This window comes from Polyangiaceae bacterium (genome assembly GCA_016715885.1).
Taxonomy (GTDB): Bacteria; Myxococcota_A; Polyangia; order Polyangiales; family Polyangiaceae; genus Polyangium.
This window is the reverse complement of record JADJXL010000025.1, coordinates 1,095,755-1,211,097: the sequence shown is the minus strand read 5'-3', so window position 1 is coordinate 1,211,097 and position 115,343 is coordinate 1,095,755. Positions and strand designations below refer to the sequence as shown.

At 60.0% G+C, this 115,343-nt stretch carries 92 protein-coding genes and 1 pseudogene (2 of these 93 running past the window's edge); 46 read left to right on the top strand and 47 right to left on the bottom strand.

Annotation, left to right across the window (positions count from 1 at the left end; translation table 11 throughout):
* On the top strand, positions 1-590 hold the 3' portion of the coding sequence (locus tag IPM54_39800) for a hypothetical protein (protein MBK9265923.1). 313 nt of this gene lie to the left of the window's left edge; the window shows 590 of its 903 coding nt (coding positions 314-903); the start codon falls outside the window, past its left edge; it ends in the stop codon at positions 588-590.
* 424 nt (positions 591-1,014) lie between these two features.
* On the opposite strand, the gene IPM54_39795 is transcribed toward IPM54_39800, so the two are convergent.
* Positions 1,015-1,821, bottom strand: a complete 807-nt coding sequence (locus tag IPM54_39795) for a hypothetical protein (GenBank protein ID MBK9265922.1) — start codon at positions 1,819-1,821, stop codon at positions 1,015-1,017.
* Positions 1,822-1,853: 32 nt separating this feature from the next.
* The gene (locus IPM54_39790; GenBank protein ID MBK9265921.1) at positions 1,854-2,378 is read right to left on the bottom strand and encodes a hypothetical protein; all 525 of its coding nucleotides are present in this window, start codon (positions 2,376-2,378) and stop codon (positions 1,854-1,856) included.
* 71 nt (positions 2,379-2,449) lie between these two features.
* On the opposite strand from IPM54_39790, the gene IPM54_39785 reads away from it, so the two are divergent.
* Together IPM54_39785 and IPM54_39780 are read left to right on the top strand one after the other, a co-directional pair.
* Entirely contained in the window at positions 2,450-4,399 is a 1,950-nt protein-coding gene (locus IPM54_39785) for a protein kinase (GenBank protein MBK9265920.1), read from the top strand.
* A gap of 242 nt (positions 4,400-4,641) precedes the next feature.
* Positions 4,642-6,018: a citrate synthase gene (locus tag IPM54_39780; protein MBK9265919.1), complete on the top strand. Its 1,377-nt coding sequence runs from the start codon at positions 4,642-4,644 to the stop codon at positions 6,016-6,018.
* On the opposite strand, the gene IPM54_39775 is transcribed toward IPM54_39780, so the two are convergent.
* Together IPM54_39775 and IPM54_39770 are read right to left on the bottom strand one after the other, a co-directional pair.
* Positions 5,990-6,259 carry a hypothetical protein gene (locus IPM54_39775; GenBank protein ID MBK9265918.1) on the bottom strand — a complete coding sequence of 90 codons (270 nt, stop codon included), beginning with the start codon at positions 6,257-6,259 and terminating at the stop codon, positions 5,990-5,992. The genes IPM54_39780 and IPM54_39775 overlap by 29 nt on opposite strands.
* Before the next feature lie 218 nt (positions 6,260-6,477).
* A complete protein-coding gene (locus tag IPM54_39770) occupies positions 6,478-6,807 on the bottom strand; it encodes a hypothetical protein (GenBank protein MBK9265917.1) in 330 nt (109 codons plus the stop codon).
* A 480-nt stretch (positions 6,808-7,287) separates the two neighbouring features.
* Here IPM54_39770 and IPM54_39765 point away from each other — a divergent pair, with 480 nt between their 5' ends.
* The 3 genes from IPM54_39765 to IPM54_39755 all read left to right on the top strand — a co-directional run bounded on the left by IPM54_39765 (position 7,288) and on the right by IPM54_39755 (position 9,807).
* Positions 7,288-8,070: a sigma-70 family RNA polymerase sigma factor gene (locus tag IPM54_39765; GenBank protein ID MBK9265916.1), complete on the top strand. Its 783-nt coding sequence runs from the start codon at positions 7,288-7,290 to the stop codon at positions 8,068-8,070.
* 71 nt (positions 8,071-8,141) lie between these two features.
* The gene (locus tag IPM54_39760; GenBank protein ID MBK9265915.1) at positions 8,142-9,059 is read left to right on the top strand and encodes a PAS domain-containing protein; all 918 of its coding nucleotides are present in this window, start codon (positions 8,142-8,144) and stop codon (positions 9,057-9,059) included.
* A gap of 43 nt (positions 9,060-9,102) precedes the next feature.
* Positions 9,103-9,807 (top strand): DUF2267 domain-containing protein, encoded by a 705-nt coding sequence (locus IPM54_39755; protein MBK9265914.1) that lies wholly within the window; start codon positions 9,103-9,105, stop codon positions 9,805-9,807.
* A 166-nt stretch (positions 9,808-9,973) separates the two neighbouring features.
* Here the strand turns inward: IPM54_39755 and IPM54_39750 are convergent, their stop codons facing one another.
* Both IPM54_39750 and IPM54_39745 read right to left on the bottom strand, forming a co-directional pair.
* Positions 9,974-10,540 carry an NAD(P)H-dependent oxidoreductase gene (locus IPM54_39750; protein MBK9265913.1) on the bottom strand — a complete coding sequence of 189 codons (567 nt, stop codon included), beginning with the start codon at positions 10,538-10,540 and terminating at the stop codon, positions 9,974-9,976.
* A 118-nt stretch (positions 10,541-10,658) separates the two neighbouring features.
* The gene (locus IPM54_39745; GenBank protein MBK9265912.1) at positions 10,659-12,362 is read right to left on the bottom strand and encodes a nucleotide-binding protein; all 1,704 of its coding nucleotides are present in this window, start codon (positions 12,360-12,362) and stop codon (positions 10,659-10,661) included.
* 238 nt (positions 12,363-12,600) lie between these two features.
* Here IPM54_39745 and IPM54_39740 point away from each other — a divergent pair, with 238 nt between their 5' ends.
* A complete protein-coding gene (locus IPM54_39740) occupies positions 12,601-12,864 on the top strand; it encodes a MoaD/ThiS family protein (GenBank protein ID MBK9265911.1) in 264 nt (87 codons plus the stop codon).
* A gap of 5 nt (positions 12,865-12,869) precedes the next feature.
* Positions 12,870-14,042, top strand: a complete 1,173-nt coding sequence (locus tag IPM54_39735) for a hypothetical protein (protein MBK9265910.1) — start codon at positions 12,870-12,872, stop codon at positions 14,040-14,042.
* A 420-nt stretch (positions 14,043-14,462) separates the two neighbouring features.
* Here IPM54_39735 and IPM54_39730 read toward each other — a convergent pair whose 3' ends face one another.
* The gene (locus IPM54_39730; GenBank protein MBK9265909.1) at positions 14,463-14,945 is read right to left on the bottom strand and encodes a hypothetical protein; all 483 of its coding nucleotides are present in this window, start codon (positions 14,943-14,945) and stop codon (positions 14,463-14,465) included.
* Between the two features lie 1,234 nt (positions 14,946-16,179).
* On the opposite strand from IPM54_39730, the gene IPM54_39725 reads away from it, so the two are divergent.
* Positions 16,180-16,968, top strand: a complete 789-nt coding sequence (locus IPM54_39725; GenBank protein MBK9265908.1) for a hypothetical protein — start codon at positions 16,180-16,182, stop codon at positions 16,966-16,968.
* A gap of 169 nt (positions 16,969-17,137) precedes the next feature.
* Positions 17,138-20,266: a S8 family serine peptidase gene (locus tag IPM54_39720; GenBank protein MBK9265907.1), complete on the top strand. Its 3,129-nt coding sequence runs from the start codon at positions 17,138-17,140 to the stop codon at positions 20,264-20,266.
* On the opposite strand, the gene IPM54_39715 is transcribed toward IPM54_39720, so the two are convergent.
* The 4 genes from IPM54_39715 to IPM54_39700 form a co-directional block, all read right to left on the bottom strand.
* Positions 20,240-22,036 (bottom strand): AAA family ATPase, encoded by a 1,797-nt coding sequence (locus tag IPM54_39715; protein ID MBK9265906.1) that lies wholly within the window; start codon positions 22,034-22,036, stop codon positions 20,240-20,242. The genes IPM54_39720 and IPM54_39715 overlap by 27 nt on opposite strands.
* Before the next feature lie 133 nt (positions 22,037-22,169).
* Positions 22,170-22,634 carry a hypothetical protein gene (locus IPM54_39710; protein MBK9265905.1) on the bottom strand — a complete coding sequence of 155 codons (465 nt, stop codon included), beginning with the start codon at positions 22,632-22,634 and terminating at the stop codon, positions 22,170-22,172.
* A 43-nt stretch (positions 22,635-22,677) separates the two neighbouring features.
* Complete coding sequence (locus IPM54_39705) at positions 22,678-23,988, bottom strand: radical SAM protein (GenBank protein MBK9265904.1); 1,311 nt, start codon at positions 23,986-23,988, stop codon at positions 22,678-22,680.
* Between the two features lie 64 nt (positions 23,989-24,052).
* Positions 24,053-24,928 (bottom strand): LysR family transcriptional regulator, encoded by an 876-nt coding sequence (locus IPM54_39700; GenBank protein ID MBK9265903.1) that lies wholly within the window; start codon positions 24,926-24,928, stop codon positions 24,053-24,055.
* 86 nt (positions 24,929-25,014) lie between these two features.
* Here IPM54_39700 and IPM54_39695 point away from each other — a divergent pair, with 86 nt between their 5' ends.
* The 3 genes from IPM54_39695 to IPM54_39685 all read left to right on the top strand — a co-directional run bounded on the left by IPM54_39695 (position 25,015) and on the right by IPM54_39685 (position 27,957).
* Positions 25,015-25,611 carry an RNA 2'-phosphotransferase gene (locus tag IPM54_39695; protein MBK9265902.1) on the top strand — a complete coding sequence of 199 codons (597 nt, stop codon included), beginning with the start codon at positions 25,015-25,017 and terminating at the stop codon, positions 25,609-25,611.
* Between the two features lie 121 nt (positions 25,612-25,732).
* The gene (locus tag IPM54_39690) at positions 25,733-26,776 is read left to right on the top strand and encodes a hypothetical protein (protein MBK9265901.1); all 1,044 of its coding nucleotides are present in this window, start codon (positions 25,733-25,735) and stop codon (positions 26,774-26,776) included.
* 29 nt (positions 26,777-26,805) lie between these two features.
* Positions 26,806-27,957: a DNA ligase gene (locus tag IPM54_39685; GenBank protein ID MBK9265900.1), complete on the top strand. Its 1,152-nt coding sequence runs from the start codon at positions 26,806-26,808 to the stop codon at positions 27,955-27,957.
* A 16-nt stretch (positions 27,958-27,973) separates the two neighbouring features.
* Here the strand turns inward: IPM54_39685 and IPM54_39680 are convergent, their stop codons facing one another.
* Genes IPM54_39680 through tssI form a run of 7 tightly spaced genes read right to left on the bottom strand, consistent with a single transcriptional unit; the run spans position 27,974 to position 36,168 of the window.
* Complete coding sequence (locus IPM54_39680; protein MBK9265899.1) at positions 27,974-28,756, bottom strand: hypothetical protein; 783 nt, start codon at positions 28,754-28,756, stop codon at positions 27,974-27,976.
* A complete protein-coding gene (locus IPM54_39675) occupies positions 28,753-29,832 on the bottom strand; it encodes a hypothetical protein (protein ID MBK9265898.1) in 1,080 nt (359 codons plus the stop codon). The genes IPM54_39680 and IPM54_39675 overlap by 4 nt, the downstream gene beginning before the upstream one ends.
* A 23-nt stretch (positions 29,833-29,855) precedes the next feature.
* Positions 29,856-30,710 carry a hypothetical protein gene (locus IPM54_39670; GenBank protein MBK9265897.1) on the bottom strand — a complete coding sequence of 285 codons (855 nt, stop codon included), beginning with the start codon at positions 30,708-30,710 and terminating at the stop codon, positions 29,856-29,858.
* 21 nt (positions 30,711-30,731) lie between these two features.
* Positions 30,732-31,916 carry a DUF2169 domain-containing protein gene (locus IPM54_39665; protein MBK9265896.1) on the bottom strand — a complete coding sequence of 395 codons (1,185 nt, stop codon included), beginning with the start codon at positions 31,914-31,916 and terminating at the stop codon, positions 30,732-30,734.
* Complete coding sequence (locus IPM54_39660) at positions 31,913-32,623, bottom strand: hypothetical protein (protein MBK9265895.1); 711 nt, start codon at positions 32,621-32,623, stop codon at positions 31,913-31,915. Before IPM54_39660 ends, IPM54_39665 begins: the two co-directional genes overlap by 4 nt.
* A gap of 13 nt (positions 32,624-32,636) precedes the next feature.
* Positions 32,637-33,680 (bottom strand): DUF2169 domain-containing protein, encoded by a 1,044-nt coding sequence (locus IPM54_39655; protein ID MBK9265894.1) that lies wholly within the window; start codon positions 33,678-33,680, stop codon positions 32,637-32,639.
* A 10-nt stretch (positions 33,681-33,690) separates the two neighbouring features.
* The gene (gene tssI / locus IPM54_39650) at positions 33,691-36,168 is read right to left on the bottom strand and encodes a type VI secretion system tip protein VgrG (protein MBK9265893.1); all 2,478 of its coding nucleotides are present in this window, start codon (positions 36,166-36,168) and stop codon (positions 33,691-33,693) included.
* A gap of 170 nt (positions 36,169-36,338) precedes the next feature.
* Here tssI and IPM54_39645 point away from each other — a divergent pair, with 170 nt between their 5' ends.
* From IPM54_39645 to IPM54_39635, 3 genes are all read left to right on the top strand, one after another.
* The gene (locus IPM54_39645; GenBank protein MBK9265892.1) at positions 36,339-36,884 is read left to right on the top strand and encodes a hypothetical protein; all 546 of its coding nucleotides are present in this window, start codon (positions 36,339-36,341) and stop codon (positions 36,882-36,884) included.
* A 232-nt stretch (positions 36,885-37,116) separates the two neighbouring features.
* Entirely contained in the window at positions 37,117-37,539 is a 423-nt protein-coding gene (gene mscL, locus IPM54_39640; GenBank protein MBK9265891.1) for a large-conductance mechanosensitive channel protein MscL, read from the top strand.
* 227 nt (positions 37,540-37,766) lie between these two features.
* Positions 37,767-40,880 carry a hypothetical protein gene (locus tag IPM54_39635; protein MBK9265890.1) on the top strand — a complete coding sequence of 1,038 codons (3,114 nt, stop codon included), beginning with the start codon at positions 37,767-37,769 and terminating at the stop codon, positions 40,878-40,880.
* A 72-nt stretch (positions 40,881-40,952) separates the two neighbouring features.
* On the opposite strand, the gene IPM54_39630 is transcribed toward IPM54_39635, so the two are convergent.
* Together IPM54_39630 and IPM54_39625 are read right to left on the bottom strand one after the other, a co-directional pair.
* A complete protein-coding gene (locus tag IPM54_39630; protein MBK9265889.1) occupies positions 40,953-42,893 on the bottom strand; it encodes a Na+:solute symporter in 1,941 nt (646 codons plus the stop codon).
* A gap of 70 nt (positions 42,894-42,963) precedes the next feature.
* Complete coding sequence (locus IPM54_39625) at positions 42,964-45,171, bottom strand: bifunctional alpha,alpha-trehalose-phosphate synthase (UDP-forming)/trehalose-phosphatase (protein MBK9265888.1); 2,208 nt, start codon at positions 45,169-45,171, stop codon at positions 42,964-42,966.
* A 217-nt stretch (positions 45,172-45,388) separates the two neighbouring features.
* On the opposite strand from IPM54_39625, the gene IPM54_39620 reads away from it, so the two are divergent.
* Entirely contained in the window at positions 45,389-47,230 is a 1,842-nt protein-coding gene (locus tag IPM54_39620) for a glycoside hydrolase family 15 protein (protein ID MBK9265887.1), read from the top strand.
* Positions 47,231-47,258: 28 nt separating this feature from the next.
* Here IPM54_39620 and IPM54_39615 read toward each other — a convergent pair whose 3' ends face one another.
* Positions 47,259-48,743: a hypothetical protein gene (locus IPM54_39615; protein ID MBK9265886.1), complete on the bottom strand. Its 1,485-nt coding sequence runs from the start codon at positions 48,741-48,743 to the stop codon at positions 47,259-47,261.
* 133 nt (positions 48,744-48,876) lie between these two features.
* Here IPM54_39615 and IPM54_39610 point away from each other — a divergent pair, with 133 nt between their 5' ends.
* The 3 genes from IPM54_39610 (at position 48,877) to IPM54_39600 (ending at position 55,325) form a co-directional block, all read left to right on the top strand.
* Positions 48,877-50,277 carry a 3' terminal RNA ribose 2'-O-methyltransferase Hen1 gene (locus tag IPM54_39610; protein MBK9265885.1) on the top strand — a complete coding sequence of 467 codons (1,401 nt, stop codon included), beginning with the start codon at positions 48,877-48,879 and terminating at the stop codon, positions 50,275-50,277.
* The gene (locus IPM54_39605) at positions 50,274-52,814 is read left to right on the top strand and encodes a polynucleotide kinase-phosphatase (protein MBK9265884.1); all 2,541 of its coding nucleotides are present in this window, start codon (positions 50,274-50,276) and stop codon (positions 52,812-52,814) included. The genes IPM54_39610 and IPM54_39605 overlap by 4 nt, the downstream gene beginning before the upstream one ends.
* A gap of 117 nt (positions 52,815-52,931) precedes the next feature.
* The gene (locus tag IPM54_39600) at positions 52,932-55,325 is read left to right on the top strand and encodes a PAS domain S-box protein (GenBank protein MBK9265883.1); all 2,394 of its coding nucleotides are present in this window, start codon (positions 52,932-52,934) and stop codon (positions 55,323-55,325) included.
* A gap of 425 nt (positions 55,326-55,750) precedes the next feature.
* Here the strand turns inward: IPM54_39600 and IPM54_39595 are convergent, their stop codons facing one another.
* The 3 genes from IPM54_39595 to IPM54_39585 form a co-directional block, all read right to left on the bottom strand.
* Positions 55,751-56,038 (bottom strand): type II toxin-antitoxin system RelE/ParE family toxin, encoded by a 288-nt coding sequence (locus IPM54_39595; GenBank protein ID MBK9265882.1) that lies wholly within the window; start codon positions 56,036-56,038, stop codon positions 55,751-55,753.
* Entirely contained in the window at positions 56,035-56,325 is a 291-nt protein-coding gene (locus IPM54_39590; GenBank protein MBK9265881.1) for a type II toxin-antitoxin system Phd/YefM family antitoxin, read from the bottom strand. Before IPM54_39590 ends, IPM54_39595 begins: the two co-directional genes overlap by 4 nt.
* A 117-nt stretch (positions 56,326-56,442) precedes the next feature.
* A complete protein-coding gene (locus IPM54_39585; GenBank protein ID MBK9265880.1) occupies positions 56,443-58,233 on the bottom strand; it encodes an IgGFc-binding protein in 1,791 nt (596 codons plus the stop codon).
* A gap of 195 nt (positions 58,234-58,428) precedes the next feature.
* Here IPM54_39585 and IPM54_39580 point away from each other — a divergent pair, with 195 nt between their 5' ends.
* Complete coding sequence (locus IPM54_39580) at positions 58,429-58,701, top strand: hypothetical protein (GenBank protein ID MBK9265879.1); 273 nt, start codon at positions 58,429-58,431, stop codon at positions 58,699-58,701.
* Between the two features lie 72 nt (positions 58,702-58,773).
* Here IPM54_39580 and IPM54_39575 read toward each other — a convergent pair whose 3' ends face one another.
* Complete coding sequence (locus IPM54_39575) at positions 58,774-59,121, bottom strand: hypothetical protein (GenBank protein MBK9265878.1); 348 nt, start codon at positions 59,119-59,121, stop codon at positions 58,774-58,776.
* A gap of 1 nt (position 59,122) precedes the next feature.
* Entirely contained in the window at positions 59,123-59,524 is a 402-nt protein-coding gene (locus IPM54_39570; GenBank protein ID MBK9265877.1) for a hypothetical protein, read from the bottom strand.
* 37 nt (positions 59,525-59,561) lie between these two features.
* On the opposite strand from IPM54_39570, the gene IPM54_39565 reads away from it, so the two are divergent.
* On the top strand, positions 59,562-59,864 hold the full coding sequence (locus IPM54_39565) for a hypothetical protein (GenBank protein ID MBK9265876.1): 303 nt from the start codon (positions 59,562-59,564) through the stop codon (positions 59,862-59,864).
* A 6-nt stretch (positions 59,865-59,870) separates the two neighbouring features.
* Here IPM54_39565 and IPM54_39560 read toward each other — a convergent pair whose 3' ends face one another.
* On the bottom strand, positions 59,871-60,209 hold the full coding sequence (locus tag IPM54_39560; GenBank protein ID MBK9265875.1) for a hypothetical protein: 339 nt from the start codon (positions 60,207-60,209) through the stop codon (positions 59,871-59,873).
* A 242-nt stretch (positions 60,210-60,451) separates the two neighbouring features.
* On the opposite strand from IPM54_39560, the gene IPM54_39555 reads away from it, so the two are divergent.
* The 3 genes from IPM54_39555 to IPM54_39545 all read left to right on the top strand — a co-directional run bounded on the left by IPM54_39555 (position 60,452) and on the right by IPM54_39545 (position 65,373).
* A complete protein-coding gene (locus IPM54_39555; protein MBK9265874.1) occupies positions 60,452-62,194 on the top strand; it encodes a protein kinase in 1,743 nt (580 codons plus the stop codon).
* A 311-nt stretch (positions 62,195-62,505) separates the two neighbouring features.
* Complete coding sequence (locus IPM54_39550) at positions 62,506-64,983, top strand: sodium-translocating pyrophosphatase (GenBank protein ID MBK9265873.1); 2,478 nt, start codon at positions 62,506-62,508, stop codon at positions 64,981-64,983.
* A 180-nt stretch (positions 64,984-65,163) separates the two neighbouring features.
* A complete protein-coding gene (locus IPM54_39545; GenBank protein MBK9265872.1) occupies positions 65,164-65,373 on the top strand; it encodes a hypothetical protein in 210 nt (69 codons plus the stop codon).
* Here the strand turns inward: IPM54_39545 and IPM54_39540 are convergent, their stop codons facing one another.
* Genes IPM54_39540 through IPM54_39530 form a run of 3 tightly spaced genes read right to left on the bottom strand, consistent with a single transcriptional unit; the run spans position 65,374 to position 68,248 of the window.
* Positions 65,374-66,189, bottom strand: a complete 816-nt coding sequence (locus IPM54_39540) for an AgmX/PglI C-terminal domain-containing protein (protein ID MBK9265871.1) — start codon at positions 66,187-66,189, stop codon at positions 65,374-65,376.
* 48 nt (positions 66,190-66,237) lie between these two features.
* Positions 66,238-68,043 carry a long-chain fatty acid--CoA ligase gene (locus tag IPM54_39535; GenBank protein MBK9265870.1) on the bottom strand — a complete coding sequence of 602 codons (1,806 nt, stop codon included), beginning with the start codon at positions 68,041-68,043 and terminating at the stop codon, positions 66,238-66,240.
* Between the two features lie 28 nt (positions 68,044-68,071).
* Positions 68,072-68,248: a hypothetical protein gene (locus tag IPM54_39530; GenBank protein MBK9265869.1), complete on the bottom strand. Its 177-nt coding sequence runs from the start codon at positions 68,246-68,248 to the stop codon at positions 68,072-68,074.
* Positions 68,249-68,292: 44 nt separating this feature from the next.
* Here IPM54_39530 and miaB point away from each other — a divergent pair, with 44 nt between their 5' ends.
* The 3 genes from miaB to IPM54_39515 all read left to right on the top strand — a co-directional run bounded on the left by miaB (position 68,293) and on the right by IPM54_39515 (position 71,944).
* The gene (miaB, locus tag IPM54_39525; GenBank protein ID MBK9265868.1) at positions 68,293-69,753 is read left to right on the top strand and encodes a tRNA (N6-isopentenyl adenosine(37)-C2)-methylthiotransferase MiaB; all 1,461 of its coding nucleotides are present in this window, start codon (positions 68,293-68,295) and stop codon (positions 69,751-69,753) included.
* A 3-nt stretch (positions 69,754-69,756) separates the two neighbouring features.
* On the top strand, positions 69,757-70,275 hold the full coding sequence (locus tag IPM54_39520) for a gamma carbonic anhydrase family protein (protein ID MBK9265867.1): 519 nt from the start codon (positions 69,757-69,759) through the stop codon (positions 70,273-70,275).
* 250 nt (positions 70,276-70,525) lie between these two features.
* The gene (locus IPM54_39515; GenBank protein MBK9265866.1) at positions 70,526-71,944 is read left to right on the top strand and encodes a VanW family protein; all 1,419 of its coding nucleotides are present in this window, start codon (positions 70,526-70,528) and stop codon (positions 71,942-71,944) included.
* On the opposite strand, the gene IPM54_39510 is transcribed toward IPM54_39515, so the two are convergent.
* Positions 71,913-72,677 (bottom strand): SUMF1/EgtB/PvdO family nonheme iron enzyme, encoded by a 765-nt coding sequence (locus IPM54_39510; GenBank protein MBK9265865.1) that lies wholly within the window; start codon positions 72,675-72,677, stop codon positions 71,913-71,915. The two genes, IPM54_39515 and IPM54_39510, sit on opposite strands and share 32 nt — an antisense overlap.
* Positions 72,678-72,812: 135 nt before the next feature.
* Here IPM54_39510 and IPM54_39505 point away from each other — a divergent pair, with 135 nt between their 5' ends.
* The gene (locus IPM54_39505) at positions 72,813-73,223 is read left to right on the top strand and encodes a hypothetical protein (protein MBK9265864.1); all 411 of its coding nucleotides are present in this window, start codon (positions 72,813-72,815) and stop codon (positions 73,221-73,223) included.
* A 2-nt stretch (positions 73,224-73,225) separates the two neighbouring features.
* Here the strand turns inward: IPM54_39505 and IPM54_39500 are convergent, their stop codons facing one another.
* On the bottom strand, positions 73,226-74,968 hold the full coding sequence (locus IPM54_39500) for an ATP-binding cassette domain-containing protein (protein MBK9265863.1): 1,743 nt from the start codon (positions 74,966-74,968) through the stop codon (positions 73,226-73,228).
* A 72-nt stretch (positions 74,969-75,040) separates the two neighbouring features.
* On the opposite strand from IPM54_39500, the gene IPM54_39495 reads away from it, so the two are divergent.
* The 3 genes from IPM54_39495 (at position 75,041) to IPM54_39485 (ending at position 78,601) form a co-directional block, all read left to right on the top strand.
* Positions 75,041-76,981, top strand: coding sequence for a hypothetical protein (locus IPM54_39495; protein ID MBK9265862.1), 1,941 nt, complete (start codon positions 75,041-75,043; stop codon positions 76,979-76,981).
* 27 nt (positions 76,982-77,008) lie between these two features.
* Positions 77,009-77,926, top strand: coding sequence for an SAM-dependent methyltransferase (locus IPM54_39490; protein ID MBK9265861.1), 918 nt, complete (start codon positions 77,009-77,011; stop codon positions 77,924-77,926).
* A 201-nt stretch (positions 77,927-78,127) separates the two neighbouring features.
* Positions 78,128-78,601, top strand: a complete 474-nt coding sequence (locus IPM54_39485; protein ID MBK9265860.1) for a hypothetical protein — start codon at positions 78,128-78,130, stop codon at positions 78,599-78,601.
* Between the two features lie 60 nt (positions 78,602-78,661).
* Here the strand turns inward: IPM54_39485 and IPM54_39480 are convergent, their stop codons facing one another.
* Together IPM54_39480 and IPM54_39475 are read right to left on the bottom strand one after the other, a co-directional pair.
* A complete protein-coding gene (locus IPM54_39480) occupies positions 78,662-79,813 on the bottom strand; it encodes a DVUA0089 family protein (GenBank protein MBK9265859.1) in 1,152 nt (383 codons plus the stop codon).
* A 1-nt stretch (position 79,814) separates the two neighbouring features.
* The gene (locus IPM54_39475; GenBank protein ID MBK9265858.1) at positions 79,815-83,402 is read right to left on the bottom strand and encodes a VWA domain-containing protein; all 3,588 of its coding nucleotides are present in this window, start codon (positions 83,400-83,402) and stop codon (positions 79,815-79,817) included.
* Positions 83,403-84,335: 933 nt separating this feature from the next.
* Between IPM54_39475 and IPM54_39470 the strand changes: the two genes are divergently transcribed.
* Positions 84,336-85,724 (top strand): hypothetical protein, encoded by a 1,389-nt coding sequence (locus IPM54_39470; GenBank protein ID MBK9265857.1) that lies wholly within the window; start codon positions 84,336-84,338, stop codon positions 85,722-85,724.
* A 14-nt stretch (positions 85,725-85,738) separates the two neighbouring features.
* On the opposite strand, the gene IPM54_39465 is transcribed toward IPM54_39470, so the two are convergent.
* The 3 genes from IPM54_39465 to IPM54_39455 form a co-directional block, all read right to left on the bottom strand.
* Positions 85,739-89,137: a hypothetical protein gene (locus tag IPM54_39465; GenBank protein ID MBK9265856.1), complete on the bottom strand. Its 3,399-nt coding sequence runs from the start codon at positions 89,135-89,137 to the stop codon at positions 85,739-85,741.
* Between the two features lie 76 nt (positions 89,138-89,213).
* Positions 89,214-90,293 (bottom strand): COX15/CtaA family protein, encoded by a 1,080-nt coding sequence (locus IPM54_39460; GenBank protein ID MBK9265855.1) that lies wholly within the window; start codon positions 90,291-90,293, stop codon positions 89,214-89,216.
* 49 nt (positions 90,294-90,342) lie between these two features.
* Positions 90,343-91,137: a hypothetical protein gene (locus IPM54_39455; GenBank protein MBK9265854.1), complete on the bottom strand. Its 795-nt coding sequence runs from the start codon at positions 91,135-91,137 to the stop codon at positions 90,343-90,345.
* On the opposite strand from IPM54_39455, the gene IPM54_39450 reads away from it, so the two are divergent.
* The gene (locus tag IPM54_39450; GenBank protein MBK9265853.1) at positions 91,136-91,678 is read left to right on the top strand and encodes a histidine phosphatase family protein; all 543 of its coding nucleotides are present in this window, start codon (positions 91,136-91,138) and stop codon (positions 91,676-91,678) included. The genes IPM54_39455 and IPM54_39450 overlap by 2 nt on opposite strands.
* A 185-nt stretch (positions 91,679-91,863) precedes the next feature.
* On the opposite strand, the gene IPM54_39445 is transcribed toward IPM54_39450, so the two are convergent.
* Positions 91,864-92,874: an AAA family ATPase gene (locus tag IPM54_39445; protein ID MBK9265852.1), complete on the bottom strand. Its 1,011-nt coding sequence runs from the start codon at positions 92,872-92,874 to the stop codon at positions 91,864-91,866.
* Positions 92,875-93,104: 230 nt separating this feature from the next.
* Between IPM54_39445 and IPM54_39440 the strand changes: the two are divergent.
* From IPM54_39440 to IPM54_39415, 6 genes and pseudogenes are all read left to right on the top strand, one after another.
* Positions 93,105-94,466 (top strand): annotated as a pseudogene (locus IPM54_39440) (DUF1704 domain-containing protein).
* Between the two features lie 231 nt (positions 94,467-94,697).
* Positions 94,698-95,264: a DUF308 domain-containing protein gene (locus tag IPM54_39435; GenBank protein MBK9265851.1), complete on the top strand. Its 567-nt coding sequence runs from the start codon at positions 94,698-94,700 to the stop codon at positions 95,262-95,264.
* 340 nt (positions 95,265-95,604) lie between these two features.
* Positions 95,605-95,796: a hypothetical protein gene (locus IPM54_39430; protein MBK9265850.1), complete on the top strand. Its 192-nt coding sequence runs from the start codon at positions 95,605-95,607 to the stop codon at positions 95,794-95,796.
* Positions 95,797-95,876: 80 nt separating this feature from the next.
* Positions 95,877-96,131, top strand: a complete 255-nt coding sequence (locus tag IPM54_39425) for a hypothetical protein (GenBank protein MBK9265849.1) — start codon at positions 95,877-95,879, stop codon at positions 96,129-96,131.
* A gap of 22 nt (positions 96,132-96,153) precedes the next feature.
* Entirely contained in the window at positions 96,154-97,212 is a 1,059-nt protein-coding gene (locus tag IPM54_39420) for an oligosaccharide repeat unit polymerase (GenBank protein MBK9265848.1), read from the top strand.
* Positions 97,213-97,663: 451 nt separating this feature from the next.
* Entirely contained in the window at positions 97,664-98,950 is a 1,287-nt protein-coding gene (locus IPM54_39415) for a protein kinase (GenBank protein ID MBK9265847.1), read from the top strand.
* Between the two features lie 13 nt (positions 98,951-98,963).
* Here the strand turns inward: IPM54_39415 and IPM54_39410 are convergent, their stop codons facing one another.
* The 6 genes from IPM54_39410 to IPM54_39385 form a co-directional block, all read right to left on the bottom strand.
* On the bottom strand, positions 98,964-100,424 hold the full coding sequence (locus IPM54_39410) for a VWA domain-containing protein (protein ID MBK9265846.1): 1,461 nt from the start codon (positions 100,422-100,424) through the stop codon (positions 98,964-98,966).
* 183 nt (positions 100,425-100,607) lie between these two features.
* On the bottom strand, positions 100,608-101,012 hold the full coding sequence (locus IPM54_39405) for a type II toxin-antitoxin system VapC family toxin (protein ID MBK9265845.1): 405 nt from the start codon (positions 101,010-101,012) through the stop codon (positions 100,608-100,610).
* Complete coding sequence (locus IPM54_39400; protein ID MBK9265844.1) at positions 101,009-101,254, bottom strand: DUF2281 domain-containing protein; 246 nt, start codon at positions 101,252-101,254, stop codon at positions 101,009-101,011. Before IPM54_39400 ends, IPM54_39405 begins: the two co-directional genes overlap by 4 nt.
* Positions 101,255-101,396: 142 nt before the next feature.
* Positions 101,397-101,930, bottom strand: a complete 534-nt coding sequence (locus IPM54_39395) for a hypothetical protein (GenBank protein ID MBK9265843.1) — start codon at positions 101,928-101,930, stop codon at positions 101,397-101,399.
* 5 nt (positions 101,931-101,935) lie between these two features.
* Entirely contained in the window at positions 101,936-102,901 is a 966-nt protein-coding gene (gene floA / locus IPM54_39390; GenBank protein MBK9265842.1) for a flotillin-like protein FloA, read from the bottom strand.
* A 5-nt stretch (positions 102,902-102,906) separates the two neighbouring features.
* On the bottom strand, positions 102,907-104,316 hold the full coding sequence (locus IPM54_39385; protein ID MBK9265841.1) for a nodulation protein NfeD: 1,410 nt from the start codon (positions 104,314-104,316) through the stop codon (positions 102,907-102,909).
* A gap of 161 nt (positions 104,317-104,477) precedes the next feature.
* Between IPM54_39385 and IPM54_39380 the strand changes: the two genes are divergently transcribed.
* Positions 104,478-105,944 carry a YdiU family protein gene (locus IPM54_39380; protein MBK9265840.1) on the top strand — a complete coding sequence of 489 codons (1,467 nt, stop codon included), beginning with the start codon at positions 104,478-104,480 and terminating at the stop codon, positions 105,942-105,944.
* 55 nt (positions 105,945-105,999) lie between these two features.
* Positions 106,000-106,617, top strand: coding sequence for a glutathione S-transferase family protein (locus IPM54_39375; GenBank protein MBK9265839.1), 618 nt, complete (start codon positions 106,000-106,002; stop codon positions 106,615-106,617).
* A 13-nt stretch (positions 106,618-106,630) separates the two neighbouring features.
* On the opposite strand, the gene IPM54_39370 is transcribed toward IPM54_39375, so the two are convergent.
* Both IPM54_39370 and IPM54_39365 read right to left on the bottom strand, forming a co-directional pair.
* On the bottom strand, positions 106,631-107,044 hold the full coding sequence (locus tag IPM54_39370; GenBank protein ID MBK9265838.1) for a c-type cytochrome: 414 nt from the start codon (positions 107,042-107,044) through the stop codon (positions 106,631-106,633).
* A 45-nt stretch (positions 107,045-107,089) separates the two neighbouring features.
* Positions 107,090-109,570, bottom strand: coding sequence for a carbohydrate binding family 9 domain-containing protein (locus IPM54_39365; protein ID MBK9265837.1), 2,481 nt, complete (start codon positions 109,568-109,570; stop codon positions 107,090-107,092).
* 138 nt (positions 109,571-109,708) lie between these two features.
* Between IPM54_39365 and IPM54_39360 the strand changes: the two genes are divergently transcribed.
* Together IPM54_39360 and IPM54_39355 are read left to right on the top strand one after the other, a co-directional pair.
* Entirely contained in the window at positions 109,709-111,241 is a 1,533-nt protein-coding gene (locus IPM54_39360; protein MBK9265836.1) for a serine/threonine protein kinase, read from the top strand.
* On the top strand, positions 111,238-112,089 hold the full coding sequence (locus tag IPM54_39355) for a hypothetical protein (GenBank protein ID MBK9265835.1): 852 nt from the start codon (positions 111,238-111,240) through the stop codon (positions 112,087-112,089). The genes IPM54_39360 and IPM54_39355 overlap by 4 nt, the downstream gene beginning before the upstream one ends.
* Positions 112,090-112,277: 188 nt before the next feature.
* Here the strand turns inward: IPM54_39355 and IPM54_39350 are convergent, their stop codons facing one another.
* Positions 112,278-112,700: a DUF962 domain-containing protein gene (locus tag IPM54_39350; GenBank protein ID MBK9265834.1), complete on the bottom strand. Its 423-nt coding sequence runs from the start codon at positions 112,698-112,700 to the stop codon at positions 112,278-112,280.
* 164 nt (positions 112,701-112,864) lie between these two features.
* Here IPM54_39350 and IPM54_39345 point away from each other — a divergent pair, with 164 nt between their 5' ends.
* Entirely contained in the window at positions 112,865-113,131 is a 267-nt protein-coding gene (locus tag IPM54_39345) for a hypothetical protein (protein MBK9265833.1), read from the top strand.
* Between the two features lie 42 nt (positions 113,132-113,173).
* Positions 113,174-115,343, top strand: the 5' portion of a protein-coding gene (locus tag IPM54_39340; GenBank protein ID MBK9265832.1) for a 3-oxoacyl-ACP synthase. It continues 59 nt past the right edge of the window; the window shows 2,170 of its 2,229 coding nt (coding positions 1-2,170); its start codon is at positions 113,174-113,176; its stop codon lies off the right edge, out of view.

The following is a 115,343-nucleotide window of genomic DNA, read 5'->3' as shown; positions in this document are numbered from 1 at the left end:
AGACCCTGCAATTCGAAACGGAATGGGCTGCTAAACTCAGCCATATGGAACGCTTCCCCTTACGGCGTGCATTCGTCACACACGTTTGTAGATACCCTTGGGGCGCGATTTCCGCAGCCGTCATATCTCGTCTGCTCAACAGCATCGAGCTCGCCGTGCCGCGCATCGAAGGTGTCTTGCGGCATTGGGAAGCGCTCGACACCTTGAAGTACGTCGATGTTCGTGAGGGTCTCATCTCGCTCGCCGAACTCATAGCGTATCGTTTCGATGGCACCGTCCCCATGTGGGTGGATCAACCCACAGGGAATATCCGGACCGACCTGCAAACCGCAATCGAGCAAATGCGCAATGCGTCGGAAGACGAGATTCACATGCGGCTGCTCGAGCACTTGCGTGCGCTCGTCGATAGCGAGAAAGGCTTGAAACATCGCGAGTGGTTGAAATCACCGGGTGTGATCGAGGCTGCGCTCGAAGCGGAACGTCGCCAAGGGCAAGAATTCTACGACAATCTGACCAGTGGACAAGGCGGGGAAATCGGTTCGTTTTTGCTCTTGTACGAAAGGGACAATTACCCCGGCAACGTGCATTGAGGTGTGCCGACCATGTCCGACGCAAGCGCAACGAGCCCCGCATTGCCCCTGCTTTCCCTGCCTTTTTGTGCGGCGACAGGACCACGTGTCGCCGCAAGATGAAGGCCGAAGCCAAGGCCAATGGCGTCAACACCGTAGGATGCGCAATGGCATGCATGCGCCCAACGTCACGCATCGAGCCGCCCAAATTCGTAAGCAAATCTATGGAGCATCCCTTTCGAAAGGGGTCCCCAGCGGTTCGAAACCATCTCCAACCCCCTTCGAAAGGGGTCTTCTGTAGATTCGATTACTCGCGACCCCCTTTCGAAAGGGGTCCCAAGTGGTTCGAAACCACGCCACCCCCTTTCGAAAGGGGTCTTCTGCAGGTTCGATGACTCGCGGGCCCTTCGGCACCGGTCCCGCGATGGTTCGCGTCAGTCCGCACTCACGGCGCCAGCGTCGGAACGTTGTCCATCCACCGCAAGCGACTCAACGCCGCCGTCAAGTCCACCACGAGCTTCGTGTTCACCGCCTCGAGCACCGCGTGGCACGACGTCTTGTCGAGCGACGCCTTGGTCCTCGTCTGCCGATCCTTCGGAATGCTCGCCCATTCCTTCGACCAATTGGCAAACCCACCCGGCGATTGACACACTATTTCCACGACGTCCGGACTCTTCGTCCACACCGCCCCAAGCTTGTCCTTGCCGGCTTCACACGTGCCGCGACCAAGCACGCGCGTCGTCAATTGGCATACCTTCAATTGCGTATCCACCACGCAATTGCGCAAAAAAATTTGGCCATCCGCTTCGTCGATCACACCCACCGCGTCCATCTTGTCCCCGCGGTTTCGCGACCCGAGCGCCGCTTCTTCGCCCGCTTTCAAATAACACCGCAATGCCGCAGCATTGGGCGCCGGGTCATCCGCGTTTTTCAAAAACGTAACGAATGCACCCTTCGCGTCGTCGTTGCCCACTTCACCCATCGGACCATACACGAGCGCCACTTTGCCTCGATACCGCGCGCTCGCCGCCTTCGCGTCCGTCTCATACGCGCCCAGCACGTCGGCCGCCGTCACATCGACGTCGGGCGGATGCCCAACCATCGCGTCCGCCGTAGCGCCCGCCGAAGCGGCCGATGCACTCGGAGCAGCCGACGCGGCCGTGGGCGACGCATCCGAACGCGAACGCGAACACCCAGCTAGCGTCATCAAAACCAACGGTCCCGCAAGAAGCAACGAATCGAAGAATCGCACCAGCTCACCCTACGATCTCTGCATGCCGCAGATCAAGGCTCTTCGACCATCGGAAACACCTCGACGCTCGTCGCAGCAAGCGCCGCCGCGCCATCCGGCGCATCCGCATCCTTCAGCGCCGCGAAGTGCTCGCGCGAGTCCCATATCGAAATGGTCATTGCTTTTCCCGTCGCAGGGTCGTGCACGAAATAGCTCGCCTTGCAGCCCGGTTGCTTCTTCATCCACGCCCGATGCGCCCGCGCTTTCTCGATGTCGCCCTCCGATGGCCGCTCGTGCGTCACGATGCGACAAATTCCCTTGCTTTGAACTGCAGCCGTCGCCGCAGGAGCCTTGGTCACCTGCGCCGCGAGCCATACGCGCCCAATCTGGAGCACTGGATGCGCTCCCTCGACGCCAAAGTCCTCCGGCGTCACGACACGACCATTGACCGTGAAGTACCCGAGCTTTGCGCCAAACTCGTCCGCGAGCGCGTAACGATTCTTTCCTGCTGGTGACAAGTCGTACCGGAAGCCGTCGATGGTGACTCGATTGCCGTCGACACTGGTCTTGGGAGGCATGGCGCGACCCTATACCACAAACCGTGGCAAACTGCGATGGAATTTGGCATCGAGTAGGATATGCTCTCAGCGTGACATCGCCCCATCGTCCGATTCCACCGCCTGTCAATGAAATTTGGAAAACGTTTCTCACGACGGCCAACAGGGTTGATCCGGAGCGTACGATAACGTCGTTCGAGCTGCGTGCGTCGAAAGAAACGCGCGCCATTGCGCCCGCACCTCAGCCGCCGCCCGTTTCGATGTCGGACCTGCCTTCGGTGCCGGTTTTGACGCAATCGGTGGCTCCGGGCGACATGGCGGGTACGGATTTCGAAGTGACCGGGGTGCTGGGTGAAGGCGGCATGGGGCGCGTGTTATTGGCGCGGCAAAAGTCATTGCAACGCGACGTCGCGCTCAAAGTGCTCAAAGCAGCGGAAACGAGCCGCGATGTGGTGGATACGCTGCTCGCAGAGGCGATCATCACGGGGTCGATCGAACATCCGAGCATCGTGCCGGTTCATGCGCTGGGGCGCGACAAAGAAGGGCTCCCCGTCCTTGTGATGAAGCGAATCGACGGCGTGTCGTGGCGGAGCCTCTTCAATGATCCGGCGCATCCTGCATGGGCGTCGTTGGCCATCGACGAGGGCGATAGGCTGGACGCGCATCTGGAGATCCTCGAGGCCGTTTGCAATGCGGCGCATTATGCGCACACGCGGGGCGTCGTGCATCGAGACATCAAGCCCGAGAATGTGATGATTGGCGGGTTTGGTGAAGTGTACCTGGTGGATTGGGGCATTGCAGTCCGCAAGGCAGACTTGGAACAGCAAGACGACGCGGCGATGTACGGACCGCCCGTGGGAACACTCGCGTACATGGCTCCGGAAATGGCGATGGGGGATTTGGGCCGCATCGATGCTCGGACGGACGTGTATTTGCTGGGCGCGACGCTGCACTTCATTCTCACGGGAAAACCTCGGCACGAGGGTGATACGACGCTCGAGGTCTTGTTTTCGGCGCGAGATTCGGAGGAGGTCGCTTATGGTCCGAACGTTCCGGCGGAGCTTGCATCGATATGCAATCGAGCGATGCATGTCGATCCGGACGAGCGTTATCAGAGTGCGCTGGAATTGCGGCAGGCGATTACGTCGTTTTGCAGGCATCGAGGTTCCTTGGCGCTGTCGGAAAAAGCATTTTCGAAGCTCTCCGAAATTCAATCCGCGCAGGATGCCGCGGGCGCCGTGCACGATCGTCGGATGTACCAGGCTATGACGGAGTGTCGATTTGCCTTCATGCAGGCGCTCGATGCATGGAAAGGAAATCAGGACGCGCGACGGGGTTTGGATGCGGTACTCGAACGAATGATCGAGTATGAAATGGCGCAGCGGGACGTCGAAAGCGCGCGAGCGCTCTTGGCGGACCTGTCCGAGGTTCGGCCGGATATCGAGAAGCGAATCGACGCGCTCGTTTTGGAAATGGAAGCCGCGAAGGTGCGTGAAGCAAAACTTCGGGCGATGGAGCGGGACGCGGATTTGCGAATTGGCGCGCGATTCCAATTGGCGATCCTCACGGTGTTGCCCGTGAGCGCCAGCGTGGCCTTTGGTGTCATGCTGCAGCGTGGTCAACATCAGGCGACGCAGAAGCAACTCATTCTTTTTCCCACGGTCGTGCTGATGCTGCTCGTGGGCGCATTTTTCTTGTTGCGCGCGCGTTTGACGACGGCGGTGAGTCGCAAAGCTTTTGCAATGTTTGCGCTTTTTCCCATGGCGACGCTTCTGCATCGGGCATTTGCCATTGCACGCGGGACCGACGTGGCTTCGATCGTAATGACGGATCTGGTGATCGTCGCGGTCGTCGCGGCGGCGTTTGCCATTACGATATTACCGCGCGTCGCCTTGGTGACGGGGCTGTTTGGCGCAGGCGCCGTGGTTGCTTATTTATTTCCTGCGTACGCGACGCACATCTTTACGGGCTCGACGGTGCTCGGTACCGCGGGCCTCATCGTTTTCTGGGGTCGAATGGTCGCACAAGAGAGAACGATGTGAATCGCGAGCGTTACCCCGCACCTCACGCCTCACCCCCCCGACCCTCCTCTCCAACTCCGCTTCGCTGCGCGGACAGGGGGGAGGCGGAAGTTCCAGCGGTCATCATTACGCAACATGACAGCGCATTGCGTAACGAACTTTCAAATGAAAACAGGACATGACATTGCTTGTCCCTGCGTATCAGCATACACGCATTTCGACGTGATACGATATGCGTCGTGCACACCCCAGGACGTCGTGCCGTGGCTGGAAAGCGTTTCGCATTGGATCCGGATGGCTATGACGACGGCATGCGCGACCGGGAGAAAACGGTGGCGCCCGCAGGAGCGCCAGTGCGACAAAAGAATGATCTACTGACTGCAAGCGAGGCCATTGAATATCTGGACGTCAAACGCCCGACGCTTTACACCTACGTCAGTCGCGGATGGGTGCGAAGTCTCCCCAGCGCCAGCGGCCGCGGTCGGCTCTATGTCCGTGAAGATCTGGAACGGCTGAAGTCGCGGAGCAGTGCGCATGTAGGGCACGCGACGATGAGCGCTCCACCCTGCGAGACGCAGGTGACCCGAATCGATGCAGGCGGTCCCATTTATCGAGGTCATTCGGCCGCGACGCTCGCTCGCGCGGGTGTCCCTTTCGAGTCCGTTGCGGAGCTTTTGTGGACTGGTGAGCTGACCGAAAAATGCCCCGACTGGTCGAAGCGTCCCATTTCGAGCGATCATCTGCGCGATCTCGAGCTTGCTGCGGAGCTTGCAAAGCGCGCGGTCGTGCACGTCGGCGTGCAGGATTTGCAGCCGCTCGTTGCCATCCGTCTGGGTGTCACGGTGCTCTCGGCGCGGCGTCGTGCGCGAATGCCGAGCGCTCCGCGGAATGAGATGCGCGAAGCGCGGGAGCTGCTTTTGCTGAGCGCCGAGCTGCCTCGAATATGTGGCGATGCGTCAATCGTCACGCCACCAATGACGGCTCGCGGCATTGCAGCGCGCCTTTCAAGCGCATGGGAATCGCCTGCTGTCCAGGTGGAACCTGCGCGACGGGCGCATGCCATCAATCAAGCGCTCGTGTTATCCGCTGACCATGGGCTCGACGCGTTGGCGATCGCGGTGCGCATGATGGCAGCGGCGGGCGGCGATTTGTATGCGTGCGTTTCGTCGGGGCTCGATGCAATGGCCGGCTTCGAGTACGAGAGTATCTGTATGCAACTGGAGCACATCGTGTGCGATCTGGTATCTCCTTCCGCGGTGCGTCGTTATGTGGCAGCGAGTATGGAGCGTGGGCATTCGATTCCGGGATTTGGTCATCCATGGTATCCGGCGGGCGACCCTCGGGTGCCGTTGCTTCTCGAGCAGGCAGCGGCGCTCGCACAGGATGAACGACGTGTGCGCAATGTGATGGCGCTCATCGAGGCTGCGCGTGACCAAGGCGCGCCGACGCTCGAAGTTGGAATGGTGGCACTCGCCGCGGCATTGGATTTGCCTTTCGGTTCGACGTCGATGCTCGTTGCATTGGGTCGCATGGCGGGATTCATTGCTCATGTTTTCGAGCAATGGGATTCGGCAGGGAATGGGGAGCTGACTTCGCAGGAGCGGTCCGATGTCACCCATCGTCATCGCCGAGGTCTTTGACGTCTTCCAATTTGAGCTCCAGGAGGATTTGGAAGATCATGACGATGCGCAAGAGGCGCGACGCTTCGCGTTTGACCTTGATGAGGTCGTCCGCTGACGTGCCTGCCGTGGCCAATTTTTGCAGCAATGATTTTTCGGTCTCGATGATGCGAGCGAGAGCCATTTCTTCTCGGGCAATCGCATCGAAGCGTTCGATGCGGATTTGATCGAGCGTGCGTTGTCCGGGTTCTGGCGAGACCATAACGGAATCCCCTTTTGGTTTGGAGTAAGTGCATGGGCACCGCACACACCTGCGGCGGAGCTCGGTTATATTGGGATTGATAGGCTCGAAGTGCGCCGGCGCGCGTCGGGGAGGACGAAGCGCGCCGGCGCAACTTCGAAGGCGTGGGATGGGAAGGTTCAGCGCTGCTTTACATGCCGATGCGGCGCAGTGCGATTGAACCTCGCATTACCCGTCGATCACGGGTAGGCGGGCGGCTGCTGGGACTGGGCCGTATAATGGTCGTCCAAGAAGTGGAGCGCTTGGCACAACTTCAGGTTGAGCACGATCTCCTTGCAAATGATCGTTTCCAGTGTTCCCCGGACCGATTCATTGACGCTGACGAGCCAGTTGAATTCGGTGGCGTCCAGCGGCTTGGTGACATCGCCCACGACCTTTTGAATCTTCTCCCCTTCCGCATTGATGATGTGAGCCAAGCCGAGCTCCTCGAGGGCGACCGAAAAGACGACCCAGGCTGCTGCATTGCAAGGATCGAGATACTTCGGATCGTTGTTTTCGATTTTCGGCATACCCATGATGATTCTCCTTGTAACGCTCCAGGTCCCCATGCCGCGCCATTCGCGACATCAATCGTCTGGAGCTGCAATGATGACGGGCTCGAGCTGCACACGTGAGCAATTTTTTGGCAATGCATGCAAAACCCGAAAATGGTGCAGAAAAGTAGCATTCCGATTGCAATTGGACCTGTCTGGAACGTAAATACGGGGACAATCCTATACCCATCATGGATTTCCTGTCGGGAATTCGCTGCGGCAAACCATTTTTGCGCCATGAACATTGCGAATCCAATGGATGTCGACGAATGAATCGACATTGACATGTCGCTACATTCATTCAATCGGCCGAAATCGATCATTCGATGTCGATTCACGAATCGACGTTGACGAATGGGCAGCATTTGGGCGAAGTCTCGTGTGCGTGCAGGGCTTTGCATGAAGCGCCCAATCGAAGGCCATGAGGCGTCATGCAAAGCGCACGCGGGGGCTGCCATGGGGGAGACAGATCGAGCTACGTTTTCAGTTGTCTGGAGCGAACACAAAGAGCGCTTGTATCGTTTGTGTCTTCGGTGGATGGGCGGCGATCGCGACGCTGCGAGCGATGCGGTCGCCCAAGTGGCGCTCAACGCCGTCGAAGAATTGGCATCCAGTCATTTACCGATATCGAATTACGGCGCCTGGCTGACTCGATTGGCCAGAAATGCCTGCATCGACATCCATCGAGAACGAGCATCGGACCATCGGGCCATCGATCGCTTCGGCATCGACGTCGACCAACGAAGTGCGTATTGCGAATCGCCCGAATCGGAGGAGCTGCGGCGCGAGCTGGGCGAGCATCTTCGAGAAGCAATCGAACGGTTGCCACCACGCCTGCTCGCCGTCGTAAGGCTCCGCCTTCTAGAAGACGCATCGTACGAGGTCATTGCCGAAAAACTCGGCGTGTCCCCGGAGGCAGCGCGAAAGCGCATGCAAGATGCCCGAGACATTCTTGCGGAGGAGCTGAGTCCCTACCTGATCAATGGAACGAGATTGAACGAGATCTTCGGACTGCACATCCCCATCGATTGCACCACGCATGCTCCCCGCGCTTGGCAACGTCGCGCCCGTCGCTTGTACGAACCATCGTCCAATGGATCGACTGATGACGGTATGCGCCCGCGGACCGATTCCTCCAAGCTGAAAGCGCACCGGCTCGAGTCGCTACGGCCGTCGCCCTCCATTTCGGATGCCCTGCTCGACCCTCGCGAGCAGGATCCCCACGTGCCAACCCCTTGACGGCGTGCGCAATATCAGCTTATGTCACAGCTTTACGGAAAGTGGTGGGCAATGAACTTCCGGCGGGTGACATGACGGATACATCAAAGTTGAACCATGACGCTCTCGACGCCGAGGCGCTTCGTCGTGAAAACGAGGCACTTCGCCGGCGAATTGCGGAGCTCGAAGCGACATGCGTGTCATGTGCGGATGGTGATGGCGTGCGCTCATTGGCTGAACGCACGCACTTGCTCCACGCCGTGATAGACAAATCGCCGAGCGTCATCTTCGTCAAAGCGGTCGATGGCCGTTATTTGCTCGTCAACCGCCGAGCAGAAACGCTTTATGCCAAGACGCGCGCCGAGCTATTGGGGCATTACGATAGCGAATTCTTTCCGCCAGAGGCGGTTCAGGCAATGAAAGTGAAGGACGACGAGGCGCTTGCTCGCGGTGAGCCGATTCAATTCGAGGAATCGGTGCCGTTTCATGGCGAGCTTCGCCATTATGTGACGATCAAGTTTCCCATCATGGGTCTCGATGGAGCTGCTTTGGGCGTGTGCGGAATTGCCACGGACGTGACGGAGCACAAGCGCGAGGAAGCCGAGCGGTTGTTGATGCGCGAGCAGGTGATTGCGGCGCAAGACGAGGCGCTGCGCGAATTGTCGACGCCGCTCGTGCCCATTGCGCAAGGTGTGGTGGCGATGCCTTTGATTGGAGCGATCGATTCCAAGCGCGCCGATCTCATCGTGACGGCGCTACTCGATGGCGTCAATCAACAAAGCGTGCATACGGCCATTCTGGATATCACGGGGGTACGCACCGTCGATTCTCACGTCGCCGGAGCGCTCGTGATGGCTGCACGTGCCGTAGGGCTGCTCGGTGCACGGGTGGTCGTCACGGGAATTCGGCCCGAAGTCGCTCGCACGCTGGTCGATCTGGGCGCGGATCTCGCCGGCATCGTCACTCGAGCCACCTTGCGCAGCGGAATTGCCTACGCGCTTGGGCGGTGAGCCGTGTCGGCGCGGACCGGCCGCATGACGTGCTTTTAGATGAATGAATCAGCATCACGGCACGCCGCTCGCATGCAGCGTGACCATGGAGTACGAACCTTTCATGGATCGGGTCGCTCGGCGGGGGGCTTTCGAAAGCGACGACGTTGCGCTTCGGGCCGCCCGTGCCGTCATTACGGCGCTCGCCGGGTTTCTCGTTCCCGATGAGGCGCAGGCGCTCGCTGCGGCGCTGCCAAGCTCGTTCGTGCCGCTGGTCGTGACGAGCGCCGTCGCGGCCGAGCCTGGGCGGGATGCCATGTTTCAGCGTGTCGCTGCGCTCGAAATAGTGCCGCTTGCGCTCGCCACCGAGCACACCGTCATCGTTTTACAGGTCCTGTCCGATTTATTGCCAGAAGAGACGCGGATTCGGCTCGCTCGGCACCTTGGCCCCGAGCTTGGCGAGCTGCTCAGCCCCATGCCCGCGCCTGACGAGCCGCCTGCGCATATCCACAGGCCGCCTACGGTTGCGCCGGGCGGCGGGCATACGCTTGCGACGGGCCGTCCGGGAAGTCGGCATCCGCTGAGCGAGGCCACGCCCGAGCGTGCACATACGCATTCGGTGGTTCGTTCGGACAATCCGCATGGCGATACGAAGCTGTCGTCGACTGAGGGGCTCACGCAGGAGCGCGAGCACGAGACGCTCGCGGAAGGCCGTCCGGGCCCAGCGCGGCCCATTGCGGAGGCGGGAGAGCGGACGGCGAAGGGGTAAGCGCGGCCGAAGGGGTAAGCGCGGCCGAAGGTCATATTGCTCGGCACTCGCGTTCCCCAAACTCGCCCGCTACGCGGGCTCGAACAATGGGGCCCCCTCGCGAGCGCCGAGAAAGACGACCTTCGACCTTGATTCCAATTCACTACGCGTATTCGGTTCGGAGCAATCACCCGCGCTTCTCGCGCAATGGCTTCAGCGCCCCGCTCCAAGCGATCACTTGGTCGAATACCTGCCCCATTGTCTTTTCGTGATGCGCGGCCGGTTTGAAGGTGGAAAAATGTTCGAAATCGGTGAACAAGGAGAGCGCGACCTGGGCGCGCACGGTCGCCACACGCACCTCGGCCATGACCAACCGAAGGTGCTCGACCGCTCGCACGCCGCCCGCGCTGCCATAACCGACGAATCCGGCAGCTTTGTCGTTCCATTCGGCATACAAGAAATCAATGGCGTTCTTCAGGGCGCCCGATGTGCCATGATTGTATTCGGGCGTGACGAATACGAAGCCGTCGAACGAGGCTATCTTTGCGGCCCAACGTTTCGTATGCTCCTTCGAATACTTGCCTTGCGACGGGGGAATGGGCTCGTCGAGAAGCGGAAGATTGAAGTCCTGGATGTCCACCAGTTCGAACGTGGCGTCGCTGCGCCGCTGCGCAATTTCGTGCACCCATTTGGCGACGGATGCGCCTACACGGTTCGGACGCGTGCTTCCAATGATGATCCCGACGTTGATCATGGTGTCCTCCTGTGGCGCATTCGCGCGACGGCTGAGGTCGAGCAAAGAATGAGCCGATGTCACTTCAATGCGCTCGGCCGTGGTTACGCAACGTCAAGCCGGCGGGCAGGTGCAATTTTCACGGCGCCAGTTTCGCGATGAATACATCGAGGCTGCCGCTGTCGCTCGTGAGCGGTCCGCCGCCAAAATCGATGGTGCCTGGATTGTCGCTGAACACGTAGACCTGCCCCATCGCATCGGTGGCCACGTTTTGACCCGATTGCGAATCCGCATCGCCGAACCGCCTGCTCCAGACGTGTTCACCTGCGGGCGAAAGTTTTGCGACGACGATGTCGCGCAGCCCGGCGCTCGAAAGCGTGCCCCCGCCATAATCGACCGCAGCTTCGAAATGACCCGTGAATACAATATTTCCCGCCGAATCGAGCGCCAGGTTTTGCGTCGCATCGTCTCCCGTGCCGCCGAATCGCTTGCTCCATACGTGCGCGCCCGTCGCATCGAGCTTCGTGACGAAATGGTCGCGCAGTCCGCCGCTCGTCAATGTGCCGCCACCGAAATCGACCGCTCCTTCGATGTAGCCCGATAGGACAACCGCACCCGCAGCGTCCACGGCGATCGTTTCGCCGCGCTGCATCGCTGCATCGCCAAAAAGCTTGCTCCATTGATGCGTGCCGAGCGAATCGAAGGATGCAACGAAAATGTCGGTGCCGCCCGCGCTGCCGAGAATGCCGCCGCCGAAGTTCGTGCTTCCATTGATGTCACCTGCAAGGATGACGTTGCCCGACGGCGCCACGCGTGCGGCGTATCCAATTTGATCTCCCGCGCTGCCGAAACGCTTGCCCCAGACGAACGTGCCGCTTGGCGCGTATTTGGCGAGGAAAATGTCAGCGCCTCCAGCGCTCGATAGGAGCCCACCGCCCAAATCGATGGTGCCTATGAATTCGCCGACGATGACGACGCCATCGGTCTCGTCGACGGCAATGTCTTCGATGCGCTGATTGTTGAGGCCTCCGAATGCTTTGCTCCACATGTGCGAGCCATCCGCGGCAAACTTTGCGAGGAAGCTGTCGTCGGCACCGGTGCCCGTGAGCGGTCCGCCGCCAAGGTCGATGGTACCCCCAAACCAGCCCGATACGTACAGATTTCCTGCGGAATCGAGGACGATTGCTTGACCGCGTTGATTGTTGCCGTCACCGAATCGTTTGCTCCATACGTGGTTGCCGTCGGAATCGAATTTGGCAATGTAGATGTCATTGCTTCCGGCGCTCGTGAGCACGCCTCCGCCGAAATCGATGTCCCCTTGAAAGTATCCTATCAAGTAGACGTTGCCTGCGGCATCGACGGCGGCGCCTTGGGCATTTTGCAAGAGTGCATCGCCAAAACGCTTGCTCCACAAATGGTCGCCGCAATCGGGCACTTCGCTGCAATCTTCGTCGATGGGCGTGGTGCAATCTTCGGTTTGCGGCGTGATGGCGCCCATGCAAGGACCATAATCCATGCCGCTCGGATTGCATACTTTCGTTCCTGGAGCGCAAGTGCCGACCCCTTCGGTTCCCATCGGGCCGTCATAACAATTCGCAATGCTTCCGGGTACGCATGAAGTTTCGCTGCCGCCAGAACCGCCCATTGCGCCGGCGCCCCCGGAGCCAGCAAAGCCGCCCATACCGGCGTCGCCGCCGGAGCCGGCCGTGCCGCCTGCATTGCCCGAGCTGCTCGAGCCCGAGCTGCTGGTCGTGACGGTATCATCGGAAGAGCAGCCGAATGTGACGCAAACGGCGGCAGAAAGGGCAAAAAGAGGAATCGAATGGCGAAGGGAAGGGCGCATGCCGGGCATTGAACAGCGGCAGCGCTCACGTGTCAACATGTTTGCGACGATACGTTTATTTCCGGAGCAAAGAGCAGAGGGGTTTTGTGTTACAAGTTGTGGTCGTTGAAGGGTTCCTCTGTGGGGGTTGCAGCGCGACAAACGCAGGGCGCAAAGAAAGTTGCTCGGACAAACATTTCGCGCTTGACAGGCATCAAAGCTAGGCGTAACGAGCATGTTTGCCATGCCGTCCGTACACCTGACTCGCCACCTCTTCTCGTTTTTCCCGCAGCTCGAGGGCCAAGACATCACCGTCGATGCAAAGACGGTGGGCGAGGTCGTGCAGGCCTTGGAAAGGCTTGCTCCCGGCATTGGCTTCTACATTTGTGACGAGCGTGGAAGGCTGCGGACGCACGTCAACATTTTCGTCGGCAAGCAGATGATTCGCGACCGCAAGGGGCTCACCGACGCGATCGCTGCTGACGACGAGGTTCATATTCTGCAAGCGTTGAGCGGAGGTTGAAATAGATGGCATCCCGAATTCTGGTCGGTACGCGCAAGGGCACCTTCATCGTCGAGAAGCAGAACGGTCAGTGGAAGCCGCGGCTTTCCGGGCACGCGGGCGGCAGCGTGAATTACGTCGCGCGCGATCCGTACACGGGCAAACTGTGGGCGCTATTGGGCTTTGGTCATTGGGGGGCGAAGCTGAGCGTTTCGAGCGACGAGGGCGCGACTTGGACCGATAACTCGTCGCAGATCAAATACCCCGAGGGCGCTCGATACATTGGCCAGGACATGTACGAGGACGCCAGCAGCGATTTCGGCGTCGGTTGGAAGATCGTCACGCGTGCGGCGACGGTGCAAAAGCTCTGGATCATTGGCTTTGGGCCAGGTGCAGTCTACGTGGGCACCATTCCAGGCGGGCTTTTCGTCAGCCGTGACGGTGGTGCGTCGTTCGAGCTGAACCGGCCGCTGTGGAATCACGAGTCGCGTGGTGGCGACTTGTTCAGCGGCGAAGGTAAGGGCGAGACGAAGTGGTTTGGCACGCCAGCCTCGGAGGGCGGCGAGTTTGCCCCGGGGATTCACTCGATCGTGGTGGATCCGCGCGATCCGAAGCGCGTGCTGGTTGCGGTTTCCACGGCGGGCGTCATTGAAACGACGGACGGCGGCGAGACGTGGGCGCCGCGCAACAAAGGCATGCTGCTCGAGCACACGCCAGAGCCGGATGCGGAATGGGGCCACGATACGCATTACATCGAGCAATGCGAGGGCGATCCAGAACACGTTTGGCAGCAGAATCACGTCGGCATTTATTACAGCAATGACGGTGCGAAGAGCTGGCGGAAGGTGAGCCGTCCGGAGCAGGGAGTGCATTTTGGTTTTCCCATTACGGCGGACGCGAAGAATGGCCGAACGGCGTGGGTGGTGCCTGGCAAGTCGGACCAGGAGCGCATCGCCGTCGGCGGAGCGCTTTTCGTGGCGCGTACGACGGACGGCGGGGAGACTTGGCAGGAAATGCGTCGCGGGCTGCCGCAGGAGCAAGCTTACGATGTGGTTTACCGCCATGCATTGGCCAACAAGGAGGGCTCGGTGGCCTTCGGTAGCACGACGGGGAACCTGTACGTGAGCGACGATGGTGGGGAGAGCTGGACGGCTGTGGCGAACAACTTGCCGCCGATCTATTCGGTGAAATTCGCTTGAGGCGTAGATCGGCGGCAATAAGCGCTAACATAACGCAATTGTCGCCTCGCCTAGGGTTGAAGAGGCTGTCTCAAAACTCGAGCCGTAGTGTGTCACCGAACAACCGCGCGGGATTGAAATCCCGCGCTACACATTCAAGAGTCCCTCACTACCGTTCGGGACTGGCCTTGTGGAATTTCGGATCGTCATCGAGAATCCTCAACGATTTCGCATCGTTTGCAGGCCTCGCCATGCAGCCATGACGTCAGTCCGAGCGCGGTAGCGCGAGGACTTCTTGTCGTGTAGCGCGGGGTTTCAACCCCGCGCGGGGGCAAAACGGGCCAAGTTACCGCTGATGCCCCCCATCCCCTCCGAATTTGCCGCATTCCTGACGACTGGGTCCTCAGCCTCTTGCACGTTGTCAATGCGTGCTCGAAGGTATTAATTGAGTTTGCCCATGGCGCGATCGAGCAGCTTGTGAAAGCCATCGTGAATGCTCTTGAGGCGCGGAAGAACGGCTTCACGGCCGACGTCGCAATCCTTTCGCAAAGCATCGACATCTTCCATGAAGGAATGCGCTTCTGCTTTCCATGCAGCTTGATCGGTCGCCTTTTCGGGCACCGGACCCTCCTCGACTTTTTGCGCATGCGCGTGGATGGCCGTCATCATTCGACACGCTTCCGACGTGCGATCGGAGTCGCTTTCCGTGTGCCAAATGGGTGCGAATACGGCGCGGAATTCGTCGAGTGGCGGGTGCACTTTTTTCGAATGATCCTCTCCGGGCTCCGTGCCACCTTCGTGGTGGAGATGCGCGGGGCCATCGGGCGGCGAAGAACTGGGCTGCGGCTGCGCTCCGCCACATCCTGCGACGAACATGATGCTTGCGACGAACCCGACTGCGCAATGGCGAGAAAACGACTTCATGGGCGCCGATGAAGCAAAGGGCGGGCCACGCTCGAATACTGCACGAAATCGCGGACTGGGCTGGAGGCCCGTAATGCTTGGCGCAAAATCCGCGTCCACTGCGCGAAGATTTCGTATCGGTATGACAGGTAGCTGCTTAGAAAGTGTAAGCGGCACCAGCTCCGGACGCTGAGTTATCGAGCTGATTGCCGCCTACGTTCGTCGCATTGCTGTCTTCGTCGGCGGCGCTCACCGCCGTCTCAAAAGGCATCGAGTGTTTCCGATGACTTCACGACTTTTGGGCCCACACCGAACCCCGTCGCGCTGGTCACCACCCAGCCCCCCGCTTGCTCCTTCATTCGGCGCACCGGCCGATGTTGCCATCCCAAAGCGCACGCCCCACCATCTCCCCCCGTTCGATGCCCGGGCCCTCCCTTCCCCCGCCCCCCCCCCCCCCCCCCCCCCCGCGCCCGGGGCCCCCCTGCGTTGGCGGCAGAATTGTCCGCCTGATTGCCGTCGCCGACCCCGGGCCGAGTTGTCCGATTGATTGCCTGATCCCCCTTGCTCTTCGAGGCCCCCGGCGCCAGGCGCACAGCTGGCTGGGTATCGCGCCTGGTTGCCTGCCCCCACCGACCCACCATCCCCCCCCCCCCCCCCCCCCCCCCGGGTCGAACGCCGGCCATGGCCCGAGCCGCCGGGCCAACCACGCGCGGCACCCCCCCGGCGCACACCGGACAAGCCAGGCCCCTGTACCTCAGCGGCCCCCGCACGCGACCGCACACTCAAACCCGCCTGCCACAGCAGTTACAGCCCCCGGTGTGTCGTTCGTCGCCCTCGCCACCCCGCCGACCGCGCGCCGTCCCGCCCCCCCCCCGCGCACTACCTGCGAACAAACCCGCCGCGCACAGGCCACCCCGCCAACGCCCCACGTAAACCCCGACGCCCCCCACCCCGCCTCAAGGGGCATGCGCGCAAGAAATGCCCAATCATCCGCCTCCTCTGTTTGCACTGGGCTCACCCATTGCGCGCGCCCATCCCCGGCATCTCGCGGATGGCAACCACGTGCGACGGGGTGCTGAATGTGTTTTCAAGGTCACTTTGGCGGCTCCGAAGCTGCAAGCAGCGCCGGACGATGCAACTTTCTTGTAACTTTCGCGAATGTTGCACCTGACATGTGCAACGAACGGAACCGCGTTTCGCTCATTCGCTGATCCGAGAACGCATCCAACCGGCCCTCCAAATACATAGGTGACACGTGAAAAAATGGTTTCTTCTCGCATATGTGGTGCTCTTTGCGGCTTCTTGTGCGCAAGGTGAGTCCGACATCAAAACTGGCGTTTGGGGAGCGAGCACAGGCGCGGGAGGCACCGGCGGTACGGTGGATGTATCAGGCTCAGTTGGGGCGGGTGGCTCAGCCGGAATGGGCGGCGGTGGTTCAGGCGGAGCGGGCGGTGGTGGTTTTGCCGGAATGGGCGGCGGTGGAAATGTGATTGTCCCCCTGGGCCCCTCGGCATATCGTCAATTCTCGGATAGTCCTTTTGCGACGGGAACTCCGTCCGGTTATTTCTACCTCGAAGACTTCGAAGACAAATTGCTCGATACCCCCGGTGTGACGAGTAAGTACGGGGTTCCATCTTCGAGTTACGGGATTCCATCGTTGGTCGATTCCGTGGATGGCGATGACCAGAATCCAGCCAACAATAGCTGTTCGGGGTGCGATGCTTACTTCAATATCAATGGCCTTCAGGGGGTCGAATTCATTTTCGACAAAGCAGGTTTGATTCGATTCCCGACGCATGTGGGCATCGTCTTCACGGATGCCGCGGCGACTGCGGACATCGTTTTTACCGCATTCGATGAAAACGACAATGTGCTGACGTCGATCACCGGTACGGGCATCGCGGACCAAACGAACAATACGTCCTGCGACGAAGATCGATTCTTCGGCGTCATTGCGCCCCAAGGCGTGCGGCGAATCTCGTTCTATTCGACGGCCGGCGGTATCGAGGCAGATCACCTTCAATACGGCGTATTGAGCGATTGACTCGCCCGAAGTAAAGAACCGACTGCCCACGCGGTCGACACATCGCATCCACCTCTCCTGGCGCTTACCGCAGTTCTCGATACGTTTTCAATCTTCACGCTTGCTTCCATCGTGGCCCTCATCTACGAGGGGACCCCTGGTCGGAGCGACCATCTCCTCGAGGCAAATCGTGCGAACTCATTCCTTCATTGTGCTTTCGACATGGTTGACGATCGTGGCCGCAGGTTGCGGGCAAGCGCCACGAGAACACGCTGGATTGTCGGAACCGTCGACGGTCATCTCACTCGAATCCAAACGTATCGACATCCGGACGCCGGACATCGATATCCCCGAGTCCCTGCGAATTCGACCGGGTGACGTCGATGCCGAACGTGTCGTGCTGGTAAAATACCCGGGACCCCTCGATGCGCCGCAGGACCGGGATCTCAGGAGCGTCGTCGAGACGGTATATACATACCTGCCCGAATACACGTACCTCGTGCGGATGCCCGCCGGTATGGGGCTCGCGGATCTCCAACGTGCCGCCGGTGCCGCGTGGGTTGGTCCCTATCACCCACAATACAAGCTATCCAGAGCCGTTGCAGAGCTTTCACCTCGAAATGCACCCACCGATGAGCCGGATGCCCCGAAAATCGTCATGATCCACGCGTATCCCGACGTCAATGTCGACGTCGTCGTTCGGCGCATTCGTGAACTTGGCGCACAAGAAGTGCCCGGCCATAGCCAAGGCAGCTTTTTCTCGAAAATTCGATTGCTGCTCACGCCTGCAGAAATCGTTCGGTTGCGCGAATCCATCGCGCAGATTCCCGAGGTCTTTTGGATCGACATCGAGGGGCGGCGCGTGCTCTTCAATGATACCACCATTTGGGTGGGACAATCCGGCCTGAGCGGAGGGCAAACGACGCCGCTCTTCACACGCGAAATTTATGGTCAGGGGCAAATCGTGGCCGTACTGGATACCGGCATCGATCCCGACATGTGCTATTTTCGCGATACCGCGCTGGGCCAACCTCCACGCAATGAATGCAATGGGGGCACGGTCGTGGACATGAACCAGCGCAAGGTCATTGCGGTGAATTTTTTGTCCCCGAGCGAGTGCGGCGGAGGCATTGCCAATAACGAATGGGACAACCAAGATCACGGAACGCACGTGGCCGGAACCGTGGCTGGAGACAACTTTGCTTCGCCGCTCGTGCACGACGCCGGCGACGGCGTGGCGCCAGGCGCGAAACTCGTCATTCAAGACGGCGGTTATGCCAGCAATGCCTGCGCCGAATTGCCCGGCATTGGTTGCCCCGTCGTCGACCTCAATCCCATTTTCCAGCAAACGTACGACCAAGGCGCGCGGATTCATTCGAATTCGTGGGGCGATCAAGAAACCGCTTCCATCCAGAATGATTACACGGCCGCATCGCAAGACGCCGATGAATTCATGTGGAACCACAAGGATTTCCTCATTCTCTTCGCGTCCGGGAATTCGGGACCGGGGACCGCGTCCGTATCGAGCCCATCGACGGCCAAGAGCGTGATTTCCGTGGGATCGACCCAGCGCGGCACCGGTGCGAATTCCATGTCGAGCTTTTCGAGCTGTGGGCCGACGGACGATGGTCGATACAAGCCGGAAATCGTCGTGCCTGGTTCGAGCATCGTTTCCGCCAACAGCGACAATTCGACGACGACCCAGAACTGCAATACGCGCACGATGAGCGGCACGAGCATGGCGACACCAGGGGCTGCAGGGCTCGCAGCGTTGATTCGTCAATATTACACGGACGGTTGGTACCCTTCTGGCAACTTCAAAAAAGCGCTCGATGGGTTTACCCCGTCGGCTGCTTTGATCCGTGCCACGATGGTCAATTCCGGCGAACGTGTCACGAATGCGTCGCCCATGCCCGGCAATTGCCAAGGATGGGGAAGGGTGACGCTCGACAATGCGCTTTACTTCGCCGGCGAAGCGAGGCGGCTATGGATCAAAGACGATGCCACGGGGTTTGCCCAAGGTTCGATGAATGAAATACAAAACTTCAAATTCACGGTGCATGCCGGCGCCATGCCTTTGAAAGCAACACTGGCGTGGACCGATTATCCATCCACACCCGCGGCCTTGCCGCACATCAACAACGACCTCGATCTCGAAGTCACCGGACCCGGTGGAACGTATCTCGGCAATGTGCTCAGTCAGGGCGAATCCATTACGGGAGGCAATGCCGATCGAGTGAACACGCTCGAGCAGGTCGTCCTGAATGCGCCCATGCCTGGCGAATACGTCGTCTCCGTGCGCTCGTTCAATGTACCCAATGGTCCTCAGCCGTTTGCGCTGGTGGTTACGGGAGATGCGAGCGTCGAGGGGAGTTTGGGGGCGTCGTGCATGTCCGCGGTGGATTGCGCATCCAATTTTTGCGCCGACGGCGTTTGTTGCAATGCGGCGTGCGATGCGGGAGCGTGTGACGCTTGTTCGACGGCGGCTGGTGCCAACGTGGATGGCACATGCCGGCTTTTGACCGGCAATTCATGCGACGACGGCAATGCATGCACGCAATCCGATACATGCAAAACGGGCGTTTGTACGGGCGCAAATCCCGTCGTTTGTCCCATGCCGGATATTTGTCACGAGGTTGGCGTTTGCGATCCCATGACGGGCATGTGTTCCAATCCGGAAAAACCCGAAGGAACGGCGTGTGACGATGGCGACGCATGCACTCTGAACGATGGTTGCATTGCAGGTGTTTGCGCGGGTTCCAGCGTGAATTGCACGGCGCTCGATGATTGTCACGACGCGGGCGTTTGCGATCCCATGACGGGCACGTGTTCCAATCCGGAAAAACCGGAAGGAGCGGCGTGTGACGACGGCAATGGGTGCACGGTGAGTGACTCGTGCATGGCGGGCATTTGCATGGCGGGCGCGCCGATGGATTGCGTAGCGCCGGACGAATGCCACGAGGCGGGCATTTGCGATTCCATGACCGGAACATGCTCGAGCCCGGAAAAACCCGACGGTACAGCATGTTCGATCGGGCAATGCATCGGCGGCGTGTGCACTGCGCCGTCCACCAGCAGTTCGAGCAGCGGGGGAGCGGGTGGAAATGGCGGCTCTGGCGGAATGGGCACGGGCGGAACCAGCGAGACGGGAGGAGCCGGTGGCGGCGGCGGCGGTCCTGCGCTCGATATCGGCGACAATGGCGGATGCGGATGCGGCGTTGCAGACGCGCCCGAAAGGGGATTGGCCTGGGTTGGATTCGGTGTGCTTTTGGCCGTCCGTCGTCGTCGTTCGTTACCGTTTCGACTTCTTCGAGGCTGATGAACGGGTCTTCGTGACCACCTTGCGAATGGTTTCGCCCACCTTCCGCAGCGTGGCGGCTCGTTTCTTCACGGGTTTGTCGGCGGACTCCACGAGCACCTTTTTCCCATCGAAAGCAATGGCCAGTCGGTGGATCTTTTCCACGCCTGCTGCGCGCAGCTCGGCCGCGTAATCGTTGTCGCGCAGTTGCCGAAGCCCTTCGGCGAGCGCTTGTTTCAGCGTCCGTTCGCGTTTTTTGGCCGCCTTCAATTCGAGCACCACACCGGGCTTGCCTGGCCGTCGCGGTTTGATCAAAACGTCCGGCCGTCCTTCGCCGGATTCACGATTGGAACGGACTTCGTAGTCCGGTTCGAGCGCCGCGAGCAGACCGATCATGAGCCCGTGATAAAATTGTTCGGGCTTGGCTCCCCGAACGTCGTGGTAGGAAGGCAAGAAAGCGACCAATTTGTGCAATTCGTCTTGAAAATCTTCAATGTCACCTTTCAAGAGCGCGCTCGTCAAGGCGTCGATATTTCCCCCCGCGGCTTGCAGGCCCTTGTCGAGCCACATTTGAAACGTGCTTCGATACACCTCGGCAACTTCGCGGTTCGGAATGGACAGCAAATGCCGCGGAGCCTCGAGCGCATAGGCGGGCTTCATGAAGGACGCTTTCAAGTAGCCGCTGAATACGAGCAGGCTCCACAGTGCGTCCTTGTTCGTTTCGAGCGCGGAGAAAACGACGCTGTTATCGAGCTGCTTGTCGATGGCGCCTCCTTCGAGCAATTCGCGAATTTCCTTTTCTACCGCAAACGCGTGATGTTGAAGCAGGTGTTTGATGAGCGCATTCTCACTGGTATTGAGCCAATACGGCAGCAGTCGCTTGTCTTGGCGCGACAAGAATTCCAAAATCGACCATGGGTTGTAAATCGCCACGCCACCAAAGTCGTATCCATTGTAATACGCGCGAAGCAGCTCCGAATACTCTTCCATGCCACCCTTTTGAAGCAGCCCCTGAAGCTCGGGCTCCGTGAACCCGAAGCACGTATTGAATTCGGATTCGAGGAGCGTGAAGACGCCGGGGTTGTTGAGGCCCGAAAAGATACTTTCTTTTGCGACGCGCAAAATGCCCGTCATGACAGCTCGACCGAGGTGCGTGTTGTCTTTCAGGCCGGCTTCCAGAAATGACCGAAAAAAACCGATGACCTTGTCGTAATAGCCATAGGTGTACCCCGCATGAATGGCTGCGTCGTATTCATCGATGAGCACGATGGGGCGTTTGCCGTGGGCTTCGTGCAACCATCGCGTGAGTTTTTGCAATGACAATTCACAGAGCACTTGATCGGCGCTGCCATCCACGAGCGCGCGGAATTTGGAGGCATCCGAGGCATCCAGCTTTCCTTCGAGAGCCCGTTCGTGCGCTTTGCACATCTCCTGGATGACATCCAGAATCTTGCCATAACATCCGTCGAATGTCTGCGCACGCGTACCTTTGAAGCTGATGTGAATGACCGGATATTGCTGAAAATGCGCCCGATACGCGTCGCCCGCGCGCGCGACGTGCAGGTCTTCGAAAAGGTGCCACAAGTTTTCGTCACGCTTTTCGAAAAACCACTTGAGCATCGTGAGATTGATCGTCTTGCCAAACCTGCGCGGACGTGGAAGCAGGACGACCGTGTAGTTGTCTCGGTCGATGAGTTCGGTGATGAGGTGCGACTTGTCGACGAATTCGAAGTTGCCTTCGCGAAGCTCGCGAAAGTCGGCGGTACCGATGGGAATACGTAGGGCGGCCATGGCGTGCTCGCGTAAGAGCATGCCAAACCTCGCGGCTGTGGTCAAGCAGGAAGCGATGCGGGAAACCGGGGTTCGGCATTCCGCAAAAAGATGTGTCGTCCGTGAACCGATTGGTTTCACGGACGCATTGCAATTAGGGATTGGGCGGCGGTGCCCCATAAAGTGGGAAACCACCGCCATCGTCCGCGGGCGCATCCGTGCCTGCATCATCGGGCGGAGGCGGGAGGCCATACATGGCCATCGCGCCGCCGTCGTCGTCCGGGCCCGCATCCATGGGCGGAGGCGGATCGCCATAAAGCGGCATCACGCCGCCATCGTCGTCCGGGCCATCCGGGCCCGCGTCCTGCGCGCCGCCACCTTCGCCGCCGCCACCTCCGCCGCCGGTGGTGCCACCCGTGTCCACTTCGCTCGAACATCCGGTGACGGCGAGCGATGCGCCGAAGACGAATGCGGCGGCGCGATTGAGGCGTCTTGGCGCCGCAGGAACCGCGCGTGCTCCAAGGTTTTCGGGTAGCGCGGCAGCACAGAAAGGACAGGTCGTTTCGCTCGCCAGCACGTGGCGAGCACAAGCAGGACAAGGTACGAGCGGACGGTACATGCTTCGAGCGTATCCGTTTTTCCGCGATACGAACACAAAAAAATCAATCGAGAAATCCCTCGCCGGTGCGCGCGAGCTCACGGGCGCGGGAAAGCTCGGACTCGGGGAACGGTTCGAGCACGACATCGAAGCGGCCGTGATCGAAGGGCGTCCCTGGCGCAGCCTCGACACGTACGAGCCGTTCGCGCATACCTTCGCGCAAAAGCTCGAGCGCGCGGTGATGGCAAAACGGATTGTTGCCCGGGCGGCCGAAAAGCACGTGCGAGGTCCAGGAGCAGCCCGCGCGGCAGGTGTCGGCGTAATAGCAGGTGCGACACGGGCCCCAGAGGTCGTCCACCGTGCGGTCGCGCGTGAATCGCAATGGCGCAGCGCGCTCCCAAATGTCGCGCAAGCGGTGCTCGCGAATGTTACCGCCCACGTAATCGGCCGTCGGCAGCGAGGGGCAGCCCTTGATGTCGCCATTGGCCTCGATGCCGAGCGTCGATCGACCGGCCCCGCACGACGAGAGGTGCCCGCGCGGTAGCGTGCCCCGAAGCAGCGATTCGTACGGGCCGAAATACCCGATGTTATTGCCCGGCCAAACCCGTATTCCCGCCTCGTCCGCGCGCCGCTTGATCCGCGCGAGCATCGGCATGACCTCCAGCATTTGATAAGGCTCGAGCAAAAGCTCGGGCTCGTCGACGGCGCGGCCCATCGCGACCGTGAGCTGCACCTGCCAGGAATGAATGCGCGCAGCCACGAGTCGCTCGAAGACGGCCGGGATTTCACGCAGACTGACCCGGCCGATTTGCGTATTCGCCGACGCGGGCAAACCCTCGGCGGCGAGGTTTTCGAGCGCCGCCATCGCTGAAGCAAAGCTGCCTTTTACGCCGCGCAGGGCGTCGTGCGTTGCTTCGAGGCCGTCGACCGATACCGACACGCTCTCGAGCCCGGCTTGCTTGGCTGCACGGACGACGTCACGCGTAAGCCCACGGCCGCCCGTCGTCATGGATGCACGCATGCCGCGCGCTCGGATTGCGCGGACGATCTCGGTCCAATCGTCGCGCAAGTACGCCTCGCCGCCGATGACCGTGACCTCTTCGCAGCCGAGCTCGGCCATTTGTGCGACCAGATCGAGAGCCTCGGCGGTCGACAGTTCGTCCGGGCGCGTACGGCCAGCGCGTGAACCGCAATGGCGACAAGCAAGATCGCAGCGCAGCGTGATTTCCCAGACGGCATAAAGCGGAGTCCAGCGGCGATCGATCGGGCGCGTTTCGGCTGCGAGAGGCAGCTTTTTCGTGCGCGAAGGCTCCGCTACGGGGGCAATGGGCAAGTTGCGAGGGCGCGGGCCAAGGGAAGACATCGGCGGGAGCATACTCGATCTGGGCGACGGGGTGTCAAGACTGCTGCGGCAACAGCCTCGCATCGTGTTTGACACCTCAACGGACGGCCCGCTTCGTGGTTGCAAGGAGCCGCTTCCAAACTCGCTCGACGGCCCCTTCGAGCGGCGTGTCCTCCCCACGGACGGCGTAATAGGTGTGGCTCGGTAAATCCGTCAATGGTTTTCCCACGAGCCCCGCTGGAAGGCGACAAAAGTCGTTCACGATCGACAAACCCGTACCGAGCTTCACGAGATGCAGCACGAGCGGCCAGCCCCGCGCCTCGACGGCAATTTCCCACGAAACACCCGCGCGTAGCAGAGCCTCGTCGAGCACTCGGCGCTGCGATGATCCAGGGGGCGGAACGACGAGCGCCATGCCAGAAAGATCCTCGAGCGTCAATCGAGATTTTTGCGCTAGCACATGAGATTCGGGTAGAACCAACATTTGCCCAACGTGCGCGAGCGGTTCGGCGATCATTCGCGGCGGTATCGACGCGAGGGGCAAAACTCCAATATGCGCCGCCCCCGTGCGCAATGCAGAGAGCGTATCCGTCGCATCCCGCACGAGCAGCTCGATCGGCGTTCGTGCATCTCGAGCCGAACGCTGTACCGCCTCGCCAATGAGATAAAGATAGGCGCCTTCTCCCGCACACAAAACGACCCGTGCGCGCGTTTGCCCCGTGCGCAGCTCTTCCACGAGCGCGGCTTGGTCGGCTAGGTTTTTTCGCGCAAACGCCGCCATTCGTTCTCCAGCTTCGGTGAGCACGAGCGCGCGGCCGGAGCGTTTGTAAAGAGGCGTTCCCGCGGCGTCCGAAAGTTTTTGCACTTGCGCAAAGAGCGCCGGTTGCGAGAGGTGGAGTGTCCGCGCAGCGCGCGTGAAGTTCAAGTGATCGGCGAAAGAAGCGAAAGCGCGTAACCAGGACGTCTCGAGCATGGGGTGAAGAGTTATCACGAAACGTGATACATCATCAAATCTTACGAGTTCCGCGTGATGGCAACGTGCATTATGCTGCGCGAATCATGAACATCGTCGAAAAAAGCAAAACGCTCTCTTGGCTTCTTCGCCACGGCGCGCGCGAGGCTCGCGTGTCGATGGACGCCGCTGGCTGGGTGCCCGTCACCGAAGTCTTACGGTACTTGCACATGAGTCGCGGGGATCTCGAGGAGGTTGTTCGGTTGAACAACAAAAGCAGGCTGGAGCTCGTGGGCGATCGCATACGAGCATGCCAAGGTCATTCCACGGAAAACATGCCCGTGACACGCGAAGCGCTCGAAGCTTCGTGGCGTCTTTATGAACGAGGTGGCTCGCTGTATCACGGGACCACGGTGGACGCGACCGTGCCCATTTCGCAAGAGGGTCTCGTGCCGCAAAAAAGGACGCACGTGCACCTCGCCCCGAGCCTCGACAGCAAAGTCGGTAAACGTTCGGCAACGCCGGTCGTGCTGGAGGTTTCGTGTGGGCGATTGCGGGGCGCGGGTGAAAACATCTACGAGGCGCAGAATGGAGTGGTGCTCGTGCGGCGTGTGCCCGTTTCGTGCATCATTGGGCTCGTGTGTACGACGAAGGCGGCGCAAGGACGACAACGGGAGCTCAAAGGGCGGTTTGGGTTTACGTGAGGCGACGGAGCTTCGCTTCGTGATTGACTCCGCAGCGGATTCATGCGATCTGCGGCCGACTGCCAAACCAGCAAGAGGCCACGTGCGACAACAACATTATCGTTTTGCCCACCAGATCCTGATGAACGCTGTACTGCGCGATCCGGTCGCGTGGTTTTCGAACGCGGCGACCCACGGAAACGCGATGCTCCAAGAAGCGTGGGCGGCGGCCGGCGCCGGGCTCGGACCCCAAGACTGTGCGGATGGTTCGAGCCTTTCCATTGCGCCGATGACGCCAGCTCCAGGCGTCGAAGCGCTCGTGATTACGCTGCCAGCTCCTGTGGCGCCCACGGAATGTTACTTCGTCGCCATCGTCCGCGTCGGGGGCAACGCGCCTCGGTATTTCGTCGCGGAACGCGGCGTGGACGGTGAAGGCGGCGCGCAGCGCGCGTATTGGGCCGAATGGAAACAATCTCCCGCAGGCGTCATGCGTATTCGAGGCGCGGATCTTCCGGCGATTACGCCGGATGCGCTCGTGATCGCCGCGGTTGCAGAAGTCAACAGTTCACCGCCGCAAAACGCCCCTGGGCAGGGTATGCCAGGCGCCGCTCCGTGGCAGGGAGGACCTGGGGCCGCGCCGTGGCCGCAGAACAATGCGCCTGCGCCAAAAAAGAAGAGCAACGCGCCGCTGATCATCGGTTGCGGCTGCATTGCTCCCATTCTTTTCGTGCTCATCGTGGGCGGGTTCATTCTTTATCAAGAAGAGCTGCGTGGGCTGCACGTTCCCGACACCGAGGTCGCAAGCATACCGGTTCAACCCGACGTCCCATTCACAATCAAATTCACTTGGAATGGGACGGGTTACGCCTTCAACAACGTATGGCTCGTGGTCGACGAGGGCACGAAGAGCGGCGGACGTTTCGAGGTGAGCGGCAAGCTTTCGTGCTCGCGCGGGTCGAGGCCGCAGGACATCAAGGCTTCATTGCCTGGGTACGCGGCGCACAAAGTCGAAGAAAAAGGCGGGGACGGTTTTTCCGGCTGGATCTACCTCGGCGACGAATACGAACGTTCTTCGAGCCGCCCGATTGAATGTGGTGGTGTCGTCAAACCCGTGACCGGCACATGGACGAAGGCGCGTATCGTCGTCACGCAAAGGCAGCGGCCAAGCGATTGGATTGCGAATTGAGCACGTGAGCACGCAGGAGCGAGAAAAACATGGCGGATCTCGGCGACGGCGAATCCATCGAAGTGCAAGGCTCGGGCTCGACACGTTACACCATCAAAAACACGGGCGGCGTCTATTCGTGTTCGTGTCCGGCATGGAGCTTCCAATCGCTCGGCATTGAAAAGCGCACCTGCAAGCACATCAAAAAGCTTCGCGGGGACGCAGCAGAAGCCGCCCGATTGGCCGCGGCCACTTCCCGCGGGGCAGTTCGGCCGAGATCCGCTGCTCCAACTACGCCGGTTGCAGGTGCGAGCCCCATTGCAACGGCCCCCGATGCGGACACCAATGTCGACACGTCCGAATCTCCCGGGCAATCGCCTCCTGCGCTGCTGCTTGCTCATACGTGGGACTCGACGATTGATCTTTCGGGCTGGTGGATGAGCGAAAAGCTGGATGGCGTTCGCGCATATTGGGATGGCAAAACGTTCATTTCGCGGCTTGGAAATCAATTTTTCGCGCCTGATTGGTTCACGGACGGCTTGCCCGACGTACCGCTCGATGGCGAATTGTGGGGCGGTCGAAAACAGTTCCAGCGGACCGTCGGCATCGTGAGGCGCCAGGACCGCAGCGATCATTGGAAGTCCATAACGTTTCTCGTGTTCGATGCGCCGAAAATGAATGCGCACTTCGAAGAACGTCTCGCGTTCTGCGAAAACATTCTCCGAGTAAAGCCATCACCGTACGCGAGGTCCGTGGATCAGACGCGTTGCCGAGGAATCGATCACCTGCACGCCGAGCTTGCGCGGGTTGAAGCATTGGGCGGGGAAGGTCTGATGATGCGGCAGCCGGGATCGAAATACGAGGTGGGTCGTTCGTCGTCATTGCTGAAAGTGAAAACGTTCGTGGATGCCGAGGCGCGGGTCGTGGAGCACGTGGCGGGTGCGGGGCGTCATCGCGGTCGCACGGGAGCGCTCTTGGTGGAATTGCCCAATGGCAAGCGGTTTTCCGTAGGCACGGGATTGTCGGATCGGGAGCGCGAGACGCCTCCGCCGGTAGGGTCGATCATTACGTTTCGCTATCAGGAGCTCACCGATGGCGGCATTCCGCGGTTTCCGAGTTTCGTGCGTATTCGGCCGGATGCGACATGGCCTCCGCCGGCCGATGGTACGAATGCGTCGGGAACGAGAAAGCGGTCGGTTTGAACAAGCGTCAAGATGTTCAGCTTGCAATGAATTGCCGTGCAGCGTCGAGCACCTTCGTCACGTGCGCCGGGTCGAGCCGTTCGAGCGAAATGCCCGCATGCGACACGAATACCCCCGCGCGCGTTCGCTTGACCCAATAACCAAGCTCCTCGAGCTCTCGTAATGCCGGTGCAGCGTGGGAGCCATGCCCCGAAGCCGCATTCGAACCGCCTACGTAAAAGCTCATTCGTTCGACCGCGGGCAGATTCCCAATGCTCGACCGCGGACCGCCTCTGCGGCGTTGTACGACGACGAGCACCGGAGAGCCTCGATAGGACATTTGCAAATCCCACCGGCGCTCGAATGGGGACATCATATCCACCACTTCACGCGGCGTCTCCGCGGGCCAATGCGCATCGAGCCAATCCAATACCATCGAGAATCGGTTCGTGCCCGACGTGCCACCCAAAGCTCGTCCGAGCGAATTCATGGCCATCGTGATCCGATGGTTGCGCCTCCACAAGGCATAAGGGATGATCCCAAGGGCAATGGCAAGGGTGACCGCAATCAACAAATCGCCGATTCTGGGACCATCCGGGTGCACCAGCGACCTGATGCCGAAAAGCAATGGCGTGGTCACGATGGCAGCGACGAAAAAAAGCAAGCCATAACGAAAGACGAGCTGCCCGATGTGCACTCCGCTCGATTGCATCATCTGCCTGACCGCCGCGCGATATTCGCGAGCTTGCGCGATCTTTGCTTCGTCGCTCGGTGCGGTGCCGTCGAAAAACGGATCGGCACCGTGGATCGGTACCGTCATGATCCGTGCCTCGTTCCCATGAGCCACGCCGCATACGTCGTTTTTGCATGGTGAAACGCCGCGTAAAGCGTTCGGTCGGCGCGAATACGTGCACCCCAGATCGCGTCGAGTTGTGCCTTTTGATCGGGGCGCACACGATAACGATGCAGCGTTTCCTGCGTGCGCTCGGGCGCCAATTCCAGCTCGGCGCACAATGAAGCGTATTGCTCCAGCGTCCATTCCGGTTCGTTCGGCGCTGACGCATGGTGCGCTGGTTGCACTTCCACGCGCTCGGGTGCCGCTGGCGTCACCGGCGCTGCGACGATGGGCGGGGCCGCCGGTGCAATGGGCGCACTCGCTTTCGACGTCGGTGCGGACGTGTTTTCCGCCGCTGCATCACCCTTGAAAGGCATGATTTGCCGCGCAATTTTTTGCAAGTCCGGCAAGTCCGAGGTCTGGCCCAGAGAATGACCCGTCGACGGCGGCGCTGGCCGTGGCATTTGCAACGCGGACTTTGCTGCGCTCACCGCAGAATCGCCGGATGCACTCGAGGGCGCGAAAGGAAGCGACGGACCTTTTGGAATGTCGAGTGACCAAGACGTACCTTGCAATGCATTCGGCGCCTTGGGCTTTGGAAGCATGGGCGGAGGTACTGCAGCCGGCATTTCGATATGCATTGGCGGAGCCTCGTCCGGTATACTGGCGGGCACATGCGCCAATGGAGGGGGCGCGTCGACCACCGGAGGTTTTTCCTCGATGGTCGGCACGGCTGCAACCGCTTGTTCTGCGGCGACCTGCTGCTGCTCGACCTCGCGAACGGGCTCCGTCGGTGCGCTTTTCTCGCGGCGCGCCTTGAATTCTGCCGCGCAATGTTGTGCATAAATGTCGGCACGCGCGTGATCGCCCGCTTCGATTTCATGGGCCAACAGCGCCGACCAATGGGTATCGCTCGGTGTCCAATCTTCCGGGGTCAGCGAATGCCGACGAAGGACCTCGAGACGCTCGGCCGAGCTACGTTGAAGCATTTCGGCTGCAATGGGCGCCCACTTGTCGAAACCAATGGGCGGATCGATTTCGGCAACGTCATTGTCGCTCATGTTCGCTCCGTTTGCGGTTGCATTCATCTTTCGCCCCTTTCGTCGAGCATTCGGCAAGCAATGGCCAGTACCATCGAAACGCGACTTGGATCGAGCGCTTCCGGAGAAATTCCCTCGTGGCAGAGATAGATGCCGGCCGGTGTTTGCTTCGCCCAAAACCCAAGCGCCTCGAGATCTTTCAACGCCGGATGAACGCCATTGCTTTGCCACGGCTCGTTTTGCGGTGCGCTCAGATAAAAGCTCAATCGCCTGAGCGGAGTCACACGCCTGCTGCCGAGCCGCCTGTGTACCAGGATCAGCAGCGGGCGGCCGTGATACGATGAACGAATGTCCCAGCGTTGCTCCATCAACGCCGCCGGCGGCTCTATTTCGTCCCGTGGTGTCGATGCAGGCCAATGCGCATCGAGCCAATCCAAAATGTCGAGATATCGGTTTTTGCTGCACGAACCCCCGAGCGTTTGTCCTAGCGTTCGAACGGAGCGCGATATGCGATGAATCTGCGTCCAAGCGTAACCCACGAGCGACCAGGCAATGAGCGCATAGACGACGGAATACAAAAAACCGCGAAGATGACCGTCATTCGCAGGGTTCATCAGCCAGCGAATGCCGAGCGGTACGAAGAGTCCCATGGATAATACGAGCACTGATCCGAAAATGGCATAGACGATGACGCGGGAAATTCGGTATTCGAGGCTGCTATGCAAAATGCGCGCCTGTTTTCGCTGATCACGCGCCATGGCCCATCGATCGTGCTCGGTCGCCCCCGACGACGCATCGAAAAAGGGATCCTCCGGCCGAAAGGCACGCAATTCTTGATAGGTTGCGAAAGAACCTTTCGCTTTGGGATCGAGTGGTGGAGACTTGTGAACCGGGGACACGATGTTCATTCCTCGACGTAGTCAATCTCGGCCAAACGTTGCCGCATGGCGCACCTTTTTCAGCATTTCTTCGGGAAACGGCACGGCGACTTCGAGTTTCCCGGCCCACGTCAAAGTCAGCCGCTCCGCCTCCGGCTCGATCCATATCGTCGCGAGCTGACTTGGCAGATCGGCGGCCTTGCAGCCCGGAGGTTCAATCAGCAGCCGAGGTCGTTCGCCAGGGAGATCGAATTCCAATATCTCGTATTTGGGGTGCAGGTTGTGCAGTTTTACGCGCTCGCCGCCAGACAACCGGCATACCGCCAGACCGGCCGGCGCACAATTGAAAAGACGCGGATTGGGAGGCACCCTTGGAAAACGCTCGTCCGCGAGATCCGCAGGCAAAATCGCGCCCGTCGACAATTCATGAACGGGCCGCTTCGGTGCATTGGCTGCATGCGGCACCATGAACACGGCACGAGGAAACGTGAGCGTATCGATGGGCTCGAAACAAGCCGCAACCGGCAGATCCATCCAATCGAGCGGATCCTTGACCAAAAGGCGTTCGGGCAAGACGGGATCCGCCGGATCTTCCAGGTTGGGAAGCGCTACGCCGCCGATACGCTCGATGTCCATGTCGACGAAGTATCCGCGACCCGAAATGTTCCGCGGATAGCTCACGGAATAACCACCCTCCTTCGGGTTTGGCACTCCATGGGCGAGCGCCGCCAAACCATGCCGCGAGCGACCGAATGCCGTGCCCGTGTCGGACAATTTTGCTTCTGCATGAGCGTCGCGTCCGCCGAATGCATGATCCCACAAAAGAGGCAATCGAACGAACGGTTCGGGGCTCGTGAACGACAACCGCCCGCCCGCACCGAGCTCGATGCGCCGCTGCCCCACGACGCGCACTTGCTTTTTCGCCGCACCGACCTCCACCGCCGCAATCAGCGATGAAACAGCACCACGCGCGGAATGAGCGCTGCCTCGGACGAGCACATCCGTCAATGGTTTTTCCGGGCAGAATCGATCGGTATCGTGGACGAGCCTATGGAATGCTCCCTCGTTCGTGGAATCCGCATACACGGGCTTTTCGACGATTTCTTCGTGCTCTCGCGCCACTTCCGCCCGTGCGCCGGGACGGATGTGATACGTGCGTTTCACCGTGAGCGACAGGTAACTTTTGCCCGTGGGAAAACGATAACTATGAATTGCCGAGCTGCTCACGTCCCGCTACCCCCGAACACGCCTTTGACGTCGCCCGTAAATCCATCGACGGCTTCGCTGAAGCTCGAATCGACCCATCGTTGCACGAAGTTTTGTACATGCGAAGGGACGTCGAGCACTTTCAGATAAGGAACGTCCCCTATTCGACGCCATCCATGTTTCGCCCAATCGGGCAGAGAATCCATGGCCCATCCAAGGGCCGCATCGACGGCCCAGCCCACGACCGCGCCGGCATAGTCGCCCGCCGTCGGGCTCGTTTCCACCGAATTGATGTTGACGACGGCCCCCGTTGGCGCGGACAAACCCGCTTCTTGGCAATTGACGTTCAGCCCCACGGCGCTGACGATACACGTCGCGAGCGGATTGCCCATCCCGGTGACGCTGTGCACGGTGAGCTGCGCTTTGCTTCCCGCATTCATATGAACCATGATGAGCTCCAGCGGTTCGTACCACCCTTGCGGAGCTGGCCACGGGATGTGCGGGACCAAATAAAGGTCGAAGCCGCCTTGAATCATTTGCCAATTGTCCGACTTGACCGTCCCCGTGCGCTTCCAAAACGTCGCTGGAGGCCACAAAAATGGTGCAGCGACGATGTGCCCGAAGATGGGCACCGGCGTCAGCAACGTGGGCGGAGGTCCGGGGGCCCAGAATTTGTGAATGTCGCATCCTGCCATCACCCCTGCATTGTCATAAAAATTCGCCGCCACGTTCAGCTCCTTTTCAGCTCGGTGTAGGGGAGGGAAGCACGAGCAACCATTCTGGTGCAAAATCGCGCCGATACGTCATCGTATATCCGTGTGCGAACAAAACGTGCCGTTCATCCGCATCGATGTGAATGGAACGAAGCTCGGACCGCAATGGCGAACCGGTGGGCGCATTCGGTGCATTGCTCGATGCCGTCACGACCTTCGCCGGAGGCCCTGGAACGTCGAATCGCAATGGCTTTCGGCCCAAGCCGGTCAATTCGATGCGCGTGCCTGCGGGCACTGTGGGAAAGATCAGCCGGCCCGGCGCATGATGAATCGCTCGCATGGCCACGACCGGCATATGGGGCGCGAACGTCGCGGGCGTCCATTCGGGCGGAGGCGATTCGGGACGCAGACCCGTCATGCGCAGGAGAAAGTCATCGGTCATTCGCAACGCTACAAGCTCGGGGCACGGAGCAAAACCCGCCGGTTCGGGGCGATCGTCCCATTTTTGGACGAGTTTTTCGGGCAATTCGATATTCGGAAGCAAGCCGTCTTCGGCCGACGCCGCATCCAGGTAAAACCCACGCCCTTCCGGGTTTTTTGCAAATGCCATCGTGCCTCCGGGGTGCGGAAACCCCGTCAATGGATCGGGTCCCGGGGGCATGTCGAATTTGCCCCCATATGCTCGGTCGAACGCCAGCGGCAGAGCATCGAATGGCGCCGGATCCGACGGCACGAGATCGCCGCCAAACGCTCGTTCCCAGCGCCTGTCGCCGAATACGGCGACGCGGCGCAATACGTCGCCCACGCGCAAGGATACCGCCACGACGAATGGCGGCCGAGCAGGCCCGTAGACCATTCCCGATGCCGTGACCGAAACCTCGTGCCACAATGCGTAATGCTCCGTCGTCGGAGCATCCGTGGGTGCGGCTTTTCGATTGGAATCCACATGCAATGCGCCGCGTTCGTCGATTCGATACGTCGAAACGACCACCACGGTCGCCACCGAGAGCGTATCGCTCACGTGACCACGTGTGAGTGTTGCTTTGTGCTCCGTTCGGTTGCGAACGAACATGGGCGCTCCGTCAACCGTTCAGTTTGATGGTGGGTGCCGTGGCATTGAGAGGTCCTCCAGCCGTTAAATTGGTGGGTCCTCCCGATTTCACCACGATGATCCCGCCCACGAGCGAAATGGCAGCACCTGCGCCATTGTCGAGCACCAATTTGCCAGCGCTGCATGATATCGTGCAACCATTGACGTTCACGTAGAACGAGCCCGTTTGGTTGAACCCGGCCGTCGTGGAATTGACCTGGAAATCACCCGAGGGGCGGATGTACGTGTTGGTCGATCCCATTTCGTGGTTTGCATTCGCGTTCATGATTTGGCTTCCGCCGACCGTCACGCGTCGATCCCCCGAGACCGTGACGTTATCCGGCCCGCTCACCGTGCGATTTTCGCCTGAACCAACCGTGGTGTTTCGCCATGCACCGACGTTCAGATCATCGTTGGCGCCCACTTTGGTGCCGCGAAAAGCTCCGATTTCGCGCGTTTCATTGGCGCCCACCTTGGTTTTCAAAAAACCTCCCACCGTGTGCTCTTCGTTGGCACCTACGTTCGTCGTCAAAAAGGCGTTCACCGTATGATCTTCGTTCGCGTCGAATTGCGTCGTCCTGTTCCCGTGCACGTGCACGCTTTCGGTACCGACGACGTCGTGCGTGCGATTGCCTTTCACCGAATTCGATTGATCATTGCCCACAGAATTCGACTGGTTGCCACCGACGCTCGTCGAGTGCGAATCCTTGACCAGCTCGTTGAAGTCCTTTTCGGCTTGCAAGTACACTTCCTGCTCGCCCGTGTAATCGGTGAACCTGAATTCATTGAAACCTTCCGTCCGTTCGGTCACCGACGAGCTTGCGCTCTTCCACGTCGTTTGCGTTTTCGCCTTGGCGCTCGCCGTTGGCGGATAAGGCGGCGGTGATTGCGGATTGTAGACTCGACCCACGATGACGGGCCTATCCGGATCGCCCTGCATGAACGCCACGAGCACTTCGTGGCCCACGCGCGGCACGTGCTGTGCGCCATAATCGCTGCCAGCCCAAAAATGCGCTACGCGTACCCAATCCGAGCTTGGCGTGTTCTCTTCGGGTTTGCGCTGATCCCACGGAAAACGAATCCGCACGTTCCCATATTCGTCGCAATGAATGTCGGGCGGCGTGCTCACGACGCCGTCGCCAATCGTCACCACACCGCTCTCCTCGGCCGTCACGCGCGCGACCTGAAGCCCATGAATGCGAGGCTTCGGCGTGATCATTGCCGGACGAAATGGGACGTCGGCCCCCAATACGACGAACCGATTTTCATACGCCCCAATCGATTGTTTCGTCGTTCGAAACCCGAAATGCTCGTGCTCGAGCTCGCTGCCCGCGACGTCGTGCTGCGTGGCCATGGATTCGACGCGTACGATGAGCAAGTCGATGTCGTCTCGCAAATTGTCGCCATCGTGCAGCTCGATGCGATGCCCCGGCTCCATCGTGCGAATCGTACCGAATCCTTCGCGCAATTGCCGCTCCGCCTCGAACCTTTCGAGCCTTATCTTCGATGGGAATTGGCCTACGGGTTGGTCGAGCTGATCATCCTTGGCAGGAAATTCATAATGCCCCGCGTAATCGAAATGCGCCTCGTCCGCTTCGCTCCGATGCGTGAACACCTGATTGCTCCGTCGCCAGTCGTATTCACGCATCGCAACGGACCTCGATCGATTGCGCAGCGATTCCCGCAGCCCCCGTACGACCTCCTGATCCGCGCTCGCTCCAGCTTGCGCCACCGCTCGCATCGTGAGTTTCGCGTCCTCCGCAAACAGCGGTTTCTGCCCCGGAGCGTCCGTCAAAATCATCACCACCGAATCGTTCGTATGCTCGAAGTAATAGCTGATTCCCTCTTGCTCGAGCAGCCGCGACACGAAATCGAAATCCGATTCGTTGTATTGCGCTACGAATCGATAGAGCTGCGCATTCTTCAGCCGCGCCTCGTCGGATACCCGCATCATGTATTCGCCCCGAGGCTCGCGAAAATCGTCGAAATCGGGCATCGTCTCGGCCGCAGTCGGCGCTTTCGTGCGCTTCGTCAGCCCCGACAGCCCCGTCGGATTGTCCTGTGTCCGGTTCTCGAGCACGCTCTCGATGATTTCCCCGAGCGTTCGCTGAACGAACGTCCGACACCTCCGCCGGTACATGGATCGGACCAGATGCGGCGCGAGCAGCACACGATAATAAAACAACTTGTCCGTTCGATCCACTTCCTCGGCTTCCACGATGATCCCGTGCACCGTTCGCCATCGCTCCTCGCAGGCGATACGAAAGCTCGCTCCGCCATCGAGCAAATCGTCGAGGTTCACGGGACCATCTTCGACACGCCTACGCAGCACGATGTCGTAACGGAACGGTTGGCTCAGTTCCTCGACGGCGCGAAAACGCACCACGTCGAAACCCTTCCAGCCGTCGACGCGTGTTCCGAGAACGAAATCTGCTTGATTCCCGCGATGCTGAAATGCATGGGCCTTCATGGGCGCTCCTTTGGAACACGGGTCGTGCGATTTTGCGATCGCACCCCCCAAGGTCGTCGACATCCATATCCTATTTTTTTGCTCGAGGGAACGTTCAATTTTTGCCCCACGTGTGGTACTCGTTCCATCGCACACCGACGCTGTTCGATTCGGTGCGCACGTGCCGACCCATGACACAAGTCAAGTGCAAAGAATCGACGCTCGATGTTGCGCTCGCCGAAGCCAACACCGATCTGCTCGAACGCGTCGATGCTCCGGTAGAGGCAACGAGCATTACACTCACGTCGGGTCGTCATTACGAATTGCGTGCCGATGGAGCGCGGGATCAGCTCACGATTCGGAGCACCGAGGGCAACGTCGTCCTTCGTATCGAAGTGACCGACGCGGGGCCGGTGCTATCGTTTTCGGGAGCGAGCATCGATCTCGTCGCGACCCGCAAAGTACGCATCGAAGCCGATGAAGTTGCATTGCATGCCAAAGGCGACATGCAGCTCGATGCAGGCGGATCCTTGCGCGAACGCGTTGGCGGCGATCACCACACGCGTGTCGAAGGGTCCGAGCGGCTCGAGGCATCCGCGGTCGAAATGCAAGCGAATGCGCATTCCGTGGAAGTGCGCGCCATGCAAAAAATATCGCTCGATGGCGAGCGCATTGGGCTGAACGACGATCCGCTGCCGCAGCCATTTCCCTGGTCGGCGATTGCGTCGGATTCGTAATTTCAATCTTCAAGCACCTTCACATCACGATGCGCCATGCGCCTGCTGGGCTCGGCGTCGATAGAAACCGTTCTTACTTCTGCCGCATCTCAAACCGTGTGCACGGCAACCATATATCCGACATCGGGATGACCGGAGCGGAAAGCGACGTGGCTTTGCGCAACCTCTTGTCGGGGATGTACCGTTTGCCGCGGGAACGGTTGCCGCCCGCGAGAAAGATATTTCGATGGGAATGCTGAAAGAATTCAAGGAATTCGCGATGCGGGGCAACGTCGTCGACCTGGCGGTCGGCATCGTGATCGGTGCCGCATTCGGCAGGATCGTCAACTCGTTCGTCAACGATATCATCATGCCGCCCGTGGGGCTGCTCCTCGGCAACGTCGATTTTTCCAATCTTGCGATTGTCCTGAAAGAAAAGACAGCCACGACGGAGGCCGTTGCCATTCGTTATGGCGCATTCATCAACACCATCTTGGACTTCGTGATCGTTGCGTTCGCCATCTTTTTCTTGATTCGGCAAATGAATCGACTCAAGAGAAAACAAGAAGCGGTCGCCGCTGCTCCAACGACGAAAGAATGCCCGAAGTGTTATTCGGCCATTCCGGTCAAAGCATCACGTTGCCCGAACTGCACCTCCGAGCTCCCCACAGTGTGAATCCATCGAGCGTGCGGGAGCAGTCTTACTGCATCCAGCCCATGTGACGTTAGCATTCGTCGCATCTCCCACAGTCCGTCGTCAGAGAGAGAACCCGCTCACATATCGTCATGCGCACCTGAAAACCGGTTTGGGGACATTCTTCGACCGAACCGCGCTTGCGTCCGAAACGGAGTCCTTTTATCCTGCTCGCCGGAAACTCCAGTTTTTCGCGGGAGCGTAAAGAAATGCGTTGGAACAATGTTGGAGCTCTTCTCGTGTTGGTCCTCGGAGGAGCTGTCACAGTGGGTTGTGAAGGCGGTGGGACCCCGACGTCGTCGTCCAATCAAGGGGGCAATGGTGGTGAAGGTGGCGGCGGTGGTGATGGGGGCAGTGGAGGTGGGTGCAATCATGGTTGCCCCTCCATTGGCGCGACGCAGTGTAGCGGCGATACCATCCAAAGCTGCGCCCCCGATACGAACAACTGCCGACAGTGGGTCACGTTGCTCGATTGCGCGGCGAGCGGCCAGGTGTGCGACGACGGCGTGACACCTGTCGCATGCGCGGACGCGGGTGCGCCCACGTGCAGCGATGGCGTCAAAAATCAAGACGAAACCGACGTCGATTGTGGTGGCGCAAAATGCAACAAGTGCGACGTTGGCAAGACGTGCACCGCGGATGCGGACTGTGCGAGCAATTCGTGCGATCCGGCGACCATGGTTTGCAAGGCTGGCGCGACGTGCGGCGACGGAGTCCAGAACGGCGACGAGACGGACATCGATTGTGGCGGCGGCGCGTGCAATACGTGCGAGATCGGCAAAAATTGCACGCAGGACACTGATTGCACGAGCAACACGTGCGATCCGAACTCGGCCAAGTGCATTGCGGCGGCGACGTGTAGTGATGGCATCAAAAACCAGGACGAGACCGACGTCGATTGTGGCGGAGCGACGTGCAATCCGTGTGCGCTCGGCGATACGTGCATGCAGAACAGCGATTGCGGCACGATGAATTGCGACGGCACGACGATGACGTGTGCACCCGTCGGCAATTGCAACGACGGCATGAAGAATCAGGACGAAACCGATATCGATTGCGGCGGCATGACCTGCAATGCCTGTCCGCTCGGTGATACCTGCCAAGACGACGGCGACTGCATGAGCGGCTCGTGCAACACAGGCGGCACCAATACGTGTCTGCCCATGGGCGTGCCGACCTGCGACGACATGACCGCGAATCAGGACGAGACCGACGTCGATTGCGGCGGCGCGACGTGCGCGAAATGCATGATTGGCCAGACATGCTCGGTCCATACCGATTGCATGAGCGGCATTTGCGACTTCGTCGGCTCCAAGACGTGCATCAATGCCGATCCCACGTACCTGGTGGACGAAGATTTCGAAACGGCCAATTACCAAAAATTCCCCTACACGCTGCTCGGCACGAACATGTGGGATATCGAAAGCATGGCCGCGGAATGCCACATGGGCGCCTTCTGCGCCCGCACGAGCCCGCTGCATGCGCTCGGTGAAACCACGAGCTACGAATTGAGCCTGAGCGTCCGGAAAAACATGAACATTACGTTCTGGGCCAAGACGAACACCGAGCCGAACGAGCATTTCTTCCGATTCTACATCGACGGCGTAGAGCAGGTTCAGGTATCGGGACAAACCCCCTGGACGATGTATTCGTACCCCGTGCAGGCCACCGGACCCAACGGCCCGAATCGCGTCTTCAAGTGGGAATACAGCCGCTCGATGTTCGTGGATCCGAATCACGTCCCCTGGAATCAGGTCTGGATCGACGACATCGACATGCCCGAATGGAACACGGCGCCGAGCGTTCCGCAGTTGATTCGTCCCGCGAACGGGAAACTCACGACGAACACGCAGCCGACGTTCCAATGGCAAAGCTTCGATCCGGACTTCGATCCGATCACCTATCAGATGGAGTGGGACACGTCGCCCACCTTCCCCAATCCCACGGGCACGGGCGAAATTCAGCAGACGCAATTCACGCCCCCCATGCCGCTCAATGACAACACCATCTACTATTGGCGCGTTCGAGCGAAGGACAATTCGGACTATCGCTGGAGCCAATGGTCGGCGCCGGCAGCGGTGGAGATCAGCTCGGCCTATCAGTATGCCGCCGTTTGGCGACAAACGAAAGCCGATCAATTCAACATGAACGCGTTGAGCGGCGTCACGGTGAATGCGGAAACCGTCGTGCCCACAGTCACGAACGTATCCAAACAAGGCACCGCTAACCTTGCAGTCAATGGCGGTACGGCGACGGTCAACCTGTCGGGCCTTGCGCCGGTCCCAGCAGGTACCTCTGCAACGCTCACCATCAACGGAAGTGGCGATTTCAACGGCGGATCAGCGGGGCAAGAAACTGGGACGGTGCGGATCGAAAACACCAACGTCGGAGCCTACAACCCGGGCGTTTGCATCGGCAGCGCGAACTACAATATCGCCAACATCGGTAACTTCGTGAACGACGGAGCGACGTCCATTCAGTTCACGACAGGCGCGGGCGTCGATTTCAATGGCTGCGGAGGCACGACCAATTCATTTACAGCCACGCTCAATTACATGAGCAGCGGTGTCGGAACGATGGTCAGCGTTCCGATTTCGTTCGCGCTCTTCGAGGGCAAGAAGTACTGGGAGAAAGTGCAGGTCATCGGGACGGGCACGATCACCATCCAAATCCTCGACGCCGACGGCAATCTCATCCCCAACAGCGTGATTCCAGGCAATTCGACGGGCCTTTCGTCGCGCACGATTCGGCTCTGGGACCTGAATCCCATCACGTATCCCACCATTCGCTTGAAGGCAACGCTCCAGCCCGGCGCGGTGCTCGACGAATGGTCAGTCGTCGGAAATGACGTATTCGAATGGCTCTTCTCCAACAATGGAGACCTCGAGGGCTGGGTCGCCGACGACAAGAACGCCATGGCGACGGCCGTTGCGCAAGGCGGCGTTTTGCGATTGAATGGCCTCGCTGCGGGCATCGATCCGAACGTGCAATACTACTTCCCGCAGCCCATCGACGCGACTCGGTTCACGACCATCGAGGTGCGTGTACGGACCAGCAACAACAACCAAAATGACGATCCCACCATTCATTGGGATTCGAATTATGGTTCGTGGGACAAGAACCGGAGCTTCTCGTATCCCATGACGTTCCTGTTCGCCTTCCAGGATCTGTCGTACGATCTGACCGTCGTGCCGCCCATGCCTGCCGAGCCGTGGCAGGGCCTCATCAACGGAATCCGCGTGGATCCGGCGGTTCGTTTCTACGATACGCTCGGCAACCCGGCCGATGGTTGGTTCGAAATCGATCGCATCGCGATCCACTGACGCCAGCCGAAAACAAGACGACGCGGCATCGAATGAATGATGCCGCGTCGCCTCTGCTCGACGTCGCTCACATCAACACGCGTCACGCGCCAAGCTCTGCCGCTCTGGATTGGCAAATGCCAACCGCAGCCAGATAGGCAAAAGAGCGAATCCGACAGCAAGCACTGCAAAACGCCAGAGCTCTGCGTGGGGAAACCACGTTGGAGGCGGGCTGCTTGCCAGCCAAGATCCGAACCCCACGAGCAGCGAAAACATCGAAAACGACGCCAATGCAATGGTGAGGATGCCTCGCCAAAGCTTTCGGACGCTCGCACGAGCTGCTTCCGTGCCAATTCCATTCGCAACTGGCCCCCAAAAACCCGGCGGGTGCGCACGCTCGTAAAATGCTTCGAGCTTTTCCCGTGGATCGGGCCCTGCTACGAGCGAAGCCGTGATTCCGGCAAGCGTGGATCCAAATGCCATGAGCAAAAGCCGGAGCGCCTCATTGTCCGAACCGTCGAGCGTGAACAAAAGCACTGGCGCGAGCACGAGCGAGGATGCAATGGCCGCAAGCTCGCCCCACGCATTGATGCGCCACCAGAGCCAGCGCAGGACGAGCATCACGCCCATTCCGGCACCGAGCATCAAGCTTATTTTCCACGCAGTCTGGACCGATCCCAGCATGGGGACGAGCAAGAGCGACAAGACCAGAATCAATGCATTCGACCCGCGAGCGACCCAGACGAGATTGCGCTGGGACGGCTGACGGCGCTGCCATGTCTCGCAAATGAAGCGCTTGTAGATGTCGTTCGACAAATACGACGCCCCCCAATTGAGATGCGTATCGAGCGTCGAGGCGAGTGCAGCGAGCATCCCCGCGAGCATGAGACCTTTCAATCCATTCGGTAAAACCTCGGCAATACCGCGCACATAGGTGAATTCGCGGCGCGCGGAGAATCCTTCGGCGGACAGCGTCGCATCCGGGGGAAAAAGCACGAGCAGACCGAGCGCGAGCGGAATCCACAACAAGCTGCGCAAAAAGACTTGTGCGAACGTGAATACCACGGCCGCGATTTTTGCATCGGCATCGCTTCGACATGCCATCGAACGTTGCGCCAAATACCCCGTCCCGTCAGCGTTCATCTGCACCAACCATTGCAAGCCGAGCACCGCCAGCACCGCAAACGAAGCGTCCTTGGCTCGCGACGGCGTGAATGCGAGGAGCTGGTCGAGGCTCATGTCCGAGAATGTACCGCCGTGAGAAAACGAGGTTTCGAGCGCGCTGCGAATGCCCGAGAATCCTCCAGCGCGACGAACGACGAAAATGGTAAAAAGGAGTGTTGCGATCATCGCAATGCCGAACTGCACGATGTCGGTTGCAACGACACTGCGTAGCCCACCAGTCGTGGAATAAAACATCGTGACGAGAACGATGACGCCAATCGAAATTAGATTGTTCGTCGACCGAATCCAGACGTCGGCGGACGCGACGTCGGTCACCGTAAAGGGGACGCCGGCCCATTGTATCGCATGGCTGAGCGGATCGAAAATGCCCGCCGGAAGCCATTGATTCCAATGTAAAAACGGCTCGGCGATGCGCGTCGCGGCGAGCAGCACCATCGCGAGCACCGCGCAATTGAAAATCAGGCCAAAGTAGACCGCTTTGATGGCTCGCAGGGGCGCCGCGGCCCGACTTCCATAACGAAGCTCGGTGAGCTCGGCGTCCGTGAGCACACGCGCGCGACGCCAGCTTGGAGCGAGCAAAAACCCCATCATCAAGAATGCAATCGCATAGATCCACAGGCGCCAGAGCGCGAAAATGCCGCTCGTGGCCACGAGCCCCGTCACGAGCAATGGCGTATCCGCGGCAAATTGCGTCGCAGCCATGCTGATCCCCGCTTGCCAACCTTTGAGGGTCCTACCCGCGAGGAAATATTCCTCCAAGCTTTGGGATGCGATTTCGCGATTTCGCAAACCAGCAGAAATCGAATAGACGATGAAGGCCAAGAGAATGAAGACGTCAATGGCGCTCATGAGATCCTCACCGTCACCTCGTCATGGGCAAGCAGTTTCGGCAATCGAAGAATGCATCGAGCCATGGTCGTCATGATGGCATTTCGCTAGCCTCGGCGTTGTGCAAAAACATTCGCAGAAATGCGCGCGCTTCGCGAAAATCATCCAATCGATAGGGTGCGCGGCTGGGATTCGGACCTACGTGAATTGCAATGCTGCCTTCGGGAAGCGCCGCAAAAATATCCTCATCCGTGCGGTCGTCGCCGATGGCCAATAAAATGGTCTTGGACACGTTCGAGAAAAACCGATGCACGATCTGCCCTTTGTCCACGCCTTGTGGTTTGATCTCGATCACTTTGTCGCCCGGTAGAATATGCACCGGAAAATTGCTCAAGACCTCGCTCAGATGAAGGCGCAGCTCCTTGGCCTGAAATACGCCGAATTCCGGATCAGCCTGTCGATAGTGCCAGGCAATCGATGCCGATTTGTGCTCGACGAGCGAGCCCGGCGTACGTCGCGTGAATTGCTCGATCGTCGGCAATACGCGGTCTTTCCAATGGGCGGGAACCTCGTTCAGCATACGCCAATCGTCACCAGGCTCGGGACGACTCCACAACCCATGCTCCGCATGGAGTCCAATCGAAAGGCCTGAAAACCACCGCTCGAGCGTATGGCGATCGCGTCCGCTGATGATGTGCACCTCGGTCTGCGGCCTATGACTCAACCTCGCGAGCAATTCGAGCAGCGCGCGATCCGGTGCCGCTTCGTCGGGCGTCGGAGCGAATGGGACGAGCGTGCCGTCGTAATCGAGCAAGAGCACGAGGCGTTCGAACGTGCGGACCCGATCGAGCAACGCCGGGTATCCCTCCGCACCGAGCCGCTGTGGGACACCTGGTCGAACGCGCGTTTGGGCGAGCGCGTCCAGGAACGACTGCGCCCAATCGTGCACGTCTTCGCGCGAAACTCGTTCGCGTAATGCACGCATGCGAATGCGCCGCTCTTCGCGCGGCATCGTCACGGCCTTTTTGATCGCCCAGGCCGTCTGCTCCATATCGTACGGATTGATTCGCAGCGCTTGATCGAGCTCGATCGCCGCCCCGGCAAATTCGCTCAAAATCAACACCCCATCTTCGTCGGAACGACTCGCAACGAATTCTTTCGCCACGAGGTTCATTCCGTCGCGCAGTGGCGTTACGAGCATCACGTCGGCCGATCGATAAAATGCCGCAATCTGCCGCTCCTGAAAAGCTCGATACAAATAATGAACGGGCACGTCGGTCGCCGTTCCATACGTCCCGTTGATCCTGCTGACGAGATCATGGACTTGCTGCCTGAGCACCTCGTAGGCGGGGATTTTCTCGCGTGACGGCACGGCGACTTGAACGTAGCGCACGCGCCCGCGCCACGTCGGTTCTCGCTCCAAGAAACGCTCGATCGCCAAAAGCCGCCGAGGCATTCCTTTCGTGTAATCGAGCCGATCGATGCCCAGGATGAGCTTGCGGCCATCGGCGCTGCGTGTTTGCGTCTCGGCTTCGGCTCGTACCTCGGGCGCATTGGCAAGCGACTCGAACGACTTGGCATCGACCCCGATGGGAAATACGCCCAGCCGTACTTCGCGTCCTCCAACGGGAATTCGATCGATGTCCGCTTCGATTCCCAAAATGCGTAACAAACACGTGGAGAAGTTCCGCATGTACGAGAACGTATGAAAGCCAATGAGATCCGCGCCGAGAAGGCCCTCCAGAATGGCCGCGCGACTTGGAAGAATGCGAAATACTTCTGACGAGGGAAAGGGAATGTGCAGGAAAAACCCAATTTTGGCATGCGGCAATCGGCGACGAAGCATCGCGGGCAAAAGACAGAGCTGATAGTCGTGCACCCATATCATATCGCCCGGCTGATATTGCGCAGCCACGACATCCGCAAAACGCTGATTGATCGCACGATAACTTTCCCAATCCGCTCCCCGATCATCCAGCTTGATTCGATCCAAAAGGTAATGGAACAGCGGCCAGAGCACTCCATTGGAAAAACCTTCGTAATAATGGCTGACTTCGGACGCCGTGAGATACAAGGGGACGAGACGCATGGTGGCAAGCTGCTGCTCGAGCGCTGCAATCTGCTCCCGTCCGAGTCGTGAAACGTCTCCAGGCCAGCCAATCCACAAGCTTCCAGAACGCTCGTGTGGCCCTTTCAGCGCCGTGGCCAATCCTCCGGGGCTGCGCAGAACGGAAAGTTTGTCCGGCTCGACTTTGACCGTGATGGGTAACCTGTTGGACACCAGGAGGATTCGCGCCATGTTTGTCTTCCTCGAACCGTCTTTGCTCGTCGCATGAGCGCGACACGCGTGCGCCTGACTTGCGCGAGCGAGATCAACCACGTCACTGCTTTGCGTTCAAACGTTTTTCGCGCCGCACCACGCAACTTTTTGTGGCTTGTGCCTTGCATGAGTGCTTCACGTAACGTTGTTGCCGTCCGCTACATACAGCGTCTTGTCGGGACGTTGCGTTTTCAAGATGAGCGCACCGAGCGTCGTGGCTGGACCTTTTGAAGTATTTGCTTGGATATCCAAAATTCATGTGCTATGTGGCCGTATGGCCCTTGGTGAGCTTGGACTGATAGGGAATTGTCAGATTTCGGCGCTCGTGGATCGTTGGGGTTCGATCGTTTGGTCGTGCTTGCCGCGGTTCGATTCGCCGCCGGTGTTTGGCGCGTTGCTCGACGCGGAGACGGGCGGCAAGTTCATGATCACGTCGGCGGACGACGTTCCGGGTGTTCAACGATATTTGCCGAATACGAACGTCTTGGAGACGCGTTTCGACGGACCGACCGGCGCGTTTCGGATCCTCGATTTCGCCCCGCGGTTTTACTTGTTCGAACGGAGTTTCCGTCCGACGAAGCTCATTCGCATCGTCGAGCCTTTGTCCGGCACGCCGCGCATCCGCGTCCGTTGTGATCCGGTGCTCGGTTGGTCGAAAAAAACGCCTGCCCGCGAGATGGGCTCGCATCACGTCTCGTACCGCGGATACGACACCGAGGTTCGTCTCACGACGGATGCGGCTTTGTCCTATTTGAGCGGCGATCCTTTTGCCTTGACGAGCCGCAAGCACTTCGTCCTTGCGTGGGGCGCGCCTGTGGAGGAGCCTCTCGAGCCGCTTTGCGATCGATTTTTGCAATCGACCATCCGGTATTGGCAACAATGGGTCAAGCATTGCGATATTCCGTCGGCGTACCAGGACGAGGTCATTCGTTCTGCACTGGCGCTCAAGCTGCATTGTTACGAGGATACCGGGGCCATCGTCGCCGCGATGACCACGTCGATCCCCGAATCTCCCGGCAGCGGACGAACGTGGGATTATCGTTATTGTTGGCTGCGGGATGCCTTTTACACGCTGGGAGCATTGCGATTGCTCGGGCATTTCGAGGAGCGTGAACAATTCTTGGAATTCTTGCTCAACGTCGCCGGGTCCGCCCCCGACCTCGACCTTGCGCCACTCTATCGCATCGACGGCAAGAGCGACCTCGAGGAATTCACGGTGGACTGGCGCGGTTATCGTGGAGAAAAACCAGTTCGCGTCGGAAATGCTGCGGCGAAGCACCGTCAACACGATGTTTATGGCGAAATGGTCCTGGCGCTCACGCCCATGTTTTTGGACGCGCGGTTTCGGGATCAAGTGACGGAGAGCCTGCTTTCGCTGGTTTCGGGTTTGGCGCGCAAAGCCATTCAAGTAAGCGGACAACCGGATGCAGGCATATGGGAATATCGTGCGGAATGGCGCCCGCAAACGTTCTCGACGCTCATGTGTTGGGCCGCCGCCGACCGCATGGGTCGCATTGCGAGGAAGTACCGGCCCGCCGAGGCAGACGACTTCGCGGCTGCGGCAACTCGCATTCGCAACGAAATCCTCGTCAATGCGGTCGACCTGAAACGACATTCGCTCGTTGCAGATTATGGCGGAACGGAGGTAGATGCCGCGCTGCTCCAGGCGGTCACGCTGCGTTTGCTGCCTCCCACCGATGCGCGCATGCTTGGCACGGTGAACGCGGTGCAAAACGATCTGTCCCTCGCGGGTTGGCTCCGTCGATACCGAGTCGACGATGGATTCGGTGAACCGTCCGTCGCCTTCACATTGTGCACATTTTGGCTGATCGAAGCGTTGTGCGTCGCGGGAAAACTCGACGAGGCGCGCGCATTGATGCACAACATTCGCACGATTCGGTCGCCGCTCGGGTTGCTCTCCGAGGATCTCGCGCCCGAAACGGGCGAAATGTGGGGCAATTTCCCGCAAGCATATTCGCACGTCGGCCTGATTCACGCGGCATTTGCCGCGTCACCCCGTTGGTCCGAAGTGGGCTGAGCGCCCCTCTCCGAATCGGCGTCGATTCTCAAAGCGTCGTAGGTAGCTCCCAGCGCACGATTTCCGCTTTCGTTGGATGCCCCAGCGTCAAATGATAAACGTAGCCGTCGGGTGCGATGGTGATCCGGCCTTTGGCGGGCGCCGTTTGGAACGTCGTCAAATTCGTTCCATCCGCCGCAAACGACACGATGCTCATGTTCGCCAATTCTGCATAAATTCGCCCGCTCCATGTGTCTCGCACCAGACTGGTCACGTGCGTCGGCAATTTGATCAATGAAATCGGCGTACCCTGTTGTCCCGCAATGGGCACCAGGAAGACCTCGCCGCCTTCGAGCGCCACGAGCATGCGGAACTTGTCGAATGGCGCGCTCGCATGCACGCGGCTCGCGAACGTTTGCAAGAGCGCCTTCGACTGCGTCTTCAGGTCGAGCGCGTAATACTCGCCGTTCTTGTCGATATTGCCCACGTAGAGCACGCGGTCGAGGCCCCAGGACAAACCATAAGGCCCCGTATCGATCTGCGAATTGCCAAACGGTCCCGCCCCCGAAGTAAACGTGCTCGAAGGAATCTGCATCGGCAACGTTCCTGCCATTGCGTCGAGCAGCGCGACGCCTTGAGGGCTGCCGCCCGGGCCTGAAATGATGCACCCACACGCCGCGCAACAAATGTACGACAGGGCCACGTCTTCGATTGTCCCGCCAAACGTACCATTGATGCCTTGCAGAGCCGCCACTTCGCCCATGTTCAAGTTGGTCACGCCGGCCCATTCCGTAATGACACCTGCAGGCGTAATCTTGCGCAAATAATCCGTTCCCGAAATCATCGTGACGCCGTACGCATTGCACGAAGGATCGAAATCCAGGTCGAAAATGCCGCCCGAGCATGCACCGAGCGTCCCGCAACGACTGAACGTGAAATCATTCAATGTCCCCGTTTCGTCGAGCATTCCCAAGGGGGCCGGCGAACAGGTCGGCGCCGGACGATTGCACGCGCACGATTGCCCGAAGCAAGAATTACCCACGCAATTCATTTGCGTGCAAGGCAATGTGGGGTAACAGCTTCCATCCGCACCGCACGCAGTGCCAGGACCACACGTCAGCGCCCCGCAAGCCGCTGGCGGATTCGATATCACGCAGCCGTCCGCAGGCGCCACGCATTGACCCGGATGCTGATCCCCCACGTCGCACACCATTTCAAAAGAGCAAGGGTTCGCGTCGGGCAATCGACAATCTTCGATGCATTCATTGCCCACGCAAGCGTATCCCGGCGTGACGCAGTTTTCCTTGGAACACCCGCCCATGCCCCCGGCGCCCCCGGAGCTCATCATGCCCCCCGATCCGCCGGCGCTCATGGAACCGCCTGCACCACCAGCGCCGCCAGAACCGCCCGAGCCTGAACTACTCGAAGCGGTCGAACTCCCGCTGCTCGACGATTGACCATTGACTTGCGGATCACTGCCGCAACCAGAAACGAGCAGCGCGAGGACGGATACGACGAAGCGTGTGGCATGCATATGCCGACGCTAGCCGAATCGTGAAGGTATGGGAAGGATAAAAATATTGAAATGTGTAAAATTTAACGAATGCGCACCTTGTTGAAAGAGAGGTAGCACTTCGTCAACAACATGCGCTAGGCTCGGCGCCATCATGTTGCTTACGCTGACGAGCACCACCGCGCCAGCCACGGATTTGGGCTACCTCCTGCACAAAAACCCGTTTCGAACGCACTCGGCCAATCTCACCTTCGGCAAAGCACACGTGTTCTATCCCGATGCCGAACCGGATCGTTGCACCGCTGCGCTGCTCGTCGAAGTGGACCCCATCGGGCTCGTGCGTGGTCGTCGAGGACCTGCGGGAGAAGGCCGCGCGCTCGAACAATACGTCAACGATCGTCCCTATGTCGCGTCGTCTTTCCTGAGTGTTGCGATTGCCGAGGTATTCGGGACGGCACTGCAGGGGCGAAGCAAGGAACGCCCCGAGCTTGCGGCAGCGGAAATCCCGCTCGAAGCGTCCATTTCCGTTCTCCCGTGCCGTGGGGGTGAAACGTTCCTGCGGCGCCTTTTCGAGCCTCTCGGGTATCGCGTCATGGCAAAACAACTTCCTCTCGACGAAACGAACGGCGATTGGGGCCCGAGCCGTTACTTTTCGGTCACCCTGACTGGCAAAAAGCGTTTGTCCGAATTGTTGACGCACCTTTATGTGCTCATTCCCGTGCTCGATGACGACAAGCATTATTGGGTCGGGGACGACGAGGTCGACAAATTGGTTCGTCGCGGTGAAGGATGGCTCGCGGACCATCCCGAGCGCGAGGCCATTGCAAAGCGCTATTTGAAGCATCAGCATAGTTTGGCGCGACAAGCGCTCCAACAAATCATGGCCGAAGAACTGCCGGCGGCAGACGAAGCGCAAGCCGCTCATGCGCAAGAAGAGGCGGCGATCGAAGAGCGCATCAGCCTCAATCAAGAACGCATCGGAGCCGTCCTGGCGGCTCTCAAGCAATCCGGTGCCAAACGAATTCTGGATCTGGGCTGCGGTGAAGGGCAGCTATTGCGAGCGCTCTTGCGAGAAAAATCGTTCGAGGAAATCGTCGGCGTCGACGTCTCGCACCGAGCGCTCGAAGTCGCAGGCGATCGCTTGCACATCGAACGAATGCCCGACAAACAAAGGCAGCGCATCAAGCTCCTGCAAGGCTCCCTCATGTACCGAGACAAACGCCTCGCGGGATATGACGCCGCCGCGGTCGTCGAGGTCATCGAGCACCTGGATCCGCCAAAACTCACGGCATTCGAGCGCGTCCTTTTCGAATTCGCTCGGCCGGGCACGGTCATCGTGACGACGCCCAATGTCGAATACAACGTCAAGTTCGACAATCTGCCCGCGGGTCGCATGCGGCACAAGGACCATCGCTTCGAATGGTCACGCGCCGAATTTCAAGCATGGGCCTATCGAGCCGCCGATCGATTCCGGTACAGCGTTCGATTTCTCCCTGTCGGTCCCGAAGATCCGGCCGTGGGTGCTCCCACCCAAATGGCGGTGTTTGCACAATGAAAATCATCGTCCCCGAATTGTCCCTCGTCGTCATGATCGGTCCCTCGGGCTCGGGCAAGTCGACGTTCGCGCGTAAGCACTTCAAAAGCACCGAGGTGCTGTCGTCCGACGTATGCCGCGGCCTCGTGAGCGACGACGAAAACAATCAAGCAGCCACGGACGACGCTTTCGAAGTGCTCCATTTCATTGCAAGAAAGCGTCTCGCGGCAGGCAAACTCACGGTCGTCGACGCGACGAACGTGCAACCCGAGGCCCGAAAACCGCTCGTTGCTCTGGCCCGCGAATACCACTGTCTCCCCGTGGCCATCGTCGTCGATTTGCCGGCGAAGGTTTGTCACGCACGAAATGAAGCACGCCCCGATCGCTCGTTCGGTTCGCATGTGGTGCGCCAGCAATCCCAACAATTGCGCCGTTCGCTGCGGGATTTGCAACGCGAAGGCTTTCGACACGTATACGTCCTTTCGTCCATCGAGCAGGTGGAGGCCGTCACCATCGAGAGGCAGCCGCTCTGGAACAATCGACGAAACGACCACGGGCCTTTCGATATCATTGGCGACATTCACGGCTGCCGGTCGGAGCTCGAGTCGCTGCTGCAGAAATTGGGGTACGACCTCGAGACGGCTCGTCATCCACAAGGGCGGAAGGTCGTATTTTTAGGAGATCTCGTCGATCGAGGTCCCGACATCCCCGGTGTTCTTCGCATGGCCATGAAATTGGTCGCAGCGGGGACCGCTTTATGCGTGCCCGGCAATCACGAAATGAAGCTCTTGCGCAAGCTGCGTGGAAAGGACGTGCGAATCAACCACGGCCTCGCCGAATCTTTGGCGCAACTCGAACGCGAGCCCCCGGAATTCGTGAAACAAGTCGCCGATTTCATCGATGGTCTCGTCTCACACTATGTGCTCGACGACGGCAAATTGGTGGTCGCTCATGCCGGCATGAAGGCGTCGATGCAGGGTCGAGGTTCGGGCAAAGTTCGAGACTTCGCGCTGTATGGCGAAACCACCGGAGAAACCGACGACTTCGGTTTGCCCGTGCGTTACAATTGGGCGGCTGAATATCGCGGGCGTGCCATGGTCGTCTATGGGCACACCCCGGTCCCCGAACCAGAATGGCTCAATGGGACGATCAACGTCGATACGGGATGCGTCTTCGGCGGACATCTCACGGCGCTGCGTTATCCAGAAAAAGAATTGGTTTCGGTTCCCGCGCAGCGCGTATGGTGCGAGCCGGCAAAACCTTTCCGCGAAAACGACGCTGCCGCGCCGCCATTGACTGCACAGCAAGAATACGACGACGTGCTCGACATGGACGACGTGCTCGGCAAGCGCATCGTCACGACGCGAATGCACCACACGGTGACCATTCGCGAAGAAAATGCGATCGCGGCGCTCGAGGTCATGAGCCGATTCGCCGCGAACCCGAAGTGGCTCATCTATTTGCCTCCAACGATGTCGCCATCCGACACGGCACCCGATGGAGCATTGCTGGAACATCCTGCGCAAGCATTTTCGTATTACCGCCACGAAGGCATTCCGAAGGTCGTCTGCGAAGAAAAGCACATGGGCTCGCGCACGGTCATCATCGTATGTCGTAATGCAGATGTGGCACGTCGGCGCTTCGGGGTGCTCGAAAACGAAATCGGCATTTGTCACACCCGCACCGGGCGCAAATTCTTCGATGACGACGCCATCGAGGCCGAGTTGCTCGGACGAATTCGCAAGGCCGTCGATGCTTCAGGCCTTTGGGACGAATTGGATACCGATTGGATGTGCCTCGATTGCGAGCTCATGCCGTGGTCTGCCAAAGCGCAGGAACTTTTGCGGCTGCAATATGCGGCCGTTGGAACGTCGTCACGCGTCGCCCTGCGCGATTCCGTCGCAATGCTCGAACGCGCACAAGCCCGCGGGGCCGATGTAGGCGACTTGCTCGAACGCACACGTGCCCGCGCCGAGCTTGCGAACAAATACGTCGACGCATATCGAAGATATTGCTGGCCCGTCAAATCGGTCGATGATTTCCGCGTCGCGCCATTTCACCTCCTGGCAAGCGAAGGCAAGGTCCACACCAATCAAACCAATGCTTGGCACATGGAAACGCTTGCTCGATTGAGCCGCACGGGCGACCCACTTCTCATGGCAACTCCGCACCTCATCGTCGACGTGACGGATTCGAGCTCCGAGGCAGAAGGCGTGCGCTTTTGGGAAAGTCTCACCGGACGGGGCGGGGAAGGCATGGTCGTCAAGCCGCTCGATTTCGTATCGCGCGGCCGGCGTGGAATCGTTCAGCCAGCGGTCAAGTGCCGCGGGCCCGAATATCTCCGCATCATCTACGGCATGGAGTACACCCTCCCCGAGCACATCGAGCGACTCCGGTCGCGTGGTTTGTCCATAAAGCGATCTCTTGCGCTGCGCGAATTCGCGCTCGGCATCGAAGGCCTCGAACGGTTCGTCCGAAAAGAACCGCTCAGGCGAGTTCACGAATGCGTATTCGGAGTGCTCGCACTCGAAAGCGAGCCCGTTGACCCGCGACTCTGACCGCGACATCCCTCCCTCGACATCGCAATTCCTGCACCGATGAGCCTGTCGCCCGCTTGTGCAATTTTCCATACCGATGTAAATGGAGCCTTGATGCGGTGAACCGTCCGAGGATTGATGAGATCGACGGCTTCCAGGACGGCAAGCAATTCACTCGACCAATCGGTGACGTGGGGCGGGGGTTTACTTCGAGCGATCTTGGCTGGGCTCCTTCCGCCGCTCGTCGCCTTCGTCGTTCAATCGCTCCTTTGGTCGGCGATCATTTCGCCCTTTGCATGGTTTCTCTTCTATCCGACGGTCTTCATCAGCTCGTGGCTCGGCGGGGCGCGAAGCGGCGTCATTGCGACATTGCTGTCTGCCGTGATTGCGTGGTTCTTCTTCATTCCTCCCGAAAACGTCTTCTTCAAGGACCATCCAGGAGCCGTATTTGCCGTCATCATTTTCATAGGTACGAGCATTGCCTTCATTGCATTCCACGAGCGTTTTCGACGAGCCAATCAGGCCCGAATCGACAACCTGCTCCTTGCGAAACACGCAACGGAAGACCTCGAACGAGCGCAATCCGTTGCAAAAGTCGGTAGCTGGCGGCTGGACGTCCAGCAAAACGAGCTCGTTTGGTCCCGCGAAACCCATCAAATCTTCGGCACCGAGCCTGGGCCACGCATGACGTACGAGTCATTTCTCGCATTCGTTCACCCGGACGACCGTACAAGCGTCGATCAGGCTTGGAAAGCTGCGCTCGAGGGCGAGCCTTACGACACGGAATTCCGCATTGTCCTGGGTGGCAGCATCAAATGGATACGTGGGAAGGCCGAGCTCGAATTCGACGAGCACGGCGCCGTGCTCGGCGGTATTGGCATCGCGCAGGATATCACCGAGCGCAAGCGGCTCGAAGAGGAGCTTCGGTTGTCGGAAGCGAAATGCAGCGGAATCATCGCTACATCCGCCGATGGAATCATCGCGATCGACGAGGACCAGCGCATTACGCTGTTCAACGAGGGGGCCGAGCGATTGTTCGGATATTCAATGCAAGAGATCATCGGGGCTCCCCTTGCAATCCTCATCCCCGAGCGTTTCCGAGAAATCCACCACGCACAAGTCGACGCGTACATGAACACCGGGCTCACGGCACGGCGGATGGGCGAACGAAACGTGCAGATTTCCCATCTGCGCAAAAACGGCGAGGAATTCCCTGCCGACGCCAGCATTTCGCGGCTCGAGGTCGGTGGAAAACGTATCCTCACCGTATCGGTTCGTGACATAACCGCTCAGAAACGCATCGAGCTCGCGCAACGATTTCTCCTGGACGTCGGTTCGACGCTTGCCGCAGCGCTCGATGGACGCGATATGCTAGCGAACATCGCCCGGCTCTCCGTCCGCGATATTGCCGACCATTGCATCGTGGAAACGGTCGAAGATGGTGGTGATATCCGACGGGTCGAAGTTGCCAGTCGGGACCCGTCCAAGTCTGCCATCTGCAATACCCTCGAGCACATCTCTCTCGATCGCACGCGGCCGTTTTTGACCTCGGAGGTCTTCGAGACGAAACGCCCCGTTCTTTGGGAGGAAGTGTCGCTCGATAAAATCGCTTCGCTCACGCAAAGCGAAGAGCACTTGGCGGCATTGCGTGCACTCGATATTCGATCTGCCGTCATGGCTCCCCTTTGGGCTCACGATAAGTTTTATGGTGCAATTGCCCTCTTCTGGTCCACGCGCGCTTGTGACCCGTCCGATCTCGAGCTTGCAGAACAGCTCGCGTATCGGGTGGCGCTTTCCATCGAAAATGCGCGCCTCCATCGCGACGCGGCGCGAGCCATCAAGGCGCGAGACGATGTCCTCGGCGTCGTCGCGCACGACCTGCGCAATCCGCTCGCCACCATTCTTCTGCACGCGGCTGCATTGAGACGCAACGATGCCGAACACGCACAAAAGCACGGCGTGGCAATCGAGCGCGCGGGGACGCGCATGAATCACCTCATTCAGGATCTGCTCGACGTCATGCGCATGGAAGCCCAAGGCCTCTCCATCGAGCCGACGGACGTTTCCGCGATGGAGCTCATTGCGGACGCCGTGGAGGCACATCGAGTGGCCGCCGCATCGGGCTCAATCGAGCTCACATTCGACGTAGCAACTGCGCTTCCCGCTCTTTACGTCGATCGCAATCGGCTCCTGCAAGTATTCGACAACCTCATTGGCAATGCACTCAAATTCACGGCGGCCGGTGGCCACGTGGTCGTTGGTGCAACGCCCAAAAATGGCGAAATCCTCTTCTCGGTTGCCGATACGGGTCACGGGCTCGAGTCACAGGACTTGCCGCATGTATTCGACCGGTTCTGGCGAGCTCAGGATGTGCCACGCTCCGGTGCCGGCTTGGGGCTCCCCATCGTCAAGGGTATCGTCGAAGCTCACGGCGGCCGCGTTTGGGTCGAAAGCACCAAGGGCCAAGGGAGCACGTTTTTCTTTACGATCCCGACAGCCCGCGTGACCAGCGGCGCGGCTTCGCGCCATTGATCGAACGTCTGCGCGACCATATCTTGCTTGCCAGCAAGGTCCACGCCGCCGCGGCGAACCAAATTCTCCTTGTCCACATGCTGTTCACACGTGCTCGACGAGGTTTTCGTCGTCATGCACGCCGTCGAAAAGCTCGTCTCGAGCGATGACGCGTCGTCGAGATCCATTCTGAAGAGCGCATTCACAACGTCATTGTCGTCGGGATTTCGTCCCGAGGCTCATTTTTAGCAACTTTGTGGTCGAGATCGCTGCCCGGAGGCTTCGCGAAGCGATTTGGTGGTGGCGATTCCACTCCTGAGCTGCGGCAAAGCGATGGGGACGTCCCGCGCACTCGCATACGGGAAGTCTCGTCGTCACGTTACGCCGCACGGTGGCGACGAGGTCTGTGCCAATTCACTTGTATCGGCGCGTCATACTGCAGCGAATCACGGTAAGGGACGCAGCTTCCGGTGCCCCTCGAAAATCGTCAAAATGACAATTCGCTTTCGTTCGACGCGATAAACGATGCGGTAGTTGCGTACGAGCACCTCGCGTATCTTCGGATCTTGGAGCTCGGGCACCATACGGCCCGCAAGCGGTGCATGTGCGACGTCTCGCGCGGCTTGAACGAGTTTGTCTACCCAACGTTCTGCTGCGCGGACGTTGTCGCGCGCTATGTAAGCAGCTATCTCGTCGAGATCGGCTTCTGCTGTGGGGGAGAATTCGACCTTCACGGCTGCGATTTCCGGATTTTTTCCTTTATCCGACTAGCAACCTCATCAGGTGAGCGGTTCGGCCCTTTTTCTGCGCTTTCGATTCCTGCTTTGATCTTCGCTTTCACGAATTCGCGGTATCCGAGCGCTTCGAAATCTTCGGGCGTGAGCATGACGGCGGCGGGCCTTCCGTTCTGTGTGATCACCATCGGCCTGCGCGTGCGATGCATGTTGCGAACGTACTCCGACGCGTGCGTCTTGAAGTCGGCGATGGGGACGATGTCTTCGGCAACGTTGAGTTTACGCATGAGTTCTGCTCGACCTCCCGAACGTTGGTCCAAATTACGACCAACGCCCGGCCGGGGCAACGAGAAACTTGCGATTTCCCGTTGCCAACCGGCCCTGGGTAGTCGCACTCGACCCACTTACTTGAGCGGAGGCGGCTCGTACACTCGCTTCACGTCCGCTCCTCCGACGAACGCGTACGACCCGGCGGTGCCGTAGCCGTATACCACGATTCCAAATGGTTTTTCCCCGGTCAGTCGATGCGCGCCCGCCTGAAGCGAACACTTGCGTGATTCGTACGTCTTGCCCTCGATCATGCCCGCAGGCTCGACCAAACAAATGAACGTATTGGCGTCGTCGAGCATGACCTCAGCGCCCGTTTCTGCCGTAATCACCACCCAATGCTGCGTCCACTTCGGAGGCGTCGGGATCACGTATTCCGTACGGAATTGGTCGATGGGCGGAAAAACCGTGAGCGCCGGGTCGCCCAGATACGGGCCGTCGACGTATTCCTGACTGATCAAGAGCTGCCCGACCATCACGGGTTTGTCGGAATTGACGACGAAGTTGTTCTGCGCATACGTCGTGCGGAATTCACCCGGCGCGAGCGTGAACGAATCGTACGGAGGAGGCAATGTCGTCGTTATCGTGGCCTGCTCGGCAACACCCATGAATCGAATCACGTCGGGTTCGCGAAAATTCGACGTCGATCGCACGGGGCTGCGCGTGATCACGTACTTCGATCCAATGGACTCGACCGGGAGCATTTGGTCTTCGAGGTGATCGAGGCAGCAGGTATCTTCGGACGTCCAGCCGGGGTACGTTGGGATATCGACGGCTCCACCTGGGGCTGCAGTGAGCTCCACGCCGGAAAATACGGCAACGGGTTTGTCCGACGTCACGACCGATGCTGTGAGATCCGTTGCGGATTTGTTGCTCATGAGCTCCGCGAGCGTGGCATCGTCCGTTTCGAGGTTCAGGACGTCGAAGGGCCCGAGCGTGGCGACGATTTCGGTGCCCGCAGGGGTCGGGGCAATCGGGGGATTTCCACGAATTTTCCACGTTGGTTTGACCGTGACCTTCGTATTGGGCTTCGTGCCGACGACGGTGATGTACGATCGATCGACTGGAAAACCTGGCAATGGTACGGGGTGTCCCGCGCCCCAATTGATGACGCGGTAGATTTGACCAAGGCCCGTCGTGGGAATGAGCAGCGAAGCATCGTTCGAGTATGCGTTTTCGAAGACGTTGAATTGGTAAACGACGATCGGCGCGGACGACGTGATGCGATAGGCATTCGAGGACAAGCACGTACCGGGCGCCATGGCATCGCCGGGTTGAGCACTGCAATCGACTTCTCGTGTCGGCAGTGTGGGCGTGAAAAGCTCGCCCGGGTTGACGTCGTTTTCCCAAACGGGCATCGGGACGGGAGCTTGGCCATAGGGAGCCGAGTTCAATTCGATGACGACGTGCGCTTTCGATTGCCCGGCATTCGAGATGGCGACGCCCCATGGGGCGGCCGCGGGGTTGTTGAAAAGGTCGAATTGGTCGAGATCGACGGCCCAGAATTCGCATCCGACGTTGGAGGGTTGATCGGCTGCGAGATTGCAGGCCGTCGTGCACTTGCCATTCGAACAGGCTCCGCCGCCGAGCACGTCGCAGACTTCCACGGTTTCGCCGTACTCCGATCCGTCGGCGGAACACTTGCGAACTTCATTTCCGACGCATTGCAGCGAATCGGGAACGCACATGGCGCAGCCTTTGTCGGGCACGCATGCATTCGGACAGACCTCGGCTGGCCCTGGCGTGCCATCGGCTTTGCAAGGCGTGAAGACCTTGTCGACGCATTGGCCGCATTCGCCGGGATTGCCGCCCGACGAGCCGGTCGCGGCAGTGCGATCGGACGATGCCGAGCAGGAAAGGGACATCATTGGAAGGGAAAGCAGGAAAGGGAGCAGGGTGCGCATGGGTTTGGTGGAGGTGACGTCGGCGTCGTGCCGGAAGCGTGACCTTCGCCGAGAATGCCATGGTTTGCGTGATTGCGAAGGGGCGAATTGCGCGCGCGCGTGTTTTGCTTGTTTTTGGCGGTCGATTGGGCGAATCTGCGAAACGCCGGAGGATTTGCCGTGATGAAGCGCCTCATCGATGCCGTCGTGCATGGTTTCGGCTTCAGTGCGGGCAAAGCACTGTTCGACGAAGCGGTGGAGGAAGTCGAGAAGGTTACGCGCGAGCCCACTCCGGAGGAAAAGCAGAAGGCCGAGGCGGAGGCGCGCAAACGTGCGCTCGCGGAAGAAAAAGAGCGCGCTCGAGCGGCAAAAGAGGCCGAGAAAGCGCGTAAGAAACAAGCTGCCGAGATTGACGACGAGCTTGCGGCGCTGAAGCGCAAGATAGGCAAGTAGCTGGGTGCCGCGGCGAGTGATGAACTGTCCCGATCGTGCGCATTCGTTGATTTTCCGCGCAAGAACCGCGACTTACTCATCCGTGTCGGATGAGTTGGACAATGCCTGCACAATCTCCGGTGGAAGATCGGAAAGGTCAGGTGTGTGTGGAGGCCGCGTAAAAAAGGAGGGTTCCAATGTTCCCCCGCCCGCGTCAGCTACGCGCTCCTCCAACATGATGGGAAGTATTTTAGCAGCCAGTTCAATCGCTTGGGCCCAGTCGACACCGTATATCGGGTGGGCGTAAGGCTCATCGAATCCAAGAATCTCCACGAAAACGCCCCAGCCCATCTCGCTATGGTAGGGAGCACCCAATTTCAGGGTAATGGTTCGCGGTGGGGCGCCACTGTCCGGCAAAAATTCCACTTCCAGCGTTTGCATGTCAGTCACCACTTCGCTTCTTGCGCCTGCATTTTCGAATGCAATCGCCAAGTTGCTCAGCAGCCACATGTTGGCACTTTGCTTGCTTCACTTTGTCTGGAATCTTGTTACACAACTTCACCTTGTCATTGTAGTCTTCGTAGCACCTGTCCGTACATTTTGTCAGCAATTGGTCGCATTCGTCGCTACATTTTCGATAATGTGCATTCGCGTCATTTGCGCATTTCTGCGACTCTTTTTCTGCCGCGATTCTACCGCAAACGCCCGCTTCCTGTTCATAGACCTTTTCACATTCAATGTGACACGCGCTATCGGGAACCGGATTGCTTGCCTGAACAGGCACAAGACTCGCCACAAGTATGTAGGCAAAAATGGTGCCGCCAAACAGCTTGCGAATATGCATGTGAAACCCCGTTCGGTGTTATGAGAACACAGAAAACATGGAGCAGTCAACAACGGCGGTCGACCTGATTCGTTCATGCAACTTGATGTTACAAGGGCGCGAACATCGGGTTTGTCCGAGCCGCGGTGCGCTCGTCTTCATCGTGTCAAAGGGGGTACCGCTCTTCTTTTCGTTTCGCGGACAGCACGCGCCTGTCTTGACCAGGGCTGCGTTTGGGGCGTGGTTTGTCGCGACCGTCGCGGGTCTTGGCGGCGTGATCGAAGGTCGATCGTGGGCGAAGTGGCTGGAGGCTGCGCGCATCGCGGCGGCTCCGGTGGTGGTTTTTTTGATTGGATTGTGAGGCGTATCAGCCGACGCTCACGCGGGCTTCGCCGCGTTGGCGGCCGTTCATCGATCGAACTTCGATGCGATAGATGCCGTTCGCAGACACGACGAACTCGATGGGCGCGGGGCTTTGTGGTGCGCCGGTCGGAGGATCACGCACGAGCGTATCGAGGATGTTGGTCCCTGATGGCGAGAAGACTTTCAGGCTGTAGGGAGGCGACGATTCACCCGGCACGAAAAGCAGCGCGAGGCGTGTACCTGCGGAGATCTTCTCGAAGTGGGGCACCGATCCTCGCGAAGAAGCGTTCGTGGGATGGCAATAAATCTCGATGTCGCCTGAGCTCTCGATCGGTCCGGGCATTTTTCGCGAAGAGTGTCTCTGAGGGACGGAAGTTGAGCCGTGACCTTAACAGCATGACGTGAGGGTCATCAAGCCCCGTCGACGTCGGACAAGCTCGCCTGGTAGTATCCGCCGTGAATGCCACAAGGCATAGGCCGACGAGCGTGCCGCTGCTGCATGCGGACGCTTCGTAGCGGATGGAGCGGGAGGCGCGCGGGATGCCGCGTCAGCCAGCCCTGGACCTGAGGAGAACACGAACGAACATGGATCAGCGCGCGCTCCAGCGACCAACAGTTCCCAAGACCGCGAGCTCCGACCCGATGATCGGCAAGGTAGTCGCAGGTCGTTACCGTCTCGAAACCAGAATCGGTGAAGGCGGAATGGGCGTGGTGTACCGCTCCCGTCACGTGCTCATCGACCGAGTGGTGGCGCTCAAGCTCATTCGGCCGGATCTGCGAGGCGAGACGCATCTTCGACAGTGGATGCTTCGTGAAGCTCGTGCGGCGAACCGAGTCGATCACGCACACATCATCGACATTCACGACATCGGTGAGACGGAAGAGGGCGAGCTTTATCTCGTCATGGAGTACCTCGTCGGAACGCCGCTCAGTGCGGAGCTTGCGCGAGGTCCCATGCCCATTGCGCGTGCTGTCGACATCCTCGAGCAGATGTGTGCAGCGCTCGCGCGTGCTCACGATCTTGGCGTCGTTCATCGCGACTTGAAGAGCGACAACATCCTCCTCACGCAACGCGGAGGACGGAAGGACTTCGTCAAGATCCTCGACTTCGGTCTTGCTGCGATCGCGCGTGATCCTCGCTTGGCGCCGAAGGGTGCAGTGTTCGGAACACCCGAGTACATGTCACCCGAGCAAGCGCGTGGTGAAGAAGCAACGCCGCACGCGGATTTGTACGCGCTCGGAGTATTGTTCTACGAGATGCTCACGGGGCAGCTTCCGTTTCGCGCCAACGATCGCGAGACGCTTCTCGAGATGCAGCGCACGGCGATTCCGCGGAGGCCGCGATCGATCCGACCGGATGCGCATCCGCAAGGTGAAACGATCGCGATGCGGCTGCTCGAGAAGGACATCCGCAAGCGTTATCGAGATGCGCATCATCTTCAGGAAGAGTTGAAGGCGCTTCAGCGGAGTTTGCCGAGTACGCCGTGGGAGATCGAATCGGGCGACGCGGTTGCAGCGCCTCCGCCGCCTCCGCCACCGCAGTCGGCGGGCGTGATCGAGTGGGCGAATCGCACGGCGCTTTTCGCGCGCATGGTTGCGCGAGCGTATCCATCGGGGAACTCGCCGCCGGAGATCTCGTCGGCGCTTGCTCAGCTTTGGGATCTTGCAGCGAAGGCCAATCGGCTCGAGGGCGAAGTTGCGAGTCACACGCGCAAGCTCGAAGCGCTCGAGCGGCGTGGGCGCGCGCTACGTGCGGAAATCGGCCGCAAGGTCGAGGAGTTGGCGCACGAGGAATCACGCGTCATGCGTGAAGCTGCGATCGACAGCGACGATGCGGACAAGGTACGGATCGAGCTTGCGCAGGCGGAGAAGATCGCTGGCGAAGCGAGGTTCGTGGCGGACAACGCGGCGAGGCAGGGCGCATTCGAGCGTGCCGTGTTCGAACGCGCTGGGGCGACATCGGCAACGGTGCAGGCCAAGCGCGAGCAGCTTGGGCGCTACGAAGCCAAGAAGAACGCGCGCGAAACGACGGCACGCGATCTGCGCCGGCAGATCGACGAGCTACGTAGTCAGCTCACGCGTTATGCGGAGGCGCTCGAGGAGGATCTTGCGCAAGGTCGCGAGAAGGTCGCGAATCGGACGCGCGAGGGTCTCGCATTCGAACGGTCGTTCAGCGACGCGTCGAACTTGCTGCTCCAGCATGTTCGAAACAAGCCCGAGTGTCGTGATCTCGTCGCCGAGCTTTTGGCGGTGAACACGGGCGCGCAGAACCCGCCGAGCGACAACGCCGACGGCCGCGGCGCATCGGACAAACGGATCGGTAACTGATCGCCGTTTGCCACTTCCAAATCGTTCGTCCGTTCAAACCATCATGAAGATCTCGACTTGCCTCTGGGGCTGTGGTAGCAAGCGCGCGCCTCGGCGAGGAAACCTTGTCGAGGGCGAGGCTGTGCTGAAGCGTCGGCGTCAGAACCAGCGGGTGAATCTTCGACTGAGCTCGTTCCACGGGGACGGTTCCCCGTCGGAAAACCACTCATCCGCGACTTACGCAGGCGGCCAACCCCTCGGAACCTAGGGGAGCGCCGCGGGTTTTTCCTGGCCTCGTCGGCGGTCTCCTCGTTTGAAGGAGGCACACCGTCATGAACGTTGAGGGTTCTACGAGCCACGCTCCATCGCGCGGATTACTTGCGCGCGCGATGGCAGTCGTCGGCGCCCTGCTCGCAGTCATCATTTCTCGGCCAGCGTACGCAGACGAAGCGTCGTTGAAGCTGCCTGACCTCGGCACCGTGACTTTCGCCGGTGGCATGGACGGTCGGGCGCTGCTGCTTGCCGGTATGGGCGTCTGCGCGCTCGGCTTGGTTTTCGGAATGACCATCTACATGCAGCTCCAGAAGCTCCCCGTGCATCGCTCGATGCGGGAGATTTCCGAGCTGATCTACGAGACCTGCAAGACGTACCTGATCACGCAGATCAAGTTCATCATCTTGCTCGAAGTTCTCATCGGCGCCGTCATCACCGTTTACTACGGCTACTTCAAGCACTTTGGCGTCGATCGATTGGCGCTCATCCTGTTCTGTAGCCTCGTCGGCATCGCCGGCTCTTGCGGTGTCGCCTGGTTCGGCATCCGCGTGAACACGTTCGCCAACTCGCGCACAGCGTTCGCGAGCCTCAAGGGCAAACCCTTCCCGACCTACGCGATCCCTCTGAAGGCAGGCATGAGCATCGGCACGGTGCTCATCAGCATCGAGCTGCTCGTCATGCTCATCATCCTGCTCTTCGTGCCCGGCGAATACGCAGGTCCCTGCTTCATCGGCTTCGCCATCGGCGAATCGCTCGGTGCGTCCGCGCTCCGTATCGCAGGCGGTATCTTCACCAAGATCGCCGACATCGGTTCGGACCTCATGAAGATCGTCTTCAACATCAAGGAAGACGATGCGCGTAACCCCGGCGTCATCGCCGACTGCACCGGTGACAATGCCGGTGACTCCGTTGGTCCGAGCGCCGACGGTTTCGAGACCTACGGCGTCACGGGCGTCGCGCTCATCACGTTCATCATGCTCGCCGTCGCGGACCTCACGACGCAGGTTCAGCTCCTCGTCTGGATCTTCGCGATGCGCGTCGTGATGATTCTCGCCAGCGTCGGCAGCTACCTCATCAATGAAGCGATTGCGAAGAGCCGTTGGGGCAGCGCCGACAAGATGAACTTCGAGACGCCACTGACCTGGCTCGTGTGGCTCACGTCGGTCGTCTCGGTTGCTCTCACGTTCGTCGTGTCGAACGTGCTCATCCCGAACCTCGGCGACGGCACGCTCTGGTGGAAGCTTTCGCTCATCATCAGTTGCGGCACGCTTGCTGGTGCAATCATTCCCGAGTTCGTCAAGGTCTTCACGTCGACCGAGAGCAAGCACGTGCGCGAGGTCGTGACGTCGTCGCGTGAAGGTGGCGCTTCGCTGAACGTCCTCTCCGGTATGGTGGCGGGTAACTTCAGCGGTTACTGGCTCGGCATGACCATCGCGGGCCTCATGGCGATCGCGTACTACGTCGCTCTCCAGGGTTTGTCGCTCGTCATGCCGGCCGATACGGCGCCCGTCTTCGCGTTCGGTCTCGTGGCCTTCGGCTTCCTCGGCATGGGTCCGGTCACCATCGCGGTCGACTCGTACGGTCCCGTGACGGACAACGCGCAAAGCGTCTACGAGCTCAGCGTCATCGAGACCATTCCGGGCATCAAGGACGAGCTCAAGAAGGACTTTGGCTTCGATGTCGACTTCGAGAAGGCCAAGCACTACCTCGAAGAAAACGACGGCGCAGGCAACACGTTCAAAGCAACGGCCAAGCCGGTGCTCATCGGCACGGCCGTCGTCGGTGCGACCACGCTGATCTTCTCGATCATCATGGAGCTCCAAGCGACGTTCGGGCAGGGCGTGGCTCTGCAGCGCTTGTCGCTCATGAATGCGCCCTTCCTGCTCGGCCTCATCGTCGGCGGTGCCGTGATCTACTGGTTCAGCGGCGCGTCGTGTCAGGCCGTCGTGACCGGTGCTTACCGCGCGGTCGAGTTCATCAAGGCAAACATCAAGCTCGAAGGTTCGGAAAAGGCCAGCATCGAGGACAGCAAGAAGGTCGTCGAAATCTGCACGCAATACGCGCAGAAGGGCATGATCAACATCTTCCTCGCCGTCTTCCTCGGCACGCTCGCCTTCGCCTTCGCCGATCCGTTCTTCTTCATCGGCTACCTCGTTTCGATCGCTCTCTTCGGCCTCTACCAAGCGCTCTTCATGGCCAACGCCGGTGGTGCTTGGGACAACGCGAAGAAGCTCGTCGAGGTCGAGCTCAAGGAGAAGGGCACGCCGCTGCATGCAGCGACGGTCGTTGGTGACACCGTCGGTGATCCATTCAAGGACACCTCGTCTGTCGCGATGAACCCGGTCATCAAGTTCACGACCCTCTTCGGCGTCCTCGCCGTCGAGCTCGCGATCAAGATTCCGGAGGAGAGCGCCGGCGCACGCATGGGCCTCGCCGCCGTGCTCTTCGTCATCTCCGCGTACTTCGTGTACCGCTCGTTCTACGGCATGCGCATCAAGAGCGACGACAAAGCCGGCTCGTCCGCTGCCGCGCACTGAGCAGCGCCTCACCCCCTAACCCCCTCTCCAACTGGCGTTGGAGAGGGGGAACATGCCTCACCCCCTGGCCCCCTCTCCGCAAGCGGAGAGGGGGAACAAGTTCGTCCTGTACGCACGTCCTAGCGTTCTCCCTCGTGGCGAGGGTTGGAGAGTGAGGCATTCTCGCGCTACGTTGCGCTCATGCGAGCTCTCTGCCCAGATTGCGGGTTTCACCACGAAGTCGTTCGTGTGCTCGAAGATGGCGACGGGGAAAACCGCCGAGATGTCTTCGAAGTCGCGCCGCTCGAGGAGTGCGACAGGCGGTGGCTTACCGACAGCGACGTGCTCGACGCTCGTGCAAAACACGGAGCCGAGGCGATCATCGAAGACGACGATGACGCGGTCGTTTGATCAGAAACTAATTGGCAAGAGCACGCTCACGCTGCCGCCCGCGCCCGGGACCGGGAATTCGAACGCTCCGATCGCGTGCGCGATGCAGCTTTCCAGGTCTCGCGAATAGAGCGTCGATTCGTACACCTGCACGTCGGATACGTGACCGGTCGAGTCGATCGTGAACCGCAGCGTCACCGCGCCCCACCGACTGCTCGAGCGTGCCTGTTCGAGTCGGTGACACGTTTGTACGTCGTCGCGGTGCTCGTCGACATGGCGCTGAACGACGTCCACCGTGAGGGGGCCCGTGACCACCACGTGCCCGAGCTTTGCCCTCGCACGACTGCTCGATCCCGCTTCGTACGCGCGCCGCGCCGTGCCGATGCCGCTTCCGTGCCCGATCGTGCCGATGGAACCGAGGCCGATGGTTCCACTGCCGCCTCCACCGCTGCCTCGGCCGCTCGAGCCAAAGCCGCCCACGCCAATGCCGCCGCCACCCGATCCAATCCCGCTCAGGCCAATGCCTCCGGTGCCAAAGGCTTCGCCGATCGAGCCTCCTACGACGCCGCCGAAGACGCCGTCGAGATCGCCTTCGGTCGCACGAAGTACGCCCAAAATACCCGCCACACGCGCAGGTTCCTTGGCCGGCAATCCCTCGTCGCCCTTTTGACGTGTTCCCGGTTTGTCGGAGGCTGCCTTGGTCGTGTTCTGGGCCGTCGTGACGACGACGACGGGGTCGGTAGGTTTGGCTTGGCGAACCCCGCTCGAGCTGCTGGCGCATCCGCCGAGCAGACTTGCCGCCATCAAAGACGTCACCACACGCGAAGCGGTCAGCATTCGCCGAGGGTAGGGGGCGGGTGTGGTGACGTCAATTGGCGCAAGCCGTCAGGCTGCGGCTTTGGCTTTGGCGCCATCGGTGTACAGCGCCTCGATGAGCGGGCCGTACTTCTGCCACACGACGCGACGCTTGACCTTGAGCGACGGCGTGAGCAGTCCGTTTTGCGTCGTGAAGTCTTCAGCAATGAGGGTGATCTTCTGGGCCTTCTCGAAGCCCTTCCACTCGGCCGAGTACTTCTCGACTTCGGCCATCACTTGCTTCTTCACTCGGTCGCTATTGCACATCTCGTCGTTGTCCTTGAAAGACAAACCTTGCTCGGACGCCCAGGTCTTCACGTACTCGGGGTCGATGACGATCAGCGCGACGTTGTAGAGACGATTGTCGCCGTACACCATTGCGTTGAGGATGAAGGGCGACAGTTTGAGGTGTTCTTCGAGCGGTGCGGGCGAGACGTACTTGCCGTTTTCGAGTTTGTACTGCTCTTTGATGCGGCCGGTGATGAACAAGAAACCATCGTCGTCGATGTAGCCGAGGTCGCCCGAGCGGAAGCCGCGATCCTCGGTGAACACCGCCTTATTTTCGTCATCGCGGTTGTGGTAGCCCTGCATGATGTTCGGGCCGTAGATGACGATCTCGCCTTGGTGCGCGTCGCCCGACGCTTCTTTGTCGATGACGATTTTCACGTGCTCGATGGGCTTGCCCACGCTGCCGATGCGATGAGCACCCGGACGGTTTGCCGTTGCGATGGGGCTCGTCTCCGTCAAACCGTAGCCCTCGTAGACCGTGATCCCGAGCGCATCGATGAACTCGGCGACCTCTTTCGACAGCGCCGCACCGCCGCTGAAGGCGTACTGCATGCGTCCGCCGAACTTGGCGACGATTTTCTTGAAGACGAGTTTTTGGGCGAGTGCGAGTTGAATCTTTTCGCCCATGCCGAGCGATCCTTCACCCTGCTTGCGCCGCTTCGTCGCAGCCGCGATGCCTGCCCTGAAGAGCGACTGGATGATCCCCGGCTTCGTCGCCATCTGCTTGTTCACGCCGTCGTAGATGCGGTTGAAAATGCGCGGCACCGAAAAAAGCAGCGTCGGATGAACTTCCGCCAAGTTCGCCACGATCTTGTCCACGCTCTCGGCAAGCGCGATGGACGCACCGAGCGACAAGAGGCAGTGCAGCTCGCACGTGTGACCGAACGAATGCGCCCACGGCAAGAAGGACAAGCTTCGATCATCCGTGCGCATCGGGAGCATGCCGTGCACGGCGTTGATGTTCGAGATGATGTTGCCGTGCGTGAGGATCACGCCTTTGGGATTTCCCGTCGTGCCCGACGTGTAGATGAGGCACGAGGTGTCTTTCGGTTCGGGCTTGATCGATGGGACCGGGTTTTTCGCGCCCGCTTCGAGCAGCGCGGCGTACGACTTCGGATCGCTCGCGGGTTTCGACAAACCAATGATGTGCTTCAGGCTCGGAGCTTTCTCCGGGATCTCCTGCGCCTTGTCGAAAATCTCATCGTTGGCTGCGATGAGCGCGATCGCTTCGCAGTCGTTCACGATGAATGCCCATTCTTTCGCGAGCTGAGCTTCGTACATCGGCACGAGCGCTGCTCCGAGCCCGTAACAAGCGTAGGCCGCTACGGCCCATTCGATACGGTTGTTCGAGATGATCGCGACCTTGTCGCCTCGCTTGATGCCGAGCGATGCAAGACCGGCCCGGAAGTTGTCGACGAGCTTTCCGACTTCGCCGTACTTCGTCCACGTCCACACCCCGTTCTTCTTCACGCCGAACAAGTCGTTGTCGGCGTAGCTGCGAACGGAACGTTCGAACATATCCACGAGAGTCTCGAAATTCCCCGACATGTCTTCTCCTTGGCGGTCCCCGAAGCGCCTAGTACTTGGGCAAACGCCATCGTTCTGGCAATGAAGTGGCGGTTGCTTTGGAACCGGCAGGCGTTTTCAGACCCGCCTGATTCGTTCGAGGCGCGATGATCTCGACTTCGAGCGCCCGCTGCAACTGTCCCTTGCGGTCGAGATCCAAATTTCCCACGTCCCGAGAAGCGCTCATTCCCTGGCCGTCCAGGCGCGGTTTTGTTACACCACCGTCCGCACATGCCTCGATACGCCATCACCACGTTCGGATGTCAGATGAACGTCCACGACTCCGACCGAATGCACGAAGTGCTGCGCCGCGGGGGCTACGTCGAGGCCGATGACTGGCGCGATGCCGACGTGGTCGTCCTGAACACCTGTAGTGTCCGGGAAAAAGCCGAACAGAAGCTGCTCAGTGAAGTCGGGCGCATGGCGAAACACAAGCAAAAGCGTCCCGAGATGGTGCTCGTCGTCGCTGGCTGTGTGGCGCAACAAGAGGGCGAGCGGCTTCTTGGACGCGCAAAAGGAATCGATCTCGTTCTGGGGCCCGACAACATTCCGGAGCTTCCGCGGCTGCTCGACGACATCGGTCTCGGAGCGCCGCCGGCCGTGCGCACGGTGTTCGACCTGGAATCCCCGCACTTTTTGTCTGCATCGGCGCTCACGGCGACGGCTCCTACAGCCTACGTCACGATCATGAAAGGCTGCGACGAACGTTGTTCGTTCTGCATCGTGCCGTATACGCGCGGGCCTGAACGTTACCGGCCGAGCCACGAAATCGTCGCAGAAATCTCGGCGCTCGTTGCTGCTGGCGTGCGCGAAGTGACGCTGCTCGGACAAACCGTCAATAGCTTCCGTGATCCCGCCGCATCGCTCGAACGGGCCAAGGGGGCATCGGCCGACGACCCTGACGAAAGCGAATTTGCGGCGCTCTTGCGGCGCATTGCAGAAGCCGTTCCAGGTTTGTCTCGGCTGCGCTACACGAGCCCGCATCCGCGCCACCTCACGCCGTCGCTCATCGAAGCACACGCAGATCTCGGTGTGCTCGCCAGACACGTGCACCTGCCCGTGCAATCCGGAAGTGACCGGATCCTGAAGCGGATGATTCGCCGCTACACGCGTACTGAATACCTCGAACGAGTAGGGCGGCTCTTGGCGCGAGTTCCCGACCTGTCGCTCTCGACGGACATCATCGTTGGTTTTCCCGGCGAAACCGAAGACGACTTCGCGGCGACCCTGACGCTCGTTCGAGAAGTCGGTTACCGAGGATTGTTTGGGTTCAAATATTCCGAGCGACCGTACACGCCGGCACGCAAGCTCGCAGATGACGTTCCCGAAGCTGTCAAAGGCGAACGATTGGCGCGCCTTTTCGAGGTGAGCGAAGAGCTGCTCGGCGCGTACTTGCGAAGCCTCGAGGGAACGACGCAACGGGTGCTGGTCGAAGGCGCGGGCAAAGAAGGCGGGGCCGCATGGACGGGGCGTACGGAGCGAAACGAAATCGTTCACATCGCTGCTGCAGATGATTTGGATCTTCTCGGCGAAATCGTTGGTGTTCAAATTACGCGAGCCAACAAACACTCGCTTCAGGGAGAGCTGAGTCTCGAGAGTCGTGAGCGAGCGCGTCCGCGTGCAGCAGCTTCCACGCCGTCGCGTTCGTCGGGACAATCACGACGATCGCTGCCGATCGTTTCAGCGAGCTAGGTCGTGGCTCTGATCCTTCCGTACGGTGGATTTGCTCCGCGGCTCGGGCGTGACGTGTTCGTCGCGCCAAACGCGACGCTCATTGGCGACGTCGAGCTCGGGGATGAGGCCAGCGTATGGTTCGGTTGTGTCTTGCGCGGGGACATCGGTTCGATTCGCGTCGGCGCTCGAACGAACGTGCAGGACCTTGCGTGTATGCACTTGACCGATGGCGTATCGGTGACGGTCATCGGGGTAGACGTCACCATTGGCCATGGCGCGATTCTGCACGGATGCACCGTAGGTGATCGGTGTTTGATTGGGATGGGCAGCATCATTCTCGACAACGCGCAGATCGGAGAGGGCTCCGTCGTTGCAGCCGGAGCGCTCGTGCCTCCGAGGATGGTGGTGCCGCCGCGATCGCTCGTTCGTGGCAGTCCGGCGAAGGTCGTGCGTGAAGTGACTGAAGAGGAAGGTCGATTGGGGATCGTTGGGGCGGAGCACTACGTCGAGCACGCGAAGCGGTATCGCCTCACCCCCTAGCCCCCTCTCCCCACGCGCCTTCGGCGCGGCGGAGAGGGGGAACAGACCTCACCCCCTAGCCCCCTCTCCAACGCAGTTGGAGAGGGGGAATGACGTTTGCTCCCTGTTGAACGCTCTTCTCCCCCTCTCCGCTTGCGGAGAGGGGGTTGGGGGGTGAGGCATGCTCCCCCTCTCCGCTTGCGGAGAGGGGGTTGGGGGGTGAGGCAAATTTTCCTCCCGGCCCGAGATCCAGCTACGATCGGTTCCTTCCGTGCGTTCATCCACGTTGCTTCTCGTTCTCGGTATTGCTGCGTCGACAGCCGTGACGCTCGGGGGAGCCGGCTATCATTACGCGCCGCGTTCACCCGTCGTGCAGGGTCTCTACATCGGCGAGCGTCGTGTTCCTGATGAGGGTTCGCCTGTCGCGTGGTTGTCCGACCGGCAGCGCGATGTGCTGACGTGGGGCGTACGCCTCCATCACGACGGCGAAATCATCGACGCCTCCTTTGCGCACCTCGGCATCGAGATCGACATCAAAGAAACGCTGGAGCGCGCATCCGAAGTCGGACACACGGGCTCATTCGTGCGGCGATACCGTGATGCCGCGCGTGCTCGTCGCGGCGAGGTCGACGTGCCGCTCGTGTTCTTCGTCGACGAGAAAAAGGCGCGAGCGTTTCTCGAGACAATCGCACCGAAGTTTTACCGTGCACCCGTCGATGCAGTGCTCGACATCGAAAACAAACGCAAGGTCGAGGATGAGCCTGGCCGGGAGCTCGACATCGATGCGTGCATCGACGAGCTGCGCGCAGCGCCTTTCGAGGACGGCGTGCCCATTCGATTGGTGACGCGGCGAGTTGCTGCGAAGGTGACCTCTTCCCAACTCGCTCAGGTCGACGTCACGCGCATCGTTGCGTCGTTCGATACGACGTTCACCACATGGGGCTCGGGCGCGGGTCGCTCGGTGAACATCCGCAACGCCGCGCGCAAGATCGACGGCATCGTCATCCCCGTCGGCGGCATGTTTTCTTTCAACGATCGCGTCGGTCCGCGCACGCGTGAAAACGGTTTTACCTTGGCGCCCGAGATCCAAGGCGACGAGCTCACCGACGGATACGGCGGCGGCACCTGTCAGCTCTCGTCGACGCTTCATGCGGCCGCCGTTTTCGGAGGCTTGCGCATTTTGCGACGACAAAACCACTCGCGCGCTTCGAGCTACGTCAAGCTCGGCCTCGACGCGACCGTGCATTACCCGCTCGTCGACTTGCAGATCGAAAACGCGTTGCCCTACGACGTCATGATTCACGCGTACTTGCCCGAGCCTGGTCGTGTGCGTGTGGAGATCCTCGGAGGCGACCCCATCGCGAAGGTCGAATACGCATACGGGGTGGGACAAACCTACGACTTCGTCCGACGCATCACGGTCAAACCGCATCTCCCCTCGGGCAAACGCATTCATCGCCAAAAGGGAGTGCCGGGCTTCGACGTCACCTCGACGGTGCGCATGACCTACAACGACGGTCGTGTCGAAGAGCGTCGCTGGTTCAGCGGATACAGGCCGTCACCCGAAGTGTATTGGGTGTCCGAGGGGTACGACGAAACCCTTCTGCCGGCGCTTCCTCAGCGCGCAAAAGGCATCGAGGGCCGCCTTGCGGAGAACGTCACGGAGCCGGCGTCGTATCCGATGGAGTAGCGCCGTCGCTTGGCTCGGCGCAGCAGCGGAAGCCCGTTTCGTAATACCGAAACATCGGACCGTGTGAATCGTTCGTGCCTCGGCACTGCGCCCAAGGTTTCGCCCAGTACCCGCCTTTGAGCGACGAACGGTAACGCCAAGCGCTCCGTGACGTGGTCACCCATTCCTCGACATTACCCACGAGGTCTTTGACGCCGTACTCGCTCGCGCATCTCGGCCGCGAGCCGCTTGGTTCGCCCTGGTAGAGCCGAAACGTTTCGACTTCGCGCGTCCGCCTTTCCTCGGCGTTGAGCTTCTCCTCGCTGTACGGCATGAAATCCTTCGACGTGTTGCACGCTTCCTTGTCGAAGGCGTGACCGTAAGGCCAAGGCTGCGTATTCGGCCCTTCGCACGCGAGCTCCCACTCGAATTCCGTGCAGAGACGCTTGCCGATGCGAGCGCAAGACTGTTCCGCTTCGACAAACCGTATCATCACGCGCGGCTTCTCGCCTTCGCGATTCGGCCACTCGTGCTCATCCATGCACACGCGAACGGGTGTCGCCATGGGTTCGACCGCAAGCAGGCCTGGAAGGAACGAATAACAATGGCCGATGCGCCACGACGTGCAGAGGCGCTGCACGTATTCGTAGTGCACGCCTTCGACCAATCGAGTACCCGACGGGCAGGTTGCCTGCGGCGTTGGACGTTCGATCGATGCAGCGACTGCAGGAGTTGCTGCCAGGGCTTGGGCAATGAGCGTTTCGAAAAGCACGACAGCACATCGATCCTAGCGCACCTCAGCCGAAGCCCCTCATTTTCGGCGCATTTTGCCGAGCTTTCACTTCTTTCACTTCTTTTTCGCTGCATTTCCAGACTACGATGCAGCGGTATGCGATGGATCAGGCTGGTGTTCGTCGGGGCCGCAACGCTCGGGTTTGCCGGGCTCGAAGGTTGCGGCGGTAAAGTCGTCATCGACGCCGAAGGCGCAGGTGGTTTGGGTGGTGCCGGCGGGGCCGGAAATAGCTCGACAGGCGGAGCGGGAAACACGACGACGACCACGTCGTCCAGCTCGAGCGGAAACTCGTGCGCGGAGGGAACGTGCAGCGGGACACCGGACGGATCGTGCGACTGTTCGGGTTCGTGCGGCGGTCAGGACGTGAAGGTCACGTGTTTCGCCTCCGGCGGCTCGTTCACGTGCACCTGCATGCTTTCCGGCAGCGTCGTAGCCAAGTGTGAAGGCGCCATGGGCACGTTCGCGTGCGACGTAAAAGCCGGCTGCTGCGCGCCCTTCTTCCCCTGACATCAATTCGAGCTCAAACGATCTTCCTGCTTCGGCCTTCGCTTGCTGGACAAAGGAGTTTGTCCTTCGCCAAGCCGCAACACGTGGTGCGCGAAGCCCGTCACGGCTTCGTTGTGAACCGCTGCAATGATGCGCCGGTTCTTCGATAGCCGGCGCAAGAGCGCATCGAGCTCCGCGACGCTCTCCGTGTCGAGATGCGCTTCGGGCTCATCGAGCACGATGAGCTTTGCGTCGCGTACGAGCGCTCGCGCGATCATCACGCGCCGCGCCTGACCTCGTGAAAGCGACGCGACACGCAGCGACAAAAGACCCTCGTCCGATGCAGCTCGCGACCTGAGCGAAGACAAAAGGCCCACGGAATCCAGTGCTGCAAGCAGTCGCTCGCGGGGTGCTGCGTCGTCGAACGCGAGCAGCGCTTGTTCGATCGTCGCCTCCGGCGGCTCGAAAGGCCGCTGCGACACGAACGCGACGCGATCACCGCTGAGACGCGCGACCTCGTTGGCTTCACGCTCCCCGACGACAATGCGTCCCGACACCGGCGATACGAGCCCGAGCAGCAGGTAGAGCAGCGTGGTTTTTCCCGACCCGTTCGGACCGAGCACCGCCAAACTTTCGCCCGCGGGCAAGACGAGCTCGAGGTCCAACAGCGGACGCCCGTGACGCTGGCTTTCGGGATCGCCCGCTCGTCGAGGATATGAGAACGTCACCCGCTCGACGCGGATTTCCGCGGAGGGATCGAGCGCTGTCGTCGCGTGATCCCGCGCGCTCTCACCGTTCGTGCCCGAGGGGGTTGCGAGCAGATCGGTCATCGATGCGAGCTCATTGCGCGCAGCGAGAACGTTCGTGATGGCCGAGAGAAACATTTGCAGCGTCGGCGCGGCGGAGAGCACGAGCAGGAACGTGCGGTAGATGTCGTGCTCACTTGGTACGTGTGTGGTTTGTCCTGACAAAATCGTCGTCGACACGAGCGCCGTGACGATCGCCGCGACCACGGCGCCCCAGGAAGCCAGGGCGTTTGTCGTTCGTGCTCCAAGCTCTGTACGAGACAAACCCATCACGTCATGACGCAGGCGATTGACGAAATTCGGCCCGCGGCCGTGCGCGACGAGCTCGACGGCACCGGAAAAACCCGCGTCGGCGGAAGCGAGCAGTTGTCGCGTGCGTTCGAAGACGAGTGCCCATGCGCTTTCGACGCGACGTGATGAAACCATCGTGACGGCTCCACCCACGAGTCCTGCGGCGATGAGCGGAGGGAGCACCGCTGGGCCGATGTTCACGGCGATCATGGCGGTCACGACTGGCAAAGCGAGCGCTGACGCGAGCAAGACGGCGACGCCATCGACGGCCCATCCGACGAGCAGCGGAAGGCCCGTGGCCAGGCGTGCCGATTGGATCTCCGGCGACGGCATCAGCACCACGTCGCCGCGCTCGAGCGGAGCTGTGTAGATTTCGACGACGCGCAGGCGCACGGTTCGCGCGAGCACGTCGGCAGCGCGTGCGCGCACGAGGCTGAGCGCGCCGGCGCCTATCAAAACGGCTGCGGCGGCGAGTCGGCCGCGATCACCGATCCACACGGCTGCAAGCGGCAAGGCGAGGCGCTGTGCGAAGGCCGCGCCCGTGACGACGGAAAGGCTCGCTCCGCAGCCTCGTAGCAAGGCCAGCGCGGGAGTGACGACGGATGCGAGCGTACGGGGCGGCGACTCGTTCGTCGCATCGGCAGAGATTTCAGGTGACGAACTTCCCACGCGAGCCCGTGAGCTTGTACCATCGCTCGATGCGGGGTTGTCGCTCTTCATTGACATCCCGCGCAAACGACCATGACTACGTCTTCCTCGTTTCGTCGACCTCTTCGCTCTGCTCGTTTCGTGTCGTTCATTGCGGCTGTTGCGTGGGCAGGCCTCGGATTTGCGGCATGCAGCCGCACGTCTTTCGACCTCGAGTCCTCTGAAACTCCAGCATCGGGTTCGGGGGCGAGCGGCGGTCAAGCGGGGCAGGGAGGAAGCGGCAACCAAGGTGGTGGCGGAGGCCAAGGTGGCGCTGCGGAATGCGCGGTATCGCAGGAATGTGTCGATAACGATCCGTGTACGACGGACGCTTGCGTATTCGGTACGTGCGCGCATGGCCCTCGAGATGACGACAATGACGGCTTTCCTCCGCTTTTGTGCGGTGGCGGCGATTGCAACGATCTGAACCCCCAGGTTTTTCCTGGTAGTCCCGAAAATTGCACGGACGGCGCAGACAACAACTGTAATGGCGTAGCCGATTGCACCGACCCGGCATGTGCAACTGCGCCGCTTTGCGGATGTGTGCCTGCTCCTTCCGGCGAAGTGTGCAGCAATGGTATCGATGACGATTGCGATACCATCGTCGATTGTTTCGATGCCGACTGTCAGGGGACGCCGGTGTGTGGTTGTTTGCCAAACGAAACGTCGAAATGCGACAATGGATTCGACGACGACTGCGACGGGCTGATCGATTGCGACGATTCCGATTGCGTGGGGACCACGAATTGCTCGTGCCAGGCCACGCCCGAATCGTGCGGAAACAAGCTGGACGACGATTGCGATCTGCTCGTCGATTGTGCCGATCCGAATTGTTTTGGCGTTTTCCCCTGCGCATGCATGCCTCCCGGTACACCCGAAGTGTGCACGGGGGGCTTCGATGAAGACTGTGACGGGTTGATTGATTGTGCCGATCCGTCGTGCCTCGTATCGCCGGCATGCAAGAATTGCGTGGCGGAAGTATGCGATGACGGCGTAGACAACAATTGCGACAATAAAATAGATTGTGCCGATCCGGCGTGTTTCTTTGCGCCGAATTGCGCGCCGGTCGCCGAGATCTGCAACAACGGCATCGACGACGACAACGATACGCTCGCCGATTGCCAGGATCCCGATTGCGCCAACACGCCCATTTGTGTGACGCAACAAGCCAATTGTTTGTCCCCCAAGCTCATTCCGGGATCCGGCACGTATACCGGCAACACCACGGGGAACCTCAGCGAAACGAAGGGACAGTGCGGCGGGGATGCGGGCGAAGCCGTGTTTTACTTCGTGCTCACCGCTCCGTCGCATGTCGTGCTCGATTCCGTGGGCACGTCCTTCGATTCGGTCCTCTACGTTCGCACGGGCAAGTGCAATTCGGGCAAAGAGATAGCGTGTGACGACGACAGCGCGGGCGTTCAATGGGCCGCCAAGGTCGAATTTACGCTGCTTTATCCCGGAACCTATTACGTGTTCCTCGACGGATACACCGTCGATCCCGAATTTGGGGCCAACGAAGGGCCGTTCGCCCTCAACGTGCTCATCGAGCCGAATCCGAAAGAAGTTTGTAACGACGGCAAGGACAACGACGGCGACCTCTACGTCGATTGCGCGGATCCGGATTGCGTGTCGTTTGGCAATTGCGGCACGTGCAATGCCGGCAATGCAGGAAAGCCGGAATTCGGTGTTGACGCGTGTACGAACGGCGTCGACGACGATTGCGATGGAAAAGTCGATTGCGCGGACGAAGATTGCAGCGCGAGCGATTATTACGTGACCGAATGCTGCAACGGCATGGATCAGAATGGTAACATGATCCCCGACGACTTCAATTGTCGCTGCGCCTCCGATGCGGACTGCTCGGGCGGCCAAGTCTGCTACACCCATACCGCGTACGCCTGCGGCATTCCTTGCACCGACTACTTCGGCGACATTTGTCCGTTCGTTGCCGCCGGATCGTATTGTAATCCTGCGACGAATCAGTGCGAATTCTAAAGCTCGAGCGAGAATAGGCGTCGCAGCGTGCGTTCCGATCGTCCCAGTTTTACATCGATGGCCGTGGCAGGCATGCGTGCCATTTACGGCGAATTGCCGGCCCCTCTGGGAGCCGGCCCGGATCCGCTTGCGACGAGCGTCTTGCCATTGCCGTTTTTGCTTCCAGCGCAGCTCGTCTCGCTTGCTCACGCATCGCCAAAGGCCGGCACGCTTTTGCACCGCGCGTTCGGAGCCGCATCGTTTGGACTGACGTACCATGTGGCATTACGCACGCGGGCGCTCGACGATGCATTGCGCGATGCCGTAAAGGCGGGAACGAAGCAGGTCGTGGTGCTCGGCGCGGGGCTCGATGGCCGCGCTTTTCGCATTCCCGAGCTCGAGGGAGTGAAGGTATTCGAGGTGGATCACCCGAGCACGCAGCGTGATAAAAAGGCGCGCTTGTCGAAGGCCCGCATCGAGCCCATCGCGGATGTCGTGTTCGTTCCCGTTGATTTCGAGCGCGACAAAGTCGACGAATCGCTCGTCGAAGCGGGGTTTTCCGCAGGTGACCGTTCATTCTGGATTTGGGAGGGCGTCACGGCGTATTTGACGCGTGATGCAATGACTTCGACCCTTCGAGCGATAACGCGCGTGAGTCCGCCGGGAAGTCGCGTGGCGTTGACGTACGTGCGTTCGCCTTCAAAAAGCGCCGATCCTGCGCAACCGATCATTCGAAAAGTCGCGCGCGTCATCGTACACGCCGGGTCGGCCGTGCTCGGCGTAATGGGCGAGCCCGTTCGAGGGGTCATCGATTCGGAAGCCATGGCCACGCTCGCGCAGGAAGCGGGTTTTCGTCTTTGTTCTGACGAAAGCGCCGCCGACTGGGCGAAGCGGTATTGGCAGGGTGAGTCGCCCGGGCCGTTCGAATGGGAGCGTATCGCAGTGCTCGAACGAATGACTTCGTGACGTGCGGCGAGCACGGTTCTGCCGTGGGTAGATGCCCTGCATCACACCGGTTGCGATTTGTCAAGCTGATGCAATCCTGAGTCATTCGGTCACCTCGAAGAACACGCTCAGCCGACGTCCAACGTAATTGCTGTCAAAAGAAAGCTTGTGTCGTGGGCCTGGGCTGCCGCACGATGATGGATCGCACTGGAGGCACTTCGCATGAAATACCGCTCGAAACTCAGTCAACACAACGGCGTTGGTCCGGTGAAACGATGGACCCGCACACCAACGCTTTGTCGATCAGCACGGATGGGCATGTTTGCCGCGGCAATCGTTGCTTCACTTGCCGCTTGCACCGAGGGGATCGACAACACGCCGCGACCAAGCGGAACCGGAGGCTCGGCCGGAGAGGGAGCCGGAGGCGGCGGTGGAGAAGCTGGTGCTTCGAGCGGTGGAGGAAGTAGCACTGGAGGCAATGGGGGAGTCGGTGGGGGAAGCGGTGGCGCTGGAGGAGATGCAGGAAGTGCAGGAAGCGGAGGAACGGCGGGAGGGAGCGCCGTGTGTGTCGAAGGCTCGAAGAAAAACTGCACCATCATCATTGGTGAGAACAACGGCGTCATTACGTGCTTCAAAGGCGTGGAGATATGCACGGACGGGATGTGGGGTCCGTGCGGCGAGGACAAACAGCCGTAGATGCTCGAGCTCGACGAATCGGCTGAGCAGCACGGCCCTCGAGACGGGCGTCATGGCCTTCTAACTGATGACGATTTGCAGGCCGTAGGAGCTTGGATACGTCGCGAGGCTGCCGCCCTTGATGCGCACGAAATACTTGCCCGGCGCAAGGTTTGTCGCGAGCGCAGAGCCGCAATTGCCAATGATGTCGTCCCCGGAAGCGAGCACCGTCATGCCGTCGGGCGAAAGAATCTCGACCACTGTATCGAGTGTTTTTGCCGCGCACGCATTCGTGCCTTGATCCGTCGTCGTCGCCGTTAGACTCGCACCGGATGCGAGAATGTCGACCGCTACGATGTCGACGTCACCGGTCGGCGCGAGGACGGCATTCCAGGGTTCCGAAAATGTGTTCGCCGTTGCAACCGTATCGTTGGGCTCGGTCTCCGAGATCTCGATCTGGCACGCCGAGCTGCAACCGTCGCCCGAATTCGAGTTGCCGTCGTCGCATGTCTCGCCGATGGTGATGAAGCCGTCGCCGCACACGTTTTCAACTTTATCGATTCTCAGCCGATAAATGAATGTCGGCAATTGCGATTTCACTCCCGCCTTGACGCGCACGAAATAGTCACCGACGGTGAGCGTGGGCATAGCAACGCGAGAGCAATTCCCTTCACCGCCATCATCGTCGCTCGCGATCACGGTCGTTCCGTCGGCCGCGATGACGTCGACGAACGTGTCGATTTCGCCTTTTGGACACGCGCCGTCGCCAAGGTCCATCGTTCGCACGAGGACGCTGGCATCGGCGCCGTTGACCGAGAAGGACACGTAGTCGACGTCGTCAGGCGGATCCAACTTCGCGTAGTAGGGCAACTTCGCAAAAGGGCTCGCTTGCTCCGGCGTGTCATTGGGCTCGATTTCGCCCGATTCAATGAAACAGTTTGCGTCGCACCCGTCGCCCGGATCGTTGTTCCCGTCGTCGCATTCCTCGCCGGGGTTGATCGTCAAGTCGCCGCAAATGGGCGGGGGCAAACCCCCTCCATTGCCCCCAACGCTAGAACCGGCTTCGCCCGCCTGGCCGCCCATTCCACCCTCGCCACTCGACCCGCCCGTGCCCGACGAGCTCGATGCACCGCTCGATGCCGATGTCGCGCCTCGGCGCGGCGTATCGTCGTCATTGGTCTCGCACGCTGCTGCAGCGAGAACGACCATGGTGATGATTCCAAGTTTTCGCATGTCATTCGCTCGGGGGGCACGAATAGGTGATATCCCAATTGTTCACGATCGCGGCGGATGCCTTGGTCGTTGCTGGATAGAGAGTGAGCATGAGCTCGAGGTGGTTGTTTCGCGCATCCGGCAGCCCACCCAATTCATTGAAAAGATTGATTGGGCAAGGCGAGGGGCCAGCCATTCCACAGACCTGCGTGTCGGGCGATGCCTTTGCTGTTGCGACCGTCGTATACGATGCATTGTCGAGTCCTGCCAACGTCGGCGAGGAACGTACGGCCCACGTTATCTTCGAATCGGCAGGCGTCAGCGTATTGTACGTGAGGTAGCCCCATTGCGGCTTGGATCCGGGCGGGCAGATCGCTTCGTATTTGTATGTGTACGCCACGGGCTCGTAATCGGCCGGGCAGCCGAGATCGACGTTGATTTGCCCGCCAGCATCGCTTAGAATCGTCGAGCAGATCGTGGGGCAGAGTTTGAGCTGTGTCGGGTCCGCCGGATTGTCGTAATACCAATTGTTGGGGCCGCAGGCAGCGAGATTGGCAACGCCTGTGAGCGTCACGGGCGCGCCGACCGAGGGGGTATACGTGACGACAGCGACGCTCGGATCGTATTGACCGCCGGCCGGTACGACGAAGTCGCACGAAAGCGTGTCGCCTTTGATCTGGATCATCACCGAGAGAAGATCGTTTTCGACGTTCGCTCCGGGTACCACGAAGAACCCTTTGTTGGTGCCGCCCTGCTGCGCAATGGCGTTCATGAGCACCGGATTCGCGTCCTGGATACCGATTGAATACGTCTTGATACCGTAATTGGTGAACGCTGCACCCGCAAGGTTCGCGATTGCCGTGGCACTCTCATTGCAGCCATTCGGCTCGCCGTCCGTCGCAATGACGACGACGGTTTCCTCCGTCGGATGCGTGGCCTTGTAATCGATGGCCCATTTCAGCGCACCGTCGAGCGCTGGGTACATGGGCGTTGCGCCACCCGGGGATTTGTTGTTCAGCGCATTGACGAGAGCCACCTCCTGCGCATCCGCGGCTCCCGTTGCGAGCTTCAAGACGCCGAGGTTCACGAGCGGTTGTTTGCAGGCGTTCGAGCTGCACGTGCTTTCGTTGCAGCCCGACACTGGCGAGTTGTCGCCCCAGAACCGGAGCGCGACGCCGAGACCCGCAGAGCCCGTATCCTGGACGAACTTCTTCAATGCCTTGATGGTGGCCGACCATCGCGTCTCGCCGCCACCGATATTCGTGCCCATCGAGCCCGATTTGTCGAGCTGAATGAACATGTTGACGCGCTTGACGTTCGCCGTGGTCGTATTCGAGCAGTTCGGAGCCTGGCACTGGATGTTCGGACCCGCCCACAAGCTCCAGTTGTCCTGGCACTTGCATTCGGGCTCCTGAACATTGCCATTCCAAGACGGCGGATTCACCATGATTTCTCGTGCGCCAGCCCCGAGCCCACAATCCGCGGCCGCGACGTTGATACACTTGCCCGGCGGGATGGGCAATTGCGTCGTGCACGATTGCATTTGCGGATGCGACTGGTCCGGATTGCATTTCGGAAATTGCAACGAACCCGCCGGGAAATGGACGAGGCGAATACCCGCAGGCGCCGTCGAATTGCCGTGGTTGCAGACGGGAACGTAATCATTGCATGGCACGCTGACGGTCAAATCGATGCCCGCGCAATTCGGATCTTTTTGCGCAGGCAGCCAAGGCACGCAATCGCCCTTGACGTTGCATCCCTCGCCGCAAAGCGTCTTCACGCGGTCCACGCAAAGGTTCGTCCATTCGGTCGTGCAGCAACTCGGGAGCTGCGCGCAGATGGTTGCGACGCACGGATCGCACGCCGCATTGAGCGGCCCGCCCGAATCGCACTTGTTATGGCTGCACGGCGGATCGGGATAACAAACATCGCCGCAGACACTGCCGACTTTGTCCACACACGATTGATCCCATGCGAAGGGACCGCACGATTTGCCACAAACGCTCGCGACCTTGTTCTTACACGATTGGTCCCAGTCGATCGCCGCGCAATTCTTACCGCATACCGTATTGACTTTATCGATGCAAGTTTGTCCCCACGAAGCCGTGCACGTATCGCCGCAGACAGTGCCCACCTTGGCCGTACACGTCGAACCCCAGCTTGCCGTACACGTATTGCCACAAACCGACGACACCCTGCTTCTGCAGGTGCTCGACCATTTCGGCGACGGGCACTTGTCATTGGCCGAGCATACCGAAGCGACGAGGTTGCGGCACGTCGAGTTCCACGAACTGGTACAACACTGCGGCCTCACCGCGCACACCGCTGCGACGCACGGATCGCACGCCGGGTCGAGTTTGCTTCCTGTCGAGCAATAGTCGTGCGCACATGCCACCGTGCCGGGCGTCCAGTCGCAACATTTGGGGTTATCGACGCAGATCTCGTCCACACAGGGATGACAACCCGGCACGAGCGCTGCACCTGACGACGCACAATAATCGTGCGAACACGTGCCCTGCTGTGAAAGGCCGCAACACTTCGGGTCCGCCTCGCAAATATCATTCACGCACGGGTCGCAGTTCTTGTTGAGCGCACTGCCGGTCGAGCAATAATCGTGCGAACACGCGCCTTTCGTCGGCAGGCCGCAGCACTTGGGATCCTGCGCGCAGATGTCATCGACGCACGTGTCGCAACCGGTGCCCAGCGTGCTCCCGGCTTCGCAATAACTGTGCGCGCAACTGCCCCCACAGCAATCCGGATCCGCGTTGCAAATGGCGTCCACGCACGTGTCACAACCTTTGGTGAGCTCCTTGCCCAGGTCGCAATAATCGTGATCGCAGGTCCCCGCGTAGGCCGTCGTGCAGCAGGACGGCTCGATGGGGCAAATGAGGTCGACACAATCATTGGTGTTTCGTGATAATGGGTCGCCAACGGCACAAATGTTGTGCTCGGCCGAGCCGATCGCGGGCGCCGAACAATACTGGTTGAACTGGCAATCGTAGCCGGTCTGGCAAGGCTGCTTGATGCCCTGGTCCACGAGGTTTGGCGGATAGCCTCCGAGATCGCCATTCTGCCAAGTGAAAATGGGCGTTTGTCCGGACGACTTCACCCCACCATCCGGATCCTCATCGAATACCCGACACGTCGGATCACACGGATTGTTGACACACGTCGTGAGGACATCTTGCGGCCCGCCGCCGGGTTTTTCCGCGGGCGCACCCTTCGGAGCAGACTCGACCGATACCGTTCCATCCCGACACGTCCCCCATGTGCCACCCTGGCACGTCTGCACGCCGTGATAACAAGTCAATACGTCACCCTGCTGCTCGAGCGTCACGGCACAATTGCGTCGCGCGCCGTCCTCACAACTCGCAGCCGATCCACCCGCACTCCCGCCTTCCCCTGCGCCACCCCCATTGCCACCAGCCAAAACGTCGTCCCATGAAAGCGGCGTATCCGCGTCTTGACTACACGCCACGAACGCTGATGCCGTCGTCACCGCGACCAGGCCCATCCCGACTGCTTTGAAAAGCCGGTTGGCAGCGACGCGCGACGAGGGCCTTCCCGACATCGATTTTTTCAACCTGGTGGCAAGAGAAGGGTGTGTCATTTGAAAGCCTCCGACTCAACCCCCTATCCTGCTCGTCTCTTGCTGCGGAATCAAGCGCTATTTGAAAAATGTGGACACTCGGTCCCCACCCAGACCGTCGAGTTGCCAGGCCCGACGACGCTCCAACACCGACGGCGAGCAACCATCCGTAACGGCAAACACTCGCCCCAGGACCAGATACATGAACGAGACCGTCACACTTTGCCATGAATACAACGACCCACGAGACGCGCGCGGTTTGTCCCGTTCGACCGATGCCTTCGGCGATGCGCGGCAATGCCCATTCAATGCATCCGGTGGTATGACCCGGAGCCCAATGCCGACCAGCACGTCCACGTTCGGACCCTGAATCGACTAGTCGACATATGCCGTAAATATTGAATGACGCCCTCACGCCCGAGGCCTTGCGCTGCTTCGACACCAATTGCGTTTTCGATCGTGTCATTCGCGAGAACCTCGTCTCCATCGATGCTTGTTCCGTCCAGAGCAATTCAGATGGCGCCCTCCATCGCGCGGCGCGTCAGATTCGTCCCATAGGTGTGTTTATGTGCGGCAAGCACGAACGGTTCCCTTTTGCTCCAAATGCTGCTATTCGAGCGCTTGTCAACACGTTCGCGACATATTGCGATTTCTGGGCACACCACAAGTGGGCTCGGCGCCGGTTTGTCGGCATGGCGTGGCCGTGCGTCCGACGTGCGCAAAATATGTATTGTGCAAATTGATGCGATATTTCATGTCGTACCGGACAGACCTCGACGCGGGTCTCGTCGGCAAATGGCAATTCTTTTGCGATTGACACGTGCGTGAAGCGACATCTGCGGTAATCTCTGGCGCCAACACGATGGGGCGGCGATCCATCCATCACTCGGACGAACTGATCCGTCGGATGATGCTTACGGTGGGTGATGCAATGCCGTTCCAGGGGGAAATGAAATGCGCAGACGAAGTATTGCCCGCGATTTGGGTTGCGTCGGATTCGTTTTTGCCATGGCTGTGGGATGCAGCAACAATGAAGAACAGCCCGTGAATACGGCAACTGGCACGGCTGCCGGGCCGATAGCTTGGGCGCAGATCTTCAAAGGTCAGCTAGAACAATCCGGATCGCTCGTCGCAACCACGAAAACCGGGCAAATCGTCGTTGCCGGAATCATGCAGGGCAGCGTCGATTTTGGCGACGGTGGCATCATCGACAGCGTATCGGAAAGCGACCTCTTTCTTGCTTGGATCAATCGTGACGGCAAGGTGGCGCGGGTTCGGCGGTTTGGCGAAACGGGCGGTCATTTTCCGATGGGTCTGGCAATCGACGCGGCGGACAACGTCATTGTGACGGGCATTGCCGTCGGCTCGATCGATTTCGGCGGCGGGATGATCGACAGCCAGGATGCAGATGCATTCGTTGCGGCATTCGGGGCGGATGGTGAATATCAATTCGCGATGAAAGCGGGTGGTGCGGGCGATCAGATCAGCGGCCAAGCGGTGATCGCGGACGACGGCAGCATTGTGTGGTCGGGGATGTTCCAGGGCGATATCGACATTGGAGGAACCGTCCTGACGAGCAAAGGCGAAACGGATATTTTCGTCGCGAAACTCAGCCCAATGGGCAGCGTGACGTGGGCTCGTGGATTGGGGGGTGACAAAGCCGACGGGAACCCATCGATTGCGGTCACGCCGCAGGGGCAAGTGCTCGTGGGCGGGTATTATCAAGGCACGCCGGATTTGGGAGCCGGTGCGCTCCCGGATACGGGTATGGTGGATGGGCTCATGCTCGTGGCTCTCGATTCGGCGGGACAAACTTCGTGGTCGCGTGGTACGCCGCAGGAATTTGGGTATTTCGCCTATTCCATGCACGTCGACGAAGCTGGATCCGCGTGGCTCGCCGGCCCGTGCGCCGGAGAAGTCAATCTTTTTGGAACGAAGCTCGCCACGCCGGCGCAAGGCATTGCCATTGCCAAGCTGAACGCCACGGGCCAGCCGATTTCGACACAAATCTTCGAGGCCGACGCGCCAGGATACATGCACGCGACGCGGGCGCGTGGAGGGGGCATCGTCATCGCCGGAGAGTTCGAGAGCACGATCAAGCTCGCCGGACAAACCCTGACGAGCGCCGGACAGAGTGACCTCTTTTTCATTTGGATCGATTCCGACGGACGCGTCACGCGCCAAGAACGCACGGGCGGCACTGGCAAGGAAATATTCGGTTCGGTGTCGATGTTGCCCACCGGGCACGTCGTCGTGACTGGGGCATTCGAGGGCGCGATGAACGCCGGAGGTGCCGCATATTCGAGCATCGATCCCGACGGATTTGTGATGATGCTCAATTGAAAATGGCGCTTTTGCTAGCGCCGCCGGCGCCGTAATCCCAGAGCAATCAGCCCCAAAGCACCAGCGAATACGCTCGCAAAAGTCGAGTTTGTCGGGGCCGCGCCCACCGCGCATGCACATCCGCCGCTGAGAAGGACATCATCGGCAGCGCTCCCGCCAGCTCCGCCATTGCCTCCCGATCCGCCCGTCGTCACGTTCGATTCGCGATAATCAGGAATGCCATCGCCATCGCTATCGATAGGCGGCGTCGTCAAGTCATCATCGCCAGCTTCTTCGCTGTCGGCTTCGCCGTCGTCGTCACTGTCGGAATCGAGCGCATCGATGGTATCGTCTTCGTCGGTATTCGCCGGCGTGTCCACGGTACACACCGACCCATCGAAACAGCTTCCGTCATTCTCGGGGCACATTTCAGTGCAATCGTCGATGGTGTCCCCGTCGCTGTCGTTCGACGTGGGATTGGTTCCCCACGCCGTTTCTTCATCGTTCGAAAGCCCGTCGCCATCGATATCGGAATCACACGCGTCTCCCAAACCATCCTCGTCCAAATCGCCGCCGACGAGAGGATACGAGCACGCCCCGGTCGCACCATCGCATATTCCGGCTCCGTGACACTTGTCCGGAGGATCCGGACAAACCAGCGGTGTGGAATCGACACACGCACCGGATTTGCACGCGTCGTTCATCGTGCAAGCATTGCCATCGTCACAGGACGTTCCGTCGGGCTTCAGGAAATACGCGCAAGTGCCCGTCGCAGGATTGCAAATGCCCATGTCTTGGCAATCATTGAGCGGAGCGCAAATGATGGGACTGCTTCCGATACACGTGCCGCTCTCGCATTGATCGGTTTGCGTACATGCATTGCCATCATCGCAAGGCGCCGTATTGAATGCCGTCACGCATCCGATGGCGCTGTCGCAAGCATCATCGGTGCAAACATCGCCATCGTTGCAATTGGGCGGCGCGCCGCCAACGCATACGCCATTCGAACACGTGTCTGCGGTCGTGCACGCATCGACGTCGTCGCACGGATCCGTGTTGTTCACGTGCGAGCATCCGCTTGCAGGCAAACACGCATCGTCCGTGCAGACATTGCCATCGTTGCAATCGGGAGGCGGGCCGCCGACGCACACGCCAAGCGAGCACGTATCCATCGTGGTGCACGCGTCTCCGTCGTCGCATGCACTGCCGTCGAGCACGTCGGTCGTTGCAACGGCCGTGTCATTCGATGCATCGATGTCGGGCGTTTTCGTCGTAATCACCGCCGAATGCGTCAACGTGCCAGGGACGACGCATGGTTTCGTTTGGAGTTTTACCGCGAACGAGGCCGCGTCTCCGGCGCGGAAACAGCTCGTCGTGCAGACGATATCGCTGCCTGCGGCGTTGCAGGACCATTCTGGAGCAGGCACGATGCTCACGAAGGAAGTGTCTGCGGGAATCGTCATCGTCCACGTGGCATCGAGCGCCGTGCGAGGTCCCTGATTGACGACGTCGACCTTCAAGTCGAGCGCCTCTTCGCTGCCAATCGGATCGGGCGTGTCGGAGAGCGTAATGCCAAGGTCGGTTTGAAGCTCGTCACCGCGGAGGCAATTGAGTGCAATGGAATAAAGATAATCGCCAGCGCCATACGTTTCACCTTCGAATTGCGTATTGACGCCGGCATAATGGGTTCCGGTGTACGTGGCACGGAAGAGCGCTGCTTCGCCGGGAGATTTGGGGGTCGTCCCGGTGAGCGTCCCGGGGCTCGGAAAAGCGACCGAAAAATTGCCGCCGTCGGACCACGCAAGGAGCTGATTTCCCGTATCATCGAGAAGAAAAAGGGCCGGATCGATGGGCGTTTCGTTGCGTCGTGGGTCGCCGTCGATGCTCAAAAAAATGAGGTCGCCTTCTTCGGCGCAAAACTTGAATAGATCCATGTCGCCCATTGGACCGCCGGTGGTAATCTCCCCCGAGAAAAACAGATTTCCCGCAGAGCTCGCATCGACCGTGGCATCATTCGGCTCGATTTCGGGCGTGGCGGATGAATCGCCGAGCCCAGCACCTGGCGGCTGCAACACCGTGTACAAGTGATACGGTTCGGCTTGCGAGCTCGTAGAAAACTGCGTCATTCGCAAGAACGAGGGGCCGCCGGGGAGGGGACAACCTGCGACGTTGGGCGAGCCGCCGCCCCAAGGCGTCGTATTGTCCGCGTCGTCATATTCGAGCGTATCGTCTTCGGTCGTGATGCGCATGTCGAAGTCGGTGCTGTTGCTCGCAGCGCCGTCGGCCATGGCAAACACGCGCGTTCCAGCGGGGGGATTGCCGAGAGAATAATAGTCTTCGTCGAATGGAAAAATGGTCCCCGTGATGCCACATGAAAGTGAAGTAGCCTCGAACGTCCCGTCATTGGGTTCGGTTTCGCGCTGGCACGCTGTTGCCTCGAGAATGAATCGAGCGCCCGTCGTGGTGGGTACAGCTTCGTCCACGTACACGTAGACCGTTTGTCCTGCCGAGAGCGGCACACACGAAACTTCTTCCGTGGCGAAATATTCGGCCGCATTCGCATTACGATCCGACGCGCCCAGGCAGCTCGCGAGCGTATTCGGGCCGGGATCCGTGGGACAATCCGTTGCGAGGTGCAGGACGAGGTTTTCGCCGCCAAGCGTCGATTGCGCTTTGAACGAATAGGATCCATCCGTGGGAGCCGTGAACGTATACGCCACATCGCGCCCTGGCGCGGCGCTCGGTACGGCGGGTTGTCCCGTGGGCGGCGGAGGTGCTGGCAATGTATAACAATTGGGCGCCGACGTGGAAACTTCGTAATCGTTTGCGGCGAGCGTCAGGGATCCGGCGACGGTGGTATCGAGCGGCAAACTCTGAGCATTTACGCACGAATCATTGGCTGGAGATTTCGTGATTTCGACCTGCATCGCCGTTTGACCGGCCGGCGGCAAACCCGTACCCCATTTGGACGCGACGATGTAATAGGTCGTGCCCGCCGTGAGCGTCACGATGAGCTGCGACCTGCGGGTGCACGTGTCATCGTTGCAGCCATTGGCGAGCTCGGTCTTCGTCCCGCTGCACATGCCATTCGAGGACGTGTAAATGACGAGCACCGAATCGTCGATGGTCGTCGCGGTGGGGGGACTGCACGTGGCAATTTGGTATTCGGCCGTTTCCGCCGGTGTGAACGAATACCAGACGCCGCGCGAAAATGTCGTCACGCACGAGGGCATCGGATCGCCCGCGGTCGTGGCCATCCCGAGGTCGGGCACGAGGGTGGTCGAGTGAGGAAACGGTCCCGAAGGTGGAATGACTTCCGCGCCCGCGCATGTGTCGTTGATCGGTGCTGCGAGCGCCACGGACGAAGCCGAAGGCACCAGCGCCGATACAAGCAGGGCCGGAATCAAGGTACGACGTCCAACGCGACGAGGCATAATACGCCATCGTCGTTCAGGAGCTATCCGGTGTCAAGGTTTGTCGTGATCTCGCCCCTATTCTTGGGGCTCCGCATTACGCCGTCTTTGCGTCTGCGACGAGTTCCTCCGCAATCGCTCGTGCAGGCTCGTCACGTACGGGCGTGCACGACGCAACGTGGTGCGTATGCACGATCGCGGCTGCGAGCGCGACGAGCGCTCCGGCCTGATGCAGCAGAGCGAGCGAAATGGGCACCTGCCAAAGCAGCGTACAAATCCCAAGGATAGCTTGACCCAGCATGGTTCCGAAAAGCACTTTGGCCGTCACCGTTCGATATCGCAGGGTATTTGCGAGCACCACGCCGAACAATGCGTATGCCACCATGCGGTGCAAGAACTGCACGGTCATTGCATTTTCGAACAAATTCGTCCACCAGGGGGATAACATGCCGAGGCCCGGTGGAACGATGCTATCGGCCATGAGCGGCCATGTATTGTAGTTGAGGCCTGCTTTGAGGCCCGCGACGAACCCGCCGATTGCAATTTGCAAAAACACGAGGCCCACGATGCCGAGCGCCCATTTCCCGGCACTCGAACCGAGCACATTTCGCGGTTGTTTTCCAAAACCGAGCGCCGTCCAAACGATTGCCGCGTAAATGGCCATGGCGAGCGTCAAGTGCGCCGCCAAGCGATATTGACTCACGTCGACCCGATCGACGAGCCCGCTCTTGACCATGTACCAGCCGAGCAGCCCCTGAAGTCCTCCCAATACGAAGAGCCCGAGCAGGCGCGGCACCGCGGCGCGTTCGATTCTCCGCGTCACCCAAAAGAACATGAAAGGAACGAAAAATGCCAAACCAATGAATCGACCAAGAAATCGATGCGACCACTCCCACCAATATATGAATTTGAATGATTCGAGCGTCATCCCTTTGTTGACGAGATGATATTCGGGAATTGTCTGGTACTTGCGAAATGCGTCGTGCCAATCAGCGTCATTGAGCGGCGGAATGGCTCCCAGGATGGGCTTCCATTCGGTGATCGACAAACCGGAATCCGTGAGCCGCGTTGCACCGCCGACGATGACCATGGCAAACACGAGCCCCGCGACGGCGTAGAGCCAGATGCGTATGAACGGGCGCGCGGCCGCTTGTTTCGGCGTGACAATCCCTTGCATGCCGGACGAGATAGCGGCTGAAAAGGTAGCGGGCAAGGGCTCGGTGAGGCTACCGCGTCGGCTTCAGCTTGAACGCTCCGCAGCCATGGAAATCGATCTTCCCGGCAAACAGCGAGTCGTCCGTCGAGATTTCCCCCGCCATCGGCACCATCACGTAGTTGTCGGGCTGCACGATCCACGAGCTCGGCTCGAAGCGCACCCGCCGCGTCTCGGGATCGAACGAGCCCATCACCATGTACGACCCCTTCGCGCCCGATGGCGAATGCATGAAGTCGAAGATCGCGCGCACGACGCGACCGCGCACATCCATGATGCGCAGCGCCATGCCCGTGTTGCCTTGCACGCAGTCGTAATCACCTACCCACGTCCGAAACCGCTCGAACGGGTTCGCCGCTGGAAGCGCAGTCGGCACCCACCCGTCGTTCGTCGTCGGCGGCGTCTGCTGCACGATGACCTCGGGCGGCGGAGCCGATGGATCCGCCGGCTGCACGATGATGTAAAGCGTAGGCGCATCCGTCTCCACCACGGTAGCCGCTTCCACCGGATCGCCTGGCATCGCCTGCATCCACGGCTTGCTCGCACAGCCCGCGGCAGCCAAGGCTGCGGTCAAGACGAACCCCGCGTGGGCTTTCCCGAAAAACCTCGCCACCGTTGCCTGCGACGTGCTCACCATCGTTTGCCTCCCAGGATCGAAGGACGTGCACGCCAACCATAGCGCGCTTTGGCCGCTGGTTAAATCATGTTGCGCGGCTCGCTCGTCCTGCCGCCCCGAGCGGAGTCCGAGGGGATCGGTACGCATGCTCCGAGGTGCACGCGTGACGGTAACGCGGTAGATGGCAGCCATGGAGATCATCCTGATTCGACATGGCGAAGCGGTCGAAGCGGCACCGGGGCTCGGAGATGCAGGCCGCTGGCTCACCGCGAAGGGGCGACGCATCACGCGTAAAGTCGGCAAGTGGCTCGACAAGCGCAAGTCGCGAAGGCCCGTCGAGATCTGGACGTCGAGCCTCGTGCGCGCAGTTCAAACCGCCGATATCATCGCTCGAGAAGTGGGGCTCGAGGGCGAGATCGTTGCGCGCTCCGAGCTTCTCCCGGGCGCCGATCCCAACGCTTTGTTGCGGCTCGTCACGTCGTACGAAGGCGAAGGACCCGTGGCTCTCGTGGGTCACGAACCTGGTTTGTCGGTGTTTGCAAGGCACTTGATCGGAAGCGACGTACCCGTTCCAGGGCTGAAAAAAAGTGGCGCATACGCCATCCGCTACATTCCGACGGATTCAGAGGACAAACCTGCCCAAATCGCGTTTCAGTTTTTGCTCGTGCCCAAAAGCATGACCGTCGTCAAATCGCTCGAAGTTGCTGAAGAAGCAGCCGCAGCAGCGAGTTAGAAACCGGCTCAGATTTGGAACAAGGCCGCGTTCGGGGGTTGGGACGGGCGCTGCGCGAGGCTTTGTTCGCGCAAGGACCGGGAGGCGCGCCTCCCGGTGCTTTGCGCTCGCGCACGCGCACGCGCGCGATGCGGCCCCCCAGACCCCCGATTTGGTCCTCAGGCCCCTGGCGCGGTAGACCAATATCAACCCGCGCGTTTCGCGACCGCTTCCAGCACGTCCACGTCGCGCACGCCATCCGCTTCCGCTCGATACGACAGCACGATCCGATGCCGCAGCGCAGGCACCAGCATCGCACGCACATCCTCCACGTCCGCCGCCGCTTCGCCTCGCAAAGCCGCCCGCGCTTTCGCCGCAAGCACGAGCGCCTGCGACCCTCGCGGCCCCGCACCATACCGCACGTACTCCTTCACCTCGCGTACCACCTTCTCACCCGACGGTCGCGTCGCTCGACTCAGCGATACAGCCAAATTCACCGCTTCGTCCGTCACCGGAATCCGCGGCACGAGTTTGCCGATCGCAACGACATCATCCCCGTGAAGCACCGGCTCGATCACCGGCATCTTGCCGCTCGTCGTTCGTCTTGCGACTTCGCGCTCTTCGTCTTCACTCGGGTAACCCACGTGAATTTCGAGCAAGAACCTATCGAGCTGCGCTTCGGGAAGCGGGTACGTTCCTTCCTGTTCGATCGGGTTTCGCGTGGCAAACACTTGAAAAGGCTCGGGCAGCTTGTGCGTCTCCGTGCCGACCGTCACCTTGCGCTCTTGCATCGCTTCGAGCAGCGCGGCCTGCGTTTTCGGCGGCGTACGGTTGATCTCGTCGGCCAAAATCAAGTTGTGAAAAATGGGCCCCGGCATGAAGCGCAACGTCCGACTGCCGTGTTGCTCGTGCAGAACATCCGTTCCCGTGATGTCCGCGGGCAATAGGTCCGGCGTGAATTGTACGCGCCCGAAAGAAAGATCGAGCGCCTTCGCGAGCGACGCGACGAGCAGCGTTTTCGCTAGCCCCGGAACGCCGACGAGCAGCGCATGCCCGCGCGCGACCAGCGTCACGAGCATCGCTTCGACGACGGCTTCTTGGCCCACGACGACCTTCGCTACGGCCGCTCGGAGGGCAACTGCGGACTTTCGTGTTTTTTCGAGCAGCTCGACATCGGCATCGGTGACGTCGTCGGGCGCGGAGGCTTCGTTGGTCATGCGAGCCCGGACGCGTACCGCGGGATGCGCGTTCGAGCAAGCTCCGCGTGCCAATCGTTGATTCATCCCGGCGCGTCATGGGATAGTCCACACCAATGCCCCCGAAGAGCGAGTCCCGCGAGCCCAAAGAAACGCGGGAAGTCACGACGCCGGCGCAAACACTGCCCGTCGCAGAGACCGAAGAACGCGCCGCGGAACGAATCCCCACGAGCCGCGCATCGAAACCCGAAGCTTCGGTCGAAGTCCCTGCAACCGCGCCGCTCGAATCGGTGCGCATGCGCGATGATCAACCCGCCGCAGCGAGTGGTCCAAGATCGGGTCCTTGGAGGTCCTACAAAGAGATCCTCGCCAGGTTGTCGCAGCGCGTTCTCGATGCGCAAAAGCCGCTGCGGATCCTCCAAGCACTGCGGTGGGAATCGTCCGTCGAAGAGCAGTTTTTGCGGGGCAAACAGCGCGACTTGCCGAAGGTCACCTACGCGTCGGATCTTGGTTTCGATCCCGACGCGAAGATGGCCGAGTTCGAAGAGATCTTGCGCGACTGCGAAAGGGAGCTCGGCGCCGAGGACCGGCTCGGGCGCATCTTGCGACAAACGGCCGACGAATATCGCGATGTCGTGCAGATGTTGAAGGGCCGAGGCAAACGCGACTTCTACAAGTATTCACGGTCGCTTTACGGGTCCCCGAAGGACAAACTTCCGGACGGACAAACCAGCGTGCGCGACATGGGCATCGTGCTCTACGACGTGCTCACCGCGATCGGCGGCGAACGCCTTGGGCCTCCCGAGCGCCGCGAGATCACGGCCGAAATGGCGACGCTCGAGCTCAACGCGCGTTTCGACAGGTTCTTCGGCAGCGCTGCGATCCGCGTGCAGGTGGACGATTCGATCTTGGCGGATGCTGCGGCAGGCAGTGACTACGTCAAGATTCGCAGCGGCGCGACGTTCTCGACGCGGGACATCGACATCCTCGAAGCGCACGAAGGGTGGGTGCACGTGGCGACGAGCTTGAACGGACAAGCGCAACCGGTGGCTCGGTGGCTTGCCAAAGGTCCGCCGCGGACGACGGCGGTGCAGGAGGGCCTCGCGGCGCTCGTGGAGATCTTCACATTTCGTTCGTCGCCCAGACGAGCGAAGAAGCTCAACGATCGCATCTTGGCGGTGGACAAAGCCGAGGACGGGGCGAACTTTTTGGATGTATTCGAATGGTATCGGACGGAGGGGTACGAGGAAGACGAATGCTTTCAGAATGCGCGTCGGGTTTTTCGGGGCGGACTATTGGAGGGCGGGGCGCCCTTTACGAAGGACGCGTGTTACTGTAAGGGTATCGTGCTGAATTACGCATTCATGCGAGCGGCGATTCAGCAGGACAGGGCGGCATTGATTCCGTTTCTCTTCGTGGGCAAAGTGGCGCACGAGGACGTGCCGGTGCTTTATGCGCACGTAACGGATGGAATCGTGAAACCGCCACCGCACTTGCCGGCGATATTCGACGACATGAACGGCCTAGCGATATGGATCTGCTATTCGTCGTTTTTCTCGCGCCTGCACGCGGCGGCGATTGCGGAGTATTACGGGAAGCTGATGGCGGTGTAGCTTCGAGCTATCCCATGGCTGAGTCGTGCCTGGATCCATTGAATTCAGGATAGTAAACATTGTAAGGTTTGTCAAGGTCAAGGCGTAACGACCAGAACGCTGATGAACGTGGCGACATCGTTCCGGGACGAACGCCAAGCGCTGCCGAGCCCGCGTAGCTGATTGTTGCATCGCTCGTTCAGCCTGGTTTGCCGTTTGTCGTGGCATTTTTCTTGCAATCGGCCGGTTCTCATGACCGTTCCGAACCCATTCAAACCATCGTTCACGTCGGATGAGCAGACTCGAGGGCGCATGACATTCGTCGGCATCACGCTCCTCGTGCTCGGCGTCATCGCCATTCTCGCGCCGATCGCGTCGACGTTCGTCGCAGCAATCGTGATCGGCGTGCTCCTCATTGCCGGAGGCGTCCTACGCCTTTTTCACGGATTCGAGGATCCGCGTCGTCATGGGATCGGCTGGCTCATCGTCAGCTCGATTCTGTATGTTCTTGCGGGAATCGCCATTCTTTGGACGCCGCTCATCGGTGCTCTATCGTTGACGCTGGTGATTGGTGTCCTTTTCGTCGTGAGCGCCGTGTCGAAAGCAATTCGCTCCTTTCAATTTCGCGGCACGGGGTCATCTGGGTGGCTCTTGTTCGACGCCGTCATCAGCGGGGCCCTCGGTATTCTGCTCGTCGCGGGGCTCCCAGGGACCGCGTTCTGGACGCTCGGCGTCATCGTGGGCGTGGACTTGATCATGGGCGGCATCATTTCACTCGGCATGGCAGGCCTGACGAAGCCCGTGACATCATCCTCCTGACTGTAACCTGCCTGCGCGTCACGCTCGAAATTCCCGATATGACACAGCCATGCTTCCGCCTGGTGTTGTGTTAAATCATACATTTGACACTCGTGTCGCTCGATTGCACTTTGGTTGAATGTTCGGTAACGTCGTGCATCGAAGCAGGGCGACGGTTGATGACGCTCGCTGCTTGCTCGATGTGCCATCGAGAGCAGCGCTTGTATTGGAGAACCGGGCCATGAGCGTTCAACGAAGAGCCAGACCTCGTCGCCGGGACGTATCTTCACATCGCAATTCTCTCAGTTTGCTTGGAATTCGCCGATCTACGACGACGCGTGGTGAAGCGAGACCGAACATCGTGCGCGCAAGTAGTAGCGAATCGCGTCTTGCACGACGACCCGTCGAGACCCGTAACATCATCCGCTTGGATGGTGACTCCATCGCCTACTTCTGGGCGCTCGAAACCGAAACTGCCATTTCGTACGAAACGCTGATCAGGCTGTGGCGTGAATTTGCGGAAGTGCTGACGGATTCGTGGCATCCGGTTTAGATTCCATCTCGCGATGAACGACTCGCAATTTTATGAATGACCGACGTTATGCACCGCTCGTATTGCATACGTGGTTCCTCATGCTGGTCGTTCTTTTGTGGCTGGTCGGCCTGGAACCGGCCACGATGCTCTATATTTCAGGCGCCGTCGGCATGGGCGTGTACGCCACGCTGGCCATCACGGAGCTGCGACGGGCGCCGCTGTTCGTGAGTCCTCTGAGCGCGCTTTTTTGCCTGGTTTTGGCCGCCGGTCGGGCCGAGCGCGATTCATTATGCCAACATCATATCGGACGGCGATCCGATTCTGTATTCCGTAAAAATACTTCGGCCGGATGACATTGCTGCGGGGTATGTCATCATGGTCGTCGGCAACGTCGCCCTTCACGCGGGCATGCAATGGGCGCGGCCCATCGTCACGATTGCGCCGAGCGTCGAACATCGTCCACGGATGCACGCGCTCTTGGGCCTTTGGCTTTTGAGCATGGTTTTTCGCTTGGCGCCGAACGTCGTGAGCTCGCTCGGGGCCATTGCGGGTGTCATGCACTTCGGTTCCACTTCGGCCCTCGCTGCTTTCGTGCTCAGTCGTGATCCTAGAAAGCGAAATGGTTTTTTCTGGCTTCTGCTCCTGGGCGGAACGACCATCGAATTCGCGACCAACCTGAACTCCGGCTCGAAAGCGTATCTCATGTTCAGCTTCATGCCGGCTCTATGGCTCTTTCTTCGCGATCAAAAATTGCGTCGATACGTGCCGTTGCTCAGCGGCGTGATGTTCGTTTGGTACGTCAGTGTGATTGCGCCGGTGGTCATGACGTCGCGCACGGCGCGCGCAGATACCCACGAATCGCACATGAGCCGGATCATTCGTACGTATTCGCGTGGGGATTACGAAGACGAAGCGGGCACCGACAAACAGCTTCCACGGTTTCTCGAACGTGCTTTCGATGCGACTGCAACCGCGTGCATTTACAGCGAAGTCGAACGAGTTGGGTTCATGTATGGCGAAGGCATGGATTACCTCGTTTATGCATTCATTCCTCGCGCGATATGGCCCGACAAACCATCGGTCACTCGCGGCGCATGGTTTTCAGAATATTTGGGACAAGCGCGCAGCGAAGAAACCGCTACCACTTCGCTGGGACAAACGGCACCAGGCGAGCTTTATTGGAATTTTGGGTGGCCGGGGGTGCTCCTCGGCATGAGCCTCCTCGGCGTCGTGTGTGGCAAGCTCTGGAAATTGGCCACGCCTTTTGCCGAACGAGATTCGCTGCGGCTGCTGCTCTATTTCGGCATCACGTTCCAAGTGATCAACATGGCCGAAGCTGGAAGTGCCTTCTTGTCGCTCGTGTATCGGACGGTCATCATTGGTTTCGCCATCGTGACCACCGACCGCATGCAACGCTCGCGCGGGCGAACTTGATTCTAGCTGCGCTATCGATTTCCATTGCACCATTTTCGATTGCGCTCATCTGCGTGGACAAAGTTTCGCGGATTCGCCTCTTGGGGCGCGAATGATCCGACGCACCCGCACGGGCGCGTTCGTAAATCGTCAGCGACCCGTCACGCGATCGCGAAAATCCTCTTCCCATCGCCTGCCTCCTCTTGGTAGGCTCGGCGCGCCGGCTTATTCCAACGGGCCGGCCGCGATCCGGTACTGCGATGTCGAACCTGACCAAGTCCGAAGCCGAACGAGCGGCCGTGAGGTTGGCGAGCGTCACGCCTGCCGGCGTCAATTCTGCGGTCAGTGAATTCAGCGCGACGATTCCTTCGGTACCACCGGATCGCCCGATCATCATTCCGTCCGACGGCGATCGTATCGTCGGGATGGGATCGACCACTTTCGGATCGAAAGGCGCGTTGGATGTGGCGGTATGGGCGCCGTGTACTTGGCGCACGACATGTCGCTCGATAGGCAGGTCGCCATCAAAGTGCTCCCGGATGAATACGCCGTCAATCCCGAAGCGCAAGAACGTTTCATTCATGAAGCTCGTGCCCAAGCTCGGCTCGTATCGCCGCACATCGTGCGAATTTATTACATTGGCCGAGTACCTCAGGCGGAAGGTAATGGGCGCGGCTCGCTCTATTTTGCGATGGAATACGTAGACGGTGGATCGCTCGAAGGAATCGTCGAAAGGCGTGAGCTGCTCGATCCGGAAAAAGCTCGCGTATGGATGATGCAAGCGGTTCATGGACTTCGCGCCGCATATGCAGCAGGGCTCGTGCACCGCGACATCAAACCGGGCAACATGCTCGTCGATCAACACGGAAACCTCAAGATCGCCGACTTTGGACTCGCCAAAGCAACGGGCGCGAAACCGAGCTCGACGCTTGCAGGGACCATCGTCGGAACGCCGCTCTACATTTCACCGGAGCAGGTCAACAACAAACCGCTCGATCATCGCGCCGACATGTATTCGCTCGGCTGCGCGTTTTACCATCTCATCACGGGCAAACCTCCATTCGAGGGCGAGGCTCCTTTCGACATCATTTCCAAACATTTGCGTGATACTGCGCCTTCGATCGTGCAAACGCGCCCCGATGTTTCGCCTCGGCTGGGTTTCGTTTTCGACCGGCTTTTGGCCAAAACTCCGAACGAACGTTTTGCGACGCACGAGGAGCTCCTGGCGGCGCTCGAAGCGGCGGCACCGGAAGCCATTGAATATGCGGGGTTTTGGCAGCGAGGTGCAGCGGTTGCGATGGATACGGCGATTGCCAGTGCGCTCGTGGCTCTTTTGCGCTGGCCAGGAATCATCGTCTATTTGCTTTACGTGATCATCAGCCACGCTTATGGCGGACAAACGCTCGGCAAACGGGCGCTGCGCATTGAAGTAAAACGTCTCGATGGGCGGCCGCTGGGGCTCCTTCGAGCTCTCGTTCGTACGGCGGCGTCTCTGTGGGGACCGATCTTCCTCGGCGTGCTCATTCTATTGACGCAAGGCATTTCCGCCTTGACCACTTCCATTGGTAAACTCGCAGAGCTCGAAGAGGTCAAGGCGCTCCTCGGACCGGTCGTGGCGACGTACGTCTTGCATTCACTGGTTTATGCAGGAGGCATCGTCCTCGCGGCGTTCAACAAGCGTCACCGGGCATTCCACGATTTTTGCGCAGGGTCGCACGTGCTTTACAAATTCCGAGCGCCGGTGAAGAAGAAGTCGTGAATCGAGGGATCGTTTAGCGCCCTTGTATTGCGCTCATCGCTTCGGCTTGCGCATCCATCACGATTGCAGCCGGCGCAGGGGCACCCGCCATGGGCTTGCGCGGTATTGGGAGGCCCGGTGCATCGGGCATCACCGGAGACACGACCTCTCGACGCACGAGCGATGGCAGCGAACGGCGCAAGGGTCCGACGCTATCGACTTTTTCTGCCAAAATGGGATCTTCGAGGTCCTTGGCCAATGATTTCGCTTCTTTTTCCGCCGTATCGAGCAGCGACATGGCCAGGGGTAGATTGCCACTTCGCGCAGCCGCGACGGCGCGCACGATTCTATCGGCAAAGTCGGTTCGCGCAGCCGACCGTTCGACATCCCGATTGCGAGCCGATGCGATTTGCGCCGCATCCGACGTCGATTTTACCGAAGCAAACGTTCGTTCGATCAGGTGTTGTCCGGGTGCGGTCGGATGATCGACGACGATTTCCGCATCCATGAGCTCGACGACCGAACCATCGTGTTTTGCGGGCAGGGACAAACGTACCACGACATCCCTTTCTTCACCCTCGATCAAGTCGCCCAGCACGACGTTCGACGGACTTGCCATGGGCAATCCGACGACGCTTTGGATGTGCACGCCGGGGCCAGTGGCCAGTCGAAGCGTGGCACTTCGCGCAACCACGCGCTGAAGACGCAAGACTTCATCTTGAAACATCTGGGCAACCTTCGCCGATTCCTTGACGTAGTGGTATTTCCCGCCAGAATTGAGCGCGATCATGCTCATCACGGTTTCGTCGTATTCGAGGCCCAATCCGAGCGCCGTGATGGATATTTTGTTTTGTCCTGCCGATTGCGCGAGCGATGCGAGAGGCGAAGCATCATTGGGGACGCCATCACCCAGCAAAACCACGCGATTGATGCCGTCGCCGCGGAAATTCTTTTGCGCTTCGGCAAGGCCTGCGGACAAACCTGCCGCGAGGTTCGTTGTGCCAAACGGCTTCATGGCCGCAATTTTACTGCGAATTTCGGCCATGTTCTTGGTCGTCAGCACGGTCGATGGAACCAAAACGTCGACGCCGGAATGGAAAGCAACCAGCGCGAGCCGGTCACCCGGGGACAGTTTGTCGAGCAATGCCGCACATGCAGCTTTGGCGTCTTCCATGGCTGCGCCTTCCATCGATGCTGACGTGTCGACGACGACGGAAAGGTTGATGGGTGGACGCGGCGTGCCCGGAATCGACTTTGCCTTGATTCTCAGGCGCACATCCACGGTGCCTGGTTTGTTCGCGCGAACGAAGAGGTTCGATGTGGTCGATTCGAGCGCCATGATGTCCGATGCAGAAATGACCGGTCCGGGGTCCGAGACGGCGACTTCGATGTTCTTGCGCTGATCGATGGTGCGATCGATCGATGTTGTTTTGTTGGCACATCCGGCAAGCAATGCGGCTGCAAGAAAGACGAATAGCGGTGATCGATTCAGCATCGCGGCGTTCCTCCGAAGACGGCAACAAAACGATGCGCTCGCGGGAACCTTACAGGCGTCTTGGCAGTCTGCTGTCCGCGCCTCTGCCCCGCGGCTGCGTGTACGGTTGACAAGGCCGAAGGAGCTTGGCGACGAGGAGTGGTGGGGAATGTGACTGATTGTACGGAAGTTGCCTGCCCGCGCTCATGGCTTTCGCCAGGGGGTTCCATCAACCGCTGTCGTGTAGGCCTGTAGCATGTGATCTTCAGTCGCCAAAACCATGTCGTGTTCGATGGCTTGACAAACGAGCATTCGATCGAATGGGTCCCGGTGGATCAGAGCAATGCGGCTGAGGTGCTCGACGCTGGCTTCATCGAGCGGCAAACTTTCGATTCGATGGCGAACACGCTGCGCTCGCAAATAAGTATCGGGTGGGGCCGGCAGCTCCAGCTTCCCAATGCGATATTTTACGATAATCTCCCAAACTGATACCACACTGAGAAATACGCTATTCGTGGAATCCCGAAGTCCGTCGCGCACAGTGGGATTCATTCGACGATCGGCTGTGATGAACCACAAGAATACGTGCGTATCCAAAAGAATTTTCATCGGCCCTCGAATGCATCAAGAATTTCTGAAGGTAATGGTTCGTCGAAGTCCGCCGGAGTAGTGAATTCGCCAGCAGCCAAACCGTAAGGGCGAGGCTCGTTCGTTGGTACGGCAAGCCGCGTGATTGGGCCACCGACGGCCTTTGCCCGAAGGAACTCGACAAACTCGGCGACTGTTGCAAGGCTCTGTTCGGGTAGGTCGTCGAGAGTCTCGAGAATTTGCCGCTTGGTACTCGTGGACATGACGTCAGTTTCCCTTATTTCGCCTAAAGCGCAAGCGCTACCTGCATGGACGACATCAGGAATTCTCGCGAACGTTTGGTGGTTGATCGCCAAGAGCCGCCCGTCTTCCGTCCGGAACTCTCGCATTTCCGCCGCGTGCCCATCAAACGTTTCGGTCTCCAGGCGGCTTTCCCAACAAATCGGCATCCGGATCAATGCCACGTGGCGGCCCCAAAAGACTTGCGAGGAGAATGCCTCGACGCACATCGATAGGTCGTCCCAAGAGCATGGCCCTCGTACGTGTCGGACGCGTCTTGGTAATGTCTCGGCGGCGTGTCACGCGCGCTGGCGGCCTGCGATGCGCAATGGGCTCATGTGGCGCAATGGGCTCATGCGGCGCAATGGGCTCATGCGGCGCAATGGGCTCATGCGGCGCAATGGGCTCATGTGGCGCCCACTTCGGCGGGATCGCTTCGAGCGTCATCGGGGGTCTAGACGGTCTTTCGAATGAAAGAGGATGCGTTTCTCGTGACGAGCGTGGCCGAGTTGGTGGTCGGGGCGGCGCATTTGCCTTTGTCGCCGCCTTGCGCTGCTCGACCTCGACCTCGAGTTTTTTCGCAATGTAGCCCAAAAGAATGGGCGCGAAGGTCATGATTGCGAGGAATATGATGAACGCCAGCAGGGCGAAGGGTTCCATGTCGATCACCGCTGTCCGACCGCAGGCACGATGTCATTTGCGACCGATTGACGCATGGACGTGTCGGCTTGGACATTTCGCATGCGGTAGTAGTCCATGACACCGAGGTTTCCGCTGCGGAAGGCTTCCGCCATTGCACGCGGCACATCTGCTTCCGCTTCCACGACCTTTGCACGCATTTCTTGCTCCAATGCCACCGCCATTGCACGCCGCTCTTCCGCTTTCGCCTGAGCAATTTGCTTGTCGGCGTCCGCCTGATCGATCTGCAATTTGGCGCCAATGTTCGCGCCAACGTCGACATCCGCGATGTCGATGGACAAAATTTCGAATGCGGTGCCGGCGTCGAGACCTCGCGACAGGACATTTTTGGAAATGTGATCCGGGTTCTCGAGCACTTCTTTGTGCGTCGAAGCCGATCCAATCGTGCTGACCATTCCTTCGCCCACGCGCGCAATGACCGTTTCTTCACCTGCGCCGCCGACCAACCGATCGAGATTGGTGCGCACCGTAACTCGGGCAACCGCAATCAGTTGGATACCGTCTTTGGCCACCGCGGCGATTCGTGGCGTCTCGATGACGCGCGGAAGCACCGACATTTTCACGGCATCCAGTACGTCGCGCCCTGCAAGGTCGATGGCGGCAGCGCGTTTCAATGGTAAATGGATGTTTGCCTTGTCGGCCGAAATGAGCGCCTGTACGACACGTTCGACGTGCCCACCCGCCAGAAAATGCGCCTCGAGATCGTCCGTGCTTATGTCGAGACCCGCTTTGACCGCGCTGATGCGGGCGTTTACGACCGTGCTCGGCGGCACGCGACGAAAACGCATACCGATGAGCGTCGAAAGCCCCACATAGGCGCCCGATGCCCACGCCGCAATCCACAGCGGGATGGGAATCAAGTACAAACCCACGAAGAGCACCGCGAGAACGAGGACGACCAATCCGACGATCCCGAGCTCCAGGCCAAACATGGCAATTACCCCTTTCCTGTCTCCACCACACGCTTCACGATGACGTGGCTTTGCTCCACTCGCGTCACTTCGACCGGCGCTCCCGCGGGAATGAATTCACCCTCGGTCATCGCATCGAGGCGCATGCCCGTGAATTCCGCAATACCCGACGGACGCAGCGCCGACGCCGCTCGGCCGAGATCCCCGGGAAAAACCATATCGATTGGAGTCGTTCCAGATGTCGACGGCTCCAATGGTGCGAGGCTGGATTCGAGGACGAGGTGGCGACCAAATGGCAATCGCGGCAAAAACTTCAATAGCAATGCCGCCCCAGCGAGCGCCACGGCGAGCGCAATGGCGACGCGTGTCGCGGCCGTGAGAATGCCCTCGACCGTCACGCCTGCGCCAACGAAGCTCATGCCGAGACCCGCGAGCAGTGCAATCGCCCCGATGACGCCTGCAATGCCAAACCCTGGAATGATGAAAACTTCGACAGCAATCAGGATGACGCCCACGGCGACGAGCGCAACCTCCTCCCAGCCGACGAGCGCGATGAGCATGTGCGACCAGAAAAATAGGCCGAGACAAACGAGTCCGACGAGCCCTGGGATGCCGAACGCCGGCGTCCGAAGCTCGACGAAGAGGCCCAGCATTCCGAGCGCCAGCAATAGCGAGCTCAACACGGGCGACGTCAAAAATCGAACGACGGCCTCGGCCCAATTCGGTGCGAGCGTGCGAATTTCCGCATCCGACAATCCATAATGGCTGAGAACGTCGTCGAGCGTCTCGGCACGGTAATTGGCGATATCATAACGAAGCGCCTCCTCGGTCGTCAACGTGACGAGCTTCCCTTTTTCGACGATTCCAACGATCTCGACATCCGCATCGACCATAGCCTCCGCAATTTCCGGCGGTCTGCCTCGCGCTTCCGCGGTCGCTCGGAATTCTTTGCGCACATATGACGTGGCCTTTTCTCCGGCGTCCGTGCTTTCGCCACCGGGACCTGCAACAACCGGCGCGGCTGCACCAATGGTTGCGCCCGTTGCCATTGCGATGTCCTCGGCCGCCAATGCAATGAGCGCGCCGGCCGAGATTGCACGATGGTCGACGAATACCACCGTAGGAACGTCCGCGGCAAGCAGCGCGTCGCGAATGACGACGGCTGCGTCCACGCGCCCGCCGAACGTGTCGATCGGAATCACGAGCCTCGCCGCATTCGCTTGTTCGGCTTCTTGGACCGCTCGCTGTACGTAAGGCGCCAAGCCATTGTCAATCTCACCACGAATGGGCGCCACGTACACGATGGGCTTTGCCGTCTGCCCATGCGTGACGACTCCCAGAATGAGCGTGCAGAGCGCCAAAATAAATGCGAGAAATCCGGACGCTCGGCGGTTGCTCGTTCGATTGCGAGCAGCGTTGCGCGAGGAGTTTCCCATGCCCCTCGTTCCGTTCCCCATGAGGTGACGCTAGGACGCAGCTCGTGGATCGCCAAGGGAATCTGTATCGATATGAAGTTCGGCCCTTGCGATCGCCTGGCGACCTGCTTCATTCGTGATGCGCCATTTGCCCCAGACCCCGTCCACTCGATAGAACGCTCATGCCCATCGCCTTCGAACACACCTACGCCAAGCTCCCGGATCGCTTTTACGCTCGCGTTCGCCCGACGCCTGTCTCCAAGCCGGCGATCGTCGCCGTCAATGCTTCGCTGGCCGAGCTCCTCGGTGTGCATCTCGACGAGCTCACGTCTCCCGAAGGGGTCGCCATGCTCGCGGGCAACCGGATTCCAGAAGGCGCCGATCCCATTGCACTGGCGTATGCGGGGCATCAATTCGGTGGATTCGTTCCGCAGCTTGGGGACGGGCGCGCAATCTTGCTCGGTGAAATCGTGGGCACGGACGGACGGCGTTATGACGTGCAGCTCAAAGGCGCAGGGCCGACGCCATTTTCTCGAGGAGGCGATGGGCGCGCAGCGCTCGGCCCCGTCTTGCGCGAATACGTCGTGAGCGAAGCCATGGCCGCGCTTGGTATTCCGACGACTCGGGCGCTCGCGGCCGTCACGACGGGCGACATCGTGTACCGGGACAACCTGCTTCCTGGTGCCATTTTGACGCGCGTTTCGGCGAGTCACATTCGCATTGGCACATTTCAATATTTTGCGGTTCGCAAGGACCAGGACGCCATCAAACGCCTCACCGAGTATGCGCTCGACCGGCATTACCCGAACGTCTCGACGCAGGAAGGCCCCGCGCTCGCATTGCTCGAAGCGGTCATGAAGGCGCAGATCCATCTCGTCGCGTCGTGGTTGTCGATTGGATTCGTGCACGGCGTCATGAATACCGACAACATGTCGATTTCCGGGGAAACCATCGATTATGGTCCTTGCGCATTTCTCGACGGTTACCATCCGGGGCGAACGTTCAGCTCGATTGATCGCGGTGGACGTTACGCGTTTGCGAACCAGCCGCGTATTGCATTGTGGAACCTTTCGCGATTGGCCGAAACGTTGATTCCGCTCGTGCATGACGACGAAGAACGAGCGGCGACGATCTTGACCGAACGGCTCGAAACGTTTTCTGCAAGGTTCGAAGACGCGTATGGCAATCGAATGCGTCAAAAACTCGGTTTGCGAAAAGAGCTCGCGGGGGATTTGGAATTGGCGCAGTCACTCCTGGAGCTCATGGCGGAATCGCGTGCCGATTACACGAATACTTTCCGGCGCCTGTGTGATGTCGCCGCTGGTGGTGACGAGGAAAGGCTGACGGAGCTATTCGAAAAGGCGGAAGGCATTCGAGCGTGGCTCGTGACGTGGCGAGCGCGTCTCGAGCATGAATCGGTTTTGCCAGACGAACGTGCGGCGCTCATGCGGAAAGCAAGCCCCGCGTTCATTCCGCGCAATCACCGCATCGAAGAGATGATAGCTGCCGCGACGCGCGGCGACATGCAGCCATTCGAGCGTCTCCATCGCGTGCTCGCGCGCCCATACGACGACCAACCCGAGGACGCCGAGCTAGCTTTGCCTCCGGGTGACGAGCAGTGGAAGTATCGAACGTTCTGCGGCACGTGAGCCGAGAAGAAAGTTTTTCTTTACATCCGCAATCGACGCGCCTACGTTGTGCGCCATGAGCAAACCCAAACTCACCTATTTCGATATAGCTGCAAGTCGTGGCGAAGAATGTCGATTGGCGCTGTATGCTGCCGGCGTCGACTTCGAGGACAATCGCATCAAGCGCGACGCGTGGATGGCGCTCAAACCGACCACGCCGTTTGGTTCATTGCCGGTGTTCGAGGTCGAGGGGCATCCGCCGCTCGGTCAGTCCAACGCCATTCTCGTTCTCATTGGACGCGAGCATGGCTTGCATCCGAAGGACAATTTCGAGGCGGCGCGGCACGAGGCGATGATGGCGCACATCGAGGATCTTCGAGTTACGGTCGCTCGAACGATGCACATGACGGCCGATGAAGAGAAGAAAAAGGCGCGTGCGGAGCTTGCGGCGTCGTACATTCCCACCTGGGCTGCCTATGCGGAAAAACAAATCGGCGATGGCCCGTTCTTTGGTGGCGACAAACTCAATGTCGTCGACATCAAGATTTACATCATCGTGCGTTGGTTCGTCAGCGGCGCGCTCGATCACATGCCGACCACGGTGTTTTCGGCGTATCCGAAGCTCAATCGAGTCTACGAGGCGGTGCGTGACCACGAACGTGTGAAGTCGTGGTACGCGCGCTCGGCGGCCTGATCACGCTGCCATTTCAAGGCGGCAGGCTATACAAATAAGCCACCATGTCGAGCGCCTCTTGTTTGGACACGTTCAGGTTTGGCATGGACGTTTGCGGATAAATTTCCTTGGGGTTGCGAATCCAACGCACGACGTCTTCCGGTGCGTTGGGTAGCGCCCCGACGATATCGGTCCTCAGCGCAAGCCCTGCCAATGGTTGTCCTCGCGTCCCATTGGCTCCTTCGACACCGGGAATCCTATGGCAGGTGCCGCACTGGTATCGCGCAAGTGCTTTGCGTCCCCGTTCGACATCACCGCCTGGAACTTCGCGGTAGGGCCTTGGTACTGCGCTTTGCTTGAGCGAGTAGAAGCCCAGGGCGACAATGGCAATGCCGACGATTGCCACGGCTGCGCTTGTAATGATTCCCGTTTGCCTGCGTTTGGCCACGTGCATGCTCCGCGGGCGACCGTTTACACGCGGAGCGAGCGCGTGTCAACTCCACCAGTAAAGCAACTTGGCGAGCAAAGTTTCTTCCGAGGGCCTCGGTGAAATCCATTGCCCGGAGAACTTGGGTGTCCCGAGCAAACCACCGTCGCTCTGGGCATGCGTGTAGACCAAGAAGAACGTTGATCCCAGTCGATATTCCCAGCGCAACACGACGTTTGCATTCAGCGTTCCCCCTTCGCTGTCGGGATCGAACGGCAGCGTTCCTTCGACCGGTTTCAAATCGTCCAGGTGCGCAATCTTGGCACGTCCACGTGCCGGTGAAACCTTGAAGTCGCTGTAGTCGGATGCAGACAAAAATGCTTGACCATACGCTTGTAGGGACAACCGTGGCGTGAACATGTACGTGCTACGTAACGTCAGCCCCAAACTTTGCGCTCGCAGGCGACCGAACACGTGCCCCTCGTCGATTGTCCCGGCATAACGCGGTTCACCGTGCGTATAAGAAAACGTCGGAATGAGCTCGATTTCGAATTGAGGTAAAGGTCGTACGAGGATGCGCGCTTCGCCTACGACATTGACTCCTTCGCGCAGGAACCAAAAATCCGCACCCCCATTGACGCTCAGATTCTTGCGTTGATCGGTGGCGAACCACAGCGACCCTCCGAATCGCCCAGCTCGCTCGAGCGCCGTTCCGTCGCCCACTTCACGATCATCATATCGAGGTGCTTGGAAGTTGATTCCGACAAATGTTTCCCAAAAATTGATGTAACGCGTGGAATTCCCTAGCCAAATGGATCGATCCTGTGTGATGCCGTCGAACGTATCGGATTCGTAAAGGTCCAGAAAGACTCGCATTTCGAGTGTTTTGCGCCAGGGCTCCAGGTTGCGCCATTGCAAACCGAGGTGTGCCGTATTGAGGTTTTGGCGCTGCATGTAGCCAACGTCGTTGTAATCGACCTTGCGCCCGATGCCCGTGTAATCGACCCAGAATGCCCAGTGTTTGCCGCCTTCTTTGGCGAATTGCGCTTGCACTGCGGGGCCCACGTCTCCGGCAGAAATGACCGTACCGTCGGCCATCGTGCGGGGAGGTCCGTCGCGCATGAGCGTTCCGATGGCCTGCCCCTTGAGCACGTAATCGCCGCCGGGCGAGCGCCAGCGACCGTCGACGCCGACGACGTATGCATCGTGAAAACAGCGTTTGCCCGGACGAACTTCCGACCCATCGGGGCAAAGAACGCGATCGGGGGCAATGCGCGGGTAGCTCGAGGGCGTATCCAGATGGCTTTTGGCCGTTGCGGTGACGCCGACGAACGTTCGTGAATTGATATCGCGTCGCAAGCGGAGGATTTTGAAGGCGGCGGCAGGTTCGGCAACACGCTGAATGGTGCGTCCCTTGGCATCTCGGACATCCACGGTGACGGGGGCTGTGACGGCGAGGACTTCGCCGATGGATGTCTTGGAATTGATTTCGCCCGTGAGTTTTGCGGCACCATAAATGGTGGCTCGACTGGGGCGACCCAACTGCGTTTCGTCACCGGGCAGCGCGGGTGCATAGGGAGCGCGTCCGAGGCGCCGCGTGTAAAGCAATTGAAACGGAGTGGACAGTACGTCGACACCTTCGAGGAAAAACGGTCGACGTTCCGGAAGAAATTGTTCGAAATTCGTCAAATTGAGGATGACTTGATCGGCTTCGACCTGACCGAAATCGGGCAAAATCGTCGCATCGAGCGTCAGGCTTTGGTTCGGATGCCATTTGATGTCGAGACCCACGGAGCCCGTGGGAAAAAAGGGTGAATTGTGGGCGAGTGTTTCGCTCTCGCTATAGTTGATGGCGCCCACGAGAAACGGCCGCAGCTCGATGGGCGCTCCGGCTTTCAAATTTTCGAGCCCATCCAGCTTGCCATAAAGTGATACTTCACCACCCGCGTCGCGCGGAATGAATGCCCATTCATCTGTTTCTTGGTTTGTGGATATACGCCGTCGTATTTGTAAGCCAAACCTTTGCTTTGCGCCTTCGCGGAAGCGCAAAATGCGTAACGGAATACGAAATTCGGCTGTCCAACCGTCCTTCGATTTGCTGGTCCGCGCATCCCATACCTCGTCCCAGTCGGTCGAAAATTCCGTATCGTTGTAGATGAGCGAATCGTAAAGCACGCCCGCCGCATTCACGCCGAATTCGAGCGCGCTTTTGCCGTCGTCGCGCGTATCGAAACCAACCCAGACGACATCCGCTTCGATCCACCGATCGCGACGCGTCAATCGAGCCACCACGGGCGTGCCGCGCTGTTCGCATTCGACGCCCACATAAATGGCTTCATTATCGTAAATGATGCGGACGCGCGTGGAATGAGATGGCGGTTTGCCCGCATCCGGCGTTTTTTGCGTGAACTTGTCCGTGGGTTTGGCATGTCGCCACACGGCTTCGTCGAGCTTGCCGTCGAGGACCGGGGGCCGATCGACTCGCACGGCAGTCATGTGCGGCGTGGCCGCCGCCGCAGCGGCTGCGAGCAAGGGCCATCCAAGCATGCGCGGCACGCTACCAGGCCGAGGTCCTGCGTGTATAGGCTACCCAACATAAAGCACGAAATTTGCCGCACATGACGTATCCCCGCCCTCTCCGCTTTCCCCTTTCGTTCATTGGCGATCAAGTGGCATGATGCACACGTGAGGATCTGCCCCGCGTGCTCGCGCGAGTACCCGGACGAACGGACGCATTGTCAGGACGACGGGATCAAGCTCGTCTCACTCGACAAGACGGCTGCTTTGCGCGCCGAGCAGCTCGTGGGTCAGCTCGTCGAAGGACGTTACCGCATCGAACGCGTGCTCGGGCACGGCGGTATGGGTACCGTCTATGCCTGCCGCCATGTCGTCGTTGGCAAAGCGCTGGCGATGAAAGTGCTGCGTCCGCCGCGTGGAGGCCACAGCGAATCCGTTTTGCAGCGGTTCATTCGCGAAGCGCAAACGGCCAACGCGCTGAAGAGCCGGCACATCATCGAAACGACCGACTTCGGGCAGCTTCCCGATGGCCCGTTTTTCGTCGTGATGGAGCTGCTCGAAGGCATCGACCTGTCGCGGGCGATGCGCGAAAACCGATTGAACGCGCCGCAGCTTCTGCACGTGTTCATTCAGATCGCCGACGCGCTCGAGGTCGTGCATGCTCGCGGCATCGTTCATCGCGATCTCAAGCCCGATAACGTTTTTCTCGTCACCGAAAACGGCGATCCGCTCTTCGTCAAACTGCTCGATTTCGGCATCGCGAAGGTGCTTCATACGGGTTCGTCCCACCTGACCGAAGAAGGCATGGTGCTGGGAACGCCCCACTACATGGCGCCCGAGCAAGCGCGCAGTGAAGCCATTGATCATCGGGTCGACATCTATTCGCTCGGCGTGATGATGTACCGTGCCTTCACGGGACGGCTTCCTTTCGTCGCGGATTCGGCCATCGGCGTGATGACGCGTCACGCGATGGATCCTCCCGAACCGCCGAGCCAATTCATGGCGATCGACAAACTGCTCGAGGCCTTGATTTTGCGCTGCATGGCGAAGCGTCCGGACGAACGACCGCAACGCATGGCGGAGATTGCGCAGAACTTGCGGATGCTGCTCATGAAGATGTCGGGTGGTTTCCCGATTCCTTCCTCTGCGCTCGCGCCTTATGCGACGGGGAGCAATCCCGCAGTTGCAGCTCTTTCGCATCCCGTGAGTCCCGGTTCGACGACGGGCGCGTCGTATGCGCTCGCGGCGACGCCGATGCCGCTCATGCACGAGAGCGCGACGCATCGAGCGCTGGTGACATCGAGCACGGGAATGGTTCCGCCTATTGCGAAGCCGCGTTCGTCACCGCTCGCGCTCGTTGCGTTTGTCGCTGTTGCGCTCGTGTTCGGGGGCGGTGGAGCGTTCGTGATGTTCGGCATGCGCGGCCGTGAAGCGCCGAAGAACGAAGCGGCATCGTCTGCCGTCGTCTCGACGCCCGTACAAGCGGCTCCGCCGGTGGATGCTCCTTCAGCGGCTGCCGCGTCCGCATCGGCAGAGCCCGAACTTGCGGCGAGCGCGGCAGAACCATCGGCGTCCGCGGTTTCGACTGCCAACGTGGCGCCTGCCGTTCGCAAGGCGGCACCTGTCATACGTTCGACATCGACTCCAACGACAACTACCAAGCCGAGCCGCAGGCCGGAGATCCGGAGCCCTTTCGAATGAACCGCCGCACAGCGTCGCTCGTTGCGTCGCTCGTCGGTTTGTCGCTCCTCACGACGACCGTCCCTTCGTTTGCCCAAGCGAAGGCCAAGCCGGCAGCGACGACCAAGAAAAAGCCGCTCAACAAGAAGGATCCGAAGTACATCGAGGGCAAACGGCTGTTTGAAAAAGGCGAGGAGCTCTACAGCAAAGGCGACTACGAGAAGGCCATTGAATCGTGGGAAATGTCCTACGATCTTTCGGGGGCCGACTTGATTCTCGAGAGCATTGCCAATGCGTACGAGCGGCTCGGCCAAGTGGAGAAAGCCCGCGAATACCTCGGGCGCTGGCGCGAGGCGGCCCCTGCGGACGAGCGTGCGGACCTCGATGCGCGTCTGAAAAAGCTCGATGAACGCATCGCCAAGGAGAAGGCTGTGCAGGAGGCGAAAGCCGCGCAGGAGAAGGCTGACAAGGACTCGGCTGCCAAGCGTGCAGCCGACGAGAAAGCGGCGGCAAACGCGAAGCTGTTCATCCCGGGCATCGTCATTGCTGGCGTGGGCGCGGGAGCCGCGATCACCGGCGGCGTACTCGACATCGTTGCGTACAGGAGCAGGCCCGATCAGAGCGCCGTGTGCGCGACGAGCGTCGGTGGCAAACTCTTGTGTCGTGACTCGTCACGCAACGCGATCGAGTCTTCCAACACGCTCGCCACGGTGGGAGACATCTTGTTGTTTGCCGGAACGGCCACGGCAGCGGTGGGCGTGGTGCTCGTGGTCTTGAAGAGCGGGAAGAAAAAGGACGAGTCGAAGACGGCTGCGGCGCCGTGGTTTGTCCCCGGCGGTGGCGGGATGCTGGTCGGCGGGAGTTTCTGAAGGGGCCTCACCCCCCGACCCCCTCTCCCCAAAAGGAGAGGGGGAGAATGCCTCACCCCCCGACCCCCTCTCCCCAAAAGGAGAGGGGGAGAAAAAGCGTTGTTCCTCCTCTTCGCTTGCGGAGAGGGGGCTAGGGGGTGAGGTCTGTTCCCCCTCTCCGCTTGCGGAGAGGGGGCTAGGGGGTGAGGCTAATTCACCCCGTTTGTCCCGGCGTATGTCGTGTGGGACGTCGCGTGATCGTCGTATTTGCCGGCGCCGTTCTGGCCGTTCGAAGCGTGCTCGGCGTTCATGGCGCGTTCGACTTCGGCGTCCATCGTGCCGGCCAACATCTTGGCCCACATGACCCAATCGGCCTGAAACGACCACAAGGGGTAGCGGAAGCTCGCGGGGCGGTTGTTCTCGATGAAGAAGTGCGAGAACCAAGCAGCGCCGTAACCGACCGCGAGTCCGAGCGGTATGAGCGCAGGACGCTTCAGCGCGATCGCGGCGATGCCGGCAGCGCCACCGGCCGTCGTGCCGATGAAGTGGAATATGCGCGTGGCTTTCTTCGAGTGCTCTCGCACGTAGAAGGGCCAGAATTCCTCGAAGTTTTGAATGGGCTTGTCTGACATGTGGGTGATGCCCCCGAGTTGTGGAATGCGAGAGAATACCGTGATGTAGGTGCCTGTCGACTGCCCTATCGAGTACCACGAGTGACGTGTTTTTGACGGGTGCGACGAGGGCGGATCGGTTTTGAGGGCGCCGCATTTCATGCTACCAGGACGCCGGGAGACTCATGAATCCTGCGGAAGTGCGGCAAAAACTCAAAGAACTCGTCGTGACCGAGCTCAACCTCGAAGGGAAAACCCCGGCGGACATCGACGATACGGCGCCACTTTTCGGCGCAGGACTCGGCCTCGATTCGCTCGATGCGCTGCAGCTCGCGATGTCCATCGAGGAAGCATTCGGGGTGCGTATTCCCGAAGGGGACGAAGCGCGAAGCATTTTCGCGTCGATCGATGCCATCGCGACGCACATCATGGCGACGAAGCCTTCGACCTGAAGGCCGGCAACACGGCAACCGCCCAGCACGGCTGAGGAGTTCATGCGTATTTGGGTGACGGGCATCGGCGTGATCTCGCCGCTGGGACGCGGGGCGGACGTGACGATGAATCGGCTCATCGCCGGTGATCGAGCGTTTGGCGAAGTCACGCTCTTCGACACGACGGGCAGCAGGTCGCGCATCGCCGCTGAAGTGTCGAACATTTCGGCCGCGGACGTGGCTCCGGAAGGACGAGCGGGGTCGTGGTCGCGCACCGATGCGCTCAGTGTTTTCGCCGTGCGCGAGGCGCTCGGACAAGCTGGTGTTCATCCAGGACAAACCCCCATCGATCTCGTCGTCGGTGGCACGACCGCGGGAATGTACGAAACCGAAGAATTGCTTGCGTGGCTCTCGCGTGAACCCGATGCAATCAAGCCGATGTCGCAAATGTTGTCGCATCCGCTTTCGTCGACGGCTGATCACCTGCGCATCGCCGTGGGGCCGTTTCGCCGCGTGCGCAGCGTGTGCAGCGCGTGCTCGGGCGGCGCCAATGCCATCATGCTCGGGGCAGCGTGGATTCGGGCCGGTGCGAGCCGCTGCGTGATCGCCGGTGGAGCCGACGGCTTGTGTCGCCTCACGTTTGCCGGCTTTGGAGCGCTATCCGCCGTCGATCCTGGCCCGTGCCGTCCCTTCGACAAACGCCGCGCGGGACTCAATCTCGGGGAAGGCGCAGGGTTTGTCGTTCTTGAACCGGAAGATAGTGCTCGAGCGCGCGGTGCCAAACCTCTTGCGGAACTACGCGGATGGGCCGTAGGGGCCGAAGCGCATCACATCACCAACCCTGAATGCGAGGGATCGACCGCAGCGCGCGTGATGACCAGCGCTTTGCGCTCGGCTGGTTTGTCCCCGACCGACGTCGATTACATCAACGCTCACGGCACGGCCACGCCGCTCAACGATTCCATGGAGTCCGCGGCGATCCGAGCTTGTTTTGGTGCTGCAGCGAAGTCCGTCGCCGTTTCGTCCATCAAAGGGCAGATCGGTCACACGCTTGGCGCCGCGGGGGCCATCGAAGCTGCGGTTACAGTTCTCAGCGTTGCACGCGGAGTCGTCCCGCCAACCGGAGGCCTCGAAGAAGTCGATCCGGCCTGCGATTTGAAGCACGTCACGCGGGCCCAAGAGATGCCCGTTCGCGCCGCGATGTCGAATTCGTTCGGGTTTGGAGGGACAGACACCGCGCTCGTCTTCACGGCCGTCGATGCATTCCCGCTGCCAAAACCTCCAGAGCGTCGCGACGTCGTGATCGTTGCTGCTGCAACCATCGGTCCACTCGGTGTGCTCGGTACGGAAGAATGCGACGTTTACTTCGAGCGCGGAGCGCCTCCCGAGCCAGGTCCGATTGCCTTTCAGCATGCCGATTACCTCGACGTTGCGCGTGCACGGCGCATGGATCGCGCCGGACGGCTCTCGACGGTCGTCGTACAGCGTCTCCTGCGTGATGCTGCGATCGACCCGCGCGATCCCGAACGAGCGCTCGAGCTTGGAGCGGTCATGGGCGGCGCGTTCGGCAGCGTCGATGGATCCACGTCCTACATGGCGCGGATTCACGAGCGCGGCGTGAAGTATGCAAGCCCCATCGACTTTCCCAATCTCGTGCCGTCGTCGCCGGTTGGACACGTATCGATTTACCTGGGGCTTCGTGGTCCTGTGTTTGCCGTCGCTGACCTGGGTGCAACGGCCGAATGTGCCGTCACTACGGCAGCCGACCTCATCACCGTAGGCGAGGCCCACGTGCTCGCAGCGGGGAGCGTCGAGGAAGTGAGTGCGCTGGTCGAGCGGTGTTTGTCGCCGATTTGTTCGGAGCTCGATCCATGTGGGCGCAGTGAAGGAGCGAGCGCGCTCTTGCTCGAATCCGCGGACCATGCGCGAGCGCGCGGTGCGCGCATCTTGGCACGTTTGTCCTTCTGGACTTCGTGGCGGGACGACGCGTCCGAAGCGCTCGCCAGCATGCCTGCTCCGCTCGACGTAGCGCGAGCCGCAGTGGTCACGGGACACGTGGATGCGCGGCTCCATATGCTGGGCTCGTCGCCATGGGTGCGTGCTGCGCGACGGAGCGTGGCTAGGCGCGCGAGTACGCATGAAGGCATCGGCGGCATGGCGATGGCCGCCGCCGTTGCTGCACTGACGCGCGGCACCTTCGACGAATGCCTTGTCGTTGGCACGGCGCCTCAGC

Bases quoted from the DNA above. Each gene is read 5' to 3' on its own strand.
- IPM54_39790 (MBK9265921.1), bottom strand. From the start codon at position 2,378: ATGCCTCCCAAGACCAGTGTCGACGGCAATCGAGTCACCATCGACGGC.
- IPM54_39775 (MBK9265918.1), bottom strand. From the start codon at position 6,259: ATGGTCTCGCCAGAACCCGGACAACGCACGCTCGATCAAATCCGCATC.
- IPM54_39770 (MBK9265917.1), bottom strand. From the start codon at position 6,807: ATGCCGAAAATCGAAAACAACGATCCGAAGTATCTCGATCCTTGCAAT.
- IPM54_39765 (MBK9265916.1), top strand. From the start codon at position 7,288: ATGGGGGAGACAGATCGAGCTACGTTTTCAGTTGTCTGGAGCGAACAC.
- IPM54_39760 (MBK9265915.1), top strand. From the start codon at position 8,142: ATGACGGATACATCAAAGTTGAACCATGACGCTCTCGACGCCGAGGCG.
- IPM54_39755 (MBK9265914.1), top strand. From the start codon at position 9,103: ATGAATCAGCATCACGGCACGCCGCTCGCATGCAGCGTGACCATGGAG.
- IPM54_39750 (MBK9265913.1), bottom strand. From the start codon at position 10,540: ATGATCAACGTCGGGATCATCATTGGAAGCACGCGTCCGAACCGTGTA.
- IPM54_39745 (MBK9265912.1), bottom strand. From the start codon at position 12,362: ATGCGCCCTTCCCTTCGCCATTCGATTCCTCTTTTTGCCCTTTCTGCC.
- IPM54_39735 (MBK9265910.1), top strand. From the start codon at position 12,870: ATGGCATCCCGAATTCTGGTCGGTACGCGCAAGGGCACCTTCATCGTC.
- IPM54_39730 (MBK9265909.1), bottom strand. From the start codon at position 14,945: ATGAAGTCGTTTTCTCGCCATTGCGCAGTCGGGTTCGTCGCAAGCATC.
- IPM54_39715 (MBK9265906.1), bottom strand. From the start codon at position 22,036: ATGGCCGCCCTACGTATTCCCATCGGTACCGCCGACTTTCGCGAGCTT.
- IPM54_39710 (MBK9265905.1), bottom strand. From the start codon at position 22,634: ATGTACCGTCCGCTCGTACCTTGTCCTGCTTGTGCTCGCCACGTGCTG.
- IPM54_39705 (MBK9265904.1), bottom strand. From the start codon at position 23,988: ATGCTCCCGCCGATGTCTTCCCTTGGCCCGCGCCCTCGCAACTTGCCC.
- IPM54_39700 (MBK9265903.1), bottom strand. From the start codon at position 24,928: ATGCTCGAGACGTCCTGGTTACGCGCTTTCGCTTCTTTCGCCGATCAC.
- IPM54_39695 (MBK9265902.1), top strand. From the start codon at position 25,015: ATGAACATCGTCGAAAAAAGCAAAACGCTCTCTTGGCTTCTTCGCCAC.
- IPM54_39690 (MBK9265901.1), top strand. From the start codon at position 25,733: ATGAACGCTGTACTGCGCGATCCGGTCGCGTGGTTTTCGAACGCGGCG.
- IPM54_39685 (MBK9265900.1), top strand. From the start codon at position 26,806: ATGGCGGATCTCGGCGACGGCGAATCCATCGAAGTGCAAGGCTCGGGC.
- IPM54_39680 (MBK9265899.1), bottom strand. From the start codon at position 28,756: ATGACGGTACCGATCCACGGTGCCGATCCGTTTTTCGACGGCACCGCA.
- IPM54_39675 (MBK9265898.1), bottom strand. From the start codon at position 29,832: ATGAGCGACAATGACGTTGCCGAAATCGATCCGCCCATTGGTTTCGAC.
- IPM54_39655 (MBK9265894.1), bottom strand. From the start codon at position 33,680: ATGTTCGTTCGCAACCGAACGGAGCACAAAGCAACACTCACACGTGGT.
- tssI (MBK9265893.1), bottom strand. From the start codon at position 36,168: ATGAAGGCCCATGCATTTCAGCATCGCGGGAATCAAGCAGATTTCGTT.
- IPM54_39645 (MBK9265892.1), top strand. From the start codon at position 36,339: ATGACACAAGTCAAGTGCAAAGAATCGACGCTCGATGTTGCGCTCGCC.
- mscL (MBK9265891.1), top strand. From the start codon at position 37,117: ATGCTGAAAGAATTCAAGGAATTCGCGATGCGGGGCAACGTCGTCGAC.
- IPM54_39635 (MBK9265890.1), top strand. From the start codon at position 37,767: ATGCGTTGGAACAATGTTGGAGCTCTTCTCGTGTTGGTCCTCGGAGGA.
- IPM54_39630 (MBK9265889.1), bottom strand. From the start codon at position 42,893: ATGAGCGCCATTGACGTCTTCATTCTCTTGGCCTTCATCGTCTATTCG.
- IPM54_39625 (MBK9265888.1), bottom strand. From the start codon at position 45,171: ATGGCGCGAATCCTCCTGGTGTCCAACAGGTTACCCATCACGGTCAAA.
- IPM54_39620 (MBK9265887.1), top strand. From the start codon at position 45,389: ATGAGCGCACCGAGCGTCGTGGCTGGACCTTTTGAAGTATTTGCTTGG.
- IPM54_39615 (MBK9265886.1), bottom strand. From the start codon at position 48,743: ATGCATGCCACACGCTTCGTCGTATCCGTCCTCGCGCTGCTCGTTTCT.
- IPM54_39610 (MBK9265885.1), top strand. From the start codon at position 48,877: ATGTTGCTTACGCTGACGAGCACCACCGCGCCAGCCACGGATTTGGGC.
- IPM54_39605 (MBK9265884.1), top strand. From the start codon at position 50,274: ATGAAAATCATCGTCCCCGAATTGTCCCTCGTCGTCATGATCGGTCCC.
- IPM54_39600 (MBK9265883.1), top strand. From the start codon at position 52,932: ATGAGATCGACGGCTTCCAGGACGGCAAGCAATTCACTCGACCAATCG.
- IPM54_39590 (MBK9265881.1), bottom strand. From the start codon at position 56,325: ATGCGTAAACTCAACGTTGCCGAAGACATCGTCCCCATCGCCGACTTC.
- IPM54_39585 (MBK9265880.1), bottom strand. From the start codon at position 58,233: ATGATGTCCCTTTCCTGCTCGGCATCGTCCGATCGCACTGCCGCGACC.
- IPM54_39575 (MBK9265878.1), bottom strand. From the start codon at position 59,121: ATGCAAACGCTGGAAGTGGAATTTTTGCCGGACAGTGGCGCCCCACCG.
- IPM54_39570 (MBK9265877.1), bottom strand. From the start codon at position 59,524: ATGCATATTCGCAAGCTGTTTGGCGGCACCATTTTTGCCTACATACTT.
- IPM54_39565 (MBK9265876.1), top strand. From the start codon at position 59,562: ATGGAGCAGTCAACAACGGCGGTCGACCTGATTCGTTCATGCAACTTG.
- IPM54_39560 (MBK9265875.1), bottom strand. From the start codon at position 60,209: ATGCCCGGACCGATCGAGAGCTCAGGCGACATCGAGATTTATTGCCAT.
- IPM54_39555 (MBK9265874.1), top strand. From the start codon at position 60,452: ATGGATCAGCGCGCGCTCCAGCGACCAACAGTTCCCAAGACCGCGAGC.
- IPM54_39550 (MBK9265873.1), top strand. From the start codon at position 62,506: ATGAACGTTGAGGGTTCTACGAGCCACGCTCCATCGCGCGGATTACTT.
- IPM54_39545 (MBK9265872.1), top strand. From the start codon at position 65,164: ATGCGAGCTCTCTGCCCAGATTGCGGGTTTCACCACGAAGTCGTTCGT.
- IPM54_39540 (MBK9265871.1), bottom strand. From the start codon at position 66,189: ATGCTGACCGCTTCGCGTGTGGTGACGTCTTTGATGGCGGCAAGTCTG.
- IPM54_39535 (MBK9265870.1), bottom strand. From the start codon at position 68,043: ATGTCGGGGAATTTCGAGACTCTCGTGGATATGTTCGAACGTTCCGTT.
- IPM54_39530 (MBK9265869.1), bottom strand. From the start codon at position 68,248: ATGAGCGCTTCTCGGGACGTGGGAAATTTGGATCTCGACCGCAAGGGA.
- miaB (MBK9265868.1), top strand. From the start codon at position 68,293: ATGCCTCGATACGCCATCACCACGTTCGGATGTCAGATGAACGTCCAC.
- IPM54_39505 (MBK9265864.1), top strand. From the start codon at position 72,813: ATGCGATGGATCAGGCTGGTGTTCGTCGGGGCCGCAACGCTCGGGTTT.
- IPM54_39495 (MBK9265862.1), top strand. From the start codon at position 75,041: ATGACTACGTCTTCCTCGTTTCGTCGACCTCTTCGCTCTGCTCGTTTC.
- IPM54_39485 (MBK9265860.1), top strand. From the start codon at position 78,128: ATGAAATACCGCTCGAAACTCAGTCAACACAACGGCGTTGGTCCGGTG.
- IPM54_39480 (MBK9265859.1), bottom strand. From the start codon at position 79,813: ATGCGAAAACTTGGAATCATCACCATGGTCGTTCTCGCTGCAGCAGCG.
- IPM54_39475 (MBK9265858.1), bottom strand. From the start codon at position 83,402: ATGACACACCCTTCTCTTGCCACCAGGTTGAAAAAATCGATGTCGGGA.
- IPM54_39470 (MBK9265857.1), top strand. From the start codon at position 84,336: ATGCGCAGACGAAGTATTGCCCGCGATTTGGGTTGCGTCGGATTCGTT.
- IPM54_39465 (MBK9265856.1), bottom strand. From the start codon at position 89,137: ATGCCTCGTCGCGTTGGACGTCGTACCTTGATTCCGGCCCTGCTTGTA.
- IPM54_39460 (MBK9265855.1), bottom strand. From the start codon at position 90,293: ATGCAAGGGATTGTCACGCCGAAACAAGCGGCCGCGCGCCCGTTCATA.
- IPM54_39450 (MBK9265853.1), top strand. From the start codon at position 91,136: ATGGAGATCATCCTGATTCGACATGGCGAAGCGGTCGAAGCGGCACCG.
- IPM54_39455 (MBK9265854.1), bottom strand. From the start codon at position 91,137: ATGGCTGCCATCTACCGCGTTACCGTCACGCGTGCACCTCGGAGCATG.
- IPM54_39445 (MBK9265852.1), bottom strand. From the start codon at position 92,874: ATGACCAACGAAGCCTCCGCGCCCGACGACGTCACCGATGCCGATGTC.
- IPM54_39435 (MBK9265851.1), top strand. From the start codon at position 94,698: ATGACCGTTCCGAACCCATTCAAACCATCGTTCACGTCGGATGAGCAG.
- IPM54_39425 (MBK9265849.1), top strand. From the start codon at position 95,877: ATGCTGGTCGTTCTTTTGTGGCTGGTCGGCCTGGAACCGGCCACGATG.
- IPM54_39420 (MBK9265848.1), top strand. From the start codon at position 96,154: ATGGTCGTCGGCAACGTCGCCCTTCACGCGGGCATGCAATGGGCGCGG.
- IPM54_39415 (MBK9265847.1), top strand. From the start codon at position 97,664: ATGGGCGCCGTGTACTTGGCGCACGACATGTCGCTCGATAGGCAGGTC.
- IPM54_39410 (MBK9265846.1), bottom strand. From the start codon at position 100,424: ATGCTGAATCGATCACCGCTATTCGTCTTTCTTGCAGCCGCATTGCTT.
- IPM54_39405 (MBK9265845.1), bottom strand. From the start codon at position 101,012: ATGAAAATTCTTTTGGATACGCACGTATTCTTGTGGTTCATCACAGCC.
- IPM54_39400 (MBK9265844.1), bottom strand. From the start codon at position 101,254: ATGTCCACGAGTACCAAGCGGCAAATTCTCGAGACTCTCGACGACCTA.
- IPM54_39395 (MBK9265843.1), bottom strand. From the start codon at position 101,930: ATGGAACCCTTCGCCCTGCTGGCGTTCATCATATTCCTCGCAATCATG.
- floA (MBK9265842.1), bottom strand. From the start codon at position 102,901: ATGTTTGGCCTGGAGCTCGGGATCGTCGGATTGGTCGTCCTCGTTCTC.
- IPM54_39385 (MBK9265841.1), bottom strand. From the start codon at position 104,316: ATGGGAAACTCCTCGCGCAACGCTGCTCGCAATCGAACGAGCAACCGC.
- IPM54_39380 (MBK9265840.1), top strand. From the start codon at position 104,478: ATGCCCATCGCCTTCGAACACACCTACGCCAAGCTCCCGGATCGCTTT.
- IPM54_39375 (MBK9265839.1), top strand. From the start codon at position 106,000: ATGAGCAAACCCAAACTCACCTATTTCGATATAGCTGCAAGTCGTGGC.
- IPM54_39365 (MBK9265837.1), bottom strand. From the start codon at position 109,570: ATGCTTGGATGGCCCTTGCTCGCAGCCGCTGCGGCGGCGGCCACGCCG.
- IPM54_39355 (MBK9265835.1), top strand. From the start codon at position 111,238: ATGAACCGCCGCACAGCGTCGCTCGTTGCGTCGCTCGTCGGTTTGTCG.
- IPM54_39350 (MBK9265834.1), bottom strand. From the start codon at position 112,700: ATGTCAGACAAGCCCATTCAAAACTTCGAGGAATTCTGGCCCTTCTAC.
- IPM54_39345 (MBK9265833.1), top strand. From the start codon at position 112,865: ATGAATCCTGCGGAAGTGCGGCAAAAACTCAAAGAACTCGTCGTGACC.